Source organism: Mesorhizobium sp. M1142, assembly GCF_040318565.1.
Lineage (GTDB): Bacteria > Pseudomonadota > Alphaproteobacteria > Rhizobiales > Rhizobiaceae > Mesorhizobium.
Window position 1 is genome coordinate 1 of the sequence record NZ_JAMYMK010000021.1, and the last position, 90,168, is coordinate 90,168.

Genomic DNA, 90,168 nt, shown 5'->3' on the forward strand with positions numbered 1-90,168 from the left:
GCAGACCATCGACAACCCGTTCGGCACGAGGTTGTCACCCATGTCTTAGGTACATTCTGTTACCCATGTCTCCGGGTCGTACCCTGTTTTTTCTGGTCGGAGTGGCAGGATTTGAACCTGCGACCCCATCGTCCCGAACGATGTGCGCTACCAGGCTGCGCTACACTCCGTGACCAGACCGCGGGCTTATAGCCGCCGCGTTTGGTTACTGCAAGCGTCAATGGAGGCGCTTCTGTCGCATTTCTTTCGCTTTCGCCGCCACGTCATACAGGTTTCAGTTTCCTGTCGCACAAACACGGCTTAAAGGGCTTCTGGGTAACCGTCGCCTTGCCTCGAAGCACCTGATTCAGCAGCCTGGAGTTTGCAGCCTTGTCGATGAAGATCGTTAGCGATGTCAGACCAAACACTTTTGAGTTTGAAACCTCGGCGCTGATCAAGCCGTCCGGGTTTCGCGAATATGATGCGCGCTGGTGGTTCGGCCATCCCGGCTCGAACGAAACGCCGGAACTCAATCTGATCGGCGTTCAGGCGCTCGGCATGGGGCTCGGCACGCTGATCCGTCGCCTGGGTGCCGGGCCCGACATCGTCACCGGCCACGATTTTCGCTCTTATTCGCTTGCCATAAAGCTGGCGCTGGTTTCCGGGCTGATGGCAGCCGGCGCACGGGTCAAGGATGTCGGGCTGGCCCTGTCGCCGATGGCTTATTTCGCCCAGTTTGCGCTCGACACCCCGTCCGTCGCCATGGTCACTGCCTCGCACAACGAGAATGGCTGGACCGGCGTCAAGATGGGCGCGGCGCGCCCGCTGACTTTTGGTCCGGAGGAGATGAGTGCGTTGAAGGCGATCGCGCTGTCCGGCGATTTCGATCTTGTCGGTGGCGGCTCCTATGACTTCGTTGCGGACTTCCGCAAAACCTACCTTGACGATCTGACAGCGGGAAAGCGTATCTCCAGGAAGCTCAAGGTGGTGGCCGCTTGCGGCAACGGCACCGCTGGGGCTTTCGCTCCCGAGGCACTGGAAAGGATCGGCTGCGACGTAATCCCACTCGACGTCGAGCTCGATCATACATTTCCCAATTACAATCCAAACCCCGAAGACATGCAGATGCTGCACGCCATTCGCGACAAGGTGCTGGAAACGGGCGCCGATGTCGGGCTCGGTTTCGACGGCGACGGCGACCGCTGCGGCGTGGTCGACAATGAGGGCAACGAGATCTTCGCCGACAAGGTCGGTGTCATGCTGGCGCGCGACATTTCGCACCTCTATCCCGGCTCGACTTTCGTCGTCGACGTCAAGTCGACCGGATTGTTCATGACTGACAAGGTGTTGCGGGAAAATGGCGCGGTCACCGACTATTGGAAAACCGGTCACTCCTATATCAAACGGCGCGTCGCCGAACTCGGCGCCGCCGCCGGTTTCGAGAAATCGGGCCATTTCTTCTTCAATCCGCCGATCGGCCGCGGCTATGACGATGGCCTGGTAACGGCCATCGCCATATGCCAGATGCTGGATCGCAGTCCGCAAAGCAGCATGGCCGATCTCTACCGCGATCTGCCGCTGACGTTCGGCACGCCGACCATGTCGCCACACTGCGCCGACGAGCTCAAATACGGCGTCGTCGAGCGCGTCGTAGGCGATTTTCGCAAGATGAAGAACGACGGCGCGGTCTTCGCCGGCCAGAAGATCGCCGAACTGATCACCGTCAACGGCGTCAGGGTCGTGGCGGAGGACGGCACCTGGGGGCTGGTGCGGGCATCCTCGAACAAGCCGGAGCTTGTCGTGGTGGTCGAAAGCCCGGTATCATCCGAGCGGCGCCGGCAGATGTTCGAAGCCGTCGATGCCGTGCTGCGCCGCAGCCCCGAAGTCGGCGCCTACAATCAGACCTTTTGAGCACGAGGCTTGTTTTCATGACCGAACGGATCGTCAGTTTTGTGATGAGCGGCGGCGTCGGCTCGCGGCTGTGGCCACTGTCGCGCGAGGACAATCCCAAGCAGTTCCATGATTTTTCCGGCGACGGCTCGATGCTGGCCAAGACGCTGCGCCGGCTGACCGCCCGGCCGGAGGGCGAAACGCCGGTCTTCCTGATTGCCTCGGAAAGGCACGCCGACCGCGTTCATGCCGATATTGCCGGTCTCGAGCTTTCCGGCGGCGGCCCGCTGTTCGAGCCGACCGGCCGCAACACTGCCGCGGCCGTTGCCTTGGCAAGCCTGCGCACCTTGTCGGAATTCGGCGACAGCCTGGTGCTGGTGGTGCCCTCCGACCACGAGATCGCGACGGCGCAGCAATTCTGGCAGAGCGTCGAAGCCGGCACCGCGGCGGCGCGCGACGGCAGGCTGGTGGTTTTCGGCATCAAGCCCGCGCAACCCGAGACCGGCTATGGCTACATCGAGGTGGCCGGCGAGCGGGACGGCATCTGCGACGTCTCGCGTTTCGTCGAAAAACCCGATCTCGCCACGGCGCAGAGCTATCTCGAGGCCGGTAACTTCTATTGGAACACCGGCATCTTCCTGTTTCGCGCCAGCGCCATGCGCGATGCATTCATGGCTTTCCAGCCCGACATCTGGAGCGCCACCGAGGCTGCTTATCAGGCGGCGACATCAGACCTTTCCGGCCTCTATATGCCTCTGGAGCTCTATGCCGCCATCCCATCGACATCGATCGACTATGCGATCATGGAGCGCGCCAGCGGCATCGCCATGGTGCCGGCGGGCTTTCGCTGGAACGATCTCGGTTCCTGGCAATCGCTGCTCGACGTCGGCCCCTCCGACAGGCAGGGCAATGTCATCGTCGGCGATGTTGTCGCCATCGATTGCGAGAACTCCTATATCCGCAGCGATGGTCGCCTCCTGTCGGCCATTGGCCTGAAGGACGTCGCCATCGTGTCGACCGCCGACGCCACTTTCGTCGCGCCGGTCAGCCACAGCCAGAATGTCAAAAAAATCGTCGAGCAGCTCGAAAAGAGCGGTCGCCTTGAGACCAGGTTCACGCCCGCCGACGATCGCGTCATCGAAAGCGGCGCCTGGCAGCGCCGCGTGCACCATTGGCTGTTCGAGGAGACGGTGCCGTTGTGGTCGACGGTCGGCGTCGATGAGCGCCATGGCGGTTTCCACGAAGCGCTCGGCTTCGATGCCGCCCCGCTGATGAAACCCAAACGCATGCGCACGCAGGCCAGGCAGATCTACGCCTTCGCCGTCGCCAAGGCGCGCGGCTGGAACGGCCCGGCCGATCGGCTGATCAGCCACGGCCTCGAATTCATGGCCAGGCACGGACGTACCGACAATGGCGGCTGGGTACGCACCCTCAACATCGACGGCACCGTCGCCGACGGCGCCGAGGATGCTTACGATCATTCCTGCGTGCTCCTGGCGCTGGCGCATGCCCATATGTGCGGCAATCCCGATGCGTTGCGGCTTGGCGAGGAGACCTTTGCGTTCATCGACGCGCATCTCGAGGACGAACGCCTGACCGGCTTCCGCGAGACCTCGAGCGGCGAGGGCGAGCGCCGCTCCAACCCGCACATGCATCTGCTCGAGGCGTTCCTGGCCTGGCATCAGGCGACCGGCGAGCGCGCTCATCTCCGCCGCGCCGCGCGCATCGTCGATCTGTTCCGCAGCCATTTCTTCGACCCGGAAAGCTGGACCCTTGGCGAGTATTTCGACCATGAATGGCGGCCGGCCCCTGGCGAGAAGGGCACCTGGACCGAACCGGGCCATCATTTCGAATGGGCCTCGCTGCTGGTCGACTTCGCCGGTCGCAGCCGCCAGAGCGACTTGACCGGCCTCGCCAGGAAGCTCTACGCGTCGGCGATCGCCAATGGCCTGAATCGCGCCACGGGCCTCGCCTACGGCGCCGTCTCGCGGCAAGGACTGCCGCTCGACCGTGTCTCGCGCAGCTGGCCGCAGGCCGAAGCGATCAAGACGGCGATCGCGCTGGACGGTTCGGGGGGTCCCGACCTGAAGCCGGAAATCGAGGCGCGGGTCGGCCGGTTGTTCCGCTGGCACATCAATCCGGCACCGCTCGGCCTGTGGATCGACCGCATCGACGAGCGTGGCCGCTCGCTGGCAAACGAGGTGCCGGCCAGCATCTTCTATCATCTCGTCTGCGCGCTGACCCAGTATCTCGACGGCACGGCCCGCAAGGATCAGTACGGGCTGGCGACATCCCCGGTCTCGACATAGACCGACTTCAGCTGCGAATAGAGCGCTAGCGCCGCGAGCGAGTTCTCGCGGCCGATGCCGGACTGCTTGAAGCCGCCGAAGGGGATTTCGACCGGCGTCAGATTGTAGGCGTTGATCCAGCAGGTGCCGGCCTGCAGTTCGGCGATGACACGATGGGCGCGCGCCAGGTCGCGGGTGAACACGCCGGCGGCGAGGCCGAATTCGGTATCGTTGGCGCGCTCGATCACCTCGTCCTCGCTGTCGAACTTCAGCACGCTCATCACCGGCCCGAAAATCTCCTCGCGCGCTATGCGCATCGTGTCGGTGACACCGGTGAACACCGTCGGCTCGACGAAGAAGCCACCCTGGAAACCCTGCAGCGAAGGCACATTGCCGCCGCAGGCGAGCACCGCGCCATCCTGCTTGCCGGCCTCGATGTAAGAGACCACCTTGTCGTGCTGCGCCTTCGAGACCAGCGGCCCCATCTGCGTGTCCGGATCGAGCGGATCGCCGATGCGGATTTTCTTCGTCCGTTCGGTCAGCCTCTCGACGAAACGGTCATGGATGCCGCTCTGCACGAAGACCCGCGTGCCGTTGGAGCAGATCTGGCCGGTCGAATAGAAATTGCCGAGCATCGCGCCGCCGATGGCATTTTCGAGGTTGGCGTCTTCGAAGACGATCAGCGGCGACTTGCCGCCAAGCTCCATCGTCGCGTGCTTCATCTTCGAGCCGGCGAGCGACAGCACCTTGCGGCCGGTCGGCACCGAGCCGGTCACCGAGACCTTGGCGACGACGTCATGGCCGACAAGGCCAGCGCCGACATCGCCCAAACCCTGCACGACATTGAACAGCCCGTCCGGCAGGCCGGCCTCGGTGTAGATTTCGGCGAGCGCCAGCGCTGAAAGAGGCGTGTTCTCCGACGGCTTGAACACCATGGCATTGCCCATGGCGAGAGCCGGTGCGGATTTCCAGCCGGCGATCTGGATCGGGTAGTTCCAGGCGCCGATGCCGACGCAGACGCCGAGCGCCTCGCGCTTGGTATAGGCAAAGGGCCCGCCGAGATCGACGGCCTCGCCATTAAAGGCGGCAACGGCGCCGCCGAAATATTCCAGGCAGTCGGCCGCCGACGGGGCGTCAGCAACCAGCGTCTCCTGGATAGGCTTGCCGGTATCCAGCGTCTCGATGCGCGCCAGATCGGCATTGCGCCCGCGCAGAATGTCGGCGGCACGGCGCAGGATGCGGCCGCGTTCGACCGGCTTCAGCCGCGCCCAGGCCGGTTGTGCTGCACGCGCCGCCTCGATCGCTAGCTCCAGCACGTTCGGCGTCGCCGAGCGCAGCATGGCGATGGTCTCTCCGGTTGCCGGATAGATGACCGGCAGCGCTGCGCCGCGCTCGTCGTCGATATAGCGGCCGTTGACATAATGCGATGCCGTTGGCTGGGCGCGCATGACTGTTCTCCAAATCGTCTTGCCGCGGCATGCGGAATATGCGTCCGCCGGATCATGGCCTATCTGTCCGACACCTGCCAGCGCGGATTGATCCATGGTTCCTGGTTGGAAGGTGGCAGCGGCGTGCGCCCGAGAATGTGGTCGGCGGCCTTCTCGCCAGTCATGATCGACGGCGCGTTGAGATTGCCGTTGGTGACGCGCGGGAAGATCGAGGAATCGGCGACCCGCAGCCCTTCGATGCCGATGACGCGGCATTCGGGATCGACGACGCTCATCGCATCATCGGCACGGCCCATCTTGCAGGTGCCGCAAGGATGGTAGGCGCTTTCGGCGTGATCGCGAATGAAGGCGTCGAGTTCGTCATCCGATTGTATATGCGCGCCCGGCGACAGTTCCTTGCCGCGGTACGGATCGAAGGCCGCTTGCCCGAAAATCTCGCGGGTCAGCCGGATGCAGTGGCGGAACTCCTTCCAGTCGTCCGGATGCGACATGTAGTTGAAGCGGATCACCGGCTTCGATTTGGGATCGGGCGAGCGCAGCGTGACCGAACCGCGCGACTTCGACCGCATCGGCCCGACATGCGCCTGGAAACCATGCGCCTTGGCCGCCGCCTTGCCGTCATAGCGGACCGCGGCCGGGATGAAGTGATACTGGATATCGGGATAGTCGACGCCAGCGCGCGAGCGCACGAAGGCGGCTGCCTCGAAATGGTTGGTGGCGCCGAGGCCGGATTTGAAGAACAGCCATTGTGCCCCGATCATCGCCTTCGAAAACGGATTCAGCACCGAGTTCAGCGTGATCGGCTTTGTCGATTCCTGCTGGATGTAGAGCTCCATATGATCCTGCAGATTGCGGCCGACGCCCGGCCGGTCGGCGATCACGGGAATGCCGTTCTCCCTAAGGTGCTGGCCGGGGCCGATGCCGGACAGCATCAGGATCTTGGGCGAGTTGATCGAGGACGCGGCAACGATCACCTCGCGCCGCGCTCTGACTACCTGAATCCGTTTGCGCGCTTCGATCTCGACGCCGGTGGCGCGTTGATTCTCGATGATCACCCGCCGGGCGAAACCCTTGACCAGGATGACATTTTTCCGCCTCAGCGCCGGCCTCAGATAGGCGCTCGCCGCCGACCAGCGACGGCCGCCGCGGATGGTCTGCTCCATCGGCCCAAAGCCCTCCTGCTTCGCGCCATTATAGTCGTCGGTCAGCTCGAAGCCGGCCTGACGGCCTGCCTCGACGAAGGCGCCATAGAGTGGGTTCGTCCTCGAGCCGCGCTGCACAGTCAGCGGGCCGCCATGGCCGCGCCAGCCATCCTCGCCGCCTGCGCTGTCCTCCATGCGCTTGAAATAGGGGAGCACGTCGGCAAACCCCCAGCCGGCCGCGCCCTGTTCGGCCCAGTGGTCGAAGTCGCGGGCATGGCCGCGCACATAGACCATGCCGTTGATCGAGGACGAGCCGCCGATGACCTTGCCACGCGGCGTCGCCAGCACGCGGCCACCGAGGTGCGGCTCGGGCTCGCTGGCAAAGCCCCAGTCGTAGAGGCTCATATTGAGCGGGATCGACAGCGCCGACGGCATCTGGATCAGCGGCCCGATATCGCTGCCGCCATATTCGATGATGATCACCGAATGCTTGCCATCCTCCGACAGCCGGTAGGCCATGGCCGAGCCGGCCGAGCCGGAGCCGATAATGACGAAATCCGCTTCAAGCATGGTTCATGCGCGCCCGTGGTTCATATGCGCAATGAAATCGGCCAGCGAGACGTTGCCGCCGGTTGCCACTACGAGAACGGTCTTGCCGGTCGCGTCGACCTTGCCGCCGAGCAACGCCGCCAGCGAAGCAGCGCCGGATGGTTCGAGCACCAGCTTCAGCCGCTCGAAGGCGATGCGCATGGCGCGCCGCACCGAAGCATCGTCGACGGTGACGCCGCGAACGCCGGCCGCCTTCACCGCTGCGAACGGCGCGTCGCCCGGCCGCCGCGACATCAGCCCGTCGCAGATCGATTTCGGCCCGATCGGCATGGTTTCGATGGCGCCATGCGCCAGCGACGAGCCCATGCCGTCAAAACCTTCCGGCTCCACGCCGATGATCTTCGTGGACGGCGACAGGTAGTGGAAGCCCAGCGAAACACCGCCGATCAGGCCGCCGCCGCCGACTGAGCAGAACAAGAGATCGGCCTCCGCTTGCCTGGCGGCGAGCTGGTCGAATGCCTCCAGCCCGGCACCGGCCTGGCCGGCGACGATCTCCGGATCGTCGAACGGGTGCAGCAGCGCCAGGCCTTCGCCCGCAGCGATCTCGCGCGCCTTGGCGGCGGCGACTTCCTCACGCGCGCGCTCCCCATGGTCAGTCAGCACCACGCGAGCGCCGTAACCCGATGTGGCGTCGCGCTTAGCGGCCGGAGCGTCGATCGGCATGACGATGGTGACGGGAATGCCAAGCGCCTGGCCTGCCGCCGCCAGCCCCTGCGCAAAATTGCCGGAGGAGTAAGCGACGACGCCCTTTTTGGTTTCGTCAGGCGAGAGCTTCTTCAGCCGCCAGTAGGCGCCGCGCACCTTGAACGATCCGGCCCATTGCAGCGATTCGGCCTTAACGAAGACGCGGGCAGCGCCGGTCTCGCGGGCGAGTGCCGCCGATTCCAGCAGCGGCGTGACCTGCGTTGCCTTGGAGGTGACGGCATAGGCCTGCCTGAGATGGTCGAGCGAGGGGACGAGACGGTCTGCCATCATTTGCCTCGCGGAAAGCGCTTCTGCTCTTCGAGCAGGTCGAGGTTCATATGGTTGCGCATGTAGCGCTCCGATGCCTTCTGCAGCGGCTGGAATTCCCAGGGATAATGGGTGCCGTTGCGCAGCGCCGGGTAGACCACCCAGCGGCGTGCCTGGCTGGCACGCACCGCGGCATCGAACGCCGCCATGTCCCAACGCGCCCGCACCTTGTCGGTGAAAGCGGCCACCAAAGCCGCATTGGCCGGATCGGCGGCGAGATTGGTCAATTCCCGCGGATCCGATTCAAGATCAAACAGTTGCGGCGGATCGATCTCGCAATGGATGAATTTGTAGCGGCCCTCGCGCATCGCCACCATCGGCGCGTTGGAGCCTTCGGCGGCATATTCCATCAGCACCGGCGCGGAGCGTTTCTTTCCGTTCAGCAACGGCAGCAGCGACTGGCCGTCGGTCCACGGCGCAATCGCGCTGATGTCGATGCCGGCGAGATCGCAAAGCGTCGGCGTCACGTCGAGGTTGGAAACCGGCGTCTCGATCAGCCCGGCGTGTACGCCCTTGCCGGCGATCATCAGCGGCACCCGCGCCGAACCTTCGAAAAAGCACATCTTGAACCACAGGCCGCGCTCGCCGAGCATGTCGCCGTGATCCGAGCAGAAAAGGATGATCGTATCGTCGAGCATTCGCGTGCGCTCGAGTACCGACAGCAATTCGCCGACCTTGTCGTCGAGATAGGAGATGTTGGCGAAATAGCCGCGCCGTGCGCGGCGTATCTGCTCAGCGGTGATGTCGAACCTGTCATAGTCGCTGGCGCGGTAGAGCCGCTGCGAATGAGGGTCCTGCCTGTCGTAAGGAATGAAGCCGACCTCGGGCTCGAGCGCCGGGCAATCCTGGTAGAGGTCCCAGTAGCGCCGCCGTGCGACGTAGGGATCGTGCGGATGGGTGAAGGAAACCGTCAAGCACCAGGGCCGATGTGCGGCATCGTCGGAGACGCGGGCAAAATCGTAGAGCTTCTGCACCGCATGGAAGGCGACCTCGTCGTCATATTCCAGCTGGTTGGTGATCTCGGCGGTACCGGCGCCGCTGACGGAGCCGAGATTGTGATACCACCAGTCGATGCGCTCGCCGGGTTTGCGATAGTCGGGTGTCCAGCCGAAATCGGCCGGATAGATGTCGGTGGTCAGCCGCTCCTCGAAACCGTGCAACTGGTCCGGCCCGACGAAATGCATCTTGCCGGAGAGGCAGGTGTGATAACCTGCGGCGCGCAGATGATGGGCAAAGGTCGGGATCGAAGACGCGAATTCGGCGGCGTTGTCATAGACCCCGGTGCGTGACGGCAACTGGCCGCTCATGAATGCGGCGCGGCCCGGCGCGCAGAGCGGCGAGGCCGTGTAATTGTTGCAAAAACGCGCCGAACGCGCGGCGAGCGCCTTCAGATGCGGCGCGTGCAGGAAGTCCGCCGGCCCATCCGGAAACAGCGTTCCGTTGAGCTGATCGACCATGACGATCAGGATGTTGGGTCGCTTGGATGTCACTGCTTCTGCCGTCCGCTGAGCTTCGTTTCGAGATAGTCCTCGACCAGTGCAATCGCGGTCGCGGCATCGGGAACACCGTCCTTCAGCGCGCGCCTGATATAGAGCCCGTCGATCAGCGCCGCGGTCGCTTCGGCGACCCGATCGGCCTCGCTTCTCGGCAGGATGCCGGCCAGCCCGCTGAGCAGATTGGAATGCAGCCGGCGCGCATAGACCTTGAGCAGCCGGCGGAGTGCTGCCGATTTCTGCGCCTCGACATAGAAGGCGAGCCAGGCGGCGATCGTTTCGGGCTGGAACTGGATGTCGGAGAAATTGACCGCGACCACCGCCGAGACGCGCTGGCGCGCCGTGCCGGCCGCGCGAAGTGCGCGGCGCGTATCGGCGGTGAGTTCGCTGAGGATGTGCCGCATCGTCGCCAACAGCAATTCGTCCTTGACGCCGAAATAATGGTGGGCAAGCGCCGAGGACACGCCGGCGCGCCCGGCGATTTCCGACATCGTCACATCAAGCGAACCGCGCTCGCCGATCGCCGAGATCGTTGCGTCGATGAGCGCCCTGCGGCGCAACGGCTCCATTCCGAGTTTCGGCATTCCTGCTCCGGCCTGTTGGGACAAGATTATTTTTTATTGACGCATCAATCAACAAAAATCCAGCCTGATTTGCTGGCAAAAGCCAGGCACTATGACCAGATGATCAAGATCAAGCGATTGTGCGGTTCTGGCCCCTTCACGAAGCCGGCGGAACGGTTCATGCTTGAACAATGCTGAGGCGGGCCGCGACATACGTTGCCCGGCCCGCAGGATGGAGGTTGCCATGACAGCATGCATCGTCGGCTGGGCGCATTCGCGCTTCGGCAAGCTCGAAGGCGAGACGCTGGAGAGCCTGATCACCAAGGTGGCAGTCGAGGCGCTCGATCATGCCGGCATCGGTCCGGATGACGTCGACGAGATCGTGCTCGGCCACTTCAACGCCGGGTTTTCCGCCCAGGATTTCACCGCGAGCCTGGTCCTCCAGGCCGACGACCGGCTGCGCTTCAAGCCGGCGACCCGCGTCGAGAACGCCTGCGCCACCGGCTCGGCGGCGGTCAGGCAAGGCATCCGCGCCATCGACGCCAATGCCGCCCGTATCGTGCTGGTGGTCGGCGCCGAGCAGATGACGACGACGCCCGGTCCCGAGATCGGCAAGAACCTGCTCAAGGCCTCGTATCTGCCGGAGGACGGTGACACGCCGGCAGGCTTCGCTGGCGTCTTCGGCAAGATCGCCCAAGCCTATTTCCAGCGCTACGGCGACCAGTCGGATGCGCTGGCGATGATCGCCGCCAAGAACCACAAGAACGGCGTCGACAATCCCTACGCGCAGATGCGCAAGGATTTCGGCTACGAGTTCTGCCGGCAGGAAAGCGAAAAAAACCCCTTCGTCGCCGGTCCGCTGAAGCGCACAGACTGCTCGCTGGTGTCGGACGGTGCCGCCGCGCTTGTCCTTGCCGACACGGCCACGGCGCTGAAGATGCGCCGCGCCGTCGCCTTCCGCGCCAATGAGCATGTGCAGGATTTTCTGCCGATGTCGAAGCGCGACATTCTCGCCTTCGAAGGCTGCGAGCAGGCCTGGAACCAGGCGCTGAAGCAGGCGGGCGTGACGCTCGGCGACCTGTCCTTCGTCGAGACGCATGACTGTTTCACCATCGCCGAACTGATGGAGTATGAGGCGATGGGCCTGGCCAGGCCGGGCGAGGGCGCCAAGCTGGCCCTGGATGGCGAGACGGCGAAAGATGGAAGGCTGCCGGTCAATCCGTCTGGCGGGCTGAAGGCCAAGGGCCACCCGATCGGTGCCACCGGCGTATCGATGCATGTGCTGGGCGCGATGCAACTCGTCGGTGAGGCGGGCGGCATCCAGGTGCCGGGAGCAAAGCTCGGCGGCATCTTCAACATGGGTGGTGCCGCGGTCGCCAACTACGTTTCCATTCTCGACCGGATCAGATAAACCCGCCCGCATTTGCGGGAGGTGACATGACAAATCCGGTTCTGGTCGAGGTCTTGCGCGGCGCTCTCGTCGAGAGCGCCCATCGCGGCGCTGTTGCCGTCTTCGACGCCGACGGCAAGCCGGTCTGGGAGATCGGCGACACGGCACAGCCGGTGTTCCCGCGTTCGGCGGTCAAGGCGATCCAGGCGCTGCCGCTGGTCGAGAGCGGCGCTGCCGATGCCTACGGCTTCGGTGACCGGGAGCTGGCGCTGGCCTGCGCCTCCCATTCCGGCGAGCCGCCGCATGTCGAGCTGGCACGCGCCATGCTGGCGAAAGCCGGCCTCGACGAGACGGCACTCGAATGCGGCGCGCATTGGCCGTCGAGCCACGGGGCGACGCTGGCGCTTGCCCGCGCCGGCCGTGCGCCGAACACCTTGCACAATAATTGTTCCGGCAAGCACTCAGGCTTCCTATGCACCTGCGTTCACAGCGGCATCGCCCATCGTGGTTACGTCGAGGCTGGCCATGCCTCGCAGGAGATGGTGCGCGAAGCGATGCAGGCGGTGACCGGTGCTGCCCATGACGCCGATCACCGCGGCACCGACGGCTGCTCGATTCCGACCTATGCCGTGCCGCTGCGCAGCTTTGCCCTTGGCTTTGCCCGCATGGCGACAGGTGCCGGCTTCGAGCCGGTGCGCGCCCGGGCGGCGAAGCGGCTGCTTTCCGCCTGCATGGCCGAGCCGTTTTTCGTCGCCGGCACGGGCAGGTCCGACGTCGCGATGATGGAGGCCGCGCCGGGCCGGATTTTCGTCAAGGGAGGCGCCGAAGGTGTTTTTTGTGCAGCCGTTCCGGAGCTTGGCCTTGGCATCGCGCTGAAGTGCGACGATGGCGCCGGCCGCGCCGCTGAAGTGATGGTCGCAGCCGTGCTGGCTAAGCTTTTGCAAGCCGACCAGGCGCTCGCAGCGAAACTGACCGAACAGGCAAATCCGCCTATCGAAAGCCGGATCGGCGCCAAGGTCGGCGCGCTCCGGCCGACGGCCACCCTCAACTGACGTGGTTGCGCTCGACGGTCAAATGCGCGTAGCCGGCATTGCCTGATGCGGCGAGGTCACCGGTCACTCGCTCGGCCCAGCGTTGGCCGACGATCGCGCCGTTCTGGACTCGGTCGATGACATTGTCGGAGATGATTGCCGTTCCGGCACCTTCGACCACGGTCACGACGATGCCGGTCCCCGCCTTGCGGACGATGTTTCCCGTGGCGACCACATTGCGCATGAACGGTCCCCAGCCGATCTGCATGCCGTAGAGCGGCGCATTCTCGACGACATTGCCGGAAACGGTGGTGTCGGCCTCGACGCTGATGCCGACGCCGAAGCCGGGCGCGTCCGCAGGGTAGGGACCGCTGGTCGACAGATTGCGGACGATGTTGCCGGAGCACACGCCCATGCGGCCGCCTTCGTTGAAGTTGACGATCGAAATACCGTTCGCAGCACCATCGACGATGTTGTTGCCGATGACGGCGCCTTCGAACGAGAATTCGGAATACACGGCCGTCTCGCCCGAACGCGAGCAGGTGTTGCCGGTGATCTGCAAATTGCTGGAACTGTTGGCGCGGATCGCCGAGAACGCGCAATCCGAGACAATATTGCCGGAGATGATGACATTGCCGGCGCGGAACGCATTGATGCCGTTGCCGTTCTGGCCGGTTCCGCCGCTGCGCGCCTGGATGCGCTCGATCCGGTTGCCGCTGACGATGGTGCCGTCTTCCGCTGCCTGCCAGCGGTGCACGAGAATGCCGCCATTGGCGCAGTCGGAGACGCTATTGCCTGATATTTCCAGGCCATCGGCCTCGACCGAATAGATGCCGGCATCGGCCGCACCGGATATCTCCGAGCGCTCGATGCGGCCCGAGGCATGTTCGAGCGCCAGACTGTTCTTGCCGCTGCCGGTCATCTGGCAGTTGTCGACGACCAGATGGGCGATGCGGCGCAGATCGAGCAGGCCTTGCGTGTAGTCGCCCATCCAGCGGTTGCTGCCGTCGAACACCAGCCCGCTGAGTTCGATATGCTCGGCCCGTTCGGCCATAATGAGATGGCCATTGCCACCATAGACGATCCGCGATGCGCCCGGCACGCCGGACAGGCGCACCCGGCCGGGCAGCGACAGGTTGGAAACGATATAGATCCCCGGCGGCAGGAACACCGGCATGTCGCGGTCGTGCGCGTCGCGCAGCAGCTTGGCGAAAGCCTTGCTCTGGTCGTCAAGCGCGCCGGGCCGGACGCCGAGCTCGGTCGCGTTGATCGCCCCGCGCATCGCGGCTTTCTCGATGCCGGCCAGGTTTTTCGCCGCTGCTTTGCCGAGCGAAATCCCCATGACGGCAAAGCCGGCGGTCTGCGCAAGCAGCGTTCGTCTGTTCAACATCGGCACAGATCCTTGCGTCCAACGCTCACGCCGCAGGATTCGTGCCAGACTAGCCCGGTCGAACTCGTGGTGAAAATCTGACGCTTGGCCCCTATTCGATCCTCGTTGGCTCAGCGATCACCGCATTTACCCCGTTGAAGGCAAGTTGCAGGAATGTCTGGTCGATCTCCGCGGGGGACAGCTTCGTATCCCTCTCAAGCCACCAGTGCATCACTTCAAAGAACGCGCCAACGATGAAGCGTGTGGCGATCTCAAGTCTGGCCCCGCCTTGATCACCTTGGATATTCGCCAACTCATGGCGAACCTGCCTGCTTATCCAGCCGCGGATCTCTTCTGGCATTTCGCGCTTTTTCCCGCCCATCAGCGCACGGTGCATCTCCCGCGTGGCAAGAGCATGCTCGAACACCGGACCGCTGAAGGAAAAGCCCTTGGCGTTTCGCTGCGAATAGCGTTCGGCACCGTGCGCCTGCAAGGTCTTCAGATGGTCGTCGATCGTTGCTTTCCTCAAGCGGTCCTTGTCGGGATAGTGTGTGTAGAAAGTCGAGCGGCCGACATCGGCTTCCCTGCAGATATCCTCGACCGTGATCGCCGTATATCCCTTCTCGGCGGTCAGTCTGAAAAGCGCCTGCTGCAGTCGGCTGCGGGTCCTGGCGACCCGACGGTCGATCGGTCCGGCTGGCATCGGCAACATCCTTTTCCGGCCAAAGGACACCAAATCGTCCAGTATTGGGCGCGTCGGTGCGATGTGGCCAGTAAAACTGATACTGGACACACTGTCCAGTATCCTATGCTCTTGCGGAAGGCCCAGCGCGATGCCCGGCTGGCCGGAGATAAAGCAATGCACCAACGTCTTTTCGGAACAATAGTCGGAGGGCATGCGTTAGTCGCGCTCGTCAAAGTGGCCGTGGTGCTCGCGGCATTTTTCTCGTTGGGACAGGCAAATGCGGTCTTTTCCTTGGGAGTTCCCGTCCTCCTGCTTCATGCTGGTGCACTCGTCGTAGTCGCGAGCTTATTGATATGGCAAAGCGCTCACGGGCGGCTGTCCGGAAAGGACCGCAGACCGGCCGCCGGCGAGGAGAAGGCGCTGCATGTCGGCATCACGCTTCATTCCGCCGCCCTGTACGATATGCTGGCGTGGCTTCTGACCTTCGGTCGCGAACGTGCTTTTCGCGAAAGGATATTAAGCTTTGCGGAGCTGAAGCCGGGAGAAGTGGTCCTGGATGTCGGGTGCGGCACCGGCACCACCGCGCTCCTTGCCAGACAAAAGTGGCGCCGGAGGGGCGCGTGCACGGCGTCGACGCCTCCGCCGAAATGGTTGCGCGCGCGACGGCAAAGGCCCGGCGAGCCGGGCTACAAGTCGGGTTCTCGACCGCCACCGCTCAGGAACTGCCTTTCAAGGATGGGGAATTTGATGTCGTCCTCAGCACGCTGATGTTCCACCATCTTCCAAAGAAGGGCCGCGAGGAATTCGGCAGAGAGGCCTTCCGCGTCCTGAGGCCGGGCGGTCGTGTGCTTATCGTCGATTTTGCGAAACCGCCGCGCCAGAAGAGCACCTTTCGGCTCCACCGGCATGGTTACGTCGATTTGGACAAAGTTGCAGCGGATCTCGGCCGGCACGGCTTCAATATCGTTGAGCAAGGCGACGTCGGAACCAAGGGGCTCCGCTACCTAGTTGCGCAACCGGACCTTAGCCTTGCGGCCCTCGAAGCGCGATAGTGCGCCAAGTTGAGGCATTCGCATGGCCAGCTTTACACCCCAAGCAGCTGTCTAATCTCGGGTACTGAACCCCAGATCTTCACCATTAGCCTCTTCATCAGCAATGGCTTGTGGAGTCGCCATTCCAAGCCTAAGTTCGTCAGATGAGCAGGGCCTTCACCCGCGAGGAAGACAGCGAAAACGCCATCGCCGGCATCGGCGAGCGGCCGATCAGCCATCACCGCAATCTGGTCACGGAACGCGGCATGGCGCTGATCGATGCCGAGGTGGCCGCTCTGCGCGACGAACTGGGCAGAGCCGAGAAGAGGGCCGACCGCGAGCGCATCGCGCTGGTGTCGCGTGATCTCCGCTATTGGACGGCGCGGCGTGAAAGCGCCGAGCTTTCGGTGCCCGAACCGGGGAGCGACCTGGTTCGTTTCGGCATGGGTGTCACCCTGGAAAGCGACGACGGCAAGAAGGTGCACTGGAAGATCGTCGGCGAGGACGAAGCCAATCCGGGCAAAGGGACAATTTCCCATATGTCGCCGATGGCGATGGCGCTGTTCGGCAAGAAGGTCGGCGAAGTTGCCGTGGTCAACGGCAAGGAATGGGAGATCGTCAAGCTCTCCGACAGTTAGTCTTCGAGCTTGACGACATGATCGCGGAAGAACGCTGCGGCGCCGGCCTCGTCGATTTCGCCGGCGGCGACGCCCATGACGAATTCGTAAAGCATGCCGTCATTGGCCGACAGGGCATAACCATTCACAATCAGAAATGCGCCGGACGCGACAATGGCCGTGCGTTTGTTGCCGTCGACAAAGGCATGATTTCTGGCAATGCCGAAGACATAGGCGGCTGCGAGTTCCTCAACCGACGGGTCTCCGTAGTTGGCCTTGTTTTCGGCGCGAGCGAGCGCCGATTCGAGGGCATTTTCATCCCTCAAGCCTTGTGCTCCGCCGTGTCGGCGCAACTGCTCCGCGTGCATGGCTTCGACTGCACGCCGCGTTAGAAACTCCCAGCTCATTCGGCGAGCTTCTGAAGCGCGACCTTGTATTTGTCCATGACCTCGCGGGCAGCTTTCATTTGCCGCTCGAAGCTGTCGTCCACTGGCTTCAGCGCAAGACCGTCACCTGTTTCAACGATTTGAAGCTGGTCGCCGGCCTTCAGGTTCAGACGATCGAGAAGCTCCCTCGGCAGGATCACGCCTTCGGAATTGCCGATCTTGCGAATGGTCGTGTTCATGGTGAGGCATCCTGTTGCAACGCTGATTATAACTCAGCGTGTTTCTTGTTGCAACAGACATTATAACAAAGCGTCAGCCGGCCTGCAGCAGCCGGTCCATCAGCCGCTCCGCCGCTTCCGGGATAACCGTGCCGGGCGGGAAGATTTCAGTGGCGCCTGCCTGCCGGACTGCGTCGTAATCCTGCGGCGGGATGACGCCGCCGGCGACGATCAGCATGTCGTCGCGGCCGAGCTTCTTCAGCGCATGCTTGAGTTCGGGAATAAGCGTCAAATGGCCCGCAGCCAGCGACGAGGCGCCGACGATGTGCACGTCATGCTCGACCGCCAGCCTGGCGATCTCGTCCGGCGTCTGGAACATCGGCCCGACGGTGACGTCGAAGCCTAGGTCGGCAAAGGCGGTGGCGATCACTTTCTGGCCGCGATCATGGCCGTCTTGCCCCATCTTGGCGACCAGAATGCGCGGCTTGCCGCCGGACTTCTCCTCGAACGCGATGATCTTGTCCTGCAGCCGGTCGACCACCGGATTGTGGCCGAGCGCGTTGCGATAGACGCCGGAGATCGTCTGCACCGAGGCGACATGGCGGCCGAAAACCTTTTCCAGCGCCAGCGAAATCTCGCCGACCGTGGCGTTGGCGCGTGCGGCCCGGATGGCGAATTCCAGCAGGTTTGCGTTACTCCCGGCAGCACGGGTAAGCGCATCGAGCGCGCTCTCGACGGCGGCGACGTCACGCGTGCCTTTCAGCCGCTGCAGCTTCGACAATTGCCGCGCCCTGACTTCGGCATTGTCGATCTTCAGCACGTCGACTTCGATGTCCGTGCCGGGACGGTGAGCATTGACACCGACCACGATCTGTTCGCCTGAATCGATGCGCGCCTGGGTGCGCGCGGCAGCCTCTTCAATGCGCAGCTTCGGTAGGCCCTTTTCGATCGCCGCGGCCATGCCGCCGAGGCTCTCGACCTCCTCGATATGCGCAAGCGCACGCGCCGCCAGATCATGCGTCAGCCGTTCGACATAGGCGGAGCCGCCCCACGGGTCGATAATGCGCGTCGTGCCGGACTCCTTCTGCAGGATGAGCTGTGCGTTGCGGGCGATGCGGGCCGAATGGTCGGTCGGCAGCGCCATTGCCTCGTCGAAGGAATTGGTGTGCAGCGACTGCGTATGCCCTTGAGTCGCCGCCATCGCCTCGATCATGGTGCGGATGATGTTGTTGTAGGGATCCTGCGCCGTCAGCGACCAGCCCGAAGTCTGGCAATGGGTGCGCAGCGACAGCGAGCGCTCGCCCTTCGGCGAAAAGTTCTTCAGCATCAGGCTGGCCCACAAAAGGCGCGCTGCTCTCAGCTTGGCGACTTCCATGAAGAAATTCATGCCGATCGCCCAGAAGAAGGAAAGGCGCGGCGCGAAACGGTCGATGTCGAGGCCGGCCGCGACGCCGGCGCGGGCATATTCGATACCGTCTGCAATCGTGTAGGCGAGCTCGAGATCCGCCGTCGCTCCTGCCTCCTGCATGTGGTAGCCGGAGATCGAGATCGAATTGAACTTCGGCATGTGCTTCGACGTGTAGGAAAAAATGTCCGACACGATCCGCATCGAAGGTTTTGGCGGATAGATGTAGGTGTTGCGCACCATGAACTCTTTCAGGATGTCGTTCTGAATGGTCCCAGTGAGATCCTTCTGCGCGACGCCCTGTTCCTCCGCCGCCACAATATAGAGCGCCATGATCGGCAGCACCGCGCCGTTCATCGTCATCGATACCGTCATCTCGTTAAGCGGGATGCCGTCGAACAACTGGCGCATGTCGAGAATGGAATCGATGGCGACGCCGGCCATGCCGACATCGCCGGCGACGCGCGGATGGTCGCTGTCGTAGCCGCGATGCGTGGCGAGATCGAAGGCGACCGACAGGCCCTTCTGGCCGGCGGCAAGGTTGCGACGGTAGAAGGCATTGGACTCTTCGGCAGTCGAGAAGCCGGCATATTGCCGGATCGTCCAGGGTTGCTGGACATACATCGTCGGATAGGGGCCGCGCACGAAGGGCGGCAGGCCTGGATAGGTATCGAGATGTGGCAAGCCCTTGAGATCGCCCTGGTTGTAGAGATGCTTGACGGCAATGCCTTCCGGCGTCACCCGCTGGCCTTTGACCTCGACCGGCACCCGCCGTGGCGGCGACCAGCCGATCTGGCTGAAATCCGGGATCATGGCACGGCTCCGATCGACTGATCGATGCGGATCGGAAATAGCGGCTCGCACACCGCAACGCCTTCGGTGAAGGCAGGCCGCCGCTCCGCCGCCAGCGTCTCGACCGGACGCTCGGTCTTCGACGGGTGCAGCGTCGTGCCGACGATCGCCCGTTCGCCCGCCTGGTAGGCTGTGTTGCGGCGGGCGGAAGCTGCCTGGACGCGCCTCTGGATGTGGCCTTGCTCAAGGCTGGTCAGCACGCCGCCTTCTGCCTCGATCTGCTGGAACTCCTGCCAGGCCGCCGCGCAGAGCTCCGCAGTCAGCGCTTCGACGGCGCCCGAACCGCAAACCGGATCGGCGACGTGGTCGATGTGGCTTTCATTGGCCATGATCAGTTGCGCGTTGCGGGCAACGCGGCGAGCAAAACCCGCGGGTAGGCCGTGCGCGATCGTGTGCGGCAGGATGGCGATCGAATCCGCGCCGCCGACGGCAGCCGCGAAAGCGGCGATGGTGGTGCGCAGGATGTTGGTTTCCGGGTCGGCCGCCGTCATCATCCGGAAGGAGGTTTCGGCATGGATGCTGGCGGTGGAGGGCGGTATCGAGCAGGCCTCCTGGACACGCGCCCACAGCCTGCGCAACGTCCTGACCTTGGCCGTCGAAACGAATTGGTCGTGGTCGACGCTCAGCGCAAAACCAATATGCGGCGCCGCGTAGACGAGCGGCTGGCGCGCCTTCTCGAACAGCCTCAAATAGGAGACGGCCGAGGCGAGCATGGTGCCAAGCTCCTGCGCCTCGGTGGCGCCGGCATTGTGGAATACCCGCCCGTCGGCCTCCAGCAGCACGCCGGGCACACCCATCGAAAAGAAATGCGCCAGCGATTGCGGCATCGAAGCCTGTAAAGCCTCGATCGACATGCGCAGCCTGCCGGTCCCGGCAAAGATCGCCGCCGGATCGATGCCGAAGGAGAGGTTGAGCTTTGCCGGGTCGGAGCGGCGCTTGGTCAAGAACGCCACCAGCCAGTCGGCCACGGCACGGCTCCAGGGATGGGCGTCGATGCGGATCTGGATGCGGTTGAGCGGCACGCCGTCGAGTACGCCCTCCAGCGCCTCCGCCGTCCTCGGCAAGCCGTAGCCGAAGGCGTTCGGCGCACCTTCGAAGACAAGCGACAGTCCGGTAGCACCCTGCGCGACGTCTTCCAGCGCCTGCGCACTGGCGCGGCCTATATCCGGATCGTCGATACGCTGGCTGACGATCCACGGTGATCCCGGGTTGGCGCGCACGACAGGCTCGGCGGTTACCGAACGCTCGTAGAGCGGCTCGATGCGGATGGCGTCGTCCGTATGCGAGACGAGCTTTTCCTCGAAGGACCCGCCGCCCAGCGCCTTCTCCGCCAGCGCCAGCCATCGTTGCCGGTCGACGTTTGGAAGTTCGGCATCCTGGGTCAAGGCACCGGCGCCCATCGGTTCTCCTCGTTCTAGCGGCCGCGGCGGCCGACTATGTCAGTCTACGGTCCCCGGCCCGATATCACAATGCAGCACACTTGCCGTGCAACACGCCTTCCGTGATGCCGACCGTCAACCGATTGCCAAACATGGGCAGGTTCCGCAAGCTCCAAAAGCCATTTTCGACGGTGCCCATTGTCGCTGCGCAATGGCCTCACTATACCTGCGGCGGGGCTCCCTTTTCTTCAAGGGATCAGGGCATTCAATCCTATAGGTTTGCGGAGACCGGACACATGGCCGACGATACCAGTATCTTCATAGGGGCCAGCCGCAAGCCGGACGACAGCTATCAGCGGCCCGAACAGCTTTTGCTGCAGTATGGCAATCGTCACGGCCTGGTCACCGGCGCGACCGGCACCGGCAAGACGGTGACCCTGCAGATTTTGGCCGAGGGTTTCTCCAATGCCGGCGTGCCGGTATTCTGCGCCGACATCAAGGGCGACCTGTCGGGTATCGCCATGATGGGCACAGCGCAGGATTTCCTGGTCAAGCGGGCCGAGCAGGTCAAGCTCGATCCTTATGAATTCCAGGAATTCCCGGTCATCTTCTGGGATCTGTTCGGCGAGCAGGGCCACCCGATCCGCGCCACCATCTCGGAGATGGGGCCGCTGCTTCTGTCGCGGCTGATGAACCTTTCCGAGGCGCAGGAAGGCATCATGAACATCGCCTTCCGCATCGCCGACGAGGAAGGCCTTTTGCTGCTCGACTTGAAGGACCTGCAGTCACTGCTTGCCAACATCGCCGACCGCGCCGAAGAGATCGGCGCCCGCTACGGCAATGTGACGAAACCTTCGGTCGGCGCCATCCAGCGCACGCTGCTGGTCCTGGAGCAGCAGGGCGCTGCCAATTTCTTCGGCGAGCCGGCATTGCGGATCGCCGACATCATGCGCACCACGCGCGATGGACGCGGCGCCATCAGCGTGCTCGCCGCCGACAAGCTGATGATGAATCCGCGGCTCTATGCGACGTTCCTTCTGTGGCTGATGTCGGAACTGTTCGAGGAACTGCCGGAAGTCGGCGACCCGGACAAGCCGAAGCTGGTCTTCTTCTTCGACGAGGCGCACCTTCTGTTCGACGACGCCCCGAAGGTGCTGGTCGACCGCGTCGAGCAGGTGGTCCGGCTGATCCGTTCGAAGGGCGTCGGCGTTTATTTTGTCACGCAAAATCCGCTGGATATCCCTGAAACCGTGCTGGCCCAGTTGGGCAACCGCGTGCAGCACGCACTTCGTGCCTATACGCCGCGCGAACAGAAGGCCGTCAAGACGGCGGCCGAGACGTTCAGGCCCAATCCCGATTTCGACTGCGCAACCGTGATCACGCAGCTCGGCACCGGCGAGGCGCTTGTCTCGACGCTGGAAGCCAAGGGCGTGCCGTCCATGGTGCAGCGGACGCTGATCCGCCCGCCATCGTCGCGCCTTGGCCCGATCACGCCCGAAGAGCGCCGCAAGCTGATCAATGAGAGCCGGTCGCGGGACAGTACGACCAGACCGTCGATCGCGAATCGGCCTTCGAGATCCTGCAGAAAAAGGCTAAGGACGCCCAGGAGGCACAGGCGCAGCAACAGGACGCAGGCCGTTCGCGCTGGACCATTCCCGGCTTTGGCAACGACGATCCCCAGCCGACCGGCGGCCGCGGCGCGCCGCGGCCCTCCAACCGCCAGACGGTGGCGGAGGCTGCGATCAAATCCGTGGTGCGCTCGGTCGGCTCGTCGGTCGGACGAGCGATCGTGCGGGGTATTCTGGGGAGCCTGTCCAGGGGCAGGTGAGGGGCATCGGACCCGAAGGCGGGCATCGGTGTTGGCAATTCTGTCCTGGAATCAAGCGCCAGTATCCAGATCTGGAGGACAGCGGACGGCGGCTATGCGGTCATGAGCTGTCACTGGTGGCGTCTGCCCACAGCACGGCAAAATCCGCTGCTCGGCGTAAGCATCGGACCTAAAGGCCGGCACCGGTACAGGCACGCCGACGCGCAGCAAAACCAGCGGGAGCGAGGAAGATCCCGCCCGCGCTTTCGACCAGCTCAGAAGATCGAATTTGTGATCGATTTTATCGGACCGAGCAGGATCGATCCTTCCGGCACGCCGGCGTCGATCGGAATGGCTCTGCGGTTTGCTGTTGCCACCACCGGCTGGCCGACATCGGCTGTCACCACGACCGGGGTCTTGTTCGGCACACGATCGTAGAGATCGATAATGTCCTGGTTCATCAGGCGCACGCAGCCCGACGACACCGACTTGCCGATCGACCGCCATTCCGGCGAGCCGTGCAACCGGTACAGCGTGTCCTGGTTACCCTGGAACAGGTAAAGCGCACGCGCGCCAAGCGGGTTGTCCAGCCCGCCGGGCATGCCGCCATTATCGGCGCTGTATTTTGCGAGCTCGGGCTGGCGGGCTATCATGTCCTCCGGTGGCGTCCATTTCGGCCATTTCTGCTTCCATTGGACCACCGCATCGCCCGACCATTCGAAGCCGGCGCGGCCGAGGCCGACGCCGTAGCGGATCGCCTGGCCGCCGGGGCGCACCAGGTAGAGGAAGTGGTTGGTCGTGTCGACGACGATGGTGCCGGGCTGCTGCCCGGTCGGATCGTCAACGATCTGGCGCAGGAACTGCGGGTCGATCTTGTCGACAGGTATGGCCGGCAGCTCGAAGCCGCCATCCGACATCGGCCCATACATCGTCACGTAGTCGCCGAGCGCCGGCTCGACATAGGTCGGCGGCGGTGGCTCGACTGGCTGCTGCGACAGCGTGGTGCAACTGGAAACCGCGACCGAGGCGGCGCCAAAGGCGGCCGCGTTGAGGAAACCGCGACGGCTCAGGCGAAGAGAGGACGATTGGGGTGTGAACATGATTGCCTTTTTTAAGTCTCAAATCGCAACAAAGCATAAATGCGTCCTGTTGCGCAGGTGCCGAGCAATGCCCGGCGCGATAGGCGGTTCCAATTCTGGCCGCAGGGTGGACAAACAAAGGCAAAGCTGTGACTGGACCGTACTGTTGCGTCGAGGCAACATGTCCGGCCGTCAAACCCCGGAGATCAGACCATCGAGGGACGGCAGGATCAGGGCCGGTGGAAAATCCCGGTATTCCTCTGGCTGATTGGCGCGGTTGATCCACACCGTCCTGAAGCCGAACTTGGTGGCGCCGGCGACGTCCCAGCGGTTGGATGACTGGAAAGAGACGGCGCCCGGATAGAGGCGCCAGCCCGTGGTGACCATGTCGTAGACCGACGGATCGGTCTTGAAGCGCCTGACGCTGTCGACGGAAAAGACGTCGTCGAGGACCTGGTCGAGCGCGGCGGATTTGACCGCCGCTTCCAACATCTCAGGCGAACCGTTTGACAGGATCGCCAGCCTTGCCCCCGATGCCTTGAGCGCCTTGAGCACGGCCGGTACCTCCGGATAGCAGTCCAGCCGCCAATAGGCCTCGAGCAGCTTCGCCCTCAGCCCGGCATCCGCGGATGGAACCTTGCGCAGGGCGAAGTCGAGGGCCTGCTCGGTGAGCTGCCAGAAATCGGCATAGGCCCCCATCAGCGTCCTGACCCAGGAATATTCCAGCTGCTTGGCGCGCCAGATATCCGACAGCAACTGGCCGTCCGGCCCGATCTGGTCGGCGTGACGGCGCACGGCCGCATGCACGTCGAACAGCGTGCCATAAGCGTCGAAAACGTAAGCCGCGAACTGCATTCGACAGTTTTGAGGCCGCGTAAGGCAAGGCGCAAGCGCTGATTGCAGTCCGCCAGCCCGCTGGCCTCAACAAATCTCAGCCAAGCCGGTTGACGGCGGCCGCCAAAGCATCTTCCAATGCGCCGCAACAAGCATCGAACGGAACCTGGCAATGACACTGGCGACTGCGGCGCAATCGGCGACATGGACCTTCGTCGACGGCGACTGGTACGAGGGCAATGTTGCCATTCTAGGGCCGCGCAGCCACGCCATGTGGCTCGGCACCAGCGTGTTCGACGGCGCCCGCTGGTTCGAGGGCGTCGCTCCCGATCTCGATCGCCATGCAGCGCGGGTAAATGCCTCGGCGATCGCGCTCGGCCTGAAGCCGACGATGAGCACCGACAAGATCGTCGGCCTGACCTGGGACGGACTGAAGAAGTTCGACGGCAAGACGGCAGTCTACATCAGGCCGATGTATTGGGCCGAGCATGGCGGCTATATGGGCGTGCCGGCCGACCCGGCCTCGACGCGTTTCTGCCTTTGCCTCTACGAATCGCCGATGATCTCGCCGGCGGGGTTTTCGGTGACGGTGTCGCCGTTCCGGCGCCCGACCATCGAAACCATGCCGACCAATGCCAAGGCCGGCTGCCTTTATCCCAACAATGGCCGGGCTATCCTCGAAGCCAAGATGCGCGGCTTCGACAATGCGCTGGTGCTCGACATGCTGGGCAATGTCGCCGAGACCGGCACCTCGAATATTTTTCTGGTCAAGGACGGCCATGTCATGACGCCGGCGCCGAACGGCACCTTCCTGTCCGGCATTACCCGCGCGCGCACCATGGCCCTGCTGGGCGAATACGGCTTCACGACGACGGAAAAGACGCTGTCGATCCGCGATTTTCTCGAGGCTGACGAAATCTTCTCGACCGGAAACCACTCGAAAGTCGTGCCGGTCACCCGTATCGAGGAGCGCAATCTGCAGCCCGGACCGGTGGCCAAGAAGGCGCGCGAACTCTATTGGGAATGGGCGCATTCGACTTCGCCCGGCTGACCCGCTAAAAAGCGGCCGGCGCTTCGTTTCCGGAGTTGTTCCAGACCAATCCAGTCCTATGTTAGTCCGGTATCGACACCGGATTTTTCCACGAGGGAGTACGACCGATGGCTTTTGAATTGCCCGCCTTGCCCTATGATTACGAGGCCTTGCAGCCTTATATGTCAAAGGAAACGCTGGAATATCACCACGACAAGCACCACAAGGCCTATGTCGACAACGGCAACAAGCTGGCCGCCGAGGCGGGCATGGGCGATTTGTCGGTCGAAGAGGCCGTCAAACAGTCCTTCGGCAAGAATGCGGGCCTCTTCAACAATGCCGCCCAGCACTACAATCACATCCATTTCTGGAAATGGATGAAGAAGGGCGGCGGTGGCAACAAGCTGCCGGGCGCATTGCAGAAGGCGGTCGACAGCGATCTTGGTGGCTACGACAAGTTCAAGGCCGACTTCATCGCCGCCGGCACCACCCAGTTCGGTTCGGGCTGGGCCTGGGTCTCGGTCAAGGACGGCAAGCTGGCGATCTCGAAGACGCCGAATGGCGAGAACCCGCTCGTCCATGGCGCGACGCCGATCCTCGGCGTCGATGTGTGGGAACATTCCTATTACATCGATTATCGCAACGCCCGGCCGAAATATCTCGAAGCCTTCGTCGACAGTCTCATTAACTGGGACTATGTGCTCGAACTCTACGAAAAGGCCTGATCCGTTCCAGAAAGCCCCGGCAAAACCGGGGCTTTTCTTTTTCACCATCAGAACGACAGTTGCAAAATTTCACGCAAGCGTGAGGCGAAGCGTCGGAATTTTTAAGCCATCCTTGCCGTTTGTCATCGGGGTGGGACCGCATCCTGAATTGCCTTCAACATGGAGCCAAGTGAATGAGAAAGCTTATCCTCGCCATCTCGATGCTCGCCTTCGCCGGTTCGGCGGCATTTGCCGACCCGGTTGCTGACCGGCAGGCGCTGATGAAGGAACGTGGCAAGATCGCCGCCGGCTTGTCGAAAGTGGTCAAGGGCGAGACGCCCTACGACGCAGCTTCGGTGCTGACCGCGTTGCAGGCACTGCAGGCCAATGCCGAGAAATTCCATGCCGGCGTCGACACGCTTTTCCCGGCGGGCAGCGACACCGGCGACACCACGGCGTCTCCCAAGATCTGGCAGGACATGGCCGGCTTCAAGACGGCTGAAGGCAAGTACCTCGCAGACGTCAAGGCAGCGGTCGCCGCAGCACCTGCGGACGCCGAGGCGTTGAAGGCACAGTTCAACACCATCGGCGGCGGCTGCGGCAACTGTCATCAAAACTACAGGGTGAAAAAAGGCTGATGGCGGGCAATGCGCTTGCTGAAGAAACTTGTCGGCGCCGCCCTCGTTCTGGGCGGCGCGGCCGCGATTGCCGGCTGGTTCCTGTCGGCTCCGGTCAGGCTCGATGCCGCAACGCTGGCTGAGCTTGGTCCCGGCGACGCCGCCAGGGGCAAGCGCATCTTCTACGCCGGCGGCTGCACGTCCTGTCATGCCAAGCCCGGCTCGCAAGGCGACGCCCGCCTTCAGCTGGTCGGCGGCCTCGAGCTCAAGACGCCGTTCGGCACCTTCGTGCCGCCGAACATATCGCAGGATGCCAGGGACGGCATCGGCGCCTGGTCCGTCGAGGACTTTGCCAACGCCATGCTGAAGGGCGTATCACCGCCGGCCGAGCATCTTTATCCGGCATTTCCCTATACTTCGTACGCGCGCATGAAGCCGGCCGACATTGCCGATCTCTATGCATTCCTCAAGACCTTGCCCGCGGTCGCCGGCAAGGCGCCCGCCAATTCGCTGGCATTTCCCTTCAATGTCCGACGCGGTCTTGGCTTGTGGAAGCTGCTCTATTTGAGTGACCAGCCGGTCGTTTCCTTTCCCGACGGCACGCCCGACCCGGTGCTGGCCGGCCGCTATCTGGTGGAAGGCCCCGGTCATTGCGGCGAATGCCACACGCCGCGGGACCTCGCCGGCGGCACCAGGAAGGGCCAGTGGCTGGCAGGTGCGGCCGCCGCCGAAGGCAGCGGTATCGTGCCGAACATCACGTCGGGCGAGGGCGGCATCGCCGATTGGTCCGAAGCTGACATCGCCAACTATCTCGAAACCGGCTTCACGCCGGACTTCGATACGGTCGGCGGCGCGATGGTCGACGTGCAACGGAACATGGCCGTGCTGACCCCGGAGGACCGCGCGGCGATCGCCGCCTATCTGAAAGCCGTGCCGCCGCATCCCAACGGCTATCCGGCTCGCAAGAAGCCGGCGAGCTGACGGCCGTTGCGTCAGCGGTCGCCGAGAAAGTCGAAGCCGGTTTCGAAGAAGTGATTGTAGTCGCAGGTCATTTCCTCGCCAGGCGCAATGTCGCGCAAGGCATAGGTCTCCTCCGGCTGCGAGACGTCGCAATTCGGGTCGTCGGCATGGTTCATGTAGCGCGCATCGTCGGCTTCGAAGACGATGTAGTTCGGGTCGCACCGGTCCGGGTAGGCGTAGCGGTCAAGATAGGTTTTCACCGGCCCGGTTTCCCGCTCATAGGTCGTCACCTCGATGCGGCGGTCGTATTTCGGGTCGAGCTTCCAGACCAGCGTGCCGCGGCGAATGTGGTTCTTGGCAAAGACGCCGATGCCCTGGATGGGCGATTTGTCGAGATAGACATCGACGAGCAACATGGCAGATCCCTGGGTGATTGAGTGTTGGCGGCGACCGTGAAAAGGCCGCGCACTGGGTAGCGCGCGACCTTTGCAATTGCGAGCGGAAAATCAACTGTGCCTGCCCAGTATCCGAAGCCTCATAGGCGTCGCATGTCGAGACCCTAGCGCTGTTGCAGCGCCAGCCGGATGCCCAAGGCGCAATAGATGCAGCCGACAGCCTTGCCCTGCCATCTCAGCACCGTCGGGTTTCGGCGCAGGAAAGCGCCGAGGCCGCCCGCACCCACGGCGAAAACCACCGTGCTGACGAGGCCCAACAGAACAAAGATCACGCCCAATGTCGCCAGTTGAAGCATCACCGATCCGTTTTCAGGCCGCACAAACTGCGGAAGAAATGCAAGGAAGAAAAGCGCGGTCTTGGGGTTGAGAATCTCGGTCAAAACAGCCTGCCGAAATGCTTTGGCAGCGGGGATCGCAAGTGCGCCGGCGGCCGGATAGGCAGGCGTTTTCTCGATAATCGCGCGAACGCCGAGATAAATGAGGTAGGCTGCGCCGATGTACTTCACTATGCTGAAAAGCGCCGCCGACGTGGCAATGATCGCCGAAATGCCGACGATCGCCATGAAGGTGTGAACCACGTCGCCGGCCGCGATCCCCGCGCCGGTCGCGATGCCCACCCTGGTTCCAGAGCTGGTTGCTCGCGCCACGGTCAAAAGGGTGGCAGGACCCGGGATGAAGACAAAGCCAAGCACAACCGCGACATACGCAATCAATGTGGCAAGATCGATCATTGGTGGGCTTCTTCGCAACTTCCATCCTCAATGAAGGCATGTAGCGGAACAGCAAGCAATACCTGCCTATCCGCGGTGTTCACGCGGCAAGCTCGGCCTTGCCTGTGACCTTGAGCGCAAAGGCATAGGTGAAGGCGATTTCCTCCAGCCTCGAAAACCGGCCGGAGGCGCCGGCATGGCCTGAATCCATGTTGATCTTGAACAGCACCGCATTCTCACCTGTCTTGCGGTCGCGCAACCGCGCTACCCATTTGGCCGGCTCCCAATAAGTGACGCGCGGGTCGGTCAGGCCGGCCAGCGCCAGAATCGGCGGATAGTCGAGTGCGGCGACATTGTCGTAGGGTGAATAGGCGGCGATGGTCCGGTAATCCTCCGCCGAAGCGATCGGATTGCCCCATTCCGGCCATTCCGGCGGCGTCAGCGGCAGGCTGGCGTCGAGCATGGTGGAGAGCACGTCGACGAAGGGAACCTCGGCGACGACGGCGCCGAAGCATTGCGGCGCCATGTTGGCGACCGCCCCCATCAGCATGCCGCCGGCCGAACCGCCTTGCGCGACGATGCGGTCATGCTGCGTATAGCGTTCGGCGACGAGGTGCTGAGCGACCGCGATGAAATCGGTGAACGTGTTCATCTTGTTCGCCCGCTTGCCGTCGTCGTACCAGCCATAGCCCTTGTCCTTGCCGCCGCGAACATGGGCTATCGCGTAGACAAAGCCGCGGTCGACCAGCGAAAACAGATTGGTATTGAACGCGGCCGGCACGGTGATGCCGTAGGAGCCGTAGCCGTAAAGCAGGCACGGCGCCGACCCGTCGAGCGGCGTGTCGCGGTGATGGAGGAGCGAGATCGGCACCAGTTCGCCGTCGGCGGCAGGCGCCATCAGCCGGCGCGTGACATAGTGCTCCGGGTCGTGGCCGGACGGCACTTCCTGGGTCTTGAGCAGCACCCGCTCGCGGGTGCGCATGTTGTAATCGAAGACCTGCGCCGGGGTCGTCATCGACGAATAGGAAAAGCGCATGATCTCGGTGTCGTATTCGTAGGAGCCGGACAGGCCGAGCGAGAAGGCCTCCTCGTCGAAGGAGATCAGGTGCTCCTCGCCGCTCTTGCGGTCGTGCACGACGATGCGCGGCAGGCCTTCCTTGCGCTCGAGCCGGACCAAGTGATCCTTGAAGCCGATCACCGAAAGGATCAGTCGGCCCGCTTCGTGCGGCACCAGTTCCTGCCAGTTGGCGCGCACCGGATCATGCGCCGGCGCCGTCATGATCTTGAAGTCCTTGGCACCGTCGGCATTGGTGAGGATGAAGAAGATGTCGCCGCCTTCCTCGAGCTCGTACTGCAGGCCGGTCTGGCGCGCCGCAACCAGCTTCGGCTCTGCGAACGGATCGTTGGCGCTCATGATGCGGTATTCCGAGGTCTCATGGTCGTTTATGCCGATCATGATCCACTCGTTGGAGCGCGTGCCGCCGACATCCATGAAGAAGCCGGGATCAGTCTCCTCGTAGATCAGCCGGTCGTTTTCAGGACTGTCACCAAGCGCATGGAACAGCACTTTGGAAGGACGGTGGTTGGGGTCGAGGCGGGTGTAGAAAAAACCGTCATTGCCGGCATCCCAAACACCGCCACCGCCGGTGTTCGGAACCCTGTCCGCCAGGTCATTGCCGCCGGCCAGATCGCGGACGCGCAGCGTGTAGAATTCGGAACCCTTTTCGTCGAAGGCCCACAGCAGCTTGCTGTGGTCGTCGGAATGATCGACGCCGCCCAGCCGGAAATAGGGCTTACCCTCGGCCTCGGCATCGCCGTCGAGCAATATCTGCTTGTCGCCGCCGTGACGCGCCGTGCGGAAGTAACGCGGCTGCTGGCCGCCAAGCTTGAAGGAGGAGCCGTAGGCATAGGGCCCATCCTTCATAGGCACAGAGGAATCGTCTTCCTTGATACGCCCCTTCATTTCCGCGAAAAGCTGCTTCTGCAGCTGAGCCGTATCGGCCATCAGCGCCGTCTGGTAAGCATTCTCGGCTTCGAGGTGGGCGCGGATTTGGCCGTCGAGCAGAGACGGATCCCTGAACATCTCTTGCCAATTGGCGGCCCTCAGCCAAGCATAGTCGTCCGTCCGCGTCATGCCGTGATGCGTGTCGAAGATCGGCCGTTTCTCCGGCTGCGGTGGGGTGGCGGTCGGAAACACTGGGGTTCTGGTCATTGCGTCTCGCTATGGAAGTTACTTGAATAGCGAATGAACACGCCGATCAGCGCGGGTTCAACGGCTATGATCTATTGTCGTGGTGACTCGAGGGGACGGGCTGGAGGAGAGGACAATGAACATTTTTTCTCGGACTGTCGCGGCCCTCGCCGTCGCTGCGACGACCCTGGCCAATGCCGGTCATTCTCATGCAACTGCTTTTGCGGCTTGGCAAGTGGCCAATGTGCCGTTCGGCGACACACTCAATGTGCGCAAATATCCTTCGGGAACTTCGCAGAAGCAGGCCGCCTATCCCAACGCGACGGTTCTGCAGATGACCGGCAAATGCACCGGTGGGATAAATCTGCTCAATCTCGCCAACCATTCGTACTGGCAGCAGAAACAGAAGATCCGCAATCACTGGTGCCAAGTCTGGCATGATCCGGCACAGAACGGCCAGTTCGTCACCGGCTGGGTCTACGGAAAATACATCACTCCGTTTCAGTGACGCGGCACGCCGCTCCCGGCCGACGGCTCACGAGCAACAGTAATGCTTCGCAACCTATGATTTTACTGAATCCGCCGATTGGCCAGGCTGTAATGCTGCCGGCTGGATCAAGCATTGAGCTCTATTTACCTGCTGCAGTCTGTGTAATGGCTGCTTGCCGCCGCGTCAGTCGATGCTGGTCTGACCAGAAAAAACGGCAAGTTTACACTCTGCACGAAAGAGTGAAGCTGAATATGAAAGATTTGACTTGCATCGCTGAATAGAGCGCAAGAAGCGAATTGACTTACTTGACGCCAAGGCCCATTAAGGTGCCGCGACGCGAATCGCGGAGGCTTTTTCCTGCACAAGTTCGCGCGATGCCCAACTATCGAAACGGGCGCAAACAGAAACAATTCTCGTTGGGGCCTGAACGCCATGGATATTACCGAAACACCTTCCAGAAACAGTGACGCGCTGATCGAGCTCACCGCCGACGTGGTGGCCGCCTATGTCAGTAACAATCCCGTGCCGGTCGGCGAATTGCCGAACCTCATTGCCGATGTCCATGCCGCTTTGGGGCGCGTCGGCGGGGCCGCCGAGCAGCCGCCTGCCGACAAGCAGAAGCCGGCGGTAAATCCGAAGCGTTCGGTGCATGACGACTACATCATCTGTCTCGAAGACGGCAAGAAGTTCAAGTCGCTCAAGCGTCACTTGATGACCCACTATGATCTCACGCCCGACCAGTATCGCGAAAAGTGGAACCTGGACCCGAGCTATCCGATGGTTGCGCCCAATTATGCGGCCGCCCGTTCGCAGCTCGCCAAGAAGATGGGTCTCGGCCGCAAGCGCAAGGGACGCTGATAACCGGCTCTTCCGGTTTGACACTCAAACGGCGCCTGCGGGCGCCGTTTTGTATTATGGGGTCAAAGGTCGAACCCGCCATGCTGCCGGCAACTGCCGTCCGGTCAGGCGGTCTGCTTCAACGCTGCTTCGGCGTCACGCTTGATGCGCTTGACCATCGAGCGAAGACCATTGGCGCGCTGCGGCGACAGGTGCTCGTCAAGTCCGAGCGCCTTCAATGTGGCCTCCGCGTCGGTCCTCTGTATTTCGCTGGCCGGCTGTCCCGAAAACAGCGCCAGCATGATGGCGACCAGACCGCGCACGATATGGGCGTCGGAATCGCCCTTGAAGGTGATAACGGGGTCGGGACCACCGCCCTGTTCGGTGGTCAACCAGACCTGGCTGACGCAGCCGGGCACCTTGTTGGCCGGTATGCGTTGCTCGTCAGGAAACGGCGGCAGCGCTTCACCCAGTTCAATCACATAGCGATAGCGGTCTTCCCACTCGTCGAGCAGGGAAAAGTCGTCGCGGATGGTCTGGATCGTCGTAGTCATCACCCCGGATATAGTCATCCGGCGCTGCCACGTCACGGAAAAAGAGGAGAAACGCCGCAGGCGCCGAGCGTGGGGAGCCTTGCGGTCTGGCGACGAATTCGGCCGAAACCGTCTCAGTTCTTCGCCGGCAAGTGCAGTTTCGCCGGCAGATCGACTTTCGCGGGCAAGACGATTTCCTCGGGCAGGCTGCCGGTGGTCGTCACCGCATCTGGTTCAGGGGTCTTGTCGTCCAGCATGGCGGCCGCGATCTTGGCGGTTTCCCTGGCCCGGGCGGTGATGGTGTGCATTGCCGATTTACCGGTCTCGCACACGTCCGGCTTGCGCTCGCAGATGCCGGCGATGTCGCCGACGGCTTCGCGTGCCGCAAACAGCGCCTGGAGCGGCCCGACGCTTTCGCGGCCCGCATCATCGGCGCCGACACCCAGCGGCAGCGCCAGAAGCACCAGGGAAAACCAGAAAGCAGCTCTTATCAGAAAGCCCATCTGTCTGTCCTTTATGACGGTCATGCCTCCGAACCACACGACCCTTGTACCGCGATACTGGCACGGAGGCGCAAAGGACGGCTTGTCCCGAAAGCAACAGTTTTCCTCAAATTTTAGGCAGATTCGAAACGAAGCGCTTTGAAGTTCATTTGCCTCGAATGGGTCATATTTCATTCAGCAAATGGTAACCATCCAACCTGTTGTTTCTCCTCGTTATTTTTTGCATTGGTGACAGTTTGGTGCGATTGGCCGCAAGCTTAGGCGCGGGTGGTCCGGATAACGCTCCGTTTACTATGGCGGCAAGTGCCCCCGTTTTTCCCCACCGGGATCCCGATATTTGCTGCCTGCCGGGGGACGATCGGCCCAGCCTTATCCATTCCTTAAACGCTGGATGCGAGTTTCGGATCGACAAAAGCCGCCTGCCAAGCAGGGCCGTTCACGACCGGGTGCGTTGAGTTGAGTGCGATCAAGGCCAGATACGCCGAGTTGCCAGGCGCGATAGCCGCCGGTTGCGAACGGATGGTTCATCCGTCCGTCCTCGGCCAGGACGACCGCCGCCGTGAGAGCCGGTTCATTGGCGTCATGCTGGCGGCTCCCTTCTTCAGCGCGGGTGCAGCGGTGACGCTGGTCACGTCGGGCATGGGCGCGGCCGTGACTGTGGCTGCGATCTTTGCGGCGTTCGGCCTTTGCTGGTTCGCCACCCTGCTGGTGGCTGCATCGGGCAAGATGACCCTGGCCGGCCAACTAGCCTTGGTCGTCGGCAGTGTTGCCCTGGGTGCCCTTATCGCTGCCGCCGGCGGTGTGGCCTCGCCGGTTGCCTTGCTCGCGGTGGCGCTGCCGTTTGAAGCCTGGTGGATCGGCCAGTCGCGGCGTGCCGTGATCTGGGGCGCCATCTCGGCCCTTGTCGCAGTCTTGCTGCAGCCTTTAGCCGGTTCCGTCTTGCCGCTCGGCCAGACCGAAATCGCCGCATGGCACTGGCTGGTGCCGTTGGCCTGGGCGCTCACGCTCATTCCGCGTGTCGCTTCACTTCGTGCCACCGCCAGCGCTCAGCTCGATCCGGCCGGCAGCCACCGGCTCGAAGACCTGATCGACGCCGTCGTGCTGCGAATCGCTGCCCATGGCGAGGTTCTGGACGCCTCGGCTAAGGCACGCACGATGCTGAGGCTGCCACCGGAGCTGCTTTTCGGCACCGGACTTTTCGATCGCATCCATCTGTCCGACCGCGTCCCATATCTCAGTGCGCTGGCCGATATGCGCGATGGCGCCGTGTCGCGCCGGCTCGACCTTCGCGTCCGGCTGCCGCAGAGCAGCGGCGTGACAGCCGACAATTACCGGCCGTTCTCGCTCGAGATGATGCGCGCGCCTGGGCAGGGGACTGTCTTCACGCTTCTTCTGCGCGAAAACGATGAAGTGGCCGGACTGCGCCAGGAGCTTGCCGCTGCCAACGAGGCGGCTGCTTCGGCCGAGGTGGCGAAAGGACGCTTCCTTGCCGTCGTCAGCCATGAGTTGCGCACCCCGCTCAATGCCATCATTGGCTTTTCCGACATGCTGCTGCACGAGATGTTCGGCAGCTTCAAGGATCCGCGCCAGAAGGAATATGTCGGCTTGGTCAGGGATTCGGGCCAGCACTTGCTTGCCGTCGTCACCTCGATACTCGACGTATCGCGGATCGAATCGGGCGCCTACGCGACCGAACCGGAACCGTTCCGCTTCCGCGAAGCGGTCGAGATGTGCCAGTCGATGATGCGCCTGCAAGCCGAGGCAAAGGCCATCGATCTGCAGGCCCAGATCGCGCCGGACGCAGGCGAAATAAATGCCGACCGTCGCGCCGTGCAGCAGATCCTGATCAATCTCGTCTCTAACGCGATCAAGTTCACGCCTGAAGGCGGCAATGTCGTCATCGGCGCCAAGCGCATCGGCTCGCGGCTGCATTTCTGGGTCCGGGACACCGGCATCGGCATCGCCGAGGAAGATTTCGCCAATCTCGGCAAGCCGTTCATGCAGATCCAGAACGACTATACCCGCCGTTTCGAAGGCACAGGGCTCGGGCTTTCGCTGGTGAAGGGGCTGGTGGCGCTGCACGAGGGCACAATGTCGATCGAAAGCATGCCGGGCGAGGGCACCACGGTGACGATCAGCCTTCCCGTGAGCGGCCCGACGGGCCGCTCGGCGGAGAAGACCGGCGTGGTGCCGATGTCCGCGGTCAAAGCCAAGGCGGACGGTGGCAAAGGGGAGAGCAATGGGTCGCTCCGCAAAACAGCCTAAGGCGGTCAAACGCCGCGGCAATGCCTTCGAGCACGGAGCGATGGCGCTGGGCAGCCTGATCTCGCGCAATCCTGTTGTAGTCGGCGGCTCCACCGCGTTCCTGGTGACGCTGTTCTACGTCTCGGCGAACGCGCTTTGGTACCAGCCCTTTCCGCATGCCGGAGCGTTTTTCGCTACCAGAAGCATCGAACGCTTTCCGCGGGCGGATAGCGATGAGCCCGAAACCACCATCAATATCGTGCGTCCGGCCGCTGCGCCGATCAAGAGCGACCCGGTCGTCGAGCAGGTCCAGGGCATCTTGAAGGATCTCGATTTCTATTCCGGCACCATCGACGGTATTCCCGGACCGAATACGCGCAAGGCCATCCAAGCCTATCAGCAGAAAGTCGGATTGAATGCCTCCGGCGAGATCGACGGCGTCCTGCTGGATCAACTGGGCGCCACGCCAAAGACCGCGGCCGTGGTTCCGCATCCCGTGCCGCGGCCGGTCGAAACGGCCGCTGCTCCGGCCGCCATTCCGGTATCCGCACCGGCAAATGCAGCAGCGCAAACGCCTGATCCCCGCATCGTCAAGATCCAGGCCGGACTGAAAGCGTTCGGCAATGAGGACATGCAATTGGATGGCGTCGTAGGCGCGCGCACCAAGGCCGCGATCAAGGAATTCCAGGCGCTGTTCGGCTTGCCGGAGACCGGCGAGCCAGACGAGATCGTCTACGTCAAGATGCGCGAGATCGGCCTGACCAACTGAGGGCCGAAACCTAGTCTCCCGGCCTATTTAAGCCATTGCTCCGGGTCACGCATTCCATGGACTATCGCCACGGCTAACACGCCGTAGGGCATGGGCTCGTAAATCACGATGTAGCGCCCCTCGACCAGAATTGCGGGCGGTGGCGCTCAATTCCGGTCGAGCTGCGCCCATTTTGGCGTGCTCGCAAGCCAATTCCAGCCTGTCGAAAATGCGTCCGATCAGCTTGTCAGCCGCCTTCTCGTTATCGACGGCAATGTGATGCCAAATATCTCGCAAATCCTGAGAAGCTCGCGGGGTGAGCCGGTATTCAGCCACGGACTGCGCGTTCGGCCTTCAGAGCGCGTAAGAAAGCCGTACGATTTACGTGTTGACCTTCGCCACTTGCCATCCCTTCGTCATAGGCCCTTTTGAGGCGTTCCAGTTCAAGAGTGCGGAATTCCTCGCGCTGCTCCCATAGACGTAGTGCTTCCCTGACGATTTCACTGTTGGAAGCATAGTCTCCGCTGTTCACGGCGTCTTGTAGACGGGCGGCCTGCTTGGGGGTAAGCGACACAGTAAGAGTGCGCATGGGCTGGGCTTTCATACCGGGCACTATAGCATTTTTCACAGAGGCCAACAAGTTTTGTTAGACTTTGTTGGTAAATCGTCGCATTCCGGGACTTGCTTTGATGGCCAACCGTTGCTCGCGAATAAGTGAGAATCTCGACACCACAAACCCGAAATCGTACAGGGTCCCGCCATGCGGGTAACCACCGATCTGTGGGTGTCGGCCCTGTTGCGCCGGGTTTTTAGCGCCGGCGGCTTTGCCGCCGTGGTCAAGCGCGGCGCCACGGAAGCCGGCGCAGTTTTCGTGTTGGCGCGTGGCCGGCTAGGAGAGATGGCGCTGTTCGGGCCGGCGCCGCAGACGAGCTACGATTCGGCCAGGCCGGACGACCGTTTTTTCAGTCTGCTTGGCGAAGGCGACGATGCCGCCATTTTCGACGCGCAGCTGGAGCGCGAGAAGAAATTCGATCCGGATATCTGGGTGATCGAGATCGAGGCGGGCGTCGTTCCCGTCGAGGAGCTTATCTCGGTCAAGGCGTCGTAACGGCAAGCCTTCAGATGCGAAGCGCCTTTGGGGTGGCGGTTACATCGGCGCTGTTCGGCTTGCGCAGGTCGGCATTTGCCGCGACGCGCCCGGGCTTGCGAACGATTTTCGACACGGTGTCGGCCTTCCAGCCGCGGAGCCTGTCCAACGCAGCGTCGCGGTGCAGCAGGCGGTAGCGGTCGAGGAAGATGCGGATCGCCTGCGGGTGCGGAAACTCGGTCGGATAGATGGCAGCCGTGATCAGGAACGCCTTGTCTTCGCTGAGGTCGAGCGCGCGCAAGGCGAAAAGTAGCGGTGTGTAATTTTGGCTCGCGGTGAGCGTCCGCGCCGTTGAAAAATCGACTTCGAGCGCATCGGCGAGCGCTGTCTGAAAGAATGCCGCATTGCCGGTCAGCGCGGTTTCGCGCAGCTTGACGTAGGTTTGTGGCTCGACGAACGGTCTGATGGCGGTGCCGCGCTCGGAGCGCATCATGGATCGCAACCGGCGGCGTACGGTTTCGGCGGCGTCGGCCGCCTCTTGTCTGTTTGCGTCGCTCGCGACCATTTCCGCGTTTTCGGACGGGGCAATGGCAGTTGCTTCCGGCTGCTGCTGCGACCGCACCAGCGTCGGCCTTTCAAGCACTTTGATGAGATCGGCGATGGTTTGGTTGAGATCCTTGCGGCGGGCAATGGCACGGGCATGCGGCAGGCCGTGACGCCCGATCAGCGCGATCAGGTCGATGTCGCTGAGGGCACGCGAGCGGATGAGTAGCGGAGCGGCGATGTCGACCCGCTCCTGGCAAAGCCGCCGCACCAGCGCGGCGGGTGCATATTCGCATTCGGAAAGGGCCGCTGCGACGTAGCGGCGCGATTCGACCGAGACATTCTCGAAAAGCGGCAGCGTCAGGTCTTCGAGCTGCGCGATCTCCCGGCGCGAAGGGCGGGTGAGCGAACAGAATGCCGATACCGCGGCGCGAAACAGCCTTTCGGCCTTTCCCGATTCAGCTCCTGCTGCGATTTGCCCGAAATCCGAAGCTGACACGAAGGATACGCCTGACACTCGACACGATCTGGAGGGCGCTCTGCCGGGCTGTACCGGTTTCGCGTTTCCCAAGAACAAAGATCAATTTAGCGGCGATCCGTTAGCGCTCCGTTAACCTACTGCCTTCTTAATCGACTATGGAGGCGTTGCGTTGTGCTCCGGGGCAACCGAGAGGAATACGCGAACCATGGGCATGGTACTGTCTTTCGTGCCGCGAACGGCGGCAACCAATCGAGCACAACAAGCCTCGCCGGCGGCAGTGATCATATTTCCCGGGGTGCGCTACGAGCAGCGGCCGCTGACGGCCGAAACGCGGCCGACCGGCCCCGACAAGCCGGGACCGTCGGGAACATTGCCGGTACCGCACCACTGAGCATCGGAACCGGCCTAAAAATCCTGCAGTTCGCAGGAACTCTGTTCGAGAAAGCGCGAGACAATCGGCTTCCAGCTGTCGTCGGGCACGAACGAACGGATGACGAACACGCCTTCCTCTATCGGCGCCTCGACGAAGATGGCCCCTTGCAGTTCCTCGGGAAGATCCTTGCGGACCTCGATCATCTGGGCCGGCGTCAGCACAACGGTGTCGAGCACGCCTGCGGTCGCGCTGTGGTCGTTGAACGAGTAGATGTTGTGGCCGCCGCGGTCATAGACCGATATCGACCAGAATGGCACCTTGCCCGGCGCCTTGACCCGCACCATCCCCTCGGCAAGGTCGAAGCGGCAAGCCGCCGCATAAAACAGCGGATCGACCGATTTCACCACCGGCGCGCCGCCGGCTTCCGCGTCGAGCCTGGTCATCTTGTAGAGATCCGAGGCCATGGCCAATCGCGACCAGGCGTCGCGTTCGGAGAACTCGGGGACGAGCAGCAGCACGACGATGTGCACGATGCCGGCGCCGAGCAGGCCGAGCAGCACGGCATGCAGCAGGCTACGCATTGCAGCCGACCTTCTGGATTTGTGGTAGCGTGACGTCCGACAGACCGGTGCTGCTGGCGATCGGTGTGTCGTAGAACGTGAGCACCAAATACATCTTGCCGGCGCCGCTGGTCAGCAGCCAGTTGCCGGGCGCAGGGCGGCTGCCGACGGAAATGACCACCGAATTGTCGGCCTGGCGCAGCACTTGATAGGACTGCAGCGCAGCCGGCCTCGGCGTGCCGGTCTCGACCACCCCAAGCGACTGGTCGGCGGCATAAAGCGTCCAGAACCGGGCGGTGGGAAAACCGCCCGCAATCTTGTAGGCGCATTGCCGCTTGAGCTGTTCGCCGCCGGAATCGCGTTCGGCTATGAAGGACAGTCCTTCCGCCTGTCCAAGCGCCAGCACGCCTTCGCGAGCCACGCGGGCCTTGGAATAGGGATCCGCCGTCGGCGTGCCGATATCCGGGAAGGCGGTCCATTGGCCGATCCTGATGGCGCCGACGCCATCCTGCAGCTTCAGCGCGTACCAGACGCTGGCGCCACCGCCACCGATGGCGATGGCAAGCGAAAGCAGCGTCAGGAAGGCGTTCTTGAGCATGAGGAGCCGAGAGAACCGAAGGCCGGGGACAGAAAGATTGCGGCCCGGGATATCTCGGCGCAGGGGCTTATGGCAAGCGGCCCCGCGGAATTGGCCGTCACAGCGCCGACAGGGTCTCCGGTGCAGCGGGCGCGTCGAGCACGGGTGCCGCCTGGAAAAGCCTGGTCAGTTCTTTCAGGGTCCGGGTGGTCCGGCTGGACAGCACCGGCGGACGCTCGGCGTCGGCGTCGGCTGCTGCCTGTTCGGCGTTCTTCTTTTCCGCTTCCTCGGCCTTGGCGGCAATTTCGGCATCGACGAAGGGGTGATCGATACCGGGGATCGGTTTCAGGTCTATATTCTGGTGCGCATAGAGCATCAGCCGCTGCCACACCATTGCCGGCAGCGTGCCGCCGGTCATCTTGTTGGTCGCGGTGAAGTCGTCGTTACCGAGCCAGACGGCGGCTGTGTAGTTGCCGGTAAAGCCGACGAACCAGGCATCGCGGTAGGACTGCGTCGTGCCGGTCTTGCCGGCGACAACGATGTTTGGAAGGGCCGCGCGCCGGGCCGTGCCGATCACCGGCACCGCCGCCAGCATGGTGTTCATGTATTTGAGCGCCTGCTCCGACAGCACCCGGTGCGGCGGCGGCGCGTCCTTGGCGAAGTCGTAGACCACCTCGCCGGTACGGTTGAAGAGTTGGCTTATGCCGTGCCGGGTTCCGGCAAAGCCGTTCTGGGCGAACACGCTGTAGCCCGTCGCCTGGTCCATCACAGTCATGCCCGATGTACCGAGCACCATGGTCTTGTGCGATTCCAGCGGCGACTCGACGCCCATGGCTTCGGCCATCGCCTTGATCGGCTTGATGCCGAGATAATCCTTGGCCAGCCGCACCGGCACGGTGTTGATCGATTTGGCCATCGCCGTGATCAGCGTCACCTTGCCGGCCGACCCGCCATTGTAATTGTGGGGCGACCAGCTGCCCCAGGAGATGGGTCCGCCGGACACCACCGAATCCGGCGTGAAGCCATGCTCCATCGCCGTCGCATAGACATAGGGCTTGAACGAGGAGCCGGTCTGGCGAAGTGCCTTGGTGGCGCGGTTGAACTGGCTGGCGCCGTAGTCGCGGCCGCCGACGATCGCCCGGACGGCGCCGTTGGTCTCGATGACGACGATGGCGCCCTCGGTGACGTTGTATTCCTTGCCGAACTGGCGGAGGTGGAACTCCATCGATTCTTCGGCCGCCTTCTGGATGTTGGCGTCGAAAGTGGTGTGGGCGACAAGCGAGTGCGGGCCGCCTTTGGCGGCGATCTTCTTGACCTCGTCGAAGGCCCAGTCGAGGTAATAATCGGGGCTCTTCTGCTCGCCGCGGTCGACGATTTCGGCCGGGTGTAATCTTGCCTGCAGCACCTGGCCTTCGGTCATGAAGCCGGAATCGACCAGATTGGACAGTACCACATTGGCCCGCGCACGGGCGGCGGGCAGGTTTATGTGCGGCGCGTATTTGGTCGGCGCCTTGAACAGGCCGGCCAGCATCGCCGCCTCGGCAAGGTTCAGGTCCTTGACGCTCTTGCCGAAATAGAAATCGGCTGCTGCCTCGATGCCGAAAGTGCCGCCGCCCATGTAGGCGCGGTCGAGGTAAAGCTGCAGGATTTCCTTCTTCGACAGATTGGCTTCGAGCCACAGCGACAGGAAGGCTTCCTTGATCTTGCGCTCGAAGGTCCGTTCGTTGGTCAGGAACAGGTTCTTGGCCAGCTGCTGGGTGATGCTCGAGCCGCCCTGGACGACGGAATTTGCCCGTACGTTCTCGAAGATGGCGCGCGACAGGCCGAGCACATCGATGCCGTAATGGTCGAAGAAACGGCGGTCCTCGGTGGCCAGCACCGCCTTGATGACATGGTCGGGCATCTCGTCGACCGGCACCGAATCGCGCTGGATGATGCCCCGCTGGCCGATCTCGTTGCCGTAGCGGTCTAGGAAGGTGACGGCGAAGTCGCCTTGCGTGCGCCAGTCGCCGGCGGTTATCTGGAAGGCCGGCAAAGCCAGCGCCAAAAGGACGACGATGCCGCCGGCACCGAGCGTAAAGCCTTCACTCAACAGTTCGATCAGGCCGCGGCGCCAGCCGCCGACGCGGAAACGCCGCGAGAAGATGGTGGCCGCCTCCCAGAACTGGCGCGCCCTGAAGCCGATTTCGTAGGCAGAGGAATCGATCCACGCATCCACCGCCAGCAGCCTTGCGGCGATCGGACCTCTTCTCTTGCGTGGTTCCAAAGGACTGGCCATTCCAGGATCCGGCTGCGGGGACGCCGCCAACTGAGAAACCGCATGCCGGCAATTTCACGGCGGCGCGCCTTTCAAGACTATTCGTCCATTTTGGTGCTGCCTACAAGGGCGATGAAGGTTCCGCGCTTGCGTGGGTGCTGAGGATCGGCAGCGTCACATGGGACGCTTGTCCGCGATCTTTTTCGGGTCGCGGCCTATCATACCGGCGTTGGCTTTCCTGTGCTTGTCGGCAAGCCTGCGAATGCGATCGAAGCGGCTTTCCTCGGCCACTTCGATTTTCGCCGCTGCATTTGGCTTCGGGACGAATGCGATCATTGATCGATCTCCTTGCCGATGGTGCGCGCCGGGGATACCCGGCGGCTGTCTTTCAGGCTTGTTTCCGGCAGTGGCTGGTCAATAGCCCATGCCGCCGGGCGAAGCAGCGGCTTCCTTCGCCGGAACGTCGGTGATCATGGCTTCCGCCGTGATCAGAAGCGCCGCAATGGAGCCCGCGTCCTGCAGCGCCGTCCGTACCACCTTCGCCGGGTCGACGATGCCGGCCTTGATCATGTCGACATAGACCTCGTTCTGGGCATCGAAGCCCTGATTGTGATCCTTGCCGTCGGCGAGCTTGCCGACGACGATCGAACCTTCGACGCCGGAATTCTCGGCGATCTGCCGGATCGGCGCTTCGAGCGCTCTCGACACGATCGAAATGCCCGCCGTCACATCGGCATTGGCTCCGGTCATCCCGTTCAGCACAGCCTTGGCGCGCAGCAACGCGACACCGCCGCCCGGAACGATGCCTTCTTCAACGGCCGCGCGCGTGGCGTTCAGCGCATCGTCGATGCGGTCCTTCTTTTCCTTGACCTCGGATTCGGTGGCGCCGCCGACGCGGATGACGGCAACGCCGCCCGCCAGCTTGGCGAGACGTTCCTGCAGCTTCTCCTTGTCATAGTCGGACGTGGTTTCCTCGATCTGCGCCTTGATCTGCTGGACGCGCGCCTGGATGGTGGTCTTCTCGCCGGCGCCGTCGATGATCGTGGTGGTGTCCTTCTCGATCAGCACGCGCTTGGCGCGGCCGAGCATGTCTATGGTAATGTTCTCCAGCTTGATGCCGAGATCCTCGGAAATCATCTGTCCGGCGGTGAGCACGGCGATGTCTTCCAGCATCGCCTTGCGGCGGTCACCGAAGCCAGGCGCCTTGACGGCCGCTACCTTGAGGCCGCCGCGCAGCTTGTTGACGACCAGCGTTGCCAGCGCTTCGCCCTCGACGTCCTCGGAGATGATCAACAGCGGCCTCCCGCTTTGCACCACGGCTTCGAGGATGGGCAGCAGGGCCTGCAGATTTCCGAGCTTCTTTTCGTGGATGAGGACGTAAGGGTCTTCCAGCTCGGCGCGCATCTTCTCGGCATTGGTGACGAAATAGGGCGAGAGATAGCCGCGGTCGAACTGCATGCCTTCGACGACGTCTAGCTCGGTTTCGGCGGTCTTGGCCTCCTCGACGGTAATGACGCCGTCATTGCCGACCTTGTCCATCGCCTTGGCGATCATGGCGCCGACACTGGTGTCGCCATTGGCGGCAATGGTGCCGACCTGCGCGATCTCGCCTGAGGACTTGACCTTCTTGGCTCGGGCCTGGATTTCCTTTACGACGGCGCTGATGGCAAGGTCGATGCCGCGCTTGAGGTCCATCGGGTTCATGCCGGCGGCAACGAATTTGGCGCCCTCGCGCAGGATGGAAGCGGCAAGCACCGTGGCGGTGGTGGTGCCGTCGCCGGCGAGGTCGTTGGTTTTCGAGGCCACTTCGCGCACCATCTGTGCGCCCATGTTTTCGAACTTGTCGGAAAGCTCGATTTCCTTTGCCACGGCCACCCCGTCCTTGGTGATGCGCGGCGCGCCGTAGGCCTTGTCGATGATGACGTTGCGGCCTTTGGGGCCGAGCGTCACCTTGACGGCGTTGTTGAGGATTTCGACGCCGCGCAGCATGCGGTCACGCGCGTCGGTGGAGAATCTGATTTCCTTGGCAGACATGATCTTTTCCAGTTCGGTTGTCGTGGCAAGGCGCTTGCAGCGCCTGAATCAAAGCTCGGAGCGTCCTTTGCGCGCGCGGGAGGGCGCGCGGCCTTCCAATCAGGCGGCCTTCTTGGCAGCCACGGTCTTGTCGATGATGCCCGTCTCGCTTTTTTCGATGATGCCCATGACGTCGGCCTCCTTCATGATCAGAAGGTCCTCGCCGTCTATCTTGACCTCGGTGCCGGACCATTTGCCGAACAGAATGAGATCGCCGGCCTCGACGTCGAGCGGGATCAGCGCGCCGCTTTCGTCCCGCGCGCCCGGCCCGACAGCGATCACTTCGCCTTCCTGCGGTTTTTCTTTGGCATTGTCGGGGATGATGATGCCGCCCTTGGATTTGGTGTCGCTTTCGGCGCGCCGAATGACGACGCGATCGTGGAGTGGCCGGAATTTCATGGGGACTCTTTCTGGGGCCGGCTTAGGCGGCCGCCCCCTCTCTATAGGCGCCTTGGCACTCGATTGATAGGAGTGCCAAAAAATATTCATAGGGCATATAAAATATTGAACGTATTATCTTGCCTGGTCATCCCTTGGTGTTCGGGTCCTGCCGAATATTAATGAAATTGAATTTCTGTCTTTGAACACCTATTTTACGATGAAGTTCACAGTCATGACTTTCGCTGCAAGGGAGATTTTACCGATGGCCGAAGGCAATCAGAACATCATGGAAAAAGCTCAGGCTCGCTTCATGGAAAACCAGAAGAAGACGGCGGAACGGAACAAAGCAACTGCCGAATATCTCTCGGAGGCCAAGGCCAGGAGCATCAAAACGGCAAGGCTGAGGGAATTGCGACTGGCCAAGGAAGAGGCGGACCGCGCGGCGGAAGCTCTGAATCCGGTCGCCGCAAAGAAGAAGCGGGCGTCACGGGCAGTCAAGAAGGCCGTATCCGCATCGATGGAGGCGAAACCATGAGCCTGACATTTCCCAATCCCAGCCGCAGCTACGACGAGGCAAGCAAACGCATCCGCTTCGTCGGCCATGACGGCATGTTCCAGATTTCCTTCTCTGTCGCTACCGATGCCATCTCCAAGATGCAGCCGGGAACGGCGGCCTCAGAAGCTACCTACCTGGCAGCCTTCGACACGGCTTCCAACTCGATCCACGATGTCGCCAGGAATGCCTATGCCCGCACCCGCAGGAGCATATATGTGCTGACTGCGGCCGATTTTCGCTAGATCCGTCGCAATCCGTCCACAAGACGCTTTCTCAGGGCTTCCGGTCCGCCTTCGCTCGCCGCTTGACGTCGCGACCGTTCAGCCGGTCAAGGGGTCCGTGACGCAGAGGGCTGCGGCGTCGCGCATTCCAGGAGCAGGGCTTATTCCCGAGGTCATGAAGGTTCATAATCCGTATGAGACGCGCTGATTCGCGCTTTTGCCGGGATGCCGTCATGCAACGCAGCTACGCAGCCGGGAGGTCGACGCGACGGGCGAGGGCAAAGACAATGACCGCGCCGGCCGTCGAATTGCAGAGGGCAATATTCGAGGCAGTGAACGGCGATCCCGACCTGTCGGCGGCACTGGGCGATGCAAGACTGTTCGACCATGCCCCGGAAAATGTTGCGTTCCCCCACATGACCTTCGGCCGCACCAGCGTCTACGACTGGGCAACGGGGACGGAGAACAACGCCGAGCAGTTGCTGACGCTGCATGTCTGGTCGAAGTCCGAGGCCAGCAAGGAAACCACCGACATCATGGACCTGGTCAGCGCCCGCCTGCGAGATGCGGCGCTCTCGCTTGGTGAACATCGTCGCGCCCATCTCAAGCTCGAATTCGCCGAAGCCCGCTACGACGAGGACCTTTCGGCCCATCACGGGCTGCTGCGCTTCCGCGCCGTGATCGAGGAAGACGGCTGAGCGTCGGGCACTTTCCGTAAAATCGGGCAATTTTGTTCTTGCTTTGTGCCGGCAGCTATGCTACTAATTTGGCTATGGTGCTGATTGGCGCCAATGACCCGTCGCAGAGCGGGTTTTTTTATTTCCGGTCGGTTCGGCTGAATCTGCCTTCGGTTGCCGGATCGATTGTCGAAGTCGGGGCAAACCTAAAGCGATTGCCTTTCACCGCCAAACGATGCCCGGTTGTCGGCGGAGGATCGGAGGGCTAGGTTAAACTTGGCAATTTCGCGGGATGGGCGGCGAAATGGCAATCCGGTAATCTCGCGCTTCAGGGGTGTGGCGGGCATGCATTCGAGCGTTCACCGTTCATATCACGTTCAGCACCGGCGCGTTAGAACGCTGGCCATGAAAACCCTTCGCTCCCACTTCCGGACCGCGGCACTGGCGCTCTCAGCCGCCGGCCTGCTTGCGTCGCAAGCGATGGCGATCCCCGCTGTCACCCCCGAGCAGCCCCAGCCGGTCGTCCTCGCCGCGTCCGACTGCTACGCGATCGGCCAGCAGGTGGCGGAGCAGAATGGCGGCACCTTGGCCAAGGCCTCGCAGTCGACACGCGGCGGCCAGCCGGTCTGCGTCATCGTCGTGCTCCTTCCGGGCAAGGACGGGCAGCGTCCCCGTCGCTCAGAGATCGTCGTTCCGCTGAACTGAACCGTGCCGTTTCCCAGTCTGCCGGAATCGGCCTATATCTGAACAGCTTCAACAGGCCTTCCGCATGCGCGTACTCGTCGTCGAAGATGACAAGGATCTCAACCGGCAGATCGGCGACGCGCTGGTCGATGCCGGCTATGTCGTCGACCGCGCTTTCGACGGCGAGGAAGGGCACTTTCTCGGCGACACCGAGCCCTACGATGCCGTGGTGCTCGACATCGGCCTGCCGCAGATGGACGGCATCAGCGTGGTCGAGCGCTGGCGGCGCGGCGGCCGCAAGATGCCGGTGCTGATCCTGACGGCACGCGACCGCTGGAGCGACAAGGTTGCCGGCATCGACGCCGGCGCCGACGACTACGTCACCAAACCCTTCCACATCGAGGAAATTCTGGCCAGGGTGCGCGCTCTGATCCGGCGCGCTGCCGGGCATGCCTCGTCCGAGCTGACCTGCGGGCCGCTGCGTCTCGACACCAAAGCCTCCAAAGCCGACGTCGACGGCGTACCGCTGAAGCTGACCTCGCACGAATTCCGCTTGCTTGCTTACCTCATGCACCATATGGGCGACGTGGTGTCCCGGACCGAACTGGTCGAGCATCTCTACGACCAGGATTTCGACCGCGATTCCAACACGATCGAGGTCTTTGTCGGACGGCTTCGCAAGAAGATGGGCATCGACATGATCGAAACCGTTCGCGGCATGGGCTACCGCATGCGTAAGCCGGAGGCGTAACGCGGAACCGCTGACTACAAAACCCGCCGTCTCGAACACGCCGTCGCTGCGGTCATGGCCGCGTTCGCTGGCGTTTCGCGTCATCGCCTTTTCCACGGTCTGGGCGATCCTCACTCTGGTCGTCATCTTCACCTTGATCACCACGCTCTATCGCCAGGCCAGCGAGCGCGGTTTCGACAGCCTGCTTTCGGCGCATCTGTTCAACCTGATCGGCTCGGTGGGCGTTTCCGAAGGCGGCCAGTTGACGGGCGCCCCCGACCTCGGCGATTTGAGGTTCTCGGAGCCGAATTCCGGCTGGTACTGGTCGGTCGAGCCCGCCTCGGAAGGCGTGCACGGCGATCTCCATTCGTCGTCGATGACCAAGGCGATCCCGTCGCCAAGCGTTGCCGAGGTGCCCTTCAATGCCAGCTTCCAGCGCAGCTATTCAGCGGATGGCATCGAAGGCGAGCAGTTGGAGGTGTTCGAGAGCGAGTTCGTCCTCGATGCGAAAAATCGCGCCGCGCGCTTCCGTGTCATGGGCAACCAGACCGAGCTCGAGCAGGAAATCGCTACCTTCCAGCGGCGCCTGTTGACCTATCTGTCGCTGTTCGGCGTCGGCATGATCGCCATCAACGCGATTGCGATCCTGCTCGGCCTGCAGCCGCTGCGCCGGGTCAGGAATGCGCTTGCGATGGTGCGCGAAGGAACCGCGCAACGCCTCGACGGCCGTTTCCCGGCCGAGATCGAGCCGCTCGCCAACGAGACCAATGCGCTGATCGAGAACAACAGGCGTATCGTCGAGCGGTCGCGCACGCAGGTCGGCAACCTGGCGCACTCGCTGAAGACGCCGCTTGCCGTGCTGCTCAACGAGGCGCGGGCGCTGGGTGGCGCCAAGGGGCAGCTGATCGCCGAGCAGGCTGCTTCCATGCAGAAGCAAGTGGACCATTATCTGCAACGTGCCCGCGTCGCCGCGCAGCGCGACAGCGTCGTCTACCGAACGCCGGTGATACCGCTGGTCCAGCGCATGGTGCGGGTGCTGCAGAAGCTTAACCCGCAGACGGCGCTGTCGCTGTCATTGCCGGCCACCGACATCGTCTTTGCCGGCGAACGCGAGGACCTGGAGGAGTTGCTCGGCAATCTGCTCGACAATGCGATGAAATGGGCAAGGAGCGCGGTCGCCGTTTCCGTGAAGCCAATCTCCAGCAAGGGTGGCGCCAGCAAGGAGGGCGCGGCCAATCTATTCGAGATAGCCATCGAGGATGACGGCCCCGGCATTCCCGACGACAAGGCGCGCGAGGTATTGCAGCGCGGCCGGCGTCTCGACGAGACAAAACCGGGCAGCGGGCTCGGACTTGCCATTGTCGCCGACCTTGTCAACGAGTATGGAGGCTCTCTGGCGCTGGAACGATCCGTCATGGGTGGATTGAAGGCGATGGTTCGATTGCGGAGCCTTCAGTAATGCTTTTCCAGGTGGCCGGCTGCGGCCAAATTTCCGACAAACATCGACATTATCGCCGCGCCAGCCTGCTGACAGCGCGGCGGTCCAGCTCAAGAAAGCCGGTATTGGCATGAAGATTCGCGTCGCGCTCGTTTCCGCCCTGCTCGCCGTCTCCGGCTGCACAACGCTCAGCAAGGGCCCGGCCGTTACGGTAACGCCGGCCGCCACGCCCCCCAGCGGCGCCAAGGTGGCGACGACGATCATCTCCGCCATGGGCGGCGGCCTCGTCGGCGGCTCTATCGGCGCCGGCCTGAGCGAGACCGAGAAACGCAGCGCGCTCGAGGCGGAATACAAGGCGCTTGAATACACGGCGAGCGGCCAGAAAGTGGCTTGGAAGAGCGACAGTTCGGCCCATCGCGGCGAAGTGGTTGCCGCCCAGCCCTATCGCGTCGGATCGCAGGACTGCCGGCAATACACCCATACGGTGTTTACCGGCACCGCCGGCGCCACCGCGCGCGGAACCGCCTGCCGCAATGCCGACGGCAGCTGGACGCCGCTGACGTAGCTGGTCCGGCCGTTTCCGCCAAAGCGTCGCAGCACGCTTGTGTTGGCAGGGCAGGGGTCTCGTTCTATTGGAAGAGCCATGCTGTTCTGGGTCATAGCCGCAATCCTGACGCTGGGCGCAAGCCTGGCGGTGCTGCTGCCGTTGGCCGGTGGATCGAAGAACGCGTCCGCTGCCGGCGATCACGACCTTGAAGTCTATCGCGACCAGCTGGCCGAGCTTGACCGCGATATGGCGCGTGGCCTGATCCAGCCGATGGAGGCCGAAGAGGCTCGCGCCGAAATCGCCCGCCGCATCCTTCGCCTGAGCAATGCCGGCCAGGCCGGCGAGACGGCGACGCAGCCGTCGCGGTCGACAAGACTGGTGGCGACGGCTGCCGTGCTGGTGGTTCCGCTGCTCAGCTGGGGCCTCTATGGCCAGCTCGGCTCACCCGACCTGCCATCGCAGCCACTCAGCGAACGCCTGGCCAAGAACCCCGCCGACAGCTCGGTCGACGAGCTGATAGCCCGCGCCGAGGCGCACCTGGCGGCCAACCCATCCGATGGCCGTGGCTGGGACGTTCTGGCGCCGGTCTATCTGCGCATGCAGCGATACGCCGATGCGGTGACCGCCTATCGCAACGCCATCCGCCTCGACGGCGACAGCGCTGCCCGTCAGGCGGGTCTTGGCGAGGCGATAGCCAATGCGGCCGGCGGCATTGTCTCGGCCGAAGCGCAGGCGGCGTTCGAGGCGGCGTTGAAGCTCGATCCGGCCAATCCGAAGGCCGCGTTCTATCTCGCCATGGGCATGGCACAGGAGGGCCGCATAGCTGAAGCCACGGCGGCCTGGCAAAAGATGCTGGCCGCCTTGCCGCAGGGCTCGCCGTGGCGCGGCGCCGTCGAGCAGGCGCTGGCCGAATCCGCCGCCCGCAGCGTCGCTTCCGGAGCGCCCGCGAAAGGACCGAGCGCCGAGGATATCGATGCTGCCTCCTCGATGTCGCCGCAGGACCGGCAAGCCATGATCAGCACTATGGTTGCCAGCCTCGATGAAAAGCTTCGGCAAAATCCGCGCGACGAGGAAGGGTGGATGCAGCTCGTTCGTTCTTATGTCGTGCTGGGCAAGACAGATCAGGCGCGTGACGCGCTCAATCGCGGTATCGCCGTCTTTGGCGCGGACAGTGACCAGGCCAGGAAATTCACCGCCTTTGCTGCCTCGCTCGGCGTGACGGCGACGGAGTAGACGATGACGCGCAAGCAGAAACGACTGTCGGTGATCGCCGCAGGGCTGGGGTTTCTCGGTGTTGCCACCGGGCTGACCTTCTGTGCGCTTGGCCAGAAGGCCTCCTATTTCTACATGCCGGCTGATCTGGCCACCGCCAGCCTTCAGCCGGGCCAGCGCATCAGGCTCGGCGGCCTCGTCGAAAAAGGCACAGTAGAGCGTAGCCAAGGCGCCACCGTCGCCTTTTCGGTGACCGACAACCAGAAGGACGTCAAGGTCACCTATACCGGCATTCTTCCCGACCTTTTCCGGGAAGGGCAGGGCGTGATCACCGAAGGCTCGTTTGGCCCCGACGGCATCTTTGTCGCCGACAGCGTGCTCGCCAAGCATGACGAGACCTATATGCCCAAGGAGGTGGCCGACGGCCTCAAGGCCAAGGGCGTGTGGCAGGAGAGCAAGAGTGAGTAGCGGGTGCGGCGACAATGGTTGAAACCGGACATTTCGCCCTGGTCCTGGCGTTTGCGCTGGCCCTGGTGCAGACGGTGGTGCCGATGTTCGGCGCGCGCACCGGCAACCACAAGATGATGGCCGTCGGCGCACCCGCCGCGCTGACCGGCTTTGCCTTGACGGCGCTGTCCTTCGTAGCGCTGGCGACCGCCTATGCAGGGTCCGATTTTTCGGTTGAGAGCGTCTGGGAGAACTCGCATTCGCTGCAGCCGCTGATCTACAAGATCACCGGAACCTGGGGCAATCACGAAGGTTCGATGCTGCTCTGGGTGCTGATCCTGACCTTCTTCGGCGCGCTTGTCGCCGTTTTCGGCGGCAATCTTCCGGCGACGCTCCGGGCCAATGTGCTTGCCGTGCAGGGAGCGATCGGCGCCACGTTCTTGCTGTTCATCCTGACGACGTCGAACCCGTTCGTCAGGCTCAATCCGGCGCCTATCGAGGGACGCGATCTCAACCCGATCCTGCAGGATCTCGGCCTCGCCATCCATCCGCCGCTGCTCTATCTCGGCTATGTCGGTTTCTCGATCTGCTTTTCCTTCTCGGTCGCCGCCCTCATCGAGGGCCGCATCGACGCTTCGTGGGCGCGCTGGGTAAGGCCATGGACGCTGGTCGCCTGGATGTTCCTCACCGGCGGCATCGCCATGGGCTCCTACTGGGCCTATTACGAACTCGGCTGGGGCGGCTTCTGGTTCTGGGACCCGGTCGAGAACGCATCCTTCATGCCGTGGCTGGCGGGCACGGCGCTGCTGCATTCGGCGATCGTCATGGAAAAGCGCTCGGCGCTGAAGATCTGGACGCTGCTTCTGGCGATCCTGACCTTCTCACTGTCGCTGCTCGGCACCTTCCTGGTGCGTTCCGGCGTGCTGACCTCGGTGCACGCATTCGCCAACGATCCGACGCGTGGCGTTTTCATCCTCTGCATCCTGACGCTGTTCATCGGCGGCTCGCTGGCGCTGTTTGCCTTGCGCGCCTCCCGGCTGACGGCCGGCGGCCTGTTTCACCCGATCTCGCGCGAAGGCGCGCTGGTCCTGAACAATCTGTTCCTGACCACCGCCACCGCCACCGTGCTGGTCGGCACGCTCTACCCGCTCGCCGTCGAGGCGCTTTCGGCCGACAAGATTTCGGTCGGCGCGCCGTTCTTCAACCTGACATTCGGCCCGCTGATGGTGCCGCTCTTGGTCGTCGTGCCGTTCGGGCCGCTGCTCGCCTGGAAGCGCGGCGACATTTTCGCGGTCGCCCAGCGCCTGATGGCGGCTTTCGCGGCGGCGCTGCTCGCCGTACTGGTGACGGCCTTGTTCATCGATGGCGCATCGGTATTCGCAGCGCTCGGTGTCGGCCTTGCCTTCTGGCTAATCTGCGGTGCGCTCACCGATCTCGGCGTCAAATCCGGCTTCGGCACCGTCGCGCTCGCCACCATGCTCAGGCGCTTCGCCGGCCTGCCGCGCTCGGTCTTCGGCACAGCGCTTGCGCATCTCGGTCTCGGGCTGACGACGCTTGGCATTGTCGGCACGCTTTGCTTCGGCACCGAAAAAATCCTGTCGATGCATGCCGGCGAGACCGTCGAACTGTCCGGTCACAGGCTGCGCTTCGAGGGGCTCTACCCGGCCCAGGGCCCTAACTACAGTGAGGATCGCGGCCGCTTCGCCCTGCTTGGCGCCGACGGCAGCGTCGCAGGCGAGATCACCTCGGCCAAGCGCTCGTATCCGGTGCGCCAGATGACCACAACCGAATCCGGCATCAGGACGATCGGCTTCAGCCAGCTCTATCTTTCGCTTGGCGACGAGGGCAGCGATGGCTCGGTGGTCGTTCGTCTGTGGTGGAAGCCGCTGGTGACGCTGATCTGGGGCGGCGGATTGGTGATGATGGCGGGCGCGGCGATGTCGCTGCTTGACCGCCGCCTGCGCGTCGGCGCACCGTCGCGCCGCAAGCCTGCAGGCGCCATGCCATCGGCGAGCCCGCAATGAGAAGGAGCACGCTGGCCTCGCTGGTCCTGCTGCTGGCGCTGTTGTTCGCCGGCGCCGCGCAGGCGGTCAAGCCCGACGAGGTGCTCGCCGACCCGGCACTCGAGGCGAGGGCGCGCGCTTTGTCGGAAGGCCTGCGCTGCATGGTCTGCCAGAACCAGTCGATCGACGAGTCCGATGCCGATCTCGCCCGTGACCTGCGCATCCTTGTGCGCCAGCGTCTGGTCGCCGGCGATACCGATCAGCAGGTGATGGACTATGTCGTTTCGCGCTACGGCGAGTTCGTGCTGCTGAAGCCACGCTTCAATCTGCGCAATGTCTTGCTCTGGGGGACGCCAGTTCTTCTGCTGCTCGTTGGCGGGACGTTTATCCTGCTGGCCGCCCGCTCGCGCCGCTCGACGGCGACCAATGCCCTGACCGCGGACGAGCAGGCGGCGTTGGACGCAATGCTCCGCCGCGATTGATCGATACATTACGAAAGTTTCATGTACCGGAAATGGCGCCGTAATGTGCGGCTCTCTATTTCCTTTGTCGAGGATGCCAAACAAGGGGCGTCCCTTGAAAAGAGGATACGAGAACCATGAATGTTGCCCCCAATTCATCTCTTCGCACTCGCAAACGCCTGCTGGCCGCAGCCGCATCCCTGGCCATTGCCGGCGCGATCGGCTTCGGCGCCGTTGCCACCGGGACAGCCCCGGTGCTGGCCGACGCCGTGCGTGTCGAGGCACCGCAGGTCCCAAGCTTCGCCGATGTGGTCGAGCGTGTTTCGCCGGCGGTTGTCAGCGTGCGCGTCAAGGCCAAGATCCAGCCGACGGCCGATGACGGTTCCGACCAGATGGACGACGAAGACGGCTTAGGCAATCTTCCCGATAACCCGCAGCTGCGGCGTTTCTTCCGCGAATTCCGCGGCTTTGGCGATCAGGGCCCGAACGGAATGCGCCGTTTTGGACATCGTGACCGCAACAACGACCAGCCGCGGCCGGTGGCGCAAGGGTCCGGCTTCTTCATCTCCGATGACGGCTATCTCGTCACCAACAACCATGTCGTCGAGGAGGGCACCGCCTTCACCGTGGTGACCAATGACGGCAAGGAGCTTGACGCCAAGCTGATCGGCACGGATCCGCGCACCGATCTTGCCGTGCTCAAGGTCGATGATGGCAACAGGTTCACCTATGTCGACTTCGCCGATGATTCCAAGGTTCGCGTCGGCGACTGGGTGGTGGCTGTCGGCAATCCGTTCGGCCTCGGCGGCACGGTTACCGCAGGCATCGTTTCGGCCCGCGGCCGCGATATCGGCGCCGGTCCCTATGACGACTTCATCCAGATCGACGCCTCGGTGAACCGCGGCAATTCGGGCGGCCCGACCTTCAACCTCAACGGCCAGGTTGTCGGCATCAACACCGCGATCTTCTCGCCGTCGGGCGGCAGCGTCGGCATTGCCTTCGACATTCCCGCTTCGACCGCCAAGCAGGTCGTGCAGGACCTGATGAGGAACGGTACCGTCCAGCGCGGCTGGCTCGGCGTCGAAATCCAGCCGGTCACGCCCGAAATCGCCGAGTCGCTTGGCCTTGGGTCCGGCAAGGGCGCGCTCGTTGCCAGCGCGCAGGACAACGGTCCCGGCAAGAAGGCCGGCATCACGGCCGGTGACGTGATCACCCAGGTGGACGGCAAGGACGTTGCTTCGCCGAAGGAACTCGCCCGCCTGATTGGCGCTTACCCGCCCGGCAAATCGGTCGATGTCACGTTGTGGCGCAACGGCAAGAGCGAGGCGGTCAAGGTCGACCTTGGCAAGCTGCCGTCGAGCGACAAGCAGGCCTCGGCCGACCAGCAGCCTGCTCCGGCACCGAAGACCGACACGCTCGCCGATCTCGGCCTGACCGTTACCAAGTCCGAAAATGGCAAGGGACTTGTGGTGACCGACGTCGACCCCGACAGCGATGCCGCCGATCGCGGCATCCAGCCCGGCGACGTCATCACCTCCGTCAATTCGACGGAAGTGAGCGGCACCGCCGACGTCGACAAGGCGATGGCCGACGCGGTGAAGTCCGGCCGCAAGGCGGTGTTGATGCAGATCACCCGCGACGACAGCAACCGCTTCGTCGCACTGCCTGTCGCCAAGGGCTGACTTTTCCGGTGCGGCGGTTTTCAACACCCCCGAGCCGCCGCACGGGAAAGCACGGGGCCTGAATACGTTAGTCAGTCATCGTGTTCCGCCCCAGCGGCAGCGGGCTTCCCATCGCCCGCTGCCGCTCGAACATGTCGCTCAAAGCGTGAAGCGGTTTTAGGCTACGACATGCTAAAACAAAGACTTACCGCGTATCCCTGAATCACTTTGTTCGCGATACGCCATGGAGAAGGCCACGATGCGTATGCCGGCCACTCAATCTTCCAGCGAAATCGCGTATAACGGTTCTATGAAGATTCTCGTCATAGAAGACGATCGCGAGGCAGCCGACTACCTGCAGAAGGCGTTCGCCGAGGCCGGCCATACCGCCCATGTCGCCGGCGACGGCGAAACCGGCTTCGCGCTCGCCGATTCCGGCGACTATGACGTCATGGTCGTTGACCGCATGATGCCGCGCCGCGACGGCCTGTCCGTCATTGCCGGGCTCAGGTCCCGAGGCAATACGACGCCCGTGCTCATCTTGTCGGCGCTCGGCGAAGTCGACGACCGGGTCACCGGTCTGCGCGCCGGCGGTGACGACTACCTGACCAAACCCTACGCCTTTTCCGAACTGCTCGCCCGCGTCGAGGTGCTGAACCGCCGCGCCAGCGCCAGGGAAGCCGAAACCGTCTACCGGGTCGGTGATCTCGAACTCGACCGGCTGTCGCATTCGGTGCGCCGCGCCGGGCGCGAGATAACGCTGCAGCCGCGCGAGTTCCGCCTGCTCGAATATCTGATGCGCCATGCCGGCCAGGTGGTGACGCGCACCATGCTGCTCGAGAACGTCTGGGACTACCATTTCGATCCGCAGACCAACGTCATCGACGTTCATATCTCGCGGCTGCGGGGCAAGATCGAGAAGGGCTTCGACAAGCCGATCCTGCACACGGTTCGCGGCGCCGGCTACATGCTGAAAAGCGGCTAGAACCCCATGGCTCTTTCCGTGCCGGCCATCATGAAGACGACGGCAGCGCGGCTTTCGGCGCTTTATCTTCTGCTTTTTGCGCTGTGTGCGGTGTTGCTGGTCTTGTACATGACCTCGCTCTCGGTGCGCATGCTGACCGCCCAGACGCAGGAGACGATCAACGACGAGGTGCTCGGCCTCGCCCGCGCCTATCAGCGCGGCGGCCTCCCGCTGCTGGTCCGCGTCGTCGAGCAGCGCTCCCGCCAGCCCGGCGCCAATCTCTATCTGATCGCCGATGCCAACGGCCAGATCCTGACCGGCAACGTGCAGAGCCTGGAGCCGGGCGTGATCGAGGCCGAGGGCTGGACCACCGAACCGTTCTCCTACCGCCGCTTCGGTGAGGGCGAGCTCGAGCGGCAGCGCAACCCGGTTTCCGACCCGAACGAGCCCGCCCAGAGCGAAGTCCAGACCGAAGGCGAGAAAGGCCACAACGCCGTTGCCCTGGTGCTGCGCCTGCCCAACCAGATGATCATGCTGGTCGGCCGCGACCTCGGCGAGCCGGAGCGCTTCCGCGCCGTCATTCGCCGCGCCTTGATGCTGGCGCTCGGCATGATGGGCGTCGGCGGGCTGCTGATCTGGTTCTTCGTCGGGCGCGCGGCGCTGAAGCGCATCGACAGCGTGTCGGAGGCGAGCCGCCGCATCATGGGCGGCGATCTTTCCGGCCGGCTGCCGGTCACCGGCGCCGGTGACGAGTTCGACCGGCTGTCGGAAAACCTCAATTCCATGCTGGCCCGGATCGCTACGCTGAACGAGGGCCTGAAGCAGGTCTCCGACAACATCGCCCACGACCTGAAGACGCCGCTGACCAGGCTGCGCAATCGCGCCGAGGCGACGCTTTCGGGCAAGCACAACACCAGTGACTACCGGCAGGCGCTGGAAGGAACGATCGCCGAATCCGATCAGCTGATAAAGACCTTCAACGCTATCCTGATGATCTCGCGGCTGGAGGCCGGCTATTCCTCGGAAAGCACCACCAGGGTCGATCTGGCCGCTGCCGTGCACGACGTCGTCGAACTCTACGAGCCGGTAGCGGAGGAGGCGGGCGTGACGCTCGAAACTTCGGTGCAAGGTTCTTTCGTCGTCGACGGCAATCGCGAGCTGATCGGCCAAGCGCTGTCCAACATCGTCGACAACGCGATCAAATATTCGACCGACTCGACCTCCAGGCCTACGGTTCGCGTGACGCTGGAGCGTATCGGTAGCGAGATCAGACTCGCCGTCTCCGACAACGGCCAGGGCATTCCCGACGATGTCGACCGCGCCAGGGTGACCGAGCGTTTCGTGCGGCTGGAAAAGAGCCGCTCGCAGCCGGGTTCCGGCCTTGGCTTGAGTCTCGCCAAGGCGATCATGACATTCCACAATGGACGGCTTGAGCTGCTGCCCGGCAATCCCGGATTGTCGGTCGTCATGAGTTTTCCCGGGCGGGAGGATCGCTGATGGTTGCGAGGATGGCAGTGCGACGCCTGGAAACGGACTGGCTGTTGAAGCCGGCGGTAAGGCTCGTTCCGCTGGACGCAAGCCGCGCCAGGCAGGAATTGTCGGAGGTCGCCGACGCCGCGCGGCAAAAGGAACTGCCGCGACTGGCGAAATTTCTCGCCGGCAAGGGGGTCGTCCAGGATTTCCTCGCCGCGGTGTTCGACATGTCGCCGTTCCTGCGCGATACGGCGCGCCGCCGGCCGCGGATACTCGATGCGCTTTTCGACGGGAGGGTCGAGGCGCGGCTGTCATCGATCGGCGCCGCGGTCGACAAGGCAGCACGCGCGGAGGCCGTCTCCGAAACCAGCCTGATGATGGAGCTGCGCCAATGCAAGGCGGAGGCACATTTCCTGATCGCCTTGGCCGATCTGGCCGGCGAGGCCGAGACCTCGTTGACAGTGCGGCGACTGAGCGACCTTGCCGACGCCTGCACGCGTGCGGCCGTCGATTTCCTGCTCCGCGACGCGCATGAGCAGGGCAAGCTCCGATTGCCGGATCCCAAAAATCCGGCACGACGCTCGGGCTGGATTCTGCTCGGCATGGGCAAGCTCGGCGCGCATGAGCTGAACTTCTCCTCCGACATCGACCTCGTCGTCTTCTTCGACCCCGATGCGCCTGCCGTCGTCGATCCGCTCGATGCCACAGAGCTGTTTTCGCGCCTGACCCGCCGGCTGGTCCGTATCCTCCAGGACCGCACCGAGCACGGTTACGTCTTCCGCACCGATCTCAGGCTTCGTCCCGACCCCGGCTCGACGCCGCTGGCGATCCCGGTCGAGGCAGCGCTGCGCTACTATGAGGCGCGCGGCCAGAACTGGGAGCGCGCCGCCATGATCAAGGCTCGCCCGGTGGCCGGCGATGTTGCCGCCGGCGCCGCGTTCCTGAAGGAACTGCAGCCCTATATCTGGCGCAAATACATGGACTATGCGGCGATTGCCGACGTCCATTCGATCAAGCGCCAGATCCACGCCCACAAGGGCCATGGCGAGGTCGCGGTCAAGGGCCACAACGTCAAGCTCGGCCGCGGCGGCATCCGCGAGATCGAGTTCTTCGTCCAGACCCAGCAGCTTATCGCCGGCGGCCGCTTTCCCGAACTGCGCGGCCGCGAGACCGTGCCGATGCTCGGCGAACTCGCCGCACGCGGCTGGATCACCGCCGACGCGCGCGATGCACTCACCAGGCAATACTGGTTCCTGCGCCGCGTCGAACATGCCATCCAGATGGTTGCCGACCAGCAGACGCATATTCTGCCGGAGGACGAAGAGGGGCTGGAACGCGTCGCCCGCATGCTGGGCTTTGCCGATGCGGCAGGCTTTGCCGAAACGTTCCGCGCGGCGCTGCATCAGGTCGAGCGCCACTATGCAGCGCTGTTCGAGACCGCGCCGGAGCTTTCGGCCGGCATCGGCAATCTGGTCTTTACCGGCGACGTCGACGATCCCGATACCTTGCAGACCCTGCGGCGGCTCGGCTTCCAGCGGCCGAGCGACATCTGCCGGGTTATCCGCGGCTGGCACTTCGGCCGCTACCGCGTCACCCGGTCGGCGGAGGCGCGCGAGCGGCTGACCGAACTGACGCCGGCGCTGCTGCAAGCCTTCGGCCAGACGCGGCGAGCGGACGAGGCGGTGATCCGCTTCGACGAATTCCTTGCCGGCCTGCCTGCCGGCATCCAGCTGTTTTCGCTGCTGCAGTCGAATCCGGCGTTGCTGAAGCTGATGGCGACGATCATGGGCGCAGCACCGCGGCTAGCCGCCATCATCACGCGCCGGCCGCATGTCTTCGATGGCCTGCTCGATCCGGCGCTGCTGAGCGAACTGCCCAACCGCGCCTATCTGTCGGCGCGCCTCGCTGCCTTCCTCGAAGGCGACAGGGCTTACGAGGACGTGCTCGACCGGCTGCGCATCTTTGCTTCGGAGCAAAAATTCCTGATCGGCGTCAGGCTGCTTGCCGGGTCGATCGATCCGCCGCGCGCCGGCCGCGCTTTTTCCGATCTCGCCGACCTGACCATCGAGGCGGCGTTGCAGGCGGTGACAGCGGAATTCGCGTTGCGTCATGGCTATATTGCCGGCGGCAGGGTCGCACTGCTCGGCATGGGTAAGCTCGGCAGCCGCGAACTGACGGCGGGTTCCGACGTCGACCTCATCCTGCTCTACGATCACGACGCCGATGCCGAGGAGTCCGACGGCCACAAGCCGCTTGCCCCGTCGCATTACTACAGCCGGCTGACGCAGCGGCTGATCGCCGCCGTTTCCGCGCCGACCGCCGAGGGCGTGCTCTACGAGCTCGACCTTCGCCTGCGACCGTCCGGCAACAAGGGGCCGGTGGCCACGCACGTCGATGCCTTCAAGAAGTACCAGCGCCACGACGCCTGGACATGGGAGCATATGGCGCTGGCGCGGGCCCGCACGATCGGTGGCGATGCCGAGCTCTGCCGCGAGGTTGAGGAGGAAGTTGCCACAGTGCTCGCTCTGCCGCGCGATCCAGCCAAGGTGATGGCCGAGGCATCCGAGATGCGCGCCATGGTCGACAAGGAGAAGCCGCCGCGCGATCCCTGGGACATCAAGCTGATCCCGGGCGGCCTCATAGATCTCGAATTCATTGCCCAGGTTGCGCTGATCACGGGAAAGATCGAAGCCGGCCGCAGGGCCACCGGCACGGCTGAGGTCCTGTCGCGCCTGGCGCCGGATTTCGCCGACGCCCCGGTCAGGCAGGAACTGGTGGATGCCTATTCGCTCTATCTGGCGCTGACTCAGATGATACGGCTTTGCCTCACCGGCGCGTTCGAACGCGACGACGTTCCGCCAGGGCTTTCCGATCTGCTTCTTGCGGTCACCGACCTGCCTGATTTCGGTGTGCTTGAAGCGCATCTCAAGGAGACGTCGCAGAAGGTCAGAAAGGATTTCGACCTTCTGCTTCGTGCGAAACAATCGTGACGGCAACCAGCCGTACGGGCGAGAGCATCGGACCCAAAACTGTGACCTTTTTTGGGAGGTTCCGAGGTTCAATCAAAGAGATAGAGCGGGGGATGAAGGTCCGCCGCTCTAGCATCGGGGGTGACGATGCAACAGGAGAAGACTATGAGAAAGACAACCAGACTTGCACTCGTTTTCGCAGCCCTGGCCGGCGCCGTCGGCACCGCAGCCTATGCAGACGAGCACTCCGGCGCCGGGCCGCGCGGCGGCATGATGATGCGCCTGGGCAAAGTCATGAAGGACAATGACGGCACCATCACCTTCGACCAGTTCTCCGACGCCATGAACGCTCGACTGAAGAAGATGGTCGCTGACAATGGCGGCAAGCTGACCGTGGCACAGCTCGCCGACGCGCTGGAGAAGGCACGCTTCGAGCAGATGGCCAGGCGCATCATCGCCCGCTACGACACCAAGGGCGACGGCACGCTGACCGCCGACGATATCACCAGCCGCCAGAAGAAGGTGTTCGCCATGCTCGACCGTGACAATGACGGCAAGATCGAGAAGAACGAACTGCCGAAGGGTCCCGGCCGTCACCGCCAATGGGACGGCGAGGGCAATGATGGCGCTGACGGCATGCAGTGAGAATTGACAACCGCTCCGGCGGCGCGAGCCGCCGGAGACTTATCTGGTCATTCACGCAGCTGCCCTGATCGCCTGCGCGACTTTCTTCATCGGGATGCGTACCGAGACGATCGTGCCGATGCTTTCGGTCGAACGGATCTTCAAGGCGCCACCCTGAAGCTCGGCCAGCGAGCGCGAGATGGCGAGGCCGAGGCCGGAGCCGGTATGGCTCTTGGAGAACTGGTTTTGCACCTGTTCGAATGGCCGTCCGAGCTTGCTCAGCGCCGCTTTCGGGATGCCACAGCCATTGTCCTCGATCGTCAGGATCAGCGCGCTGGAAATGCTGCGGGCTCTGACCGAAATGTGGCCGCCTTGCCCGGTGAACTTCACCGCATTGGACAGAAGGTTGATGAGGATCTGCTTGATCGCCCTGCGGTCGGCGAACAGCGTCAGCGAATCGGCGATGCGGGTTTCGACGGTGATCGACTTTTCCGCCGCCTGCAGCGAGACGACGCGAACTGTCTCCCTGATGAGCGGGCAGAGATCGATTTCTTCCTGATCCAGGGCGAACTGGCCGGCCTCGATCTTCGACATGTCGAGGATGTCGTTGATCACGCCGAGAAGATATTTGCCGCTGCCATTGATGTCGGTGGCATACTCTTCGTAGCGCGACGACCCCAGCGGCCCGAACAGCCGCCGTTCCATCAGTTCCGAGAAGCCGATGATCGCGTTGAGCGGCGTCCGCAACTCGTGCGACATGTTGGCCAGGAATTCGGATTTGGCCCGGTTTGCCGCTTCAGCCCGCTCGGTTTCCTTCATGTATTTGCGATTGAGCTCGACGAGCTCACGAGCCCGTTCTTCTTCCGCGCGGCGGGCAAGGCTGAGGTCGTGGATTGTCGCCATCAGCCGGCGCTCGCTGTCGACCAGCTTCTCCTGGTGCAGCTTGATCTGGGTGATGTCGGAGCCGACGGAGACGGTGCCGCCGTCCCTTGTCCGCAACTCGTTCACTTGCAGCCAGCGGCCGTCGGCAAGCTGGCGCTCGAAGGTCACGCCCCCCTGCGGTCCATTGGTATTGGCAAGCCGCCGCTCCGAGGCAAAGGCCAGCATGCGTTCCTCCAGAACGGCGCGCGGAGCGCCCGGCATCACGTCGCGATCCGACAGGCCGTTGTCCTGCTGGTATTTGGAATTGCACATGATCAGGCGCTCGGACGAATCCCACAGCACGAAGGATTCGTTGATGTTTTCGATGGCCGTCCTCAGGCGCAGGTCCGCCGCTTCGGAGCGCAGCGCCAGGTGCCGCTGCTCGGTGACGTCGACGGCGATGCCGATCAGCTGGATCTCCGGCGCTTCCGGGTCGATAACCTGCGCTCTTGCGCGCATCCAAACCCATTGCCCGTCGGCATGGCGCATCCGGAACACCTGGTCGATATAGTCGATCTCGCGTGCGACGATCCTGTTGGCGAGTTCGAACAAATCGCCGTCCTCGGGATGAATGATTTCGTCGACTTCGCCGAACGACAGCATCGTGTCGCAAGGCTCGTAGCCCAGCATGTCGTACATCGAGCGCGACCAGTACATCTTGCCGCGCACCATGTCCCAATCCCACAGGCCGCAGCGGCCGCGTACCAACGCCATGTCGATGCGTTGGTGGGCTTCGAGATAGATGCGGTCGGCGGCCTGGGCACGCGCCGCCTGGCCGAAATAGGCATAAAGGATGACGATCAGCACGCCGGCCGTCAGCACGAACAGCGTGACATTGAGTGAGACCGTCTTGCGCCAGGCGTCAAAAACTGCCTCCTGCGGCACGAACGCTGCCGCGGCACCCTTTCGGCCATTCGCCAGGCTCACTGCTGCGTACCAGTCCTGTCCGCCGATGCTGACCTCCATCACTCCGGCGCGATCGCCGAACATGAACAGCGGCTGCCCGCCCTGCACGACGCCATCGAGCGATCGGCCCTCCCAGTGCATCGACTGCGGCGATACGGCAATGATCTTGAAGGCGCTGTCGGTGATCGCCAGTACGTGGCTTCGGCCCATCGCGCCCTGACGACCGGTGCTCTCCAGCAGGTCCTGGATCGCACCTGGCGTGGAAACCATGGTCGCGTCGGCGATCGAACTGGCCAGTTGGCCGGCGGCCAGCGCAAGGATCGCCTTGGCGCCGCGCTCGATCTCGTCGCGCTCGTTCATCAGTGACAGAAAGCGCAGTACTGCGATGATCAACAGAAACATGATAATGAGGGCCGGTATCGATCGCCGCAACAGCGGTTCGGCTGCCAGCAGCCGTCGGTAGGCAGGTTCGGCGATGAGCCGCGTATTGCCCGCGAGACCGTCGTTTCGCGCCTCGCGACGCTCAAACGCCGTCCCACCGGGCGCGCCCCACGCGTCCGCCTTCGCCATAAATGGCACTCCCCGATCTTCTGTCCCGCTTGACGATCCGGCAACGCCGCACTTCCGAATCGTCACTAAAGAATCAAAGGGGATTCGCCTTGTCCAGAGGTGCGGCGAAAAAAGATTAAAAATCGACTAAAATAATGGGTTTTCGGATGGTCTTCCCTTCTCCCACGACAAGGGGAGAAGGGGAGGTCGCTTACGCCAGGGTGCGCTCGACGATGTCTCGCAAATCGGCCGACAGCTTCTCGGTATTGGCGATTGAAAGCAACGCCTCCCTTGCCTTGGCCTGCCGCACGGGTTCGAGCGAGCGCCACGATCTGAGCGCCGTCGCCAGCCTGGCGGCCACCTGCGGGTTGCGTTTTTCGACCTGCAGCACCGTTTCGACGAAAAGCCGGTAGCCCTCGCCGTCGGCGCGATGAAAGCCGGTCTGGTTGGCGCTGGAAAACGTACCGATGAGCGAGCGTACCCGGTTCGGGTTGACCATCGAGAACGCTGGGTGGCTGGTCAAGGCGCGCACCGCGTCGACGGTTTGCGGACCGGGCACGCTGGCCTGGATCTGGAACCATTTGTCCATGACCAGCGGATCGGTTGCATATTTCGCCTCGAAATCGGCCAGTGCCTTGGTTGCCTCAGGTGAGCCGTGGTGACGGTGCGCAAGCACGGTCAACGCCGCGGCACGATCCGTCATGTTGGTCGCCGATTGGAAGTGCCGGGCAGCGAGTTCCGCACCTGCCGGCAGCAAGGAGAGATAGTCCAGCAGGACATTGCGCAGCGCCCGCCGCCCGGCACTGGCCGCGTCCGGGCTGAACGGACCATTGTCGGCGAGCCGATCATAGAAGTTGGGGAATATCTCGCGGTTGGCCTCGGCGATCGCAACTGCCAGCGCCCCGCGCGCCGCGAAAATGGCATCGGGGTCGATGTTCTTGCCGATGTCGCGGGCGATATCGGCCTCGCCGGGCAGCGCCAGCGTCAGTGCCCGATAGGCGGGTTCGAGCGCGTCGTCGCCGGCTATTTTGCCGGCAAGCCCGGTCAGCCGGGAGCTGAACTCGGGTTGCCTGTGGTCCAGGATCTGGCGGAAAGCTGCAATCAGCGCATCGGTCAAAAGCGTGTTGAATGCCTGCCAGCGCGAGAAGGCGTCGCTGTCGTGGCCAGCCAGAAAAAACTGGTCGTCGGGCCGCTGCTCGACCGAAAGCGTCACTGGCGCCGAAAAGCCGCGGTTGAGCGACATGGCCGGCCGCTCGGCAATCCCGGAAAACCTGACGACATGGCGGCGTTTGCGGATATGGATGACGCCGTCCTCGACATTCGCCCCCTCCACGCCGCTATAGGCTGTCGCCTCTCCGCCGGCGCCGACCAGGCCGAAGGCAAGCGGAATGTGCATCAGCCGTTTGCGGCTTTCCGACGGCGTTGGCGGCACCGACTGCTCGATTTCGAGCGTGAATTCCTGCGCCGCAGGATTATACGCTGAACTGACGGTCAGGTTCGGCGTACCGGCCTGATGATACCAGAGCGAAAACTGCGACAGGTCGCGACCGGAAACGTCTTCGAACACCTTGATGAAGTCTTCGATCGTCGCCGCCTGGCCGTCGTGACGTTCGAAGTAGAGGTCCATGCCGGCGCGGAACGTCTCTGCGCCGAGGATAGTGTGGATCATGCGCACGACTTCCGAGCCCTTTTCATAGACCGTCGCCGTATAGAAATTGTTGATCTCGCGATAGCGGCGCGGCCGCACCGGATGCGCCAGCGGCCCCTGGTCCTCGGGAAACTGATGGGCGCGCAGTGTACGCACCTCGGCGATGCGCTTGACGGCGCGCGAGCGCTGATCTGCCGAGAATTCGTGGTCGCGGAAAACGGTCAGGCCTTCCTTCAGGCAAAGCTGGAACCAGTCACGGCAAGTGATTCTGTTACCTGTCCAATTGTGGAAATACTCATGCGCAATGATGGCTTCGATATTGGCGAAATCGGCGTCGGTCGCGGTTTCCTGGTCGGCCAGCACATATTTGTCGTTGAAGATGTTGAGGCCCTTGTTCTCCATCGCGCCCATATTGAAGTCGGACACGGCGACGATGTTGAAGACATCGAGGTCGTATTCGCGGCCGAATGCCTCCTCGTCCCATTTCATCGACCGTTTCAAAGCGTCCATGGCGTAGCCGGCGAGCCTCTCTTTACCCGGTTCGACATAGATTCCGAGCTCGACCTTGCGGCCAGACAGGGTGACGAAACTGTCCGAGATCTTGCCGAGGTCGCCGGCCACCAGCGCAAACAAATAGGACGGCTTGGGGAAGGGGTCGTGCCAGACCGCATAGTGCCAGCCGCCGGCAAGCTCGCCGCTGCCGGCCGGGTTGCCGTTGGACAAAAGCAGCGGCGCCTCCTTGCGCTCAGCTTCGATACGCACCGTATAGACCGACAGGATGTCGGGACGGTCGAGGAAATAAGTGATGCGGCGAAAGCCTTCGGCCTCGCATTGCGTGCAATAGACGTCGCTGGAGCGATAGAGGCCCATCAGCGCTTCGTTCTGCGCCGGCGCCAACACGGTTTCAATTCTCAGCTGGAAGCGCCTTGTGGCAGGGGGGCTGATGATTGTCAGTTGATCGGGCGTGACGAGAAAATCCGCAGGCCTCGGTTCCTGGCCGTCGATGGCGATACTGCGGAGCGTCAGCCCGTCGCCATCCAGCACCAGTGGCACCGACACGGCAATCTCGTCGCGACGTTCGACCGTCAGCACGGCGGTGACATGCGTTGCTTCAGGCGAAAGGCGGAAAGTCAGGCTGGTTTCCGGAATCAGATAATCACTAGGGCGATAGTCTTCGAGTTTGAAGACCTGGCCGGTATCCGTGCGCATTCCTTGATTTTTCCTGTCGATCCGGGAGCGGCGGGCGGGTCCGCTGGTCCAAATAATTTGAAGTCTGCGCTCTTTACACGAAACACTCCCTCGACAAAACTGCAGCGACGTCTATTTCCGGCGATCATTTCCCGAGCATCATCGCGAGGCTTCCATGACCATCGTCACGCCGAAATTCGGGATGAGCGCCTCTGTGTTGCGTCGCGACGATCGGGCCTTCATCAAAGGCGCCGGGGCGGATACGATCGTATCGACGCCTGCCGCGCTCAATGCGGTGACCGACGCGTTCTACCGCGCCTACGGCATCAGGCATATCGACATGCCGGCAACGCCGGCGCGCATCTGGGCGATCGAGGAAGCAAAAAGGGCGTGACAGCCAGACCGGATTTGCCAGTGCTTGCAGCCGGCGATCTTGCCGGCGAGCACAGCACACTGACCGGGATCTTGCTCAAGATCGTATCGGTGGCGGTCTTCGTCGGCATGTCGTCCTGCATCAAGGCGGCGGGCACCGTGCCGGCGGGCCAGATCGTCTTCTTCCGCTCCTTCTTTGCCATTTTTCCGATCATCGCCTTCCTCGCCTTCCAGGGAAAACTCGGAACCGCCTTTTCGACAAAGCGCCCGCTCAACCATATTGCGCGTGGCGTCGTCGGTGTCTGTGCCATGGGGCTCGGCTTCTTCGCGCTGACGCGGCTGCCGCTGCCGGAGGCGATCACGCTGAACTACGCGCAGCCGCTGCTGGTCGTGGTGTTCAGTTCGATCTTCCTCGGCGAAGCCATCCGCATCTATCGCTGGAGTGCGGTTGCCGTCGGCCTGGTCGGGGTGCTGATCATCTCGTGGCCGGAACTGACGCTGCTCAGTTCGGGCGCTGCCCTCGGCGATCAGGAGGTGCTCGGCGTCATTGCCGCCCTCATAGCCGCGGCGATCTCCGCCATCGCCATGCTCCTGGTTCGCAACCTCGTCCAGAGCGAGCGGACGGCGACCATCGTGCTGTGGTTTTCGGTTACCGCGAGCCTCATGGCGCTGCTTTCGCTGCCATTCGGCTGGCAGGCGCTGACGCCAGCGCAGGCGGGGCTTCTGATTGCCGCGGGTTTTTGCGGCGGGCTTGGCCAGATCCTGATGACCTCGGCCTATCGCCATGCCGAGGCTTCCGTCGTGGCACCCTTCGAATACACTTCGATGATCCTCGGCGTCGTCGTCGGCTATCTGGTCTTTGGCGACGTCGCCACGATCAATATGCTGGTCGGCGGCATGATCGTGGTTGCGGCGGGGATTTTCATCATCTGGCGCGAGCGCCAGCTTGGTCTCGAACGCACCCGCACCCGCAAGGCCGTCGCGCCGGAAGGGTGATCACGGCTTCGCAGCGTCAGTCCGCTCTGTCGCCAGCCGCACCAGCACCGCCCGCGTCTGTTCGTCGGCGGGGAAAAAAGATTCGATCGCCAGCTCCGACAGCGTCACGTCGAGCGGCGTGCCGAACACGGTGATGGTGCTGATGAACGACAGCACCGCGTCGCCATGGGCAAGCTTGAGCGGATGGGCAATCGCGTTCGGTTCGACCGGCGCCGGCCGGCTGCCTCTAAGGCCGGACGGATAGGCCCGAAGCTCGCGCTCGAGCTCGACAAGAGCCGGATCGGCGGTAGCGTCGTTCTGCCGCTTCAGCCGCTCCAGAAGATGTGTCCGCCATTCCGCTAGGTTGACGATACATGGCGCGATGCCGCCGGGATGCAGGCTGAGGCGCAAAACGTTGACCGGTGGCTTCAGCAGGGAGGCATCGGCGACATTGGCGAGGAACGGGCCGATGGCGGCGTTCGCCGACACCAGGTTCCAATGCCGGTCGACGGCAAGCGCCGGGAACGGCTCGTGCGCCTTGAGCACGGTCTCGACCGCCGCCATCGCCGGTGCCATCGAGGCATCGTCAAGTGGTCGTTCGCCGAAGCTCGGGGCAAAGCCGGCAGCCAGCAGCAGCTGGTTGCGCTGCCTGAGCGGGATCGAAAGCTGCTCCGCCAGATGCAGCACCATGTCACGCGAGGGTGCGGCGCGGCCGCTTTCAACGAAACTCAGATGCCGCTGCGAGATCTCGGCCTCCATAGCGAGGTCGAGCTGGCTCATGCGCCGGCGTGTACGCCATTCGCGAATGAGACTGCCGGCGGAAATCTGGGCTGCTGTCATAACGAGATGACTAGGCCGGCAGTGGGCGCATTTCAATTACCTGCGAAGTCATGATGCCGCCCTTCCTTTCTCGCAAGGGGAGAACTGAAGACGCGCTCTGCACCATTACCCGAGCGCCCGCAACTTCGCCTTCACTTCGAGGAAATCCCGCCACGCCAGCTTCTTGTGCGCCGGCGTTCTCAGCAAATAGGCCGGATGCAGGGTCGGCATGGCAGGAATGGCGACGCCGGACGGGGTCGTGTGGACGCGCCAGTTGCCGCGCAGCCGCAATATGCCTTCGGAGGTGTTGAGCAGGGTCTTTGCCGACGGGCCGCCGAGATTGACCAGCACCTTCGGATTGACCAACTCGATCTGCCGCTCGATGAACGGCCGGCAGATCTCGGTCTCGTGCGGGGTCGGCGTGCGGTTGCCCGGCGGCCGCCAGGGAATGACATTGGCGATGTAGACGGACGTCCGGTCAAGACCGATCGCGGCCAGCATGCGGTCGAGCAGCCGGCCGGAGCGGCCAACGAACGGCAAGCCCTCTATGTCTTCATCGCGACCCGGCGCTTCGCCGACCAGCATCACCTCGGCAGTTGGATTGCCGTCGGCGAACACAAGGTTCTTGGCGGTGAATTTGAGATTGCAGCCGTCGAATGCCGCCATGTGCTGGCGAAGCTCGTCGAGGCTTGCCGCCGATCTCGCCAGTTGCCGCGCCAATGCCGCTTGCGCCTCGTCGGGCACCGTTGACATGGCCGGGGACGCTCGCACTGCCGGTGCTGTACTCGGTCTCTCGCCCATTTCGGCGCGCGATACGCTCGTCGAGCGTTGTGGCGTCGCATTTTCACTGAGCGGCACAGCGGCCGCCGCGGGCACCCGCTCCGGTGGCCTGGCTTCTGCAAACCTGTTTACCGGCTGTTCTTCAAGTGCCTCGTCGACGCCGGCGCTGGCGTAGAAGGCCAGCAGCTCGGCGAGATCGGCTCGGCTATTGTGGGGGGCGGCAGTCATGGTTTCACATTCGGCCGCGAAGCTTGAATTTGCAAGTTCAGCTCGACGGTATGCGCGGATCCTGCACCAGATAGAACGTCCAGCGCGGCGTGTAGTCGGTGATCAGGAAATAGAAGCTGGCGGTCTTCAGCGGGTCGATCTTGCCGTTCTTGAACAGCAGGCGGTCATACGGTTCGAAATTGCGGTCGAAATCGGCGTAGCTGCTCGACCAGATATTTTCGGGCGTTTTGTTGCGCTGGTCGAACGACAGGCCGTCGCCGAACACGCTCGGCTGGTCGAGGATCTCCTGGAGTTCGAACTGGAACTCGACCCAGGCTTGGCCGCTATTGTTGAGCACGTCGATGCGCATATACATCAGACCATTGGCGAAGTCTCCCGCCTTGCCGAACGGCTGGATCGGCCTTGTTGTGCGAATGGCCAGCGTTACCGGCGTCGCTGAATTCAGCTCTTCGGTGATGACCAGCGGATCCTCCTTCGTGCCGATGCCGGAAGCCCCGGTGATGCGGAAACCGCCGCGCTCGTCGGAAAAGGAATAGGCGCCGGTCGCCCAGACCAGTTGCTGCTCGGCACGGGCATCGAGGGCCGTCAGTGGCAGAAGCGCCAAGAGCGCCGCACGGCAAAACCGGCCGGGCGTGAAAAAAAAGCGCGTCGATGAAAAGCCAGCCGGCCCGAATATGCGCATGGCGGGAAGTATGGCCGATAAGCAAGCCGTCGAACAATTAAAAACATCAGTGCGACATATCTGTGCAAACCGAATAGGATTGAAGATTGATGCTCGTCACCGCGAATTTGTGCGGCAGGACGCGACTTTTTGACGAAATCGGTATTGTCACGTCCGCGCCGGTTTCCCGTCGCTATTTGATGCGCTATGCAGCGCGTGAGCCAGCAAGATGCCGGGAATAGCGAGCCAGTGAGGGATCGATGAGCGATATCGAACGCGAAAGCATGGAATTCGACGTGGTCATCGTCGGCGCCGGCCCGGCCGGCCTCGCCGCCGCGATCCGTCTCAAGCAGGTCAATCCCGAGCTTTCCGTCGTCGTGCTGGAAAAGGGCGGCGAAGTCGGCGCGCACATCCTGTCCGGCGCCGTCGTCGATCCGATCGGCATCGACCGGCTGCTGCCCGGCTGGCGCGAAGAGGAGGGTCATCCCTTCAGGACACCGGTCACCGACGACCATTTCCTGGTTCTCGGCCCCGCCGGTTCGTTCCGTCTGCCCAATATCCTGATGCCGCCGCTGATGAACAATCACGGCAACTATATCGTCTCGCTCGGCAATGTCTGCCGCTGGCTGGCGACCAAGGCCGAGGCGCTGGGCGTCGAGATCTATCCGGGCTTTGCCGCGGTCGGCCTGCTCTACAACGAGGCCGGTGCGGTCACCGGCGTCGTCACCGGCGACATGGGCGTCGAGAAGGACGGCACGCACGGTCCGGGCTTTGCGCCGGGCATGGCGCTGATGGGCAAATATGTCTTGATCGGCGAGGGCGCGCGCGGCTCGCTGGCCAAGCAACTGATCGCCAAACACCACCTTTCCGACGGTCGTGAGCCCGGAAAATACGGCATCGGCCTCAAGGAACTCTGGCAGATCAAACCGGAAAACCACCGGCCGGGCCTTGTCCAGCATTCCTTCGGCTGGCCGCTCGATATGAAGACCGGCGGCGGCTCCTTCCTCTACCATCTCGAGGACAACCAGGTGGCAGTCGGCTTCGTCGTTCACCTGAACTACAAGAACCCCTATCTGTCGCCCTTTGACGAGTTTCAGCGCTTCAAGACCCATCCGGCGATCCGCGGCACCTTCGAGGGTGCCAAGCGGCTGGGCTATGGTGCCCGCGCCATCACCGAAGGCGGCTGGCAGTCGGTGCCGAAACTGTCCTTCCCCGGCGGTGCGCTGATCGGCTGCGCGGCCGGCTTCGTCAACGTGCCGCGCATCAAGGGCTCGCACAATGCCGTGCTCTCCGGAATGCTGGCGGCCGAGCATGTCTGTGATGCGATAGCCGCCGGCCGCGCCAATGACGAGCTGGCCTCCTATGAGGCCACCTGGCGCGCCACCGATATCGGCAAGGACTTGAAGAAAGTGCGCAACGTCAAGCCGCTATGGTCGCGCTTCGGCACCATTGTCGGTGTTGGCCTTGGCGGGCTCGACATGTGGCTGAACACGCTGTTCGGCTTCTCGCCCTTCGGCACGATGAAGCACGGCAAGGCCGACTACGCCACGCTGGAACCGGCCGCCGCGCACCAGAAGATCGCCTACCCGAAGCCGGACGGGGTGCTGACCTTCGACCGGCTGTCGTCGGTGTTCCTGTCCAACACCAACCACGAGGAGAACGAGCCGGTCCATCTGCTCGTCGCCGACATGGACCTGCAAAAGCGCTCCGAGCATGACGTCTATGCCGGGCCCTCGACGCGTTACTGCCCGGCCAGCGTCTACGAATGGGTCGACAAGGACGGCAATGCCGCCGCCGATCCTGCGGCAAAGGATGTGCGCTTCGTCATCAACGCGCAGAACTGCGTGCACTGCAAGACTTGCGATATCAAGGACCCGAACCAGAATATAAATTGGGTGCCGCCACAGGGCGGCGAGGGCCCGGTCTACCAGAACATGTAAGTCACAAGGTTTGTTCCGGACTAAACAAGATGAGGAGCAGCGCAACCGTAGGATTGTTGAATAAACCGCCTGCCTGTGTTTCCTTTCTGCCGCGACAGGGAGGAAGGAAAAATGCGCCTGGCAGTTCTGACGAGCGTTGTGGCGATCGGGGCATTGTGCGCCCCTGCAGCCTTGGCCGGCACTAAGGTGCTGGTCAAGACACGAACTTACAACATTGCCGGAACCACCGGCGCGGCCCTGATCGAGGCCATGGATCGCAGTGGGCCGAAGCACGGCTTCATGACCCACGCCATCGCGCAAACCGGCTACAGCGTCGGTGATTGGACCTTCGACGCCCATCAGGAAAACGGCGTCTGCCGCCTGCGCCAGGCCAACGGGACGCTCAATCTCTTCTATACCTATCCCAAACTGGTCTCAGCCCCATCGCCTGCGCTGCAGAAGCGCTGGAAGCGGTTCTTCGCTGGCGTCCGCGCCCATGAAGAGACCCATGGCCGCATCGCCAGACAGATGATGCGGGCCACCGAAAAGTCGGTTCGAGGGCTGACAGTCGCTGATGACCCGCACTGTTTCGAGGCACGTCGCGAGGCAAAGCGCCGGATCAATGCCATCTATGCCGAATACGAGGCAAAGCAGATCGCCTTCGATGCGCACGAGCATCGCGACGGCGGCCCTGTCGAGCACCTCATCCGCGCTTTTGTGGGCCAGTAATAAGCCAGGTCGAGACTGGACTGCGGATTTTCAGCTTCGCGTCCCGCCAGGCAGCGCTGCAAGCGCGGTCGCCGTCTGGTGCTCGTCGAGCGACCGTAGCGAAAACTCCACCAGCACCGGCAGATGGTCTGAGCCGGTGTCCTCAAGGGTCGACGCCGAACGGATAAGGATGGCGCCCTTGCTGAAAACCTGGTCGATCGGCAGTCCGGCGAAGCGCAGGAAATCCGGCAGCTTTCTGTAGAGCCAGGTCGGCCCGACCGACGGCATTACAGTCAGCTTGCCAAGCGATGCGACGCGCCGGACAGCGGCGCTCCATGGCGCTGCGTTGCAGTCGCCCGCCAGGATCGACGTCTCGCCAAGCGAGGCGATTTCGTCAGACAACCCTCCAATCTGCCGTGATTGGTTGTGCGGCCATGGCCAGGTGAGGTGGATGGCGCCGACATCGACGTCGGTTCCGCCAAAATCGACCGTGGCGATCGCCATCGCGCCGCGGCTGTCGCAGTGCGGCGCCGTGCCTATGGCAAACGGTCGTCTGGACAGCAGCGCAACGCCGAACACGCCATTGGGATACGGGCAGAGGATCCGGTAGGGATAAGCGCCGGACAGCAGCCCAAGCTTTGCCTTCGACATCTCGGACACCTCGTCGAGGGTGATCACATCGGGCTGGGTCCGGCCGATCAGCGACAGCACCTTCTCGGGTGTTGGATTGTTGAACCTGAGGTTCATCTGCAACAGGCGGTAGACTGGCTCGTCACCGGGTTTGGCTTCGTAGGCGGCCTGCACCTGCCATAGCCGCGAAAGCGGCAAGGCATTCGACGTGGTGGCAAAGGAGGCTATCGCAAACAGCAAGGCGGCCGCGGCCTGCAGGCGAAACGAGGTGGCAAGCAGGGGCAGCGCGCAAAGCGCCATCAGCACCGAAAAATGGACGCGGAAATGAGCAAAGGAATCGAGGGCCGGATGCAGCGATCCGAAAAACCCGGCCACCAGCGCGGCCGAGAGTGCAAGCATTGCGACGAATGCCAGCGCAACCGTCATGTCCCGAATACGTGCCATCGCTTTGTCTATCGGCAGAAGTGCGGCTCAATCAAGATGACGAAATGTCCTGACCCGGACCGACACATGCGATTCGGCATTTACTGGAAGGCCGTTTCCGAAAAGCTCCTGAGCTTGCGCGAATGCAGTCGCTCCATCGGCATTTCAGCCAGCTTCTCCATCGCCCTGATGCCGATGGTCAGGTGCTGCGCCACTTGCCGCTTGTAGAACTCGGTCGCCATGCCGGGCAGCTTCAATTCGCCATGCAGCGGCTTGTCGGATACGCAAAGCAGCGTGCCATAGGGAACCCGGAAGCGGAAGCCGTTGGCGGCGATCGTGGCCGATTCCATATCGAGCGCGATCGCCCGCGACTGCGACAGCCGCTGCACCGGCCCGCGCTGGTCGCGCAGCTCCCAGTTGCGGTTGTCGATGGTGGCGACGGTGCCGGTGCGCATGATGCGCTTGAGGTCGTAGCCGGAAAGCCCGGTGACCTCGGCGACCGCTTCCTGCAGCGCCACTTGGATTTCAGCCAGCGGCGGGATCGGCACCCAGACCGGAAGATCGTCGTCGAGGACATGGTCTTCCCGAACGTAGGCGTGTGCCAGCACATAATCGCCCAGTGCCTGCGTGTTGCGCAGGCCGGCGCAGTGGCCGAGCATCACCCAGGCATGCGGCCGGAGCACCGCAATATGGTCGGTGATGGTCTTGGCGTTGGAAGGTCCAACGCCGATATTGACCATGGTGATGCCGCCATGATTCGGCTTCTTCAGATGATAGGCCGGCATCTGCGGCAGGCGAGGGGGCGCAGCACCCTCACCAGGCGCGCTGTCGCCCACTTTGGTCACGATATTGCCCGGCTCGACGAACTCTACATATCCGTCACCGCCATTGGCCATCAATTCGCGTGCACGGGCGACGAATTCGTCGATGTAGAACTGGTAGTTGGTGAACAGCACGAAGTTCTGGAAATGCTGGGGACTGGTCGCCGTATAGTGCGACATCCGATGCAGCGAATAGTCGATCCGTTGTGCCGTGAACGGCGCCAGCGGCCGTGCCTCGCCCAATCCCACTTCAAATGTACCGTTGGCGATCTGGTCGTCGGTGCCGTCGAGATCCGGCACGTCGAACAGGTCACGGATCGGCCGTTTGATGCGTTCCGCAGCGGAACCGTCGACATGCGTGCCTTCGAGAAAGGCGAAATGCAGGGGGATGGGAGTGGTCGATTCTGAAACCGTGACCGGAACGCCGTGGTTGCGCATGATCAGCCGAAGCTGTTCGGTGAGATAGCTCTCGAAAAGAGCAGGCTGGGTGATTGTGGTTGAGAAATGCCCCGGCGTCGGCATGTGACCATAGGCCTGCCTCGAGTCGATTTGGGTGAACGAACTCGTGGTGACGCCGATCTCCGGATAGAAGGCCCGGTAGCGTTTGTTGTTGTCGCCGCCCGCGGCGAGCGCGGCAAATGAATCGCGCAGGAACTTGGTGTTGCGGTCGTAAAGCACCTGCAGGGCCGCGACCGCCTTCTTGGCGTCGTTAAAGCTCTGTCGGCCGAACGGCTCCGGCGTGACGACCGATTCAATGGCTTGAGGATAGATTCGCTTTTCCATGACCCAATATAGAGAGTTGGGCGCGCAGTTGGGAGGGGGTAAGGCGGTCTCAAAACGCCCTGTCGGCGGTTTTCTTTCCGGCGACCTAGCCTCGCCGCAGGCTGACCAGCAGCACAAAGCCGACGCCGGACTTTCTCAGCGCAGGCGCCTCGATGGTCGAACCGGCATCGGCGCGCATCGTCGGCACGGCCAGGACCGGGGCCGCCAGAAGCGTCAGGATGAGTGCCGTCCGCGGCAGAAGCCGAAGGATCTTGACGACATTGGCGGTGAGGCGGGTCATGGCGTGGGTTTCAATATCTCGCTGTCGGGTTCAGTGGCGAAGCTGGTTCGGGCAACCGAGCCGGCAGGAAATGGCCACGTCCCAGGCGCGGGCCGGCCGGCCGGCTTCGGCGACAAGGACGGCGAACAACATGCCGAACAGGCTCATCAGCAGGCAGACGATGGTGAAGCGGCGGGCAAGCATCGCGCGGTGTCTCCTTCAACACGCATGACAATGCCTTGCCCAGGCTGAACCGGCTCTGATGGCGGCGTTCATCTGGGGTTCAAAATGGTTGATGATCTCTGGGCGGGCCGCCTTGAAAGCAGTGACCTATGGCGAGCCGCGGCTGCGAGACCGATATATGAAAACGGGGCCGACTGGCCCCGCGCACCCCGGCAGGAATGGCACGATCAGAGCTTGTGCCAGGTCTGGCTCTTGCAGATCAGCCCGCCGAACACGCAGCCGCTCATCTTGAGCGAACTGCCGGAAAGCGAAGCCTTGCCCGAATAGGTCTTGTCGGTTTCGGGGTCGGTTATGGTGCCGGCATATTTGTTGTCGCCGGCCACCTTCAGTGAACCGATGTTCTTGCCGGCAAATTTGCCGGATTTGAGCGTAATCGAAAATGCCCCGCCGCCACCCGAAATGGCGGCAGTCGCTCCGGCTTGCGTTTTCCAATTGCCTTCGATCGGATCGGCCCATGCCGCGCCGGTCATCATTATTGCGGCCGCGAGGGCCAGGCTCACGTGTCGAAACATGTCTTTCCTCCCTCAGGCAAGTCCAATCGGGCTCCGTCCCGGCCGTCTGCCCTTACGCAAACGTAAGCTAGTCCAGCTCCCGGAAAAACAAAAGCGGTGCCGCGACGGAAGGGTTGCGGGCTTTTGCCCGCTCCCGAACGGCCGCGCCGGCGAAAAATGAAACGGGCCGCACACGTCTTTGTCTTCTGTGGTTAGCGGAGTCTTGATCCGCGCCTCGCAAGTTTTCTTCAAATTTTGTGCAAACTGGCGCAGTTGCTGGCTTTGTATCCTTAACGAATTTTTCGCGTTTACCTCTTGTTTTAGCTTTGTTTTCCTCAAATTAAGCACGCCATTTAACGACGGATTCAAGCCTCCGCGGCATTCTCGAAAGCATCGAAAGAGCGGCCGCCCCCGAAGGTAATCAAGGACACCGAGGGACAGACGGAGACAGCTCTCGGGAGCCAGAACAGGGGATTTGAAATGGCACGTTTTGAAATGCTTGAAGCCGGCTTCGGCGCCATGGGGGCAACTGCCCAGGCCGATATTCTTTTCGAGTTGGGCATGATGTATGCGACCGGCCGCGATTGCGAGACCGATGTCGTCGCCGCCCACAAATGGTTCAACATCGCCGCGATCAAGGGTTCGGCCCGCGCCGCGGAACTGCGTTCTGAATTGTCGGCCGCCATGTCGAAAGTCGAGATCGCCAGGGCGCTGCGCGAAGCCCGCGAATGGATGACGATGCACTGAATTCGCCGGCACTGAGTTCACTGACAGGGACGCTTCGGGTCAAGGTCGCGCAGACGGCTGGCCCGAAAAAAAGAGGCCGCGCAAGATGGCCGACCAAGTCAAAACCAAGAGCACGGCAGGCTGATCAGGCCGAGCCGTGCAACAGACAGGGAAAGCCAGCGGGTTCCGGCGCTGATGCGCCGGCAAGCTCAACGGCAAAAGCCGCGACCGGCCGGAACAGGGCTGGCGCGGCTTTGTCTTTGGGACCGCATGTTACAGGCCCAATCGAGCGCCGACGATGCGTCTAGACAGCTCCGGCGAAGGATGAAATTCTCCCGCCACTCTGGAAGAGGCGCGGCCGGGCGGCTGCGCGAGAGTGGAGGAGTTATGTCACCATGAAGAAATTCAGTATTTTGAGCGCAGCCATATTTGGCCTGATGATGACCGCGCCGGTCGCCTTCGCCGACGACATCACCTTTTCGGTGGTCGGACCGATGACCGGGCAGCTTGCCACCATCGGCGATCAGTTCAAGCAAGGCGCGCAAGCCGCCGCCGACGCGATCAACGCGGCTGGCGGCGTCGACGGTCGCCAGATCAAGCTCGACATCGAGGATGATCAGTGCGATCCGAAGCAGGCGGTTTCGGTCGCCAACCGCATCATCGCCAATGGTGTCAAGTTCATCGATGGTCACGCCTGCTCGGGCTCCAGCATCCCGGCCTCCGCTGTCTACGCAGAAGCCGGTGCGCTGATGATGAGTCCGGCTTCCTCAAACCCGGTGTTGACCGACGCAGCGGCGAAGGCCGGCTGGCCGACGATCATGCGCCTCTATACGCGCGACGATGCGCAGGGCGCTTTTATTGGTCCCTGGATCGCCAAGAAATATGCCGGCAAGAAAGTCGTCATCCTGCACGACAAGAGCGCCTATGGGCAGGGCGTGGCCGATGCCGTCAAGGCAACGATGAACCAGAACGGTCTCAATGAAATCCTCTACGAGGGCATCAACGCCGGCGAGAAGGACTATTCCGCGCTCGTTACCAAGCTCAAGGAGCTGAAGGCTGATGTGGTCTATTTCGGCGGCTATCACCCCGAAGCCGGCCTCATCCTGCGCCAGTCCGCGGAGCAGAACCTCAAGTTCCAGTTGATCATGCCGGACTCGATCGCTTCGCCGGAATTCTGGCAGGTTGCCGGTCCGGCCGGCGAAGGCACCATGTTCGTCTTCCCATCGGATCCGCAGTCGAAGCCCGAAGCCAAGGAAGCCATCGCCAAGATCAAGGCCGGCGGCTTTGTGCCGGAGGGCTTCACGCTGTTTTCCTATGCCGTGATCCAGGCATTCGCCGAGGGCATCAAACGCGCCGGCAGCGACGACCCGGCCAAGGTCGCCGAGGCGTTGAAGAACGGCCAGCCGATCAGCACGGTTGTCGGGCCGGTCACCTTCGACGAGAAGGGCGACCTCAAGAACGCCAGCTACGACATCAACCAGTGGCATGACGGCAAATACGCGCCGATCCAGCCCTGATAGAACTATGTTGTAATTGAAAATGGCCGGCTCAAACCCGGCCATTTTCATCTTTGCGGTGCCTTTTGTGACGCGCTCGGGGTCACTTCGTGGATAATGAAACTGCGGTCAGCTGTGGTTCCTCGGCAAAGCGAACCAGCACGGTTCCGTCTGTGACCTGCGCGCCTTCGGCGGCGATCTCGGCGATAAGCCCGTCATGGGGCGCAGCAATGGTGTGCTCCATCTTCATCGCCTCCAGGATCAGCAGCGGCTGGCCCTTGATCACCGCGTCGCCTTTTGCCGCACGCACCAATTTGACCAGGCCCGGCATCGGCGCGCGCAGGCTGCCGGAAGCGGCGGCTTCGTCGGCTCGCGCCAACGGGTCCGGCACGGCAAAATCGTAGCCGATAGCGCCCTCGAAGACGGTGACGTGGCCCGGCCAGCGGGCGAGGCGAGGGGCGGTACGGAGATCATGCGAATTGACGCTGTCATAGGGCGCTTCCAGCGCCACCTCGAACCGTCTGTCCGGCCGCACCGACACGCGCGCGACGATCTCCTGCTCCCCAAACTTCAGCAGCATGCGCCGCACTACAGCGTGGAAATGCGCATAGCCGGCCAGCGACAACCAGGGATCGTCCGAGGACGGCAAGTCGCGCGCACCGGACGCGGCAAGTGCCGCGGCGGCAATCGTCTCACCGCTCGGCGGCGCAACCGCCGTCAACGCCTGCTGATGCCTGGAGATCAGGCCGGTATCGACATCGCCCGCCGCAAAAGCTGCATCAGCGGCCAGCGCGGCAAGAAAGCCAGTGTTGACGGTCGAGCCGGCGATTTCGGTCTGCGACAGCGCCTCGCCAAGTGCCGTGAGCGCCGCCCGTCTGTCCCTGCCATGGACGATCAGCTTGGCGATCATCGGGTCGTAAAACGGCGAAATCGCATCGCCGGCGCGCACGCCGGTTTCGATGCGCATGGTCGCACCTTCCGGTGCTGGCTGCGGAAATTTCAAATGGTGCAAGGTGCCGGTCGCCGGTAAAAACCCTCTTGCCGCGTCCTCGGCATAGATGCGCGCCTCGAAGGCGTGGCCGGAGAGCGCGATCTCGCTCTGCGTCTTCGGCAGTTTTTCGCCGGAGGCTACCCGGAACTGCCACTCGACCAAGTCGATGCCGGTGACCATTTCGGTGACGGGGTGCTCGACCTGCAGGCGGGTGTTCATTTCCATGAACCAGAAACGGTCGGCCTTCAGACCTTGCGAGGCATCGACGATGAACTCGATGGTACCGGCGCCGGAATAGTGGATTGCCTTGGCGGCTTTCACCGCCGCCTCGGTCATCGCCTTGCGCAGTGCCGGCGTCATGCCGGGGGCAGGCGCCTCCTCGATCACCTTCTGATGGCGGCGCTGCGCCGAGCAGTCACGTTCGTGAAGATGTACGGCGTTGCCGAAATTGTCACCAAACACCTGCACTTCGATGTGGCGCGGCTTATCGACATATTTTTCCACCAAGACGCGGTCGTCACCGAACGCGGCTTTCGCCTCGCGCCGCGCGCCCGACAGTGCTTCCGAAAAATCATCGGGATGCTCGACACGCCGCATGCCCTTGCCGCCGCCGCCGGCGCGCGCCTTGATCAATACGGGGTAGCCGATCTCGCGCGCCTTGGAGGCGAGCAACACGATCTCCTGCGCTTCGCCATGATAGCCCGGAACGACAGGCACGCCGGACTTTTCCATCAGCCGCTTGGCCGCGTCCTTCAGTCCCATGGCACGGATCGAGGCCGCCGACGGCCCAATGAAGATCAGCCCAGCGGCCGCGACCTGGTCGACGAATTCGGGGTTTTCCGAAAGAAAGCCGTAGCCCGGATGGATGGCCTCGGCACCTGTGGCCAAGGCCGCTGCAATGATCTTGTCGCCGCGCAGATAGCTTTCGTTGGCGGGAGAGGCGCCGATATGCACCGCTTCGTCGGCCATTTCGACATGCAAGGCGTGAGCGTCGGCATCGGAATAGACGGCGACGCTGCGCACACCCATCCTGCGTGCCGTGCGGACCACCCGGCAGGCGATCTCGCCACGGTTGGCGATCAGGATCTTGGCGAACATCGGGCCTCCCGGATTTGGCGCGGGCAATCCCGGATCGGCGTTTGCCCGTCTACTTCGAAGCCGCGATCTGACAGTTGCCGCTGGCCGCCACCTTGTAGTACGCCCGTGCGCTCTGGCAGGATTTCATCGCCATGGCCTCTGCCGCCTTTTGCGACGAGGCGTTGTAGTGGGCGCCACACAGGACGTAACCGTCCCTGACCCGCACGAAAGACGTCGTGGCGTATGCCGAATGGCCGCTTGCAGCGACATAGGCCTTGTAGGCCTTGGTGCACTCGTCCTTGGCGCTGCCAGGCAGAAGTGGTGAAAAGCGCTTGTCGCCTTCGCTTCCGGCCAACGATCCCGCCGCGCCAGTGCCTGGTGCAGCCAATATAAGTAACCCCGAAAGTATTGCGGCAGTAGTTTTCTGGAAAAGTTGCTGTTTCACCTTCGCCCAAGCCCCATTGACGTTGAAAAACAGCAATAGCCGCAATTTTTCTGTATGGCCAGTTGGATGATTGAAAATGGGTCTGCAGATTTCTCATGGCTGTGGATCACGCTTTGCCGAGTGCAGCAACGACCCGCTGATACAATTCGGCCGTCGGCTCGTCGAAGCAGCAGAAAATGACGGTTTCCGGAACGATGTTCTGGCCGATGAAGGCGCTCACGGTCCCGACAGCAATTTGCGTCGCCTGATCCTTTGGGTAGCGGTAGGCCCCGGTCGAGATCGCTGGAAACGCCACCGTCCGGCAGTCCTTTGCGGCGGCGATTTCGAGCGACCGGCGATAGCAGGAGGCGAGCAGTTCGGCTTCTCCTTTGCTGCCACCTTGCCAGACCGGCCCGACCGTATGAATGACGTAGCGCGCGGGCAGTCTGTAGCCCTTGGTGATTTTTGCGTCTCCGACCTTGCAGCCATGCAAGGCCCGGCATTCTGCCACAAGCTCGGGGCCGGCCGCGCGGTGGATAGCGCCGTCGACGCCGCCGCCTCCGAGAAGAGAGGTGTTGGCGGCGTTGACGATGGCATCGACCGCCAGCTTCGTGATGTCGCCGGTTTGAATACGAATCCTCTGGCCGATTTCGCTCATCTCACATCCTGAACACGCCGAACCTTGTCTCTTCGATCTCGGCGTTGAGCGCGGCCGAAAGGCTGAGCGCCAGCACCTCGCGGGTCTTGGCCGGGTCGATGATGCCGTCGTCCCAGAGCCTTGCCGACGAATAGAGCGGGTGGCCTTCATGCTCGTATTTCATCAGGATCGGCTTCTTGAATTTCGCCTCCTCCTCGGCGCTCCATTCTCCGCCCTTGCGCTCGATGCCTTCGCGCTTGACCACGGCCAGCACCGTTGCAGCCTGCTCTCCGCCCATCACCGAAATGCGGGCATTCGGCCACATCCACAGGAAGCGTGGCGAATAGGCGCGTCCGCACATACCGTAATTGCCGGCGCCGAACGAGCCGCCGATGATCATCGTTACTTTCGGCACCTTGGCGGTGGCGACCGCCATCACCAGCTTGGCGCCGTCCTTGGCGATGCCGCCGGCCTCGTATTTCCGCCCGACCATGAAGCCGGTGATGTTCTGCAGGAAAATCAGCGGGATCTTGCGCTGGCAGCACAGCTCGATGAAATGCGCGCCCTTTAGCGCGCTTTCCGAAAACAGCACGCCATTGTTGGCGATGATGCCGACCGGCATGCCGCTGAGATGGGCAAAACCGGTGACCAGCGTGGTGCCATAACTCTGCTTGAACTCATCGAATTCGGAGCCGTCGACGGTGCGGGCGATTACCTCGCGTACGTCGTAGGGCTGGCGCAGATCCGTCGGCACGATGCCGTAGAGTTCATGTGGATCGTGAAGCGGCGGAACCGATTTCTGTAAGGCAAGGCTTACAGTCTTGTTCTGATTCAGGTTTTTGACGATACGCCGGCATATGGCCAGCGCATGCTCGTCGTCGAGCGCATAGTGGTCGGCAACGCCGGAAAGCCTTGTGTGCACGTCGGCGCCACCGAGGTCCTCGGCGGTGACGTCCTCGCCGGTGGCCGCCTTCACCAGCGGCGGGCCGCCGAGAAAGATGGTTGCCTGGTTGCGCACCATGATTGTCTCGTCCGACATCGCAGGCACATAGGCGCCGCCGGCCGTGCACGACCCCATGACGCAGGCGATCTGCGGAATGCCGGCGGCCGACATGTTGGCCTGGTTATAGAAGATGCGGCCGAAATGATCGCGGTCGGGAAACACCTCGTCCTGATTGGGCAGATTGGCGCCGCCGCTGTCGACCAGATAGACGCAAGGCAGATTATTCTGCAGCGCGATTTCCTGTGCACGCAGATGCTTCTTCACCGTCAGCGGATAATAGGTGCCGCCCTTCACCGTGGCGTCGTTGACGACGACCATCACTTCGGTGCCTTCGACGCGGCCGATGCCGGCGATGAGGCCGGCCGACGGGATGTCCTCGCCATACATCGACCATGCCGCGAACTGGCCGATTTCGAGGAAGGGGGAGCCGGTATCGAGCAATTGGGCGAGGCGTTGCCGCGGCAGGAGCTTGCCGCGGGAGACGTGCCGCTCGCGCGCATCTTCCGAGCCGCCGCGTTCGACCGTGGCCGCTTTCTCAGCAATATCGGCGACCAGCGCCCGCATGCGCTCGGCATTGGCGCGGAAAATATCGGAGGCGGGCGAGATCTGCGAGGTGAGGGGGGCCATGGCGCTACCGGATCAGCTCGATCTTGCAGCCGACATCGAGGTCGCTCCAATCGCGATCAGCGGTGACGGCAATGGCGTTCTCGCGAATAGCCAGCGCGAGGCAGGCCCGATCGCCCAATGACAGGCCGCGATGCCGCGTCAGTTGGCGAAGCTGCCCGGCGGCGATGCCCATCGCTTCGTCGAAAACGGCGATCGGCATGCCGAGACTGGCGAGGTCGTCCGCGGCCTGTTCCATGCTGCGTCCCTTGTCGATCAGCTTGGCGATGATTTCGGCCGCATTGACCGAACTGCATTGTGCATCCGGCGCGAACCCCAAAGCACTATCGGTGCCTTGCTCGTTGAGCAGGATTGCGAGTGCCGCCGAACTGTCCATGACGTAGGGCTTCATTTCGCCCGCTTTCCTGTCGTCCCTTCGGCGTGAAGCCGGTCGAGACGCTTGTCGCTTCGACGCTGCTCTTCCCGCCGCTCCTTCAGAAATTCGTCGACGACGCTTTCACCGGGCTGTTTCAGCGCCGACAATTCGGCCTGGACGCGTCGCAGATTCTGCAGCCACGATCTTACCCGCAGCTCGCCGTTTTCGACATGCAGGATCATCTCCTCGCCAGGCTTCACGCCCATCTCCTCGCGCATCGCAGCAGGGATGACGAAGCGCCCGCCCTCGCCAAGTTTAACACGCTCGCGTTTCGCCGGAACCCTAAGCGGCGTTTTGCGAGCGCTGGCATCGAGCTGTGCTTGCGGATGTTCGTCAAATCCGGACTTTCCCGTTCTGCCCGCCATGGTTCGTCTCGCTAGGGTTGTGGCACATAGTCCGAAATATGCCACATCGTATGGCTTCTGGCAAAAGCTCAAAAGGATGCCATTAGGCGCTCTCCGCCATGATTTCCCGCCCGATCAGCCAGCGACGGATTTCGCTGGTGCCGGCACCGATTTCGTAGAGCTTGGCGTCGCGGAGCAGCCGGCCGGTCGGGTAGTCGTTGATGTAGCCGTTGCCGCCCAAAAGCTGGATGGCCTCGAGCGCCATCAGCGTCGCCTTTTCGGCGGCGAAGAGAATACAGCCGGCAGCATCCTTGCGGGCCGTCTCACCGCGATCGCAGGCGGCGGCCGCGGCATAGACGTAGGCGCGCGCCGCGTTCATCGTCGCATACATGTCGGCGAGCTTGCCTTGCACCAGCTGGAATTCGCCGATCGGCTGGCCGAACTGCTTGCGCTCGTGCACGTAAGGTATCGCCACATCGAGGCACGCAGCCATCAGCCCGATCGGCCCGCCGGCCAGCACGGCGCGTTCGTAGTCGAGGCCCGACATCAGCACCTCGACACCGCGCCCTTCCTCGTGCAGCACATTGTCGAACGGCACTTCGACATTCTCGAACACCAGCTCGCCGGTGTTCGAGCCGCGCATGCCAAGCTTGTCGAGCTTTTGCGCCACCGAAAAACCGGCAAAGGCCTTTTCGACGATGAAAGCGGTGATGCCGCGCGAATTGAGTTCCGGATCGGTCTTGGCATACACGACCAGCGTCTCGGCATCCGGTCCGTTGGTGATCCACATTTTGGTGCCGTTGAGCACATAGCGGTCGTTGCGCCTTTCCGCGCGCAGGCGCAGCGACACGACGTCGGACCCGGCGCCGGATTCCGACATTGCCAGCGCGCCGACCTTTTCGCCACTGCACAGCGAAGGCAGATATTTTTCCTTCTGCGCCTGCGTCGCCCAGCGATTGATCTGGTTGACGCAGAGGTTGGAATGGGCGCCGTAGGAGAGGCCGACCGAGGCGGAGGCGCGCGAAATCTCCTCCATCGCCACGACGTGGGCGAGGTAGCCCATGCCGCTGCCGCCGAAATCGGGATCGGCGGTGATGCCGAGCAGGCCAAGCCCGCCGAGCTCCACCCACAGATGCGCCGGGAATTCGTTCGACCGGTCGATCTCGGCGGCTATCGGCGCGATTTTCTCTTGGGCGAAGCGCCGCACCAGGTCGCGCAGCGCCTCGACATCTTCGCCAAGCCCGAAGTTGAGCGTATGCGTGTACATGCCGTTCCTCCCGGCGCACGACCCCGAAAATCGGGATCATGCGCGAAATCAAAGTGCTAGAGCGTCCTTTGCGCGCTCGAATGAACGCACGGCGCCAGAGCTCGTTGTCGCGCCATCGTTCTTTGCTCCAACAAGGCGCATTGTCATTGCTAGATATGTAGCGGTGACTTCGGCGATCGACAGCCGTTCGCCCGGCCGGAACCAGACGATGACGCCGGTCATCATCTGGATCAACGCCATGGCGGTGAGCCCGGTGTCTTCGATGCTGAACAGGCCCGCTTCGACGCCGTCGCGAAGGATGGCGCGCAACTCCTTCTCGTAGGCCGTGCGCATGCGCAGGATCTGCGAGAGTTTTTCGTGCGACAGGCTGCGCAGCTCCATGTTCGAGACATGGGTGGAGTGGCGGCGTTCGATATGGAAAGCGATGTGGTTTTCGACATAGGCGGCAAGCCGGGTTGCCGGATCGGCGCCGACAGGGCGTGTTGCGCGCCACGCCTCGATCAAGCCTTCCATATGCTCGCGCATCAGCGTGAACAGAAGGTCCTGCTTGGTCGGAAAATAGCGATAGAGCGCCGCCGCCTGGACGCCGACTTCGGCCGCCAGCTGGCGCATCGACATCGCCTCGTAGCCGAGACGCGCAATCAGGCTGACCGCCGCCTCGCGGACCGCAGCTTCGGTCTTTTCTCCGTGGGAGCCGGTCGTACGCGCCATGACGCAAAGCAATAAAACAAACGTTCAATTAATTCAAGGGCGGAGGCATGTGCGGCAGTAGCTTCAGGTTTGCTCTATCTGCACCCGGGAATTTTGTGCGATGGAAGCGAATGAGCAGGATCGTGCTTTGCTAGGCAACAATCCTGAATCCCGCGGACGTGTTGCGGGCCTCGAGGTCCTCGACATCGACCTTCGAAACTGCTGCCCCTGGCGGCCCTTGCCAAAGCCGTTCGATCATTGTCGAGACCGCCGCACCGGTCCCGGCAATCAAGGCTGTCACCGAGCCGTCAACTTCGTTGCGCACCCACCCGGCGAGGCCAAGCGCCGACGCCTCGCGCCGCGCCCAGACCCGGTAGCTGACGCCTTGCACCTTGCCATATATGCGTACCTGTACAGTGCGGTCGGTCATCGCGCTCTCCATCCTCTGAGTCGAGTCTGGCGCATCGCCGTGCAAATTCAACCACGCTGCCGCCAGTCAGCCACATAGGGCGAAGGCTCTTCAGTTCCCCCGTGCTGCCGCCAGTGCGCCGGGCAATTCCTCGGCAAAAATGTCGAGCTCGTGGTCGAGGCCGACGCTGACCCGGATGCAGCGATCGAGCACCGGCACCATCGGCTTGCGGATGAAGACGTCGCGCGACAACAGCGCCCGCAGCACCTTCAGCGCGAAGGCGCCGTCGCGGCCGCAATCGATGGTGACGAAATTGGTCGCCGAAGCCAGCGGCTTCAGCCCGTTCGCCTCGGCTGTTCCGGCAATGCGTCGGCGGCCGGAGGCGACCCGCGCCACCACGCTTTCCAGCCAGGCTTGATCGGCAAGCGCCTCGACGCCGGCGATCTGCGCCATGCGGCTGACGCCGTAGTGGTTGCGGATCTTCTCGAAGTCGCGAATCACCTGGGCCTCGGCCACCGCGTAGCCGCAGCGTATGCCGGCCAGCCCATAGGCCTTGGAGAAGGTGCGCATGCGGATGACGTTCGGCCGCGCCACATCGATTGGCGGCAGCGCTGAGGCTGGCCCTAATTCGCCATAGGCCTCGTCGAGCACCAGCATTGTGGTTTCCGGCAAGGCCTCGATGAAGCGGCCGAGTTCGGCGGCTTCCCACCAGCTGCCCATCGGATTGTCCGGATTGGACAGGTAGACAAGCGGCGCCTTTTCCCTGGCGACCGCCGCCAGCAGGCCGTCGAGGTTTTCCCGATCGTTCTCGTAGGGCACTGCGACCAATCGGCCGCCGACGCCGGCAACATGAAAGTTGAAGGTCGGATAGGCGCCGAGCGAGGTCACCACCGCGTCGCCGGGCGCCACATACATGCGCGCAACCAGGCTGAGCAGCCCGTCTATGCCTTCGCCGATGACGACGTTTTCGGCGCCGACGCCGAGATGCCTGGCTACGGCTACCTTCAAATCGTGATTGTCGGGGTCGCAATACATCCACATGTCGCCGGCAATCCCGGCCATGCGGGCAATGACGCGCGGCGAAGGGCCAAAGCTGCTCTCATTGGCGCCGATGCGGGCGCGAAAGGCGCGGCCGCGGTCGCGCTCCTGCGCCTCAGGGCCGACAAACGGCACCGTGGAGGGAAGCGCGTCGATGAGCGGCGTAAGGGGAGGGCGCATGGCAAAGGCTCGTTCGAAAAGGGGCCTTCTTGCTAGCCTGCCGGCTTGGCCGGCGCAAGTTCCACGGCAGCCTTGAAATGTGGCAGCCGGCGAATGGCTCAAAGAAAAACCCGGCGGTTGCCCGCCGGGTTCAATATTGGTCAGGTCGAACTTATTAGAACGAGCGCTGGAAGCGGAGGAGGCCGCCAATGCTGTCCTTCTTGTCCGCACTGGTCCAGTTGACGTTGGTGAAGCTGGCCGGATCGTTAAACCGCCCGTAGTGGTCCCAATCGACTTCGGCGGTGATCGTCAGGCCAGGAACGATGTCGTAGGCGATGTTCGCCGCGACGGCATAGTTCTTGTCGTCGTCAGCCGAAGCCTGCACGTTGAACGAGGTCTTCTCGTTGAACTTGTAGGTGCCGCCACCCCAAACCGCCCAGTTGCCGCCCCACTGCTTGTAGAAACCACGGCCATTGGCTGGGACAAAGTTGCCCGGGTCATTGAGGTTATCGTCAGTGCCGTAGCCCGCCATGATGAACAGCGACAGCGCGTCGGTTGCATTCACGTCCAAACGAACCTTGCCGGCCACTTCTTCGTAGTTGCTGTCGTAGGCGATGACGCCGGTGATCGCGCCCCAGCCCTGCGTCCACTTCAGGCCGCCGACGACATGCGGAACGTAGCTGTCGATGGTCCCAACGCGGCCCGCGCCCTGCTCGAGCGAAGCCACGGCCGAGAAGCCGTTGCCGAAATCGAAGTAGTACTGGACGACGTTGGTGTCGAAATCACCGTAAGGAACCAGCGTATCCTGGATGACGTTGCCGGCGTAGCCGATGAACGTGTTGAAGGCCGATTCGTCCTTACCGACGCGCAGGCCACCGAGCTGGATCCAGGCGAAGTTCAGCGAAACGCCCTTGTTTTCGGCGTCATTTCTGACGATGGTCGTGACCGGCAACAGCGGACCCTCGGGGCCGTCCGGATCGGTGGTTGTGGTGCTAACGTGACGGTTGCGGTTGCCGAAATTGAACCGGGTCTCGGTGTAGGTCTTCAAGGTGCCGAGTTCGGTTTCCTGAGCGGTCCAGGTCTTCAGGTTGAAGCGGGCGTTCTTGGAGTAGGTGTCCTGGATATCGCCATCTTCGTGATCGAAATTCTCAGCACCGTCGAACGAACCGACGTCGCCGATGCCGATGTCGTAGCGGACATAGCCGCCGATGCGCAGGCAGGTTTCGGTGCCGGGGATGTAGAAGTAGCCAGCGCCGTAGACGTCGCAGATCTTGACGTATTCAGCGGGTTCCGGCTCGGCGACGACGACGGCGTCGGCGGCGCGCGCACCGGATACTGCGATCAGTGCCGCAGCGGAGCCGAGAAGCAGGCTCTTGATGTTCATTTTCTGACCTCCAGTCAAAAGTTAAAAAACGGGTCTGGGTATTCTTTGCTGAAGGACAGCGTTCCCTGCCCCATCCCCACTACCGAAAAAGATGCGCACCGCGCCGCTCCTTCAAACCCGACATTACCCATGAGGCGGCGTCGTTCAACCACGATCGTACCGGCAAAAGGTTTGTGGTGGCGCTATCGCCGAGCGTTGTTGCACAAATGACACGATTTGGCCTCACTCCGAAAGCTCCCATTAACTATCAGGCCCCGGCAACCCCGCATTCCAGCCAATTCCGGCAATGGCCCGCTCAAACTGTGACCATGCGCCGACTCAACAGCCAGGGAATTGCCGCAGAATCGCCGCAAGCCACACGTGGCATTTTGGCGGAAGCCCGATTTTTCGACGATAGTGACACCAGCTTGTTGATTGTGGCGGCGCTTTTCTTTATCCACCGGCGCAACGGAGAGGTGGCCGAGTGGTCGAAGGCGCTCCCCTGCTAAGGGAGTAGAGGTCAAAAGCTTCTCGTGGGTTCGAATCCCATCCTCTCCGCCACCGCTCAAAGGGTACGACCCGGAGACATGGGTAACAGAATGTACCTAAGACATGGGTGACAACCTCGTGCCGAACGGGTTGTCGATGGTCTGC

The 90,168-nt window shown here is 62.9% G+C and carries 87 protein-coding genes, 2 tRNA genes and 1 pseudogene; 41 read left to right on the forward strand and 49 right to left on the reverse strand.

What is annotated here, in order from left to right:
- Positions 1-93: 93 nt before the first annotated feature.
- A tRNA-Pro gene (locus NKH42_RS26030) sits at positions 94-170 on the reverse strand.
- 205 nt (positions 171-375) lie between these two features.
- Here NKH42_RS26030 and NKH42_RS26035 point away from each other — a divergent pair.
- Together NKH42_RS26035 and NKH42_RS26040 are read left to right on the forward strand one after the other, a co-directional pair.
- Entirely contained in the window at positions 376-1,890 is a 1,515-nt protein-coding gene (locus tag NKH42_RS26035; RefSeq protein ID WP_502896120.1) for a phosphomannomutase/phosphoglucomutase, read from the forward strand.
- Between the two features lie 17 nt (positions 1,891-1,907).
- On the forward strand, positions 1,908-4,178 hold the full coding sequence (locus NKH42_RS26040) for an AGE family epimerase/isomerase (RefSeq protein ID WP_352752373.1): 2,271 nt from the start codon (positions 1,908-1,910) through the stop codon (positions 4,176-4,178).
- On the opposite strand, the gene betB is transcribed toward NKH42_RS26040, so the two are convergent.
- Genes betB through betI form a run of 5 tightly spaced genes read right to left on the reverse strand, consistent with a single transcriptional unit; the run spans position 4,142 to position 10,444 of the window.
- Complete coding sequence (betB, locus tag NKH42_RS26045; RefSeq protein ID WP_352752371.1) at positions 4,142-5,605, reverse strand: betaine-aldehyde dehydrogenase; 1,464 nt, start codon at positions 5,603-5,605, stop codon at positions 4,142-4,144. The genes NKH42_RS26040 and betB overlap by 37 nt on opposite strands.
- A 59-nt stretch (positions 5,606-5,664) precedes the next feature.
- Positions 5,665-7,317, reverse strand: coding sequence for a choline dehydrogenase (betA, locus tag NKH42_RS26050; RefSeq protein ID WP_352752370.1), 1,653 nt, complete (start codon positions 7,315-7,317; stop codon positions 5,665-5,667).
- A gap of 3 nt (positions 7,318-7,320) precedes the next feature.
- Positions 7,321-8,328 carry a threonine/serine dehydratase family protein gene (locus NKH42_RS26055; RefSeq protein ID WP_502896119.1) on the reverse strand — a complete coding sequence of 336 codons (1,008 nt, stop codon included), beginning with the start codon at positions 8,326-8,328 and terminating at the stop codon, positions 7,321-7,323.
- A complete protein-coding gene (gene betC, locus NKH42_RS26060) occupies positions 8,328-9,857 on the reverse strand; it encodes a choline-sulfatase (RefSeq protein ID WP_352507460.1) in 1,530 nt (509 codons plus the stop codon). The genes NKH42_RS26055 and betC overlap by 1 nt, the downstream gene beginning before the upstream one ends.
- Complete coding sequence (gene betI, locus NKH42_RS26065; protein WP_352454288.1) at positions 9,854-10,444, reverse strand: transcriptional regulator BetI; 591 nt, start codon at positions 10,442-10,444, stop codon at positions 9,854-9,856. Before betI ends, betC begins: the two co-directional genes overlap by 4 nt.
- Positions 10,445-10,667: 223 nt before the next feature.
- Between betI and NKH42_RS26070 the strand changes: the two genes are divergently transcribed.
- Positions 10,668-11,834, forward strand: a complete 1,167-nt coding sequence (locus tag NKH42_RS26070; protein ID WP_352974640.1) for an acetyl-CoA acetyltransferase — start codon at positions 10,668-10,670, stop codon at positions 11,832-11,834.
- Between the two features lie 26 nt (positions 11,835-11,860).
- Positions 11,861-12,865, forward strand: a complete 1,005-nt coding sequence (locus NKH42_RS26075) for an asparaginase (RefSeq protein WP_352507463.1) — start codon at positions 11,861-11,863, stop codon at positions 12,863-12,865.
- On the opposite strand, the gene NKH42_RS26080 is transcribed toward NKH42_RS26075, so the two are convergent.
- Positions 12,858-14,234 carry a TIGR03808 family TAT-translocated repetitive protein gene (locus NKH42_RS26080; protein WP_352507464.1) on the reverse strand — a complete coding sequence of 459 codons (1,377 nt, stop codon included), beginning with the start codon at positions 14,232-14,234 and terminating at the stop codon, positions 12,858-12,860. The two genes, NKH42_RS26075 and NKH42_RS26080, sit on opposite strands and share 8 nt — an antisense overlap.
- 91 nt (positions 14,235-14,325) lie before the next feature.
- A complete protein-coding gene (locus NKH42_RS26085; protein ID WP_352507465.1) occupies positions 14,326-15,111 on the reverse strand; it encodes a TetR/AcrR family transcriptional regulator in 786 nt (261 codons plus the stop codon).
- Between the two features lie 140 nt (positions 15,112-15,251).
- Here NKH42_RS26085 and NKH42_RS26090 point away from each other — a divergent pair, with 140 nt between their 5' ends.
- Entirely contained in the window at positions 15,252-15,950 is a 699-nt protein-coding gene (locus NKH42_RS26090; RefSeq protein WP_352740863.1) for a class I SAM-dependent methyltransferase, read from the forward strand.
- Positions 15,951-16,093: 143 nt separating this feature from the next.
- Complete coding sequence (locus NKH42_RS26095) at positions 16,094-16,567, forward strand: GreA/GreB family elongation factor (protein WP_352507466.1); 474 nt, start codon at positions 16,094-16,096, stop codon at positions 16,565-16,567.
- Here NKH42_RS26095 and NKH42_RS26100 read toward each other — a convergent pair.
- The 4 genes from NKH42_RS26100 to NKH42_RS26115 all read right to left on the reverse strand — a co-directional run bounded on the left by NKH42_RS26100 (position 16,564) and on the right by NKH42_RS26115 (position 20,807).
- Positions 16,564-16,953 (reverse strand): type II toxin-antitoxin system death-on-curing family toxin, encoded by a 390-nt coding sequence (locus tag NKH42_RS26100; protein ID WP_352690047.1) that lies wholly within the window; start codon positions 16,951-16,953, stop codon positions 16,564-16,566. The genes NKH42_RS26095 and NKH42_RS26100 overlap by 4 nt on opposite strands.
- The gene (locus NKH42_RS26105; protein ID WP_095496758.1) at positions 16,950-17,171 is read right to left on the reverse strand and encodes an AbrB/MazE/SpoVT family DNA-binding domain-containing protein; all 222 of its coding nucleotides are present in this window, start codon (positions 17,169-17,171) and stop codon (positions 16,950-16,952) included. The genes NKH42_RS26100 and NKH42_RS26105 overlap by 4 nt, the downstream gene beginning before the upstream one ends.
- A gap of 73 nt (positions 17,172-17,244) precedes the next feature.
- Entirely contained in the window at positions 17,245-19,368 is a 2,124-nt protein-coding gene (scpA, locus tag NKH42_RS26110; protein ID WP_352690045.1) for a methylmalonyl-CoA mutase, read from the reverse strand.
- A complete protein-coding gene (locus NKH42_RS26115; RefSeq protein ID WP_352690043.1) occupies positions 19,365-20,807 on the reverse strand; it encodes a methylmalonyl-CoA mutase subunit beta in 1,443 nt (480 codons plus the stop codon). Before NKH42_RS26115 ends, scpA begins: the two co-directional genes overlap by 4 nt.
- Before the next feature lie 275 nt (positions 20,808-21,082).
- Here NKH42_RS26115 and NKH42_RS26120 point away from each other — a divergent pair.
- Positions 21,083-22,614, forward strand: a pseudogene (locus tag NKH42_RS26120) (helicase HerA-like C-terminal domain-containing protein).
- A gap of 254 nt (positions 22,615-22,868) precedes the next feature.
- On the opposite strand, the gene NKH42_RS26125 reads toward NKH42_RS26120, so the two are convergent.
- Together NKH42_RS26125 and NKH42_RS26130 are read right to left on the reverse strand one after the other, a co-directional pair.
- Positions 22,869-23,693 (reverse strand): L,D-transpeptidase, encoded by an 825-nt coding sequence (locus NKH42_RS26125; RefSeq protein ID WP_352507471.1) that lies wholly within the window; start codon positions 23,691-23,693, stop codon positions 22,869-22,871.
- 171 nt (positions 23,694-23,864) lie between these two features.
- The gene (locus NKH42_RS26130) at positions 23,865-24,527 is read right to left on the reverse strand and encodes a haloacid dehalogenase type II (protein WP_352690040.1); all 663 of its coding nucleotides are present in this window, start codon (positions 24,525-24,527) and stop codon (positions 23,865-23,867) included.
- A gap of 151 nt (positions 24,528-24,678) precedes the next feature.
- Here NKH42_RS26130 and NKH42_RS26135 point away from each other — a divergent pair, with 151 nt between their 5' ends.
- The 4 genes from NKH42_RS26135 (at position 24,679) to NKH42_RS26150 (ending at position 27,838) form a co-directional block, all read left to right on the forward strand.
- Positions 24,679-25,557: a branched-chain amino acid aminotransferase gene (locus NKH42_RS26135; RefSeq protein WP_352507473.1), complete on the forward strand. Its 879-nt coding sequence runs from the start codon at positions 24,679-24,681 to the stop codon at positions 25,555-25,557.
- Between the two features lie 107 nt (positions 25,558-25,664).
- Positions 25,665-26,261 carry a superoxide dismutase gene (locus NKH42_RS26140; protein WP_023677850.1) on the forward strand — a complete coding sequence of 199 codons (597 nt, stop codon included), beginning with the start codon at positions 25,665-25,667 and terminating at the stop codon, positions 26,259-26,261.
- A 173-nt stretch (positions 26,262-26,434) separates the two neighbouring features.
- Positions 26,435-26,878, forward strand: coding sequence for a c-type cytochrome (locus NKH42_RS26145; protein WP_254819933.1), 444 nt, complete (start codon positions 26,435-26,437; stop codon positions 26,876-26,878).
- Positions 26,879-26,887: 9 nt separating this feature from the next.
- A complete protein-coding gene (locus NKH42_RS26150) occupies positions 26,888-27,838 on the forward strand; it encodes a cytochrome c (RefSeq protein ID WP_352507474.1) in 951 nt (316 codons plus the stop codon).
- 11 nt (positions 27,839-27,849) lie between these two features.
- On the opposite strand, the gene NKH42_RS26155 is transcribed toward NKH42_RS26150, so the two are convergent.
- The 3 genes from NKH42_RS26155 to NKH42_RS26165 all read right to left on the reverse strand — a co-directional run bounded on the left by NKH42_RS26155 (position 27,850) and on the right by NKH42_RS26165 (position 31,194).
- A complete protein-coding gene (locus tag NKH42_RS26155) occupies positions 27,850-28,233 on the reverse strand; it encodes an SET domain-containing protein (protein WP_352507475.1) in 384 nt (127 codons plus the stop codon).
- 143 nt (positions 28,234-28,376) lie between these two features.
- Entirely contained in the window at positions 28,377-29,003 is a 627-nt protein-coding gene (locus NKH42_RS26160) for a LysE family translocator (RefSeq protein ID WP_352507476.1), read from the reverse strand.
- A 79-nt stretch (positions 29,004-29,082) separates the two neighbouring features.
- Entirely contained in the window at positions 29,083-31,194 is a 2,112-nt protein-coding gene (locus NKH42_RS26165; RefSeq protein WP_352507477.1) for a S9 family peptidase, read from the reverse strand.
- 115 nt (positions 31,195-31,309) lie between these two features.
- Between NKH42_RS26165 and NKH42_RS26170 the strand changes: the two genes are divergently transcribed.
- Positions 31,310-31,681 carry an SH3 domain-containing protein gene (locus NKH42_RS26170; RefSeq protein WP_352507478.1) on the forward strand — a complete coding sequence of 124 codons (372 nt, stop codon included), beginning with the start codon at positions 31,310-31,312 and terminating at the stop codon, positions 31,679-31,681.
- A 414-nt stretch (positions 31,682-32,095) separates the two neighbouring features.
- Entirely contained in the window at positions 32,096-32,521 is a 426-nt protein-coding gene (locus NKH42_RS26175) for a Ros/MucR family transcriptional regulator (RefSeq protein WP_023677844.1), read from the forward strand.
- Positions 32,522-32,625: 104 nt separating this feature from the next.
- On the opposite strand, the gene NKH42_RS26180 is transcribed toward NKH42_RS26175, so the two are convergent.
- Positions 32,626-33,054, reverse strand: coding sequence for a SufE family protein (locus NKH42_RS26180; RefSeq protein WP_352974645.1), 429 nt, complete (start codon positions 33,052-33,054; stop codon positions 32,626-32,628).
- Positions 33,055-33,167: 113 nt separating this feature from the next.
- The gene (locus tag NKH42_RS26185; protein ID WP_352507521.1) at positions 33,168-33,536 is read right to left on the reverse strand and encodes a DUF5330 domain-containing protein; all 369 of its coding nucleotides are present in this window, start codon (positions 33,534-33,536) and stop codon (positions 33,168-33,170) included.
- A 519-nt stretch (positions 33,537-34,055) separates the two neighbouring features.
- Here NKH42_RS26185 and NKH42_RS26190 point away from each other — a divergent pair.
- A complete protein-coding gene (locus NKH42_RS26190) occupies positions 34,056-35,801 on the forward strand; it encodes an ATP-binding protein (protein ID WP_352507522.1) in 1,746 nt (581 codons plus the stop codon).
- Positions 35,776-36,549 (forward strand): peptidoglycan-binding domain-containing protein, encoded by a 774-nt coding sequence (locus NKH42_RS26195; RefSeq protein ID WP_352507479.1) that lies wholly within the window; start codon positions 35,776-35,778, stop codon positions 36,547-36,549. Before NKH42_RS26190 ends, NKH42_RS26195 begins: the two co-directional genes overlap by 26 nt.
- Before the next feature lie 45 nt (positions 36,550-36,594).
- Here NKH42_RS26195 and NKH42_RS26200 read toward each other — a convergent pair whose 3' ends face one another.
- Both NKH42_RS26200 and NKH42_RS26205 read right to left on the reverse strand, forming a co-directional pair.
- A complete protein-coding gene (locus NKH42_RS26200; protein ID WP_352752364.1) occupies positions 36,595-36,864 on the reverse strand; it encodes a type II toxin-antitoxin system RelE/ParE family toxin in 270 nt (89 codons plus the stop codon).
- Complete coding sequence (locus NKH42_RS26205; protein WP_502895544.1) at positions 36,857-37,132, reverse strand: type II toxin-antitoxin system ParD family antitoxin; 276 nt, start codon at positions 37,130-37,132, stop codon at positions 36,857-36,859. The genes NKH42_RS26200 and NKH42_RS26205 overlap by 8 nt, the downstream gene beginning before the upstream one ends.
- A 156-nt stretch (positions 37,133-37,288) precedes the next feature.
- Here NKH42_RS26205 and NKH42_RS26210 point away from each other — a divergent pair, with 156 nt between their 5' ends.
- On the forward strand, positions 37,289-37,636 hold the full coding sequence (locus tag NKH42_RS26210; protein ID WP_254819941.1) for a DUF1491 family protein: 348 nt from the start codon (positions 37,289-37,291) through the stop codon (positions 37,634-37,636).
- 10 nt (positions 37,637-37,646) lie between these two features.
- Here the strand turns inward: NKH42_RS26210 and NKH42_RS26215 are convergent, their stop codons facing one another.
- Positions 37,647-38,657: a hypothetical protein gene (locus NKH42_RS26215; RefSeq protein ID WP_352690033.1), complete on the reverse strand. Its 1,011-nt coding sequence runs from the start codon at positions 38,655-38,657 to the stop codon at positions 37,647-37,649.
- Between the two features lie 187 nt (positions 38,658-38,844).
- Between NKH42_RS26215 and NKH42_RS26220 the strand changes: the two genes are divergently transcribed.
- Positions 38,845-39,030: a hypothetical protein gene (locus NKH42_RS26220; protein ID WP_352974643.1), complete on the forward strand. Its 186-nt coding sequence runs from the start codon at positions 38,845-38,847 to the stop codon at positions 39,028-39,030.
- Between the two features lie 14 nt (positions 39,031-39,044).
- Here the strand turns inward: NKH42_RS26220 and NKH42_RS26225 are convergent, their stop codons facing one another.
- From NKH42_RS26225 to NKH42_RS26250, 6 genes are all read right to left on the reverse strand, one after another.
- Positions 39,045-39,593, reverse strand: a complete 549-nt coding sequence (locus NKH42_RS26225; protein WP_254819944.1) for a DUF1254 domain-containing protein — start codon at positions 39,591-39,593, stop codon at positions 39,045-39,047.
- Positions 39,586-40,170: a DUF1214 domain-containing protein gene (locus NKH42_RS26230; RefSeq protein ID WP_352706148.1), complete on the reverse strand. Its 585-nt coding sequence runs from the start codon at positions 40,168-40,170 to the stop codon at positions 39,586-39,588. Before NKH42_RS26230 ends, NKH42_RS26225 begins: the two co-directional genes overlap by 8 nt.
- A gap of 97 nt (positions 40,171-40,267) precedes the next feature.
- Complete coding sequence (locus NKH42_RS26235) at positions 40,268-42,427, reverse strand: transglycosylase domain-containing protein (protein WP_352752363.1); 2,160 nt, start codon at positions 42,425-42,427, stop codon at positions 40,268-40,270.
- Positions 42,428-42,580: 153 nt separating this feature from the next.
- Positions 42,581-42,742: a hypothetical protein gene (locus tag NKH42_RS26240; protein ID WP_352479526.1), complete on the reverse strand. Its 162-nt coding sequence runs from the start codon at positions 42,740-42,742 to the stop codon at positions 42,581-42,583.
- A 78-nt stretch (positions 42,743-42,820) separates the two neighbouring features.
- A complete protein-coding gene (gene groL, locus NKH42_RS26245; RefSeq protein WP_352690028.1) occupies positions 42,821-44,440 on the reverse strand; it encodes a chaperonin GroEL in 1,620 nt (539 codons plus the stop codon).
- Between the two features lie 99 nt (positions 44,441-44,539).
- Positions 44,540-44,878 (reverse strand): co-chaperone GroES, encoded by a 339-nt coding sequence (locus NKH42_RS26250; protein ID WP_254819949.1) that lies wholly within the window; start codon positions 44,876-44,878, stop codon positions 44,540-44,542.
- A 244-nt stretch (positions 44,879-45,122) separates the two neighbouring features.
- Here NKH42_RS26250 and NKH42_RS26255 point away from each other — a divergent pair, with 244 nt between their 5' ends.
- The 16 genes from NKH42_RS26255 (at position 45,123) to NKH42_RS26330 (ending at position 61,548) form a co-directional block, all read left to right on the forward strand.
- Positions 45,123-45,395 carry a hypothetical protein gene (locus tag NKH42_RS26255; protein WP_352690026.1) on the forward strand — a complete coding sequence of 91 codons (273 nt, stop codon included), beginning with the start codon at positions 45,123-45,125 and terminating at the stop codon, positions 45,393-45,395.
- Entirely contained in the window at positions 45,392-45,658 is a 267-nt protein-coding gene (locus tag NKH42_RS26260; protein WP_254819951.1) for a DUF1488 family protein, read from the forward strand. The genes NKH42_RS26255 and NKH42_RS26260 overlap by 4 nt, the downstream gene beginning before the upstream one ends.
- A 266-nt stretch (positions 45,659-45,924) precedes the next feature.
- The gene (locus NKH42_RS26265; RefSeq protein WP_352690024.1) at positions 45,925-46,335 is read left to right on the forward strand and encodes a DUF3168 domain-containing protein; all 411 of its coding nucleotides are present in this window, start codon (positions 45,925-45,927) and stop codon (positions 46,333-46,335) included.
- A gap of 384 nt (positions 46,336-46,719) precedes the next feature.
- Positions 46,720-47,019 carry a hypothetical protein gene (locus tag NKH42_RS26270; protein WP_352647230.1) on the forward strand — a complete coding sequence of 100 codons (300 nt, stop codon included), beginning with the start codon at positions 46,720-46,722 and terminating at the stop codon, positions 47,017-47,019.
- A 64-nt stretch (positions 47,020-47,083) separates the two neighbouring features.
- Positions 47,084-47,749 carry a response regulator transcription factor gene (locus NKH42_RS26275; RefSeq protein ID WP_352588745.1) on the forward strand — a complete coding sequence of 222 codons (666 nt, stop codon included), beginning with the start codon at positions 47,084-47,086 and terminating at the stop codon, positions 47,747-47,749.
- Positions 47,750-47,759: 10 nt separating this feature from the next.
- The gene (locus NKH42_RS26280) at positions 47,760-49,187 is read left to right on the forward strand and encodes an ATP-binding protein (RefSeq protein WP_352706146.1); all 1,428 of its coding nucleotides are present in this window, start codon (positions 47,760-47,762) and stop codon (positions 49,185-49,187) included.
- A 109-nt stretch (positions 49,188-49,296) separates the two neighbouring features.
- Positions 49,297-49,731 carry an RT0821/Lpp0805 family surface protein gene (locus tag NKH42_RS26285; protein ID WP_352690020.1) on the forward strand — a complete coding sequence of 145 codons (435 nt, stop codon included), beginning with the start codon at positions 49,297-49,299 and terminating at the stop codon, positions 49,729-49,731.
- 78 nt (positions 49,732-49,809) lie between these two features.
- Positions 49,810-50,946, forward strand: a complete 1,137-nt coding sequence (gene ccmI, locus NKH42_RS26290; RefSeq protein ID WP_352752362.1) for a c-type cytochrome biogenesis protein CcmI — start codon at positions 49,810-49,812, stop codon at positions 50,944-50,946.
- 3 nt (positions 50,947-50,949) lie between these two features.
- On the forward strand, positions 50,950-51,393 hold the full coding sequence (gene ccmE / locus NKH42_RS26295) for a cytochrome c maturation protein CcmE (RefSeq protein WP_352706090.1): 444 nt from the start codon (positions 50,950-50,952) through the stop codon (positions 51,391-51,393).
- Between the two features lie 14 nt (positions 51,394-51,407).
- A complete protein-coding gene (locus tag NKH42_RS26300; protein WP_352706088.1) occupies positions 51,408-53,396 on the forward strand; it encodes a heme lyase CcmF/NrfE family subunit in 1,989 nt (662 codons plus the stop codon).
- Entirely contained in the window at positions 53,393-53,857 is a 465-nt protein-coding gene (locus NKH42_RS26305; RefSeq protein ID WP_352647241.1) for a cytochrome c-type biogenesis protein, read from the forward strand. The genes NKH42_RS26300 and NKH42_RS26305 overlap by 4 nt, the downstream gene beginning before the upstream one ends.
- Positions 53,858-53,973: 116 nt before the next feature.
- Complete coding sequence (locus NKH42_RS26310) at positions 53,974-55,518, forward strand: Do family serine endopeptidase (protein WP_352507492.1); 1,545 nt, start codon at positions 53,974-53,976, stop codon at positions 55,516-55,518.
- Positions 55,519-55,807: 289 nt separating this feature from the next.
- The gene (locus NKH42_RS26315) at positions 55,808-56,482 is read left to right on the forward strand and encodes a response regulator transcription factor (protein ID WP_254819962.1); all 675 of its coding nucleotides are present in this window, start codon (positions 55,808-55,810) and stop codon (positions 56,480-56,482) included.
- 6 nt (positions 56,483-56,488) lie between these two features.
- Complete coding sequence (locus NKH42_RS26320; protein ID WP_352507493.1) at positions 56,489-57,958, forward strand: ATP-binding protein; 1,470 nt, start codon at positions 56,489-56,491, stop codon at positions 57,956-57,958.
- Positions 57,958-60,924 (forward strand): bifunctional [glutamine synthetase] adenylyltransferase/[glutamine synthetase]-adenylyl-L-tyrosine phosphorylase, encoded by a 2,967-nt coding sequence (locus tag NKH42_RS26325; protein WP_352507494.1) that lies wholly within the window; start codon positions 57,958-57,960, stop codon positions 60,922-60,924. Before NKH42_RS26320 ends, NKH42_RS26325 begins: the two co-directional genes overlap by 1 nt.
- Before the next feature lie 144 nt (positions 60,925-61,068).
- Complete coding sequence (locus tag NKH42_RS26330; protein ID WP_352507496.1) at positions 61,069-61,548, forward strand: EF-hand domain-containing protein; 480 nt, start codon at positions 61,069-61,071, stop codon at positions 61,546-61,548.
- 51 nt (positions 61,549-61,599) lie between these two features.
- Here the strand turns inward: NKH42_RS26330 and NKH42_RS26335 are convergent, their stop codons facing one another.
- Positions 61,600-63,924: a PAS domain-containing sensor histidine kinase gene (locus NKH42_RS26335; RefSeq protein WP_352507497.1), complete on the reverse strand. Its 2,325-nt coding sequence runs from the start codon at positions 63,922-63,924 to the stop codon at positions 61,600-61,602.
- A gap of 190 nt (positions 63,925-64,114) precedes the next feature.
- Positions 64,115-66,760: an aminopeptidase N gene (gene pepN / locus NKH42_RS26340; protein WP_352507498.1), complete on the reverse strand. Its 2,646-nt coding sequence runs from the start codon at positions 66,758-66,760 to the stop codon at positions 64,115-64,117.
- Positions 66,761-66,914: 154 nt separating this feature from the next.
- On the opposite strand from pepN, the gene NKH42_RS26345 reads away from it, so the two are divergent.
- Positions 66,915-67,133 (forward strand): hypothetical protein, encoded by a 219-nt coding sequence (locus tag NKH42_RS26345; protein ID WP_352690063.1) that lies wholly within the window; start codon positions 66,915-66,917, stop codon positions 67,131-67,133.
- Positions 67,130-68,107, forward strand: coding sequence for a DMT family transporter (locus NKH42_RS26350; RefSeq protein WP_502896117.1), 978 nt, complete (start codon positions 67,130-67,132; stop codon positions 68,105-68,107). Before NKH42_RS26345 ends, NKH42_RS26350 begins: the two co-directional genes overlap by 4 nt.
- Here NKH42_RS26350 and NKH42_RS26355 read toward each other — a convergent pair whose 3' ends face one another.
- The 3 genes from NKH42_RS26355 to NKH42_RS26365 all read right to left on the reverse strand — a co-directional run bounded on the left by NKH42_RS26355 (position 68,108) and on the right by NKH42_RS26365 (position 70,595).
- A complete protein-coding gene (locus NKH42_RS26355; protein ID WP_352507499.1) occupies positions 68,108-68,926 on the reverse strand; it encodes a helix-turn-helix domain-containing protein in 819 nt (272 codons plus the stop codon). It lies immediately after the preceding gene.
- 105 nt (positions 68,927-69,031) lie between these two features.
- On the reverse strand, positions 69,032-69,913 hold the full coding sequence (locus NKH42_RS26360; protein ID WP_352507500.1) for a uracil-DNA glycosylase: 882 nt from the start codon (positions 69,911-69,913) through the stop codon (positions 69,032-69,034).
- Between the two features lie 37 nt (positions 69,914-69,950).
- A complete protein-coding gene (locus NKH42_RS26365) occupies positions 69,951-70,595 on the reverse strand; it encodes a hypothetical protein (protein ID WP_023677808.1) in 645 nt (214 codons plus the stop codon).
- Here NKH42_RS26365 and NKH42_RS26370 point away from each other — a divergent pair.
- The 3 genes from NKH42_RS26370 to NKH42_RS26380 all read left to right on the forward strand — a co-directional run bounded on the left by NKH42_RS26370 (position 70,546) and on the right by NKH42_RS26380 (position 73,222).
- Entirely contained in the window at positions 70,546-70,728 is a 183-nt protein-coding gene (locus tag NKH42_RS26370) for a hypothetical protein (RefSeq protein ID WP_352507528.1), read from the forward strand. The genes NKH42_RS26365 and NKH42_RS26370 overlap by 50 nt on opposite strands.
- Positions 70,729-70,834: 106 nt before the next feature.
- Positions 70,835-72,514, forward strand: coding sequence for an electron transfer flavoprotein-ubiquinone oxidoreductase (locus NKH42_RS26375; RefSeq protein ID WP_352507501.1), 1,680 nt, complete (start codon positions 70,835-70,837; stop codon positions 72,512-72,514).
- 111 nt (positions 72,515-72,625) lie between these two features.
- Positions 72,626-73,222: a DUF922 domain-containing protein gene (locus NKH42_RS26380; RefSeq protein ID WP_352480300.1), complete on the forward strand. Its 597-nt coding sequence runs from the start codon at positions 72,626-72,628 to the stop codon at positions 73,220-73,222.
- A gap of 30 nt (positions 73,223-73,252) precedes the next feature.
- On the opposite strand, the gene NKH42_RS26385 is transcribed toward NKH42_RS26380, so the two are convergent.
- The 5 genes from NKH42_RS26385 to NKH42_RS26405 form a co-directional block, all read right to left on the reverse strand.
- Positions 73,253-74,275 (reverse strand): endonuclease/exonuclease/phosphatase family protein, encoded by a 1,023-nt coding sequence (locus NKH42_RS26385; protein ID WP_352752357.1) that lies wholly within the window; start codon positions 74,273-74,275, stop codon positions 73,253-73,255.
- Positions 74,276-74,355: 80 nt separating this feature from the next.
- The gene (locus NKH42_RS26390; protein WP_352647263.1) at positions 74,356-75,858 is read right to left on the reverse strand and encodes an AMP nucleosidase; all 1,503 of its coding nucleotides are present in this window, start codon (positions 75,856-75,858) and stop codon (positions 74,356-74,358) included.
- A gap of 85 nt (positions 75,859-75,943) precedes the next feature.
- Positions 75,944-76,138 carry a hypothetical protein gene (locus NKH42_RS26395; RefSeq protein WP_352647265.1) on the reverse strand — a complete coding sequence of 65 codons (195 nt, stop codon included), beginning with the start codon at positions 76,136-76,138 and terminating at the stop codon, positions 75,944-75,946.
- A 30-nt stretch (positions 76,139-76,168) separates the two neighbouring features.
- The gene (locus NKH42_RS26400) at positions 76,169-76,321 is read right to left on the reverse strand and encodes a hypothetical protein (RefSeq protein ID WP_023718367.1); all 153 of its coding nucleotides are present in this window, start codon (positions 76,319-76,321) and stop codon (positions 76,169-76,171) included.
- Positions 76,322-76,527: 206 nt separating this feature from the next.
- Positions 76,528-76,872 carry a DUF2147 domain-containing protein gene (locus tag NKH42_RS26405; protein ID WP_352647268.1) on the reverse strand — a complete coding sequence of 115 codons (345 nt, stop codon included), beginning with the start codon at positions 76,870-76,872 and terminating at the stop codon, positions 76,528-76,530.
- 459 nt (positions 76,873-77,331) lie between these two features.
- Between NKH42_RS26405 and NKH42_RS26410 the strand changes: the two genes are divergently transcribed.
- Positions 77,332-77,598 (forward strand): SEL1-like repeat protein, encoded by a 267-nt coding sequence (locus NKH42_RS26410; RefSeq protein WP_115145099.1) that lies wholly within the window; start codon positions 77,332-77,334, stop codon positions 77,596-77,598.
- Between the two features lie 374 nt (positions 77,599-77,972).
- Entirely contained in the window at positions 77,973-79,094 is a 1,122-nt protein-coding gene (locus NKH42_RS26415) for a branched-chain amino acid ABC transporter substrate-binding protein (protein WP_352752355.1), read from the forward strand.
- Positions 79,095-79,176: 82 nt separating this feature from the next.
- Here the strand turns inward: NKH42_RS26415 and NKH42_RS26420 are convergent, their stop codons facing one another.
- The 11 genes from NKH42_RS26420 to NKH42_RS26470 all read right to left on the reverse strand — a co-directional run bounded on the left by NKH42_RS26420 (position 79,177) and on the right by NKH42_RS26470 (position 89,535).
- Positions 79,177-81,162 carry an acetyl/propionyl/methylcrotonyl-CoA carboxylase subunit alpha gene (locus tag NKH42_RS26420; RefSeq protein WP_352752353.1) on the reverse strand — a complete coding sequence of 662 codons (1,986 nt, stop codon included), beginning with the start codon at positions 81,160-81,162 and terminating at the stop codon, positions 79,177-79,179.
- A 49-nt stretch (positions 81,163-81,211) separates the two neighbouring features.
- On the reverse strand, positions 81,212-81,496 hold the full coding sequence (locus NKH42_RS26425; protein ID WP_352507508.1) for a hypothetical protein: 285 nt from the start codon (positions 81,494-81,496) through the stop codon (positions 81,212-81,214).
- Between the two features lie 196 nt (positions 81,497-81,692).
- The gene (locus tag NKH42_RS26430) at positions 81,693-82,223 is read right to left on the reverse strand and encodes an O-acetyl-ADP-ribose deacetylase (RefSeq protein WP_352752351.1); all 531 of its coding nucleotides are present in this window, start codon (positions 82,221-82,223) and stop codon (positions 81,693-81,695) included.
- Position 82,224: 1 nt separating this feature from the next.
- Positions 82,225-83,832 carry a carboxyl transferase domain-containing protein gene (locus NKH42_RS26435; protein WP_352752349.1) on the reverse strand — a complete coding sequence of 536 codons (1,608 nt, stop codon included), beginning with the start codon at positions 83,830-83,832 and terminating at the stop codon, positions 82,225-82,227.
- A gap of 4 nt (positions 83,833-83,836) precedes the next feature.
- Positions 83,837-84,220: a type II toxin-antitoxin system VapC family toxin gene (locus NKH42_RS26440; protein ID WP_352480311.1), complete on the reverse strand. Its 384-nt coding sequence runs from the start codon at positions 84,218-84,220 to the stop codon at positions 83,837-83,839.
- Positions 84,217-84,609 carry an AbrB/MazE/SpoVT family DNA-binding domain-containing protein gene (locus tag NKH42_RS26445; RefSeq protein ID WP_352752347.1) on the reverse strand — a complete coding sequence of 131 codons (393 nt, stop codon included), beginning with the start codon at positions 84,607-84,609 and terminating at the stop codon, positions 84,217-84,219. The genes NKH42_RS26440 and NKH42_RS26445 overlap by 4 nt, the downstream gene beginning before the upstream one ends.
- A gap of 82 nt (positions 84,610-84,691) precedes the next feature.
- Positions 84,692-85,855, reverse strand: coding sequence for an isovaleryl-CoA dehydrogenase (locus tag NKH42_RS26450; RefSeq protein ID WP_352752346.1), 1,164 nt, complete (start codon positions 85,853-85,855; stop codon positions 84,692-84,694).
- Positions 85,856-85,903: 48 nt separating this feature from the next.
- Positions 85,904-86,566 (reverse strand): TetR/AcrR family transcriptional regulator, encoded by a 663-nt coding sequence (locus NKH42_RS26455; RefSeq protein ID WP_352754386.1) that lies wholly within the window; start codon positions 86,564-86,566, stop codon positions 85,904-85,906.
- A gap of 130 nt (positions 86,567-86,696) precedes the next feature.
- Positions 86,697-86,975: an acylphosphatase gene (locus tag NKH42_RS26460; protein ID WP_352647285.1), complete on the reverse strand. Its 279-nt coding sequence runs from the start codon at positions 86,973-86,975 to the stop codon at positions 86,697-86,699.
- A gap of 90 nt (positions 86,976-87,065) precedes the next feature.
- The gene (locus NKH42_RS26465) at positions 87,066-88,172 is read right to left on the reverse strand and encodes a pyridoxal phosphate-dependent aminotransferase (RefSeq protein WP_352754384.1); all 1,107 of its coding nucleotides are present in this window, start codon (positions 88,170-88,172) and stop codon (positions 87,066-87,068) included.
- 154 nt (positions 88,173-88,326) lie between these two features.
- The gene (locus NKH42_RS26470; protein WP_352752345.1) at positions 88,327-89,535 is read right to left on the reverse strand and encodes a porin; all 1,209 of its coding nucleotides are present in this window, start codon (positions 89,533-89,535) and stop codon (positions 88,327-88,329) included.
- A gap of 449 nt (positions 89,536-89,984) precedes the next feature.
- Here NKH42_RS26470 and NKH42_RS26475 point away from each other — a divergent pair.
- Positions 89,985-90,075, forward strand: a tRNA-Ser gene (locus tag NKH42_RS26475).
- Positions 90,076-90,168 lie beyond the last annotated feature (93 nt).

Coding starts and splice junctions, on each gene's coding strand:
- NKH42_RS26410 (WP_115145099.1), top strand. CDS start 77,332: ATGGCACGTTTTGAAATGCTTGAAGCCGGCTTCGGCGCCATGGGGGCA.
- NKH42_RS26125 (WP_352507471.1), bottom strand. CDS start 23,693: ATGTTCACACCCCAATCGTCCTCTCTTCGCCTGAGCCGTCGCGGTTTC.
- NKH42_RS26150 (WP_352507474.1), top strand. CDS start 26,888: ATGCGCTTGCTGAAGAAACTTGTCGGCGCCGCCCTCGTTCTGGGCGGC.
- NKH42_RS26375 (WP_352507501.1), top strand. CDS start 70,835: ATGAGCGATATCGAACGCGAAAGCATGGAATTCGACGTGGTCATCGTC.
- betB (WP_352752371.1), bottom strand. CDS start 5,605: ATGCGCGCCCAGCCAACGGCATCGCATTATGTCAACGGCCGCTATATC.
- NKH42_RS26160 (WP_352507476.1), bottom strand. CDS start 29,003: ATGATCGATCTTGCCACATTGATTGCGTATGTCGCGGTTGTGCTTGGC.
- NKH42_RS26180 (WP_352974645.1), bottom strand. CDS start 33,054: ATGACTACGACGATCCAGACCATCCGCGACGACTTTTCCCTGCTCGAC.
- NKH42_RS26400 (WP_023718367.1), bottom strand. CDS start 76,321: ATGCTTGCCCGCCGCTTCACCATCGTCTGCCTGCTGATGAGCCTGTTC.
- NKH42_RS26145 (WP_254819933.1), top strand. CDS start 26,435: ATGAGAAAGCTTATCCTCGCCATCTCGATGCTCGCCTTCGCCGGTTCG.
- NKH42_RS26275 (WP_352588745.1), top strand. CDS start 47,084: ATGCGCGTACTCGTCGTCGAAGATGACAAGGATCTCAACCGGCAGATC.
- NKH42_RS26205 (WP_502895544.1), bottom strand. CDS start 37,132: ATGAAAGCCCAGCCCATGCGCACTCTTACTGTGTCGCTTACCCCCAAG.
- NKH42_RS26355 (WP_352507499.1), bottom strand. CDS start 68,926: ATGACAGCAGCCCAGATTTCCGCCGGCAGTCTCATTCGCGAATGGCGT.
- ccmI (WP_352752362.1), top strand. CDS start 49,810: ATGCTGTTCTGGGTCATAGCCGCAATCCTGACGCTGGGCGCAAGCCTG.
- NKH42_RS26330 (WP_352507496.1), top strand. CDS start 61,069: ATGAGAAAGACAACCAGACTTGCACTCGTTTTCGCAGCCCTGGCCGGC.
- NKH42_RS26415 (WP_352752355.1), top strand. CDS start 77,973: ATGAAGAAATTCAGTATTTTGAGCGCAGCCATATTTGGCCTGATGATG.
- NKH42_RS26140 (WP_023677850.1), top strand. CDS start 25,665: ATGGCTTTTGAATTGCCCGCCTTGCCCTATGATTACGAGGCCTTGCAG.
- NKH42_RS26305 (WP_352647241.1), top strand. CDS start 53,393: ATGAGAAGGAGCACGCTGGCCTCGCTGGTCCTGCTGCTGGCGCTGTTG.
- NKH42_RS26430 (WP_352752351.1), bottom strand. CDS start 82,223: ATGAGCGAAATCGGCCAGAGGATTCGTATTCAAACCGGCGACATCACG.
- NKH42_RS26095 (WP_352507466.1), top strand. CDS start 16,094: ATGAGCAGGGCCTTCACCCGCGAGGAAGACAGCGAAAACGCCATCGCC.
- NKH42_RS26385 (WP_352752357.1), bottom strand. CDS start 74,275: ATGGCACGTATTCGGGACATGACGGTTGCGCTGGCATTCGTCGCAATG.
- NKH42_RS26315 (WP_254819962.1), top strand. CDS start 55,808: ATGAAGATTCTCGTCATAGAAGACGATCGCGAGGCAGCCGACTACCTG.
- NKH42_RS26365 (WP_023677808.1), bottom strand. CDS start 70,595: ATGCGCATATTCGGGCCGGCTGGCTTTTCATCGACGCGCTTTTTTTTC.
- NKH42_RS26190 (WP_352507522.1), top strand. CDS start 34,056: ATGGTTCATCCGTCCGTCCTCGGCCAGGACGACCGCCGCCGTGAGAGC.
- NKH42_RS26265 (WP_352690024.1), top strand. CDS start 45,925: ATGACCGCGCCGGCCGTCGAATTGCAGAGGGCAATATTCGAGGCAGTG.
- NKH42_RS26445 (WP_352752347.1), bottom strand. CDS start 84,609: ATGGCGGGCAGAACGGGAAAGTCCGGATTTGACGAACATCCGCAAGCA.
- NKH42_RS26395 (WP_352647265.1), bottom strand. CDS start 76,138: ATGACCCGCCTCACCGCCAATGTCGTCAAGATCCTTCGGCTTCTGCCG.
- NKH42_RS26085 (WP_352507465.1), bottom strand. CDS start 15,111: ATGCCCTCCGACTATTGTTCCGAAAAGACGTTGGTGCATTGCTTTATC.
- NKH42_RS26240 (WP_352479526.1), bottom strand. CDS start 42,742: ATGATCGCATTCGTCCCGAAGCCAAATGCAGCGGCGAAAATCGAAGTG.
- NKH42_RS26435 (WP_352752349.1), bottom strand. CDS start 83,832: ATGGCCCCCCTCACCTCGCAGATCTCGCCCGCCTCCGATATTTTCCGC.
- NKH42_RS26040 (WP_352752373.1), top strand. CDS start 1,908: ATGACCGAACGGATCGTCAGTTTTGTGATGAGCGGCGGCGTCGGCTCG.
- NKH42_RS26345 (WP_352690063.1), top strand. CDS start 66,915: ATGACCATCGTCACGCCGAAATTCGGGATGAGCGCCTCTGTGTTGCGT.
- NKH42_RS26270 (WP_352647230.1), top strand. CDS start 46,720: ATGAAAACCCTTCGCTCCCACTTCCGGACCGCGGCACTGGCGCTCTCA.
- NKH42_RS26210 (WP_254819941.1), top strand. CDS start 37,289: ATGCGGGTAACCACCGATCTGTGGGTGTCGGCCCTGTTGCGCCGGGTT.
- NKH42_RS26420 (WP_352752353.1), bottom strand. CDS start 81,162: ATGTTCGCCAAGATCCTGATCGCCAACCGTGGCGAGATCGCCTGCCGG.
- NKH42_RS26090 (WP_352740863.1), top strand. CDS start 15,252: ATGGCAAAGCGCTCACGGGCGGCTGTCCGGAAAGGACCGCAGACCGGC.
- NKH42_RS26175 (WP_023677844.1), top strand. CDS start 32,096: ATGGATATTACCGAAACACCTTCCAGAAACAGTGACGCGCTGATCGAG.
- NKH42_RS26285 (WP_352690020.1), top strand. CDS start 49,297: ATGAAGATTCGCGTCGCGCTCGTTTCCGCCCTGCTCGCCGTCTCCGGC.
- NKH42_RS26390 (WP_352647263.1), bottom strand. CDS start 75,858: ATGGAAAAGCGAATCTATCCTCAAGCCATTGAATCGGTCGTCACGCCG.
- NKH42_RS26220 (WP_352974643.1), top strand. CDS start 38,845: ATGGGCATGGTACTGTCTTTCGTGCCGCGAACGGCGGCAACCAATCGA.
- NKH42_RS26105 (WP_095496758.1), bottom strand. CDS start 17,171: ATGAACACGACCATTCGCAAGATCGGCAATTCCGAAGGCGTGATCCTG.
- NKH42_RS26405 (WP_352647268.1), bottom strand. CDS start 76,872: ATGTTTCGACACGTGAGCCTGGCCCTCGCGGCCGCAATAATGATGACC.
- NKH42_RS26170 (WP_352507478.1), top strand. CDS start 31,310: ATGAACATTTTTTCTCGGACTGTCGCGGCCCTCGCCGTCGCTGCGACG.
- NKH42_RS26450 (WP_352752346.1), bottom strand. CDS start 85,855: ATGTACACGCATACGCTCAACTTCGGGCTTGGCGAAGATGTCGAGGCG.
- pepN (WP_352507498.1), bottom strand. CDS start 66,760: ATGCGCACGGATACCGGCCAGGTCTTCAAACTCGAAGACTATCGCCCT.
- NKH42_RS26380 (WP_352480300.1), top strand. CDS start 72,626: ATGCGCCTGGCAGTTCTGACGAGCGTTGTGGCGATCGGGGCATTGTGC.
- betA (WP_352752370.1), bottom strand. CDS start 7,317: ATGCTTGAAGCGGATTTCGTCATTATCGGCTCCGGCTCGGCCGGCTCG.
- NKH42_RS26320 (WP_352507493.1), top strand. CDS start 56,489: ATGGCTCTTTCCGTGCCGGCCATCATGAAGACGACGGCAGCGCGGCTT.
- NKH42_RS26155 (WP_352507475.1), bottom strand. CDS start 28,233: ATGTTGCTCGTCGATGTCTATCTCGACAAATCGCCCATCCAGGGCATC.
- NKH42_RS26230 (WP_352706148.1), bottom strand. CDS start 40,170: ATGCTCAAGAACGCCTTCCTGACGCTGCTTTCGCTTGCCATCGCCATC.
- betI (WP_352454288.1), bottom strand. CDS start 10,444: ATGCCGAAACTCGGAATGGAGCCGTTGCGCCGCAGGGCGCTCATCGAC.
- NKH42_RS26070 (WP_352974640.1), top strand. CDS start 10,668: ATGACAGCATGCATCGTCGGCTGGGCGCATTCGCGCTTCGGCAAGCTC.
- groL (WP_352690028.1), bottom strand. CDS start 44,440: ATGTCTGCCAAGGAAATCAGATTCTCCACCGACGCGCGTGACCGCATG.
- NKH42_RS26465 (WP_352754384.1), bottom strand. CDS start 88,172: ATGCGCCCTCCCCTTACGCCGCTCATCGACGCGCTTCCCTCCACGGTG.
- NKH42_RS26250 (WP_254819949.1), bottom strand. CDS start 44,878: ATGAAATTCCGGCCACTCCACGATCGCGTCGTCATTCGGCGCGCCGAA.
- NKH42_RS26325 (WP_352507494.1), top strand. CDS start 57,958: ATGGTTGCGAGGATGGCAGTGCGACGCCTGGAAACGGACTGGCTGTTG.
- NKH42_RS26440 (WP_352480311.1), bottom strand. CDS start 84,220: ATGAAGCCCTACGTCATGGACAGTTCGGCGGCACTCGCAATCCTGCTC.
- NKH42_RS26225 (WP_254819944.1), bottom strand. CDS start 39,593: ATGCGTAGCCTGCTGCATGCCGTGCTGCTCGGCCTGCTCGGCGCCGGC.
- NKH42_RS26055 (WP_502896119.1), bottom strand. CDS start 8,328: ATGGCAGACCGTCTCGTCCCCTCGCTCGACCATCTCAGGCAGGCCTAT.
- NKH42_RS26185 (WP_352507521.1), bottom strand. CDS start 33,536: ATGGGCTTTCTGATAAGAGCTGCTTTCTGGTTTTCCCTGGTGCTTCTG.
- NKH42_RS26195 (WP_352507479.1), top strand. CDS start 35,776: ATGGGTCGCTCCGCAAAACAGCCTAAGGCGGTCAAACGCCGCGGCAAT.
- NKH42_RS26135 (WP_352507473.1), top strand. CDS start 24,679: ATGACACTGGCGACTGCGGCGCAATCGGCGACATGGACCTTCGTCGAC.
- NKH42_RS26300 (WP_352706088.1), top strand. CDS start 51,408: ATGGTTGAAACCGGACATTTCGCCCTGGTCCTGGCGTTTGCGCTGGCC.
- NKH42_RS26310 (WP_352507492.1), top strand. CDS start 53,974: ATGAATGTTGCCCCCAATTCATCTCTTCGCACTCGCAAACGCCTGCTG.
- NKH42_RS26460 (WP_352647285.1), bottom strand. CDS start 86,975: ATGACCGACCGCACTGTACAGGTACGCATATATGGCAAGGTGCAAGGC.
- NKH42_RS26255 (WP_352690026.1), top strand. CDS start 45,123: ATGGCCGAAGGCAATCAGAACATCATGGAAAAAGCTCAGGCTCGCTTC.
- NKH42_RS26360 (WP_352507500.1), bottom strand. CDS start 69,913: ATGACTGCCGCCCCCCACAATAGCCGAGCCGATCTCGCCGAGCTGCTG.
- NKH42_RS26100 (WP_352690047.1), bottom strand. CDS start 16,953: ATGAGCTGGGAGTTTCTAACGCGGCGTGCAGTCGAAGCCATGCACGCG.
- NKH42_RS26470 (WP_352752345.1), bottom strand. CDS start 89,535: ATGAACATCAAGAGCCTGCTTCTCGGCTCCGCTGCGGCACTGATCGCA.
- NKH42_RS26075 (WP_352507463.1), top strand. CDS start 11,861: ATGACAAATCCGGTTCTGGTCGAGGTCTTGCGCGGCGCTCTCGTCGAG.
- NKH42_RS26115 (WP_352690043.1), bottom strand. CDS start 20,807: ATGGGCGCCGGTGCCTTGACCCAGGATGCCGAACTTCCAAACGTCGAC.
- NKH42_RS26235 (WP_352752363.1), bottom strand. CDS start 42,427: ATGGCCAGTCCTTTGGAACCACGCAAGAGAAGAGGTCCGATCGCCGCA.
- NKH42_RS26130 (WP_352690040.1), bottom strand. CDS start 24,527: ATGCAGTTCGCGGCTTACGTTTTCGACGCTTATGGCACGCTGTTCGAC.
- NKH42_RS26260 (WP_254819951.1), top strand. CDS start 45,392: ATGAGCCTGACATTTCCCAATCCCAGCCGCAGCTACGACGAGGCAAGC.
- NKH42_RS26165 (WP_352507477.1), bottom strand. CDS start 31,194: ATGACCAGAACCCCAGTGTTTCCGACCGCCACCCCACCGCAGCCGGAG.
- NKH42_RS26335 (WP_352507497.1), bottom strand. CDS start 63,924: ATGGCGAAGGCGGACGCGTGGGGCGCGCCCGGTGGGACGGCGTTTGAG.
- NKH42_RS26080 (WP_352507464.1), bottom strand. CDS start 14,234: ATGTTGAACAGACGAACGCTGCTTGCGCAGACCGCCGGCTTTGCCGTC.
- ccmE (WP_352706090.1), top strand. CDS start 50,950: ATGACGCGCAAGCAGAAACGACTGTCGGTGATCGCCGCAGGGCTGGGG.
- NKH42_RS26455 (WP_352754386.1), bottom strand. CDS start 86,566: ATGGCGCGTACGACCGGCTCCCACGGAGAAAAGACCGAAGCTGCGGTC.
- NKH42_RS26035 (WP_502896120.1), top strand. CDS start 376: ATGAAGATCGTTAGCGATGTCAGACCAAACACTTTTGAGTTTGAAACC.
- scpA (WP_352690045.1), bottom strand. CDS start 19,368: ATGATCCCGGATTTCAGCCAGATCGGCTGGTCGCCGCCACGGCGGGTG.